This is a genomic window from Streptomyces sp. NPDC012637 (genome assembly GCF_042954805.1).
Taxonomy (GTDB): Bacteria; Actinomycetota; Actinomycetes; order Streptomycetales; family Streptomycetaceae; genus Streptomyces.
Window position 1 is genome coordinate 391,177 of sequence record NZ_JBIBDS010000002.1, and the last position, 110,893, is coordinate 502,069.

At 71.1% G+C, this 110,893-nt stretch carries 118 protein-coding genes (2 of these 118 running past the window's edge); 41 read left to right on the forward strand and 77 right to left on the reverse strand.

Going from position 1 to position 110,893, the window contains the following annotated elements:
- From ACFY8W_RS09845 to ACFY8W_RS09870, 6 genes are all read right to left on the reverse strand, one after another.
- On the reverse strand, positions 1-395 hold the start of the coding sequence (locus tag ACFY8W_RS09845) for a GMC oxidoreductase (protein WP_391102570.1). Its footprint begins 1,435 nt before the window's first position; 395 of the gene's 1,830 nt are visible here — the first part of the coding sequence; its start codon is at positions 393-395; the stop codon falls past the left edge of the window.
- Positions 396-437: 42 nt separating this feature from the next.
- Complete coding sequence (locus ACFY8W_RS09850) at positions 438-2,078, reverse strand: succinic semialdehyde dehydrogenase (protein WP_391102572.1); 1,641 nt, start codon at positions 2,076-2,078, stop codon at positions 438-440.
- A gap of 104 nt (positions 2,079-2,182) precedes the next feature.
- The gene (locus ACFY8W_RS09855; RefSeq protein ID WP_391102574.1) at positions 2,183-3,880 is read right to left on the reverse strand and encodes a protein kinase; all 1,698 of its coding nucleotides are present in this window, start codon (positions 3,878-3,880) and stop codon (positions 2,183-2,185) included.
- A 312-nt stretch (positions 3,881-4,192) separates the two neighbouring features.
- The gene (locus ACFY8W_RS09860; protein WP_391102575.1) at positions 4,193-7,246 is read right to left on the reverse strand and encodes a protein kinase; all 3,054 of its coding nucleotides are present in this window, start codon (positions 7,244-7,246) and stop codon (positions 4,193-4,195) included.
- Between the two features lie 81 nt (positions 7,247-7,327).
- A complete protein-coding gene (locus tag ACFY8W_RS09865) occupies positions 7,328-9,775 on the reverse strand; it encodes a protein kinase (RefSeq protein WP_391102577.1) in 2,448 nt (815 codons plus the stop codon).
- Positions 9,776-9,939: 164 nt separating this feature from the next.
- Complete coding sequence (locus tag ACFY8W_RS09870; RefSeq protein WP_391102579.1) at positions 9,940-11,646, reverse strand: FAD-dependent oxidoreductase; 1,707 nt, start codon at positions 11,644-11,646, stop codon at positions 9,940-9,942.
- A gap of 265 nt (positions 11,647-11,911) precedes the next feature.
- Between ACFY8W_RS09870 and ACFY8W_RS09875 the strand changes: the two genes are divergently transcribed.
- The gene (locus tag ACFY8W_RS09875) at positions 11,912-13,165 is read left to right on the forward strand and encodes a nucleotide sugar dehydrogenase (RefSeq protein WP_391102581.1); all 1,254 of its coding nucleotides are present in this window, start codon (positions 11,912-11,914) and stop codon (positions 13,163-13,165) included.
- A gap of 88 nt (positions 13,166-13,253) precedes the next feature.
- Here the strand turns inward: ACFY8W_RS09875 and ACFY8W_RS09880 are convergent, their stop codons facing one another.
- The 4 genes from ACFY8W_RS09880 to ACFY8W_RS09895 all read right to left on the reverse strand — a co-directional run bounded on the left by ACFY8W_RS09880 (position 13,254) and on the right by ACFY8W_RS09895 (position 17,603).
- Positions 13,254-14,378: a GuaB3 family IMP dehydrogenase-related protein gene (locus tag ACFY8W_RS09880; protein ID WP_391102584.1), complete on the reverse strand. Its 1,125-nt coding sequence runs from the start codon at positions 14,376-14,378 to the stop codon at positions 13,254-13,256.
- Between the two features lie 116 nt (positions 14,379-14,494).
- Complete coding sequence (guaB, locus tag ACFY8W_RS09885) at positions 14,495-15,994, reverse strand: IMP dehydrogenase (protein ID WP_391102586.1); 1,500 nt, start codon at positions 15,992-15,994, stop codon at positions 14,495-14,497.
- Positions 15,995-16,133: 139 nt separating this feature from the next.
- Positions 16,134-16,736 carry a sigma-70 family RNA polymerase sigma factor gene (locus ACFY8W_RS09890; protein ID WP_365337661.1) on the reverse strand — a complete coding sequence of 201 codons (603 nt, stop codon included), beginning with the start codon at positions 16,734-16,736 and terminating at the stop codon, positions 16,134-16,136.
- A gap of 255 nt (positions 16,737-16,991) precedes the next feature.
- On the reverse strand, positions 16,992-17,603 hold the full coding sequence (locus ACFY8W_RS09895; RefSeq protein WP_003948568.1) for a response regulator transcription factor: 612 nt from the start codon (positions 17,601-17,603) through the stop codon (positions 16,992-16,994).
- Between the two features lie 461 nt (positions 17,604-18,064).
- Between ACFY8W_RS09895 and ACFY8W_RS09900 the strand changes: the two genes are divergently transcribed.
- Positions 18,065-18,436, forward strand: a complete 372-nt coding sequence (locus ACFY8W_RS09900) for a WhiB family transcriptional regulator (protein ID WP_391102589.1) — start codon at positions 18,065-18,067, stop codon at positions 18,434-18,436.
- Positions 18,437-18,831: 395 nt separating this feature from the next.
- Here ACFY8W_RS09900 and ACFY8W_RS09905 read toward each other — a convergent pair whose 3' ends face one another.
- On the reverse strand, positions 18,832-19,752 hold the full coding sequence (locus tag ACFY8W_RS09905; RefSeq protein ID WP_391102592.1) for a LysR substrate-binding domain-containing protein: 921 nt from the start codon (positions 19,750-19,752) through the stop codon (positions 18,832-18,834).
- A gap of 100 nt (positions 19,753-19,852) precedes the next feature.
- Between ACFY8W_RS09905 and ACFY8W_RS09910 the strand changes: the two genes are divergently transcribed.
- The 9 genes from ACFY8W_RS09910 (at position 19,853) to ACFY8W_RS09950 (ending at position 28,326) form a co-directional block, all read left to right on the forward strand.
- A complete protein-coding gene (locus ACFY8W_RS09910; protein ID WP_391102594.1) occupies positions 19,853-20,521 on the forward strand; it encodes an MOSC domain-containing protein in 669 nt (222 codons plus the stop codon).
- Positions 20,522-20,596: 75 nt separating this feature from the next.
- Positions 20,597-21,370, forward strand: coding sequence for an SDR family NAD(P)-dependent oxidoreductase (locus tag ACFY8W_RS09915; RefSeq protein WP_391102596.1), 774 nt, complete (start codon positions 20,597-20,599; stop codon positions 21,368-21,370).
- Between the two features lie 109 nt (positions 21,371-21,479).
- Complete coding sequence (locus ACFY8W_RS09920; RefSeq protein WP_391102598.1) at positions 21,480-21,887, forward strand: hypothetical protein; 408 nt, start codon at positions 21,480-21,482, stop codon at positions 21,885-21,887.
- 293 nt (positions 21,888-22,180) lie between these two features.
- Complete coding sequence (locus ACFY8W_RS09925) at positions 22,181-23,290, forward strand: substrate-binding domain-containing protein (RefSeq protein WP_391102600.1); 1,110 nt, start codon at positions 22,181-22,183, stop codon at positions 23,288-23,290.
- 99 nt (positions 23,291-23,389) lie between these two features.
- Complete coding sequence (locus ACFY8W_RS09930) at positions 23,390-24,715, forward strand: extracellular solute-binding protein (protein ID WP_391102603.1); 1,326 nt, start codon at positions 23,390-23,392, stop codon at positions 24,713-24,715.
- A 4-nt stretch (positions 24,716-24,719) separates the two neighbouring features.
- The gene (locus ACFY8W_RS09935) at positions 24,720-25,619 is read left to right on the forward strand and encodes an ABC transporter permease subunit (protein WP_391102606.1); all 900 of its coding nucleotides are present in this window, start codon (positions 24,720-24,722) and stop codon (positions 25,617-25,619) included.
- Positions 25,616-26,470 carry an ABC transporter permease subunit gene (locus ACFY8W_RS09940; RefSeq protein WP_391102609.1) on the forward strand — a complete coding sequence of 285 codons (855 nt, stop codon included), beginning with the start codon at positions 25,616-25,618 and terminating at the stop codon, positions 26,468-26,470. The genes ACFY8W_RS09935 and ACFY8W_RS09940 overlap by 4 nt, the downstream gene beginning before the upstream one ends.
- Positions 26,471-26,487: 17 nt before the next feature.
- Positions 26,488-27,525, forward strand: coding sequence for an NAD(P)-dependent oxidoreductase (locus ACFY8W_RS09945; RefSeq protein ID WP_391102610.1), 1,038 nt, complete (start codon positions 26,488-26,490; stop codon positions 27,523-27,525).
- Positions 27,526-27,627: 102 nt separating this feature from the next.
- Positions 27,628-28,326 (forward strand): ester cyclase, encoded by a 699-nt coding sequence (locus ACFY8W_RS09950; RefSeq protein WP_391102613.1) that lies wholly within the window; start codon positions 27,628-27,630, stop codon positions 28,324-28,326.
- A 78-nt stretch (positions 28,327-28,404) separates the two neighbouring features.
- On the opposite strand, the gene groL is transcribed toward ACFY8W_RS09950, so the two are convergent.
- The 4 genes from groL to ACFY8W_RS09970 all read right to left on the reverse strand — a co-directional run bounded on the left by groL (position 28,405) and on the right by ACFY8W_RS09970 (position 31,774).
- Positions 28,405-30,036, reverse strand: coding sequence for a chaperonin GroEL (groL, locus tag ACFY8W_RS09955; protein WP_391102615.1), 1,632 nt, complete (start codon positions 30,034-30,036; stop codon positions 28,405-28,407).
- A gap of 116 nt (positions 30,037-30,152) precedes the next feature.
- The gene (gene groES / locus ACFY8W_RS09960; protein WP_057584642.1) at positions 30,153-30,461 is read right to left on the reverse strand and encodes a co-chaperone GroES; all 309 of its coding nucleotides are present in this window, start codon (positions 30,459-30,461) and stop codon (positions 30,153-30,155) included.
- Between the two features lie 174 nt (positions 30,462-30,635).
- Positions 30,636-30,851 (reverse strand): hypothetical protein, encoded by a 216-nt coding sequence (locus ACFY8W_RS09965; RefSeq protein ID WP_391102617.1) that lies wholly within the window; start codon positions 30,849-30,851, stop codon positions 30,636-30,638.
- Entirely contained in the window at positions 30,848-31,774 is a 927-nt protein-coding gene (locus ACFY8W_RS09970) for a polysaccharide deacetylase family protein (protein WP_391102619.1), read from the reverse strand. Before ACFY8W_RS09970 ends, ACFY8W_RS09965 begins: the two co-directional genes overlap by 4 nt.
- Positions 31,775-31,982: 208 nt before the next feature.
- Between ACFY8W_RS09970 and ACFY8W_RS09975 the strand changes: the two genes are divergently transcribed.
- Positions 31,983-33,167: a methyltransferase domain-containing protein gene (locus ACFY8W_RS09975; protein ID WP_391102621.1), complete on the forward strand. Its 1,185-nt coding sequence runs from the start codon at positions 31,983-31,985 to the stop codon at positions 33,165-33,167.
- Here the strand turns inward: ACFY8W_RS09975 and ACFY8W_RS09980 are convergent.
- The 8 genes from ACFY8W_RS09980 to tsaB all read right to left on the reverse strand — a co-directional run bounded on the left by ACFY8W_RS09980 (position 33,112) and on the right by tsaB (position 39,072).
- A complete protein-coding gene (locus ACFY8W_RS09980) occupies positions 33,112-33,804 on the reverse strand; it encodes a hypothetical protein (RefSeq protein ID WP_391102622.1) in 693 nt (230 codons plus the stop codon). The two genes, ACFY8W_RS09975 and ACFY8W_RS09980, sit on opposite strands and share 56 nt — an antisense overlap.
- 11 nt (positions 33,805-33,815) lie before the next feature.
- On the reverse strand, positions 33,816-35,054 hold the full coding sequence (locus ACFY8W_RS09985; protein ID WP_391103851.1) for a DUF6596 domain-containing protein: 1,239 nt from the start codon (positions 35,052-35,054) through the stop codon (positions 33,816-33,818).
- A 113-nt stretch (positions 35,055-35,167) separates the two neighbouring features.
- On the reverse strand, positions 35,168-35,533 hold the full coding sequence (locus ACFY8W_RS09990; RefSeq protein ID WP_386863952.1) for a YciI family protein: 366 nt from the start codon (positions 35,531-35,533) through the stop codon (positions 35,168-35,170).
- A gap of 107 nt (positions 35,534-35,640) precedes the next feature.
- Positions 35,641-36,495 carry a polysaccharide deacetylase family protein gene (locus tag ACFY8W_RS09995; RefSeq protein WP_391102624.1) on the reverse strand — a complete coding sequence of 285 codons (855 nt, stop codon included), beginning with the start codon at positions 36,493-36,495 and terminating at the stop codon, positions 35,641-35,643.
- A gap of 46 nt (positions 36,496-36,541) precedes the next feature.
- Positions 36,542-36,784: a hypothetical protein gene (locus ACFY8W_RS10000; RefSeq protein WP_391103853.1), complete on the reverse strand. Its 243-nt coding sequence runs from the start codon at positions 36,782-36,784 to the stop codon at positions 36,542-36,544.
- Positions 36,785-36,807: 23 nt separating this feature from the next.
- Entirely contained in the window at positions 36,808-37,911 is a 1,104-nt protein-coding gene (gene tsaD / locus ACFY8W_RS10005; RefSeq protein WP_391102626.1) for a tRNA (adenosine(37)-N6)-threonylcarbamoyltransferase complex transferase subunit TsaD, read from the reverse strand.
- A complete protein-coding gene (gene rimI / locus ACFY8W_RS10010; RefSeq protein ID WP_391103855.1) occupies positions 37,901-38,386 on the reverse strand; it encodes a ribosomal protein S18-alanine N-acetyltransferase in 486 nt (161 codons plus the stop codon). Before rimI ends, tsaD begins: the two co-directional genes overlap by 11 nt.
- Positions 38,387-38,403: 17 nt before the next feature.
- Positions 38,404-39,072, reverse strand: coding sequence for a tRNA (adenosine(37)-N6)-threonylcarbamoyltransferase complex dimerization subunit type 1 TsaB (tsaB, locus tag ACFY8W_RS10015; protein WP_391102628.1), 669 nt, complete (start codon positions 39,070-39,072; stop codon positions 38,404-38,406).
- A gap of 121 nt (positions 39,073-39,193) precedes the next feature.
- Between tsaB and ACFY8W_RS10020 the strand changes: the two genes are divergently transcribed.
- The gene (locus tag ACFY8W_RS10020) at positions 39,194-39,763 is read left to right on the forward strand and encodes a L,D-transpeptidase (protein ID WP_391102630.1); all 570 of its coding nucleotides are present in this window, start codon (positions 39,194-39,196) and stop codon (positions 39,761-39,763) included.
- Between the two features lie 49 nt (positions 39,764-39,812).
- On the opposite strand, the gene ACFY8W_RS10025 is transcribed toward ACFY8W_RS10020, so the two are convergent.
- The 8 genes from ACFY8W_RS10025 to glmS all read right to left on the reverse strand — a co-directional run bounded on the left by ACFY8W_RS10025 (position 39,813) and on the right by glmS (position 47,656).
- Complete coding sequence (locus ACFY8W_RS10025; RefSeq protein ID WP_391102632.1) at positions 39,813-40,007, reverse strand: hypothetical protein; 195 nt, start codon at positions 40,005-40,007, stop codon at positions 39,813-39,815.
- 111 nt (positions 40,008-40,118) lie between these two features.
- A complete protein-coding gene (tsaE, locus tag ACFY8W_RS10030) occupies positions 40,119-40,610 on the reverse strand; it encodes a tRNA (adenosine(37)-N6)-threonylcarbamoyltransferase complex ATPase subunit type 1 TsaE (protein ID WP_391102635.1) in 492 nt (163 codons plus the stop codon).
- Between the two features lie 10 nt (positions 40,611-40,620).
- Positions 40,621-41,781, reverse strand: coding sequence for an alpha/beta fold hydrolase (locus ACFY8W_RS10035; protein ID WP_391102637.1), 1,161 nt, complete (start codon positions 41,779-41,781; stop codon positions 40,621-40,623).
- 22 nt (positions 41,782-41,803) lie between these two features.
- Positions 41,804-42,952: an alanine racemase gene (gene alr, locus ACFY8W_RS10040; RefSeq protein ID WP_391102639.1), complete on the reverse strand. Its 1,149-nt coding sequence runs from the start codon at positions 42,950-42,952 to the stop codon at positions 41,804-41,806.
- Between the two features lie 36 nt (positions 42,953-42,988).
- Positions 42,989-43,852, reverse strand: a complete 864-nt coding sequence (locus tag ACFY8W_RS10045; RefSeq protein ID WP_391102641.1) for a L,D-transpeptidase family protein — start codon at positions 43,850-43,852, stop codon at positions 42,989-42,991.
- A gap of 117 nt (positions 43,853-43,969) precedes the next feature.
- Positions 43,970-45,412, reverse strand: a complete 1,443-nt coding sequence (locus ACFY8W_RS10050) for an NAD(P)H-hydrate dehydratase (RefSeq protein ID WP_391102642.1) — start codon at positions 45,410-45,412, stop codon at positions 43,970-43,972.
- A gap of 3 nt (positions 45,413-45,415) precedes the next feature.
- On the reverse strand, positions 45,416-45,784 hold the full coding sequence (locus ACFY8W_RS10055) for a holo-ACP synthase (protein ID WP_391102644.1): 369 nt from the start codon (positions 45,782-45,784) through the stop codon (positions 45,416-45,418).
- Between the two features lie 24 nt (positions 45,785-45,808).
- Positions 45,809-47,656 (reverse strand): glutamine--fructose-6-phosphate transaminase (isomerizing), encoded by a 1,848-nt coding sequence (glmS, locus tag ACFY8W_RS10060; RefSeq protein WP_391102646.1) that lies wholly within the window; start codon positions 47,654-47,656, stop codon positions 45,809-45,811.
- Positions 47,657-48,048: 392 nt separating this feature from the next.
- Between glmS and ACFY8W_RS10065 the strand changes: the two genes are divergently transcribed.
- Positions 48,049-49,116: an acyltransferase family protein gene (locus ACFY8W_RS10065; protein ID WP_391102648.1), complete on the forward strand. Its 1,068-nt coding sequence runs from the start codon at positions 48,049-48,051 to the stop codon at positions 49,114-49,116.
- 90 nt (positions 49,117-49,206) lie between these two features.
- Here the strand turns inward: ACFY8W_RS10065 and ACFY8W_RS10070 are convergent, their stop codons facing one another.
- On the reverse strand, positions 49,207-49,959 hold the full coding sequence (locus tag ACFY8W_RS10070; protein WP_391102651.1) for a hypothetical protein: 753 nt from the start codon (positions 49,957-49,959) through the stop codon (positions 49,207-49,209).
- Positions 49,960-50,345: 386 nt separating this feature from the next.
- Between ACFY8W_RS10070 and ACFY8W_RS10075 the strand changes: the two genes are divergently transcribed.
- The 3 genes from ACFY8W_RS10075 to ACFY8W_RS10085 are packed head-to-tail and all read left to right on the forward strand — an operon-like array spanning position 50,346 to position 53,467.
- Positions 50,346-51,398: an acyltransferase family protein gene (locus ACFY8W_RS10075; RefSeq protein WP_391103858.1), complete on the forward strand. Its 1,053-nt coding sequence runs from the start codon at positions 50,346-50,348 to the stop codon at positions 51,396-51,398.
- A 56-nt stretch (positions 51,399-51,454) separates the two neighbouring features.
- The gene (gene coaA / locus ACFY8W_RS10080) at positions 51,455-52,483 is read left to right on the forward strand and encodes a type I pantothenate kinase (RefSeq protein ID WP_391102653.1); all 1,029 of its coding nucleotides are present in this window, start codon (positions 51,455-51,457) and stop codon (positions 52,481-52,483) included.
- Between the two features lie 30 nt (positions 52,484-52,513).
- Positions 52,514-53,467: a DUF389 domain-containing protein gene (locus ACFY8W_RS10085; RefSeq protein WP_391102656.1), complete on the forward strand. Its 954-nt coding sequence runs from the start codon at positions 52,514-52,516 to the stop codon at positions 53,465-53,467.
- A gap of 60 nt (positions 53,468-53,527) precedes the next feature.
- On the opposite strand, the gene glmM is transcribed toward ACFY8W_RS10085, so the two are convergent.
- From glmM to ACFY8W_RS10105, 4 genes are all read right to left on the reverse strand, one after another.
- Positions 53,528-54,886: a phosphoglucosamine mutase gene (gene glmM / locus ACFY8W_RS10090; RefSeq protein WP_391102658.1), complete on the reverse strand. Its 1,359-nt coding sequence runs from the start codon at positions 54,884-54,886 to the stop codon at positions 53,528-53,530.
- Positions 54,887-55,032: 146 nt separating this feature from the next.
- The gene (gene rpsI, locus ACFY8W_RS10095) at positions 55,033-55,545 is read right to left on the reverse strand and encodes a 30S ribosomal protein S9 (RefSeq protein ID WP_128985116.1); all 513 of its coding nucleotides are present in this window, start codon (positions 55,543-55,545) and stop codon (positions 55,033-55,035) included.
- A gap of 44 nt (positions 55,546-55,589) precedes the next feature.
- Positions 55,590-56,033: a 50S ribosomal protein L13 gene (gene rplM / locus ACFY8W_RS10100; RefSeq protein ID WP_391102661.1), complete on the reverse strand. Its 444-nt coding sequence runs from the start codon at positions 56,031-56,033 to the stop codon at positions 55,590-55,592.
- 417 nt (positions 56,034-56,450) lie between these two features.
- Complete coding sequence (locus ACFY8W_RS10105; RefSeq protein ID WP_391102663.1) at positions 56,451-58,073, reverse strand: ATP-binding cassette domain-containing protein; 1,623 nt, start codon at positions 58,071-58,073, stop codon at positions 56,451-56,453.
- Between the two features lie 56 nt (positions 58,074-58,129).
- On the opposite strand from ACFY8W_RS10105, the gene ACFY8W_RS10110 reads away from it, so the two are divergent.
- Positions 58,130-59,092, forward strand: coding sequence for a hypothetical protein (locus tag ACFY8W_RS10110; protein ID WP_391102665.1), 963 nt, complete (start codon positions 58,130-58,132; stop codon positions 59,090-59,092).
- On the opposite strand, the gene truA is transcribed toward ACFY8W_RS10110, so the two are convergent.
- The 32 genes from truA to ACFY8W_RS10270 form a co-directional block, all read right to left on the reverse strand.
- On the reverse strand, positions 59,063-59,938 hold the full coding sequence (gene truA, locus ACFY8W_RS10115; RefSeq protein ID WP_391102668.1) for a tRNA pseudouridine(38-40) synthase TruA: 876 nt from the start codon (positions 59,936-59,938) through the stop codon (positions 59,063-59,065). The genes ACFY8W_RS10110 and truA overlap by 30 nt on opposite strands.
- Positions 59,939-60,024: 86 nt before the next feature.
- Positions 60,025-60,495 (reverse strand): 50S ribosomal protein L17, encoded by a 471-nt coding sequence (gene rplQ, locus ACFY8W_RS10120; protein ID WP_391102670.1) that lies wholly within the window; start codon positions 60,493-60,495, stop codon positions 60,025-60,027.
- 80 nt (positions 60,496-60,575) lie between these two features.
- Positions 60,576-61,598 carry a DNA-directed RNA polymerase subunit alpha gene (locus tag ACFY8W_RS10125; RefSeq protein ID WP_265864056.1) on the reverse strand — a complete coding sequence of 341 codons (1,023 nt, stop codon included), beginning with the start codon at positions 61,596-61,598 and terminating at the stop codon, positions 60,576-60,578.
- Between the two features lie 129 nt (positions 61,599-61,727).
- Positions 61,728-62,132, reverse strand: a complete 405-nt coding sequence (rpsK, locus tag ACFY8W_RS10130) for a 30S ribosomal protein S11 (RefSeq protein ID WP_003956432.1) — start codon at positions 62,130-62,132, stop codon at positions 61,728-61,730.
- A 66-nt stretch (positions 62,133-62,198) separates the two neighbouring features.
- Positions 62,199-62,579: a 30S ribosomal protein S13 gene (gene rpsM, locus ACFY8W_RS10135; protein WP_017239590.1), complete on the reverse strand. Its 381-nt coding sequence runs from the start codon at positions 62,577-62,579 to the stop codon at positions 62,199-62,201.
- 189 nt (positions 62,580-62,768) lie between these two features.
- Positions 62,769-62,882 carry a 50S ribosomal protein L36 gene (rpmJ, locus tag ACFY8W_RS10140; protein WP_003956441.1) on the reverse strand — a complete coding sequence of 38 codons (114 nt, stop codon included), beginning with the start codon at positions 62,880-62,882 and terminating at the stop codon, positions 62,769-62,771.
- A gap of 62 nt (positions 62,883-62,944) precedes the next feature.
- Complete coding sequence (infA, locus tag ACFY8W_RS10145) at positions 62,945-63,166, reverse strand: translation initiation factor IF-1 (protein ID WP_003956442.1); 222 nt, start codon at positions 63,164-63,166, stop codon at positions 62,945-62,947.
- Positions 63,167-63,362: 196 nt separating this feature from the next.
- Positions 63,363-64,214 carry a type I methionyl aminopeptidase gene (map, locus tag ACFY8W_RS10150; protein WP_391102674.1) on the reverse strand — a complete coding sequence of 284 codons (852 nt, stop codon included), beginning with the start codon at positions 64,212-64,214 and terminating at the stop codon, positions 63,363-63,365.
- A gap of 96 nt (positions 64,215-64,310) precedes the next feature.
- The gene (locus ACFY8W_RS10155) at positions 64,311-64,958 is read right to left on the reverse strand and encodes an adenylate kinase (RefSeq protein WP_391102677.1); all 648 of its coding nucleotides are present in this window, start codon (positions 64,956-64,958) and stop codon (positions 64,311-64,313) included.
- Positions 64,958-66,277: a preprotein translocase subunit SecY gene (gene secY, locus ACFY8W_RS10160; protein ID WP_391102679.1), complete on the reverse strand. Its 1,320-nt coding sequence runs from the start codon at positions 66,275-66,277 to the stop codon at positions 64,958-64,960. Before secY ends, ACFY8W_RS10155 begins: the two co-directional genes overlap by 1 nt.
- A 213-nt stretch (positions 66,278-66,490) precedes the next feature.
- Positions 66,491-66,946, reverse strand: coding sequence for a 50S ribosomal protein L15 (rplO, locus tag ACFY8W_RS10165; RefSeq protein ID WP_128985125.1), 456 nt, complete (start codon positions 66,944-66,946; stop codon positions 66,491-66,493).
- A 1-nt stretch (position 66,947) separates the two neighbouring features.
- Positions 66,948-67,130, reverse strand: coding sequence for a 50S ribosomal protein L30 (gene rpmD, locus ACFY8W_RS10170; RefSeq protein ID WP_005313525.1), 183 nt, complete (start codon positions 67,128-67,130; stop codon positions 66,948-66,950).
- On the reverse strand, positions 67,130-67,735 hold the full coding sequence (gene rpsE, locus ACFY8W_RS10175) for a 30S ribosomal protein S5 (RefSeq protein WP_030201551.1): 606 nt from the start codon (positions 67,733-67,735) through the stop codon (positions 67,130-67,132). Before rpsE ends, rpmD begins: the two co-directional genes overlap by 1 nt.
- A 45-nt stretch (positions 67,736-67,780) precedes the next feature.
- Complete coding sequence (rplR, locus tag ACFY8W_RS10180) at positions 67,781-68,164, reverse strand: 50S ribosomal protein L18 (RefSeq protein WP_282694365.1); 384 nt, start codon at positions 68,162-68,164, stop codon at positions 67,781-67,783.
- A 4-nt stretch (positions 68,165-68,168) separates the two neighbouring features.
- Entirely contained in the window at positions 68,169-68,708 is a 540-nt protein-coding gene (gene rplF / locus ACFY8W_RS10185; RefSeq protein WP_128985127.1) for a 50S ribosomal protein L6, read from the reverse strand.
- Between the two features lie 20 nt (positions 68,709-68,728).
- Complete coding sequence (gene rpsH / locus ACFY8W_RS10190) at positions 68,729-69,127, reverse strand: 30S ribosomal protein S8 (protein ID WP_384421347.1); 399 nt, start codon at positions 69,125-69,127, stop codon at positions 68,729-68,731.
- Between the two features lie 223 nt (positions 69,128-69,350).
- Positions 69,351-69,536: a type Z 30S ribosomal protein S14 gene (locus ACFY8W_RS10195; protein WP_003956452.1), complete on the reverse strand. Its 186-nt coding sequence runs from the start codon at positions 69,534-69,536 to the stop codon at positions 69,351-69,353.
- A 5-nt stretch (positions 69,537-69,541) separates the two neighbouring features.
- Positions 69,542-70,099: a 50S ribosomal protein L5 gene (rplE, locus tag ACFY8W_RS10200; protein ID WP_128985128.1), complete on the reverse strand. Its 558-nt coding sequence runs from the start codon at positions 70,097-70,099 to the stop codon at positions 69,542-69,544.
- Positions 70,096-70,407 (reverse strand): 50S ribosomal protein L24, encoded by a 312-nt coding sequence (gene rplX / locus ACFY8W_RS10205; protein WP_189974770.1) that lies wholly within the window; start codon positions 70,405-70,407, stop codon positions 70,096-70,098. The genes rplE and rplX overlap by 4 nt, the downstream gene beginning before the upstream one ends.
- A 2-nt stretch (positions 70,408-70,409) precedes the next feature.
- Complete coding sequence (gene rplN, locus ACFY8W_RS10210) at positions 70,410-70,778, reverse strand: 50S ribosomal protein L14 (protein ID WP_003956455.1); 369 nt, start codon at positions 70,776-70,778, stop codon at positions 70,410-70,412.
- A gap of 106 nt (positions 70,779-70,884) precedes the next feature.
- On the reverse strand, positions 70,885-71,166 hold the full coding sequence (rpsQ, locus tag ACFY8W_RS10215; protein ID WP_386863973.1) for a 30S ribosomal protein S17: 282 nt from the start codon (positions 71,164-71,166) through the stop codon (positions 70,885-70,887).
- A complete protein-coding gene (gene rpmC, locus ACFY8W_RS10220) occupies positions 71,166-71,390 on the reverse strand; it encodes a 50S ribosomal protein L29 (RefSeq protein ID WP_128985131.1) in 225 nt (74 codons plus the stop codon). Before rpmC ends, rpsQ begins: the two co-directional genes overlap by 1 nt.
- Positions 71,390-71,809, reverse strand: coding sequence for a 50S ribosomal protein L16 (gene rplP / locus ACFY8W_RS10225; RefSeq protein WP_030494257.1), 420 nt, complete (start codon positions 71,807-71,809; stop codon positions 71,390-71,392). Before rplP ends, rpmC begins: the two co-directional genes overlap by 1 nt.
- Positions 71,810-71,814: 5 nt before the next feature.
- Positions 71,815-72,648, reverse strand: coding sequence for a 30S ribosomal protein S3 (gene rpsC, locus ACFY8W_RS10230; RefSeq protein ID WP_362523674.1), 834 nt, complete (start codon positions 72,646-72,648; stop codon positions 71,815-71,817).
- Positions 72,648-72,995, reverse strand: coding sequence for a 50S ribosomal protein L22 (rplV, locus tag ACFY8W_RS10235; protein ID WP_030359020.1), 348 nt, complete (start codon positions 72,993-72,995; stop codon positions 72,648-72,650). Before rplV ends, rpsC begins: the two co-directional genes overlap by 1 nt.
- 44 nt (positions 72,996-73,039) lie before the next feature.
- Positions 73,040-73,321 carry a 30S ribosomal protein S19 gene (rpsS, locus tag ACFY8W_RS10240; RefSeq protein WP_023547380.1) on the reverse strand — a complete coding sequence of 94 codons (282 nt, stop codon included), beginning with the start codon at positions 73,319-73,321 and terminating at the stop codon, positions 73,040-73,042.
- A gap of 12 nt (positions 73,322-73,333) precedes the next feature.
- On the reverse strand, positions 73,334-74,170 hold the full coding sequence (gene rplB / locus ACFY8W_RS10245; protein WP_046908246.1) for a 50S ribosomal protein L2: 837 nt from the start codon (positions 74,168-74,170) through the stop codon (positions 73,334-73,336).
- Between the two features lie 39 nt (positions 74,171-74,209).
- Positions 74,210-74,527, reverse strand: coding sequence for a 50S ribosomal protein L23 (gene rplW / locus ACFY8W_RS10250; protein ID WP_128985133.1), 318 nt, complete (start codon positions 74,525-74,527; stop codon positions 74,210-74,212).
- Positions 74,527-75,177 (reverse strand): 50S ribosomal protein L4, encoded by a 651-nt coding sequence (rplD, locus tag ACFY8W_RS10255; RefSeq protein WP_391102686.1) that lies wholly within the window; start codon positions 75,175-75,177, stop codon positions 74,527-74,529. The genes rplW and rplD overlap by 1 nt, the downstream gene beginning before the upstream one ends.
- 4 nt (positions 75,178-75,181) lie before the next feature.
- Positions 75,182-75,826, reverse strand: a complete 645-nt coding sequence (gene rplC / locus ACFY8W_RS10260) for a 50S ribosomal protein L3 (protein WP_265864042.1) — start codon at positions 75,824-75,826, stop codon at positions 75,182-75,184.
- Positions 75,827-75,839: 13 nt separating this feature from the next.
- A complete protein-coding gene (gene rpsJ / locus ACFY8W_RS10265; protein ID WP_003948644.1) occupies positions 75,840-76,148 on the reverse strand; it encodes a 30S ribosomal protein S10 in 309 nt (102 codons plus the stop codon).
- A gap of 618 nt (positions 76,149-76,766) precedes the next feature.
- Positions 76,767-77,960, reverse strand: a complete 1,194-nt coding sequence (locus tag ACFY8W_RS10270) for a hypothetical protein (RefSeq protein WP_391102689.1) — start codon at positions 77,958-77,960, stop codon at positions 76,767-76,769.
- Between the two features lie 110 nt (positions 77,961-78,070).
- Here ACFY8W_RS10270 and ACFY8W_RS10275 point away from each other — a divergent pair, with 110 nt between their 5' ends.
- Both ACFY8W_RS10275 and ACFY8W_RS10280 read left to right on the forward strand, forming a co-directional pair.
- Positions 78,071-78,634 (forward strand): 2'-5' RNA ligase family protein, encoded by a 564-nt coding sequence (locus tag ACFY8W_RS10275; RefSeq protein ID WP_391102692.1) that lies wholly within the window; start codon positions 78,071-78,073, stop codon positions 78,632-78,634.
- Between the two features lie 82 nt (positions 78,635-78,716).
- Positions 78,717-80,732 carry a PIG-L family deacetylase gene (locus tag ACFY8W_RS10280; RefSeq protein WP_391102694.1) on the forward strand — a complete coding sequence of 672 codons (2,016 nt, stop codon included), beginning with the start codon at positions 78,717-78,719 and terminating at the stop codon, positions 80,730-80,732.
- A 139-nt stretch (positions 80,733-80,871) separates the two neighbouring features.
- Here the strand turns inward: ACFY8W_RS10280 and ACFY8W_RS10285 are convergent, their stop codons facing one another.
- The 6 genes from ACFY8W_RS10285 to ACFY8W_RS10310 form a co-directional block, all read right to left on the reverse strand.
- Positions 80,872-83,409, reverse strand: coding sequence for an N-acetylmuramoyl-L-alanine amidase (locus ACFY8W_RS10285; RefSeq protein ID WP_391102696.1), 2,538 nt, complete (start codon positions 83,407-83,409; stop codon positions 80,872-80,874).
- Between the two features lie 310 nt (positions 83,410-83,719).
- Positions 83,720-84,913, reverse strand: a complete 1,194-nt coding sequence (tuf, locus tag ACFY8W_RS10290) for an elongation factor Tu (RefSeq protein ID WP_365754583.1) — start codon at positions 84,911-84,913, stop codon at positions 83,720-83,722.
- 162 nt (positions 84,914-85,075) lie between these two features.
- Positions 85,076-87,202, reverse strand: a complete 2,127-nt coding sequence (gene fusA, locus ACFY8W_RS10295; RefSeq protein ID WP_391102699.1) for an elongation factor G — start codon at positions 87,200-87,202, stop codon at positions 85,076-85,078.
- 39 nt (positions 87,203-87,241) lie between these two features.
- Positions 87,242-87,712 (reverse strand): 30S ribosomal protein S7, encoded by a 471-nt coding sequence (gene rpsG, locus ACFY8W_RS10300; RefSeq protein ID WP_128985143.1) that lies wholly within the window; start codon positions 87,710-87,712, stop codon positions 87,242-87,244.
- Between the two features lie 2 nt (positions 87,713-87,714).
- Positions 87,715-88,086 (reverse strand): 30S ribosomal protein S12, encoded by a 372-nt coding sequence (gene rpsL, locus ACFY8W_RS10305; protein WP_003948652.1) that lies wholly within the window; start codon positions 88,084-88,086, stop codon positions 87,715-87,717.
- A 441-nt stretch (positions 88,087-88,527) separates the two neighbouring features.
- Positions 88,528-88,980 carry a helix-turn-helix domain-containing protein gene (locus ACFY8W_RS10310; RefSeq protein WP_391102702.1) on the reverse strand — a complete coding sequence of 151 codons (453 nt, stop codon included), beginning with the start codon at positions 88,978-88,980 and terminating at the stop codon, positions 88,528-88,530.
- 243 nt (positions 88,981-89,223) lie between these two features.
- Here ACFY8W_RS10310 and ACFY8W_RS10315 point away from each other — a divergent pair, with 243 nt between their 5' ends.
- From ACFY8W_RS10315 to ACFY8W_RS10325, 3 genes are read left to right on the forward strand one after another with little or no spacing between them, the layout of a single operon-like run.
- A complete protein-coding gene (locus ACFY8W_RS10315) occupies positions 89,224-89,562 on the forward strand; it encodes a WhiB family transcriptional regulator (protein ID WP_391102704.1) in 339 nt (112 codons plus the stop codon).
- Positions 89,555-90,388, forward strand: a complete 834-nt coding sequence (locus ACFY8W_RS10320) for a hypothetical protein (protein WP_391102705.1) — start codon at positions 89,555-89,557, stop codon at positions 90,386-90,388. Before ACFY8W_RS10315 ends, ACFY8W_RS10320 begins: the two co-directional genes overlap by 8 nt.
- Positions 90,382-90,597 (forward strand): hypothetical protein, encoded by a 216-nt coding sequence (locus ACFY8W_RS10325; RefSeq protein ID WP_384421324.1) that lies wholly within the window; start codon positions 90,382-90,384, stop codon positions 90,595-90,597. The genes ACFY8W_RS10320 and ACFY8W_RS10325 overlap by 7 nt, the downstream gene beginning before the upstream one ends.
- Positions 90,598-90,686: 89 nt before the next feature.
- Here ACFY8W_RS10325 and ACFY8W_RS10330 read toward each other — a convergent pair whose 3' ends face one another.
- Complete coding sequence (locus ACFY8W_RS10330; RefSeq protein WP_391102707.1) at positions 90,687-91,523, reverse strand: hypothetical protein; 837 nt, start codon at positions 91,521-91,523, stop codon at positions 90,687-90,689.
- A gap of 321 nt (positions 91,524-91,844) precedes the next feature.
- Between ACFY8W_RS10330 and ACFY8W_RS10335 the strand changes: the two genes are divergently transcribed.
- The 4 genes from ACFY8W_RS10335 (at position 91,845) to ACFY8W_RS10350 (ending at position 93,992) form a co-directional block, all read left to right on the forward strand.
- The gene (locus tag ACFY8W_RS10335) at positions 91,845-92,252 is read left to right on the forward strand and encodes a hypothetical protein (protein ID WP_391102709.1); all 408 of its coding nucleotides are present in this window, start codon (positions 91,845-91,847) and stop codon (positions 92,250-92,252) included.
- Between the two features lie 290 nt (positions 92,253-92,542).
- Positions 92,543-93,154 carry a phage tail protein gene (locus tag ACFY8W_RS10340; protein WP_391102711.1) on the forward strand — a complete coding sequence of 204 codons (612 nt, stop codon included), beginning with the start codon at positions 92,543-92,545 and terminating at the stop codon, positions 93,152-93,154.
- Positions 93,155-93,282: 128 nt separating this feature from the next.
- Positions 93,283-93,573 (forward strand): hypothetical protein, encoded by a 291-nt coding sequence (locus ACFY8W_RS10345; protein ID WP_384421317.1) that lies wholly within the window; start codon positions 93,283-93,285, stop codon positions 93,571-93,573.
- A gap of 113 nt (positions 93,574-93,686) precedes the next feature.
- Positions 93,687-93,992, forward strand: coding sequence for a hypothetical protein (locus ACFY8W_RS10350; RefSeq protein WP_391102713.1), 306 nt, complete (start codon positions 93,687-93,689; stop codon positions 93,990-93,992).
- Between the two features lie 50 nt (positions 93,993-94,042).
- On the opposite strand, the gene ACFY8W_RS10355 is transcribed toward ACFY8W_RS10350, so the two are convergent.
- Entirely contained in the window at positions 94,043-94,888 is an 846-nt protein-coding gene (locus ACFY8W_RS10355) for a hypothetical protein (RefSeq protein WP_391102715.1), read from the reverse strand.
- 309 nt (positions 94,889-95,197) lie between these two features.
- Here ACFY8W_RS10355 and ACFY8W_RS10360 point away from each other — a divergent pair, with 309 nt between their 5' ends.
- From ACFY8W_RS10360 to ACFY8W_RS10425, 14 genes are all read left to right on the forward strand, one after another.
- Positions 95,198-95,410, forward strand: a complete 213-nt coding sequence (locus ACFY8W_RS10360) for a hypothetical protein (protein ID WP_391102718.1) — start codon at positions 95,198-95,200, stop codon at positions 95,408-95,410.
- A 94-nt stretch (positions 95,411-95,504) separates the two neighbouring features.
- On the forward strand, positions 95,505-96,587 hold the full coding sequence (locus ACFY8W_RS10365) for a hypothetical protein (RefSeq protein ID WP_391102721.1): 1,083 nt from the start codon (positions 95,505-95,507) through the stop codon (positions 96,585-96,587).
- 29 nt (positions 96,588-96,616) lie between these two features.
- Complete coding sequence (locus tag ACFY8W_RS10370) at positions 96,617-97,816, forward strand: phage tail protein (protein WP_391102724.1); 1,200 nt, start codon at positions 96,617-96,619, stop codon at positions 97,814-97,816.
- Positions 97,813-99,075: a tape-measure protein gene (locus ACFY8W_RS10375; RefSeq protein ID WP_391102727.1), complete on the forward strand. Its 1,263-nt coding sequence runs from the start codon at positions 97,813-97,815 to the stop codon at positions 99,073-99,075. Before ACFY8W_RS10370 ends, ACFY8W_RS10375 begins: the two co-directional genes overlap by 4 nt.
- Positions 99,076-99,136: 61 nt before the next feature.
- On the forward strand, positions 99,137-100,066 hold the full coding sequence (locus ACFY8W_RS10380) for a phage distal tail protein (RefSeq protein ID WP_391102728.1): 930 nt from the start codon (positions 99,137-99,139) through the stop codon (positions 100,064-100,066).
- Positions 100,067-100,123: 57 nt separating this feature from the next.
- Positions 100,124-101,326 carry a hypothetical protein gene (locus ACFY8W_RS10385; RefSeq protein ID WP_391102730.1) on the forward strand — a complete coding sequence of 401 codons (1,203 nt, stop codon included), beginning with the start codon at positions 100,124-100,126 and terminating at the stop codon, positions 101,324-101,326.
- 78 nt (positions 101,327-101,404) lie between these two features.
- Positions 101,405-102,592: a hypothetical protein gene (locus ACFY8W_RS10390; protein ID WP_391102732.1), complete on the forward strand. Its 1,188-nt coding sequence runs from the start codon at positions 101,405-101,407 to the stop codon at positions 102,590-102,592.
- Between the two features lie 31 nt (positions 102,593-102,623).
- Positions 102,624-103,760, forward strand: coding sequence for a hypothetical protein (locus ACFY8W_RS10395; protein ID WP_391102735.1), 1,137 nt, complete (start codon positions 102,624-102,626; stop codon positions 103,758-103,760).
- Between the two features lie 10 nt (positions 103,761-103,770).
- Positions 103,771-104,940 carry a hypothetical protein gene (locus ACFY8W_RS10400; RefSeq protein ID WP_391102737.1) on the forward strand — a complete coding sequence of 390 codons (1,170 nt, stop codon included), beginning with the start codon at positions 103,771-103,773 and terminating at the stop codon, positions 104,938-104,940.
- The gene (locus ACFY8W_RS10405; protein ID WP_391102739.1) at positions 104,940-105,515 is read left to right on the forward strand and encodes a hypothetical protein; all 576 of its coding nucleotides are present in this window, start codon (positions 104,940-104,942) and stop codon (positions 105,513-105,515) included. Before ACFY8W_RS10400 ends, ACFY8W_RS10405 begins: the two co-directional genes overlap by 1 nt.
- A gap of 31 nt (positions 105,516-105,546) precedes the next feature.
- Complete coding sequence (locus ACFY8W_RS10410; protein ID WP_391102741.1) at positions 105,547-105,930, forward strand: ATP-binding protein; 384 nt, start codon at positions 105,547-105,549, stop codon at positions 105,928-105,930.
- A 92-nt stretch (positions 105,931-106,022) separates the two neighbouring features.
- Positions 106,023-106,934, forward strand: coding sequence for a peptidoglycan-binding protein (locus ACFY8W_RS10415; protein ID WP_391102743.1), 912 nt, complete (start codon positions 106,023-106,025; stop codon positions 106,932-106,934).
- 46 nt (positions 106,935-106,980) lie between these two features.
- Positions 106,981-107,214: a hypothetical protein gene (locus tag ACFY8W_RS10420; protein WP_391102745.1), complete on the forward strand. Its 234-nt coding sequence runs from the start codon at positions 106,981-106,983 to the stop codon at positions 107,212-107,214.
- The gene (locus tag ACFY8W_RS10425) at positions 107,201-107,464 is read left to right on the forward strand and encodes a hypothetical protein (RefSeq protein ID WP_391102747.1); all 264 of its coding nucleotides are present in this window, start codon (positions 107,201-107,203) and stop codon (positions 107,462-107,464) included. Before ACFY8W_RS10420 ends, ACFY8W_RS10425 begins: the two co-directional genes overlap by 14 nt.
- Before the next feature lie 78 nt (positions 107,465-107,542).
- Here ACFY8W_RS10425 and ACFY8W_RS10430 read toward each other — a convergent pair whose 3' ends face one another.
- Positions 107,543-110,893: the 3' portion of a DNA-directed RNA polymerase subunit beta' gene (locus tag ACFY8W_RS10430; RefSeq protein ID WP_391102750.1), read on the reverse strand. Its footprint extends 549 nt past the window's final position; the window shows 3,351 of its 3,900 coding nt (coding positions 550-3,900); the start codon falls outside the window, past its right edge — the gene reads right to left on this strand; it ends in the stop codon at positions 107,543-107,545.

Here is a 110,893-nt window from a genome sequence, read left to right on the forward strand (position 1 = left end):
CGCCAGTCGGTGATGTCCTTCCACTGCGGGTCGTCGAAGAACGGCGCCAGCGGCTCGTAGAGGGTGTTGGCGTAGTTGAGGGAGCCGCCGCCGACGCCGGCGCCCGCGAGCACCATGACGTTGCCGAGCAGATGGATGCGCTGGATGCCGTAGAGCCCGAGGGCCGGCGCCCACAGGAACCTCTTCAGGTCCCAGGAGTTCTTCGGCAGGGTCTCGCGGGTGTAGCGGCGGCCGGCTTCCAGGACGCCGACCCGGTAGCCCTTCTCGGTGAGGCGGAGAGCCGTGACCGAGCCGCCGAAGCCGGAGCCGACGACGACGACGTCGTAGTCGTACGTGCCGTCCTCGTCGTACGCGCCGTCCTCGGCCTGGTTCTGGGCAGGGGGTACCGCGGTCATGGCTCTCCTCGTACGAGAAAGGGGCTGCGAAATCGGGTGCGGTCAGCGCAGGCGCAGGGCCTTCATCGCCTTCAGGGACGCGCTCATGAAGGCCGCGTACTTCTCGTCGTCCATCCCGAAGGAGGGCGCGAGCGGGATCAGCCGCTGCTGGGCGACGGTCTGGGCCTCGGTGAACTTGAGGATGCCCTCGGAGCCGTGGCGCCGGCCGAGGCCGGAGTCCTTCATGCCGCCCATCGGGGCGCGCACGCTGCCGTACGCGGGCGCGTAGCCCTCGTTGATGTTGACGGTGCCGGTGCGCAGCCGGGCGGCGACGGCGTGCCCGCGGCGGGAGTCCCTGGTCCAGACGGACGAGTTCAGGCCGTACGGGGTGGCGTTGGCCAGCTCGACCACCTCGTCCTCGTCGCGGAAGCGGTAGATCGAGACCACCGGGCCGAAGGTCTCCTCGGCGCAGACGGCCATCGGGGCCTCGACGCCGTCCAGGATCGTCGGCTCGTAGAAGAGCGGGCCGATGTCGGGGCGGGCGACGCCGCCGGCGACCACCCTGGCGCCCTTGGCGACGGCCTCCTCGACGTGCCGGGTGACGGTCTCCAGCTGGCGCTCGCCGACCAGGGAGCCCATGTCGGCGCCGTACGCGAGGGAGTTGCCGAGCCGCATCGCCTTCGTACGGGCGGCGAAGCGCTCGACGAAGGCGTCGGCGATCGACTCGTGGACGTACAGCCGCTCGATGGATATGCACAGCTGGCCGGCGGAGGAGAAGCAGGCACGGACGGCGCCGGCGGCGGCCTTCTCGATGTCGGCGTCCTTCAGGACCAGCATGGCGTTCTTGCCGCCGAGCTCGAGGGTGACGCCGACGAGACGGGCGGCGGCGCCCTGGGCGACCTCGCGGCCGGTGCGGGTGGAGCCGGTGAAGGACACGTAGTCGGCGTGCCGGACGACCTCGGGGCCGACGACCGGGCCCTCGCCGATGACGACCTGGAAGACCTCGGCGGGCAGTCCGGCCTCGATCAGCAGGTCGCGGGCCCACAGCGCGGTGAGCGCGGTCTCCGTGTCCGGCTTCATGACGACCGCGTTGCCCGCGACGAAGGCGGGCAGGGCGTCGCCGACCGACAGCTCCAGCGGGTAGTTCCAGGGCGCGATCTGGCCGACGACGCCGCGCGGCTGGCGGAGCTCGGTGACCTTGGTGAGGGTCGGCACGACGCCGGTGTGGCGCTTGGCGCGCAGGTAGGCGGGCGCCTTGCGGCCGTAGTGGCGGGCGGCGACGGCGACCGACAGGACCTCCTCGTGGGCGTGCAGGCGCGCCTTGCCGGTCTCCAGCTGGATGAGGTCGAGGATCTCGCCCTGCCGCTGGAGGATCAGGTCGTGGAAGCGCAGCAGCACGGCGGCGCGGGCCCTGACGGGCGTCGCGGCCCAGGCGCCCTGGGCGGCGCGGGCGCGGGCGAAGGCGGAGGCGACGTCCTCGGGCGTGGACTCGGGCAGGTCCGCCAGCGCGTCCCCGGTGAAGGGGGTGTGGTTGGCGGTACGGCCGGAGCCCGCGACCCCGCGGGTGAGGCGGGCGACCAGCTCGGGCGTGACCACGTCGGCGGCGGTGCGCGCGCCGGCGGGCGCGGGCGCGACGGGGTTGGTGCCGAGGGGGGCCGCGGGGGCGACCTGGGCCGTGGTGGCGAGTGCCTGCGAGTCCGTCATGAGGGCGAGGGTAGGGGGCATTCCCCGCTTTGGGTACCCGTCGGTAACGCGTTTTCACCCACCACACACAACCGCGCCAGTGTTCGCTGGCACATAAGCCCTGATCAGGGGCTTACGGCGTCTCCGGGTGCCCTCCAGTACTTCTTCACGATGTCGAACTGCTCACGCGTCCGCTCCCAGCTGTCCTCCGGCGAGGCCATGAACAGGGCGTACTCGGTGCCGTCGTCGCCGTAGTACACCTGGTCGATCGCGTGGCGGGGTCCCGGGAAGGTCTGCTTCTCGATCCAGGTGAACTCCCACACGGCGGAATTGACCTGGTCGCGGAAGGTGTTCTGGGTCAGCCGGATCCGCTCGTACTCGGCCCGCCTCGCCACGATCTTCTCGAGGTCGAGCAGGTGCATGTACGGGTTCTCGAAGTCGGGCGAGTCGTCGATGCTGACCCGGATCCGGTGCTTGCCGTTGTCCGGGGTGTAGTCGATCTGGTCGCCGTCCTCCATCCGCTTCCAGCCGTCGGGGACGACCAGGCTGAAGCCCTCCGGGTCCTGGACCCGGTGCCAGCCGGCGGGGACGGTGCCCTTGGCCGGATCCTTGCCGTCCTTGCCCGTGTCCTTGCCCTGGGTGGTGGTGGACGTGCCGGTGCCCTTGTCGCCCGTGCCGCCCATGTGGGTCATCGCGGCGAAGACCGCGCCGCCCGCGAGCAGCCCGGCGACGACGGCCGCGAGCAGGGCGGGACGCCACCGGCCGCGGCCCCCGGCGGAGCCCGCGCCGCTGCCGCCGCCCGGCAGACCGGGGACGGTCGCGCCGGCGGATGCCGGGGCGGGGGTCGCCGTGGCGGGCGCGGCCGCCTGGACGGCCGCGGGGTCGTCGTGCGGCACGGGCAGCGGGGTCGTCACCGAGGGCGCGGCCTCGGCCAGTTCCTCCGCACCCACCCGCTGCGTCGGCACGTACGCCTGCGCGGCCTGCGGCGCCCGGCCCTCCATGGCGTCGAGCAGCATCCGCTCGGCCTCGTCGGCGCGCGGGCGCTGCTCCGGGTCCTTGCGCAGCAGCGCCACGATGACGGGGGCGAGCGGACCGGCCTTCTCGGGGTACGGCGGCTCCTCCGTCACCACGGCCTGCATCGTGCTGATCGGCGAGCTGCGGCGGAACGGCGAGTTGCCCTCCACCGCCGCGTACAGCGTGGCGCCCAGCGACCACAGGTCGGAGGCGGGACCGGGGTCGCCGCCGCGCACCCGCTCGGGGGCCAGGTAGTCGATGGAGCCGACGAGTTCACCCGTGCGGGTGATCGAGGAGTCGCCCTCGATGGCGGCGATCCCGAAGTCGGTGATGAGGACCCGGCCGTCGCGCGCGAGCAGCACGTTGCCCGGCTTCACGTCCCGGTGCAGCACCCCGGCGGCGTGCGCCGCGCGCAGCGCGCCGAGGACGTGCAGCCCGACCCGGGCCGCCTCGCGCGGCTCGATCGTGCCGGCCTCCTTCGCCGCGTCCGCGAGCGAGGGCCCGTCCACGTACTGCATGACGATCCACGGCCGGTCGTCGTGCTCCAGGACGTCGTGCACGGTGACCACGCCCGGGTGGGTGATCCGGGCCGCCGCCCGTGCCTCCTTCTGCGTCCGGGCGTGCAGAACCAGCCGGTCGGCCTCGGCCACGAACCGGCCCGCCGTCAACTCCTTGACGGCCACCACACGGTGCAGCACCTCGTCGTGCGCGCGCCAGACCTTGCCCATGCCGCCGCGCCCGATGGACTCGCCCAACCGGTAGCGCCCGGCGAGCAGCAGCCCGGTGCCGGTGCTCTCAGAATGTTCCACGTGCCCCCGCCTGTTTGCTTCGTAGGCAAGGTTACGGAGAAGGGTGCGGAACACGGAACCTCGGGGCGGGCTTTGGGAACAACCTGTAACCAGCGGCGGTTTTCAGCCACTGGCGCAGTCCGCACCTGAGGCGCCGATACGACCGGCGGGTAACCGACGGGACCGGCGGGCGGACGCGGAACCGACGGGGTGGCAGACGCGGCCGGGGGGTGGCGGACATGGCCGGCGGGTGGTCGGGCGACGACCGTGGCGGGCCGGGCGACGACCGTGGTCAGCGGGTGACGACCGCGGCGGGCCGGGCGACGACCGTGGTCAGCGGGTGACCCGGTACGCCTTCACCGCCTGGTCGTAGATCTGGGACACCTTGTCCCGCTCGTTCTCCGGGCCGATGACCTGCACGACGTGGTAGCGGCCGCCTTCGATCAGCGCCAGGTTGCGCACGAACACCTCGCGCCCCGTGCTGTCCTGCCAGGTGAACTGCCCCACCGCCATGGTCTGCTGACCGATGACGACCTGACGCAGGTCGGAGGCGCCGGACCAGGACGAGTCCCGCCAGGGCTGGAGCTCGCGCTCCTTGCTCCGCTGGTACACCAGCGGGTCCGAGCCGTTGGCCTGCACGGTGTCCCGGCCCGGCACCACGATCAGCGTGAAGTCACCGCCCGTGAAGCGCACTTGTCCGGCATCGTTGATCGGGCTGCGCCGCCAGCCGCGCGGCACGCCCACCTGGAACCCCTCGGGATCCCTGCGCAGCTCGTACCCGGCCAGGAGGGACGGGGCCGAAGGATCGACGGCGGGCGGGGTGGTGCGCGACTGCTGCGGCGCGGGCCGGGTGGCGGCACCGCCCGAGGGACCGCCGGTGCCGGCCGGGGCCGAGGACGGCGCCGGAGCACCGGACTTCGCCGGCGGCGCGCCCGTACCGCCCTTCTCCTCCCCCGCCTTGGGCAGGAACAGCACGGCGTACGCGACGGCCCCGGCGAGCAGGAGGAGGATCAGGAGCAGCAGCGTCCGGCCGAGGGCGCGCGGCGAGCCGCCGTCGCGCCCGGGTGCGCGGGGCATGCGGGCGGCGCGCTGCGGGATCTCCTCGTGCGCCAGGTCGTCGGGGTACGCCGTGTGTCCCTGGTACGCCGTCGAGTGCGCCGGCTGCTCCGCGTGCGCCGCGTACGCCGACTCGCGCGCGGCACGCCCCTTGGCGTGCCGGTGCCGGTGCCGGCCGCCCCCGGCCCCGCCGCGCCGCCGGCGCACCAGTTCGCCGCGGCGGCGCACGATCGGCAGCCGGGTGGCGTCTGGGGACGGCAGCGGCACGACGCCGATCCCGGCCTCCGGCTCGGGCGCCGAGCGGACCAGCGAGCGCAGCCAGCCGCTCAGCTCCTCGACGTCGGGGCGCTCGGTCGGGTCCTGGCGCAGCAGGGACTCCACGACGGGCCGGAGCGGACCGCACTCCTCGGCGAAGGCGGGCGGCTCCGCGCAGACCAGCTGGACCAGTTCGGCGGCGCTGTCCTCGGGGTACGGGGCGTGGCCCTGGACCGCCCGGTAGAGCAGCGCGCCGAGCGCCCACAGGTCGGTGGCGGGGCCGATGGGCGGCGCGAGGCGCCAGTGCTCGTGGACCGGACCCGCCTGCTCGGGCGCCCACCGCTCGGTGACGGCGCCGACCACGGCGATCCGGGTCTGCCGGGCCCGCTCGGCGCCCAGCCGTGTCACCGGTCCGCGGTACGCGTCGCCGGACGCGGCGGCCGGAACGGGCACGGGCTCGGGGGCCGGCCGGGGCGCGGCGGCGCGGTATCCGGCGGGTAGCGCGGGCAGCACCGGACCGCCCGTTCCCGCGGTGCCGCCGGCGGGGACGGGACGCCCGCCGTCGCGGGCCGCGTGCGGGCCGTCGCTCCAGCTGCCGGTGAGGTACGCGCGGGGCGGCGGGCCGCCGGGCGTGGCGCCGGGGGGCGTGCCGTAGGTGCCGCCGGTCTCGTCGTCGTCGGGGCCGTCATCGTCGTCGTCGCCCACGCGCGACCACCACTGCGGCTCGGGAGGCGTGGGCGGGCCGGACGGCGGCGTGGGTCCGGCGGGACCGTCGGGACCGGAGGGGCCCGCAGGTCCGGCGGGCTCGGCCGGGCGCTGGGCCGGAAGGGTGCCGGTCTCCCCGATCGCGGCGGCGGCGCGTGCGCCCGCGCGGTAGGCGGCGATGGCCCCGGCCCGGGCCGCGCGCGGGTCCGCGGCGGGCGGCACGGCGGGCACGGGTACGACGGGCACGACGGACAGCTCGGGCCGCCCCGCGCGCCCGGGCCCGTACGGGGTGCCGCCGTGCGGGCCGTATCCGGTGATGCCGGGCGTGTCGGTGCCGTCCCCGTCAGGGCCGTCCTCGTAGCGGCCGTCCCCGTAGGAGCCGTCCTCGTAACGGCCGTCCCCGTAGGAGCCGTACTCGCCGGAGCCGTCTTCGTCGGCCTCCCGGCCGTCCGCGTGGTTCCCGTCAAAGTAGGCCTCGTCGTCGGCCGTCTCCTCCAGGTACGTCTCGTCGGGATACGGCTCGGAGCCGCGGGCCCGCGGCAGGAGGGTGCCCCGGGAGTCCGGAGCGTACGGCTCCGGCGCGAACGACTCCGGCTCGTGACCGCCCACCAGGGAGCGGCCGTCACCCTCATGGCCGTCGTGACCGAGGTGGCCGACGTGGCCTGAGCCGTACTCGCCGTATTCGCCGTATTCGCCGTCGTCCTCGTACGCGTCGTACGTCTCGGCCTCGTGGACGTCCGGCCCCTCGTACGGCTCCGTGGCCTGCGGTCCGGCGGCGTACGGGAACTCGTCGGCCTCCGGGACCGGCGCGTAGCCGCAGAGGGCCTCCTCGGCGGCGCCGGCCGCGAGGCCGGTGAGGACGACACGGCCGTCGTCGCAGACGAGGACGGTGCGGGCGGTGACGTTGCGGTGGGTCCAGCCGTGCGCGTGGAGGGCGCGCAGGGCGGTGAGCAGGTCGGCGCCTATCTCGGCGGCCCGGTAGGGGCTGAGCGGGCCGTCGGCGAGCAGCTCGGAGAGCGGAGCGGCGGCGACGAACTCGCTCACTATCCACAGGGATCCGGCCTCCGCGAACACGTCGAAGACCTGGTCGAGGCGCGGGTGGTCGGGGATCCGGGCGGCGGCCTGGGCCGCCTCCACGGCGCGGCGGACCGTCGGATCGGCCGGCCGGCGGGTCGCCCGGCCCTGATCCGCGTAGGGCTGGTCGTCGAGGAGTTCGGCGTCGACGACCTCGGGCAGCGGCACCTGCCGGATGCGGACTTCCTGGCCGCTGTACGTGTCGAAGGCGCGCGTCTCGACGAGTTCGTACGCGTCGGGCGGCGGCAGGGGCAGGCGGTAGCGGTCCGCGAGCACCCTTCCGGCGTAGTCGTCCACGACGCCTCCCCACGCGCCTGCCGTCCCCCGTGCCCCGCCCTCACGGTGTCGGGCGGGGCCTCTCACGATACGTGCCGCCCGTCAGTCCTTGGGGCTGAACGTGGCGAACGCGGTCTCCCGAAGCGTCTTGCACTCCGCCGCGTCCCACGCGTCGGCACGGCAGCTGATCATGATCGAGTAGCCGTGGTCGGCGTCGACCTTGAACCCCCGGTTCAGTATCCGGATCCGCTGGCCGCCCTGGTTGCGCTCGAACTCCCAGTCCGCGACGGTCGGGTAGCCCTTGTACGAGACCGGGCTGATGCCGATGTGCTTGTAGCCGTTGCTGGAGGCGGCGACCCCGGCCATCGCGGCGCTCCAGGCGGCGGCCGCGTCGTCCTTCGGGCTGTCGTTGTAGTCGACCTGGACGCGCGGGAACGAGCCCTTGGCGGCGTTGAAGATGCCGCCGGAGTTCTGGCCCGCTATGTCGGTCATCCGGAAGGAGCCCGGCATCGCCATCGAGAAGTGGAACCGGTCGTTGGTGACCATCACGTAGCCCGGGGGCAGCTTGGACCCGTCGCCGCCGTCGGCCCCGTCGCCGCCGTCCTGGTCGCCACCGGGCGACCCGGACGGCGTGGTGCCGGTCTGGCCGCCGTTGACCGCGGGCTTGCCGCCGCTGCCCTGCTGGGCCGGGTCGCTCGGCGACTTGTCGGTGTTCTGGCCGTCGGCCCCGCCGGAGGAGCTGCCGGCCGAGGCGGTGGTGCCGGCGGTGTTCCCGCCCTTGCCCTGGTCGGCGCCCTTCTGGCCGCCGCCGAGGGCGACGTACAGGATGGTGCCGAGCAGCGCGACGAGCACGACCGCGGCGATGATGACCAGGGTGCGGCGCGGCACCACGTCGGTGAGCGAGGCCCTGGCCGTGGCGGGCCGGTCCGGCGTACCCGCTCCGGTGGCCGGGCGCTTGGGTTCGGTCCTGGCCGCGGCGGCGGCGTTGCGCACGGACTTCAGGGCGCCGCGCATCCGCTCGGCCGCCACGTCGGCGGGCTTCGCGGACTTGGCCGGGTCGCCGGAACCGGCCGGCGGGCCCTCGGGCAGCGGGGGCAGCGGTACGACCCGGGTCGCCTCGGGCGAGGGCGCCGGCGGTGCCTCGGGCGCGTCGAGCACGGCGCGCAGCAGGGTCCGCGCGCCCGCGTCGTCGAGGCGCTGGGCGGGGTCCTTGGCGAGCAGGCCGTAGATGACCTTCTCCAGCTCGGGGCCCGCGTTCTTCGGCGGGTCCACGGGCTCGGTCATCACCGCGGTGAGCGTGGCGATGGCGGAGCCCTTGTCGTAGGGCGGGCTGCCCTCGACGGCGGCGTAGAGGAGTCCGCCGAGCGACCAGAGGTCGGCGGCGGGGCCGGGCTTGTGGCCGCGGGCCCGCTCGGGCGAGATGTACGAGGGCGCGCCGACGAGCATGCCCGTGGAGGTGATCGAGGGGTCGCCCTCGACCTGGGCGATGCCGAAGTCGGTGAGGACGGCCCGGCCGTCCTCGGCGATCAGCACGTTGGACGGCTTCACGTCGCGGTGCAGGATGCCCTCGCGGTGCGCGGAACGCAGCACGTCGAGGATGGCGAGGCCGACCTCGGCGGCGCGGCGCGGGGTGAGCGTGCCGTCCTCGCGCACGGCGTCGGCGAGGGACTTGCCCTCGATGAGCTCCATGACGATCCACGGACGGTCGTCCTCGTCGACGACGTCGTAGACGGTCACGGCGCCGTTGTTGCGGATCCGGGCGATGGCCTTGGCCTCGCGCAGGGTCCGGGTGACGAGGCGTCGCTTCTCGTCCTCGTCGATGCTGTTGGGGAAGCGGAGCTCCTTGACCGCGACGGTCCGGCCGAGCGTCTCGTCGACCGCGCGCCAGACCGTGCCCATGCCGCCGCGGCCGAGGACGACGCCGAGCCGGTAGCGCCCGGCCAGCAGCCGTCCTTCGGCGGACGACGTGTCAGTGCGGCCGGTCCGCCCGCCGGTTCCGGTCGCGTCGGCGCCGAACCCGGCCGCCGGAGCGGCCCCGTCGGTGGACCTGCTGGTCTTCGCCAGGCCGACCGGCGCCTTGACGGGCGCGGGGCCCTTGCGCTCGGGTCCGGCGGCTGCGGCACCGGCGGTGGATCCGCTGCCCTTGGCCAGGCCGACGGGCGCCTTGGCGGGCTCGGCACCGCCGGCGGCGCCGGCCGGGTCGCCCGCCTTGCCGGAGGCCGTGGCCGCGGCCGCGTCCTTCGGTTCCCGCGCGGCCTTCCGGGTGCCCATCACGCTGGTGGGCGTGTCCGTGGGCCGGTCGTCCTCCGGCTCCGCGGCCGACCGGCCGTCACCAGCCGCGGCGGCCTTCGGTTCCTCTGGCGCCTCCGGTCCCCCGGACGCCGTCGACTCCTCGGGCGCCTTGGTGTCCTTCGACTCCGTCGCGTCCTTGTCCCGCTCCGCCTTGCGCGCGGCCGGAACCGCACCCCGGTCGCCGTCGGTGGCGGCGCCCGCGGCGGAGTCCCGCCGGGGGTCCTGCCCCGAGTCCCGCGACTGCTCCGCCTCCGACATGCGTCCCCTCTGCGATCCCTGTTTCTCGCCCGCGTCCGGCGCTCCCGCTCGATGCGGCAACCCGCCCTGGAAGAGAGCTCATTGTCCCTCACTCCGGGACCGCTGACTCCCCCGGGTCCGCACTCCGAGAACGTCGGACACCTCCCAGAGGTGCCCTGATCGGGTCAGATCGGCACGATGTCAGGCGCGCCGAGCCGTGCCGCGTCCGCCGTGAGGTCGTCCGGCTGGCGCTGCGACTCGCGTTCCGCCTCGACCCTCTTCTCGTAGTGTTCGACCTCCTTGTCGATCTGCCGGGCGTCCCAGCCGAGGACGGGCGCCATGAGTTCGGCGCACTCACGGGCGCTCAGAGTGCCCCGGTCGAAGGTCTCGATGGAGATCCGGGTGCGCCGGGTGAGGACGTCGTCGAGGTGGCGGGCGCCCTCGTGCGAGGCGGCGTAGACGATCTCTGCCTTCAGGTAGTCCTCGGCCGCGGGCAGGGGTTTGCCGAGGGCCGGGTCGGCGGTGACGAGGCCGAGGATCTCCTCCGTCAGGGAGCCGTAGCGGTTGAGCAGATGCTCGACGCGGGCCACGTGGAGTCCCGCGCGCGCGGCGATTCCGGCGCGGGCGTTCCACAACGCCCGGTAGCCCTCGGCGCCGAGCAGCGGGGTGTCCTCGGTGACGCACGCGGCGACGCGCTTGTCGAGCGCGTGGACCGCCTCGTCCACGGCGTCCTTGGCCATGACGCGGTAGGTCGTGTACTTGCCGCCGGCGACGACGACCAGGCCGGGCACCGGGTGGGCGACGGTGTGTTCGCGGGAGAGCTTGCTGGTGGCGTCGGACTCGCCGGCCAGCAGGGGCCGCAGGCCCGCGTAGACGCCCTGGACGTCGTCGCGGGTGAGCGGCGTCGAGAGCACGCTGTTGACGTGCTCCAGGAGGTAGTCGATGTCGGCGCTGGAGGCGGCCGGATGGGCCTTGTCGAGGTCCCAGTCGGTGTCGGTGGTGCCGATGATCCAGTGCCGGCCCCAGGGGATGACGAACAGTACGGACTTCTCGGTGCGCAGGATGAGTCCGGTGGTGGAGTGGATGCGGTCCTTGGGCACGACGAGGTGGATGCCCTTGGAGGCGCGGACGTGGAACTGGCCGCGCTCGCCGATGAGCGCCTGGGTGTCGTCGGTCCACACGCCGGTGGCGTTCACGACCTGACGGGCCCTGACCTCGTACTCGCCGCCGGTCTCGACGTCCCGGACGCGGGCGCCGACCACCCGCTCGCCCTCGCGCAGGAAGCCGACGACCCGGGCCCGGGCGGCGACCCGCGCCCCGTAACTCGCGGCGGTGCGGACGAGGGTGGTGACGAAGCGGGCGTCGTCCATCTGGGCGTCGTAGTACTGCAGGGCGCCGACGAGGGCGTCCTTGCGCAGGCAGGGGGCGACGCGCAGGGCGTGCCGGCGGCTGAGGTGGCGGTGGACGGGCAGGCCGCGGCCGTGCCCGGAGGAGACCGACATCGCGTCGTACAGCGCGACGCCCGAGCCCGCGTACAGCCGCTCCCAGCCCTTGTGCTGCAGCGGGTAGAGGAACGGGACGGGTTTGACGAGGTGGGGCGCGAGCCGCTCGAGGAGCAGACCGCGCTCCTTGAGGGCCTCGCGGACCAGGGCGAAGTCGAGCATCTCCAGATAGCGCAGGCCGCCGTGGATCAGCTTGCTCGACCGGCTGGACGTGCCGGAGGCCCAGTCGCGGGCCTCGACGAGCCCGGTGGAGAGGCCTCTGGTGACGGCGTCCAGGGCGGTGCCCGCGCCGACGACTCCGGCGCCCACGACCAGGACGTCCAGTTCGTGCTCGGCCATCGCCGCGAGCGCCTCGGCGCGCTCGGCGGGTCCCAGTGTCGCTGTCCTCACGGTTGCTGCCTCCCGTCGTCCCCCGACTGTCCAGCACGCGAACCGGGCCCGTGTGGTCCGGCTCACAGACTCGATTCTGTCCCGGCACCCCGACTTCAGCCACCGCCCCTGCCCCACCCTGTGGATAACACTCGGCGACCTGCGGGCCCACAATGCCGCACAACGGTCATATTTACTCTTAGTCTGACATCGCGTCGGCCTCTCTCGGTCCACAGGGCTTGCGCACCGCGTCCCCTCCGGCTACTGGGAAGGACGGCCCACCCCCATGCCCGCTGATCTCGCCGTCATCGGCCTCGGCCACCACGGACTCCCCCTCGCCCAAGCAGCCACCGCGGCCGGTGTCGCCACCGTCGGCTACGACACCGATCCCCGCGCCGTCGCCGAACTCGCCGCCGGGCGTCCCCCCGTCGACGGCTCCCTCACCGCCGCCGAGATCCGCCGCATGGTCTCGTCGGGCTTCCGGCCCGCGACCGACCCGGCCGAACTCGGTCGCGTCCGCACCGCCGTCATCTGCGCGCCCACCCCGCCGGGGCCCGACGGCACCCTCGACCTCACGCCCGTGACCGACGCCGCCCGCGCCCTCGCCGCCCGGCTGCGCCCCCACACCACCGTCCTCCTGGAGTCCCCCGTGCCGCCCGGCACCACCGAGGGCCCGCTGCGCGAACTCCTGGAGAAGGGCTCGGGGCTGCGCGCCGGGCGCGACTTCCACCTCGCGTACTCGCCCGGCCGCCTCGACCCCGGCAGCCGCGTCCAAGGCGGCGCGCGCGGGCTCGCCGCCGCGCCCAAGGTGATCGGCGGCCTGACGCCCGCCTGCACCGAGTCCGCCGCCGCCTTCTACGGGCGGCTCACCGACAAGGTGGTCCGCGCGCGCGGACCGCGCGAGGCCGAGACGGTCAAGCTCCTGGAGACCAACTTCCGGCACGTCAACATCGCCCTGGTCAACGAGATGGCGGTGCTCTGCCACGAACTCGGCGTCGACCTCTGGGACGTCATCCGCTGCGCCGAGACCAAGCCCTTCGGCTTCCAGGCCTTCCGGCCCGGCCCCGGCGTCGGCGGCCACGGCGTCCCCGTCGAGCGCCTGCCCGGCCACCGCCCGCTGCGCCTGGTCGAACTCGCCGGCCAGGTCAACGAGCGGATGCCCCAGTACGTGGTGCAGCGCTGCGCCACGCTCCTCAACGAGCACGGCAAGTCGGCGCGCGGCGCACGGATCCTGCTGCTCGGGATCACGTACAAGCCGGACCTCGCCGACCGGCAGGGCGCGCCCGCCGACGAGATCGCCCGCCGCCTGATGGACCTGGGCGCGGCGGTCAGCTACCACGACCCGTACGTCACCGACTGGCGCGTGCGCGACCTGCCCGTCCCGCGCGCCGACTCCCTCTACGAGGCCGCCGCCCACGCCGACCTGACGATCCTGCTCCAGCACCACCGCACGTACGACCTGCAGGGCCTGTCGGTGAAGGCCCAGCTCCTCCTCGACACCCGCGGCGCGACCCCGGCGGGAGCGGCGCACCGGCTGTGACGGGAGGGCGCGCGCGAGCGCCCCGCCGTACGACGACGAGGGCCCCGCACCACCCGGTGCGGGGCCCTCGTCGTACGCAGGAGGCGGGTCAGCGCTTGTGCTCGGATTCGGCGACCGTGACCTCGACGCGCTGGAACTCCTTCAGCTCGCTGTAGCCCGTGGTGGCCATGGCGCGGCGCAGGGCGCCGAAGAAGTTCATCGAGCCGTCGGGGGTGTGGGACGGGCCCGCGAGGATCTCCTCGGTGGTGCCGACCATGCCGAGGTCGACCAGCTTGCCGCGCGGCACGTCCTCGTGGACGGCCTCCATGCCCCAGTGGTGGCCCCTGCCGGGGGCGTCCGTGGCACGGGCCAGCGGGGAGCCCATCATGACCGCGTCCGCGCCGCAGGCGATGGCCTTGGGCAGGTCGCCGGACCAGCCCACGCCGCCGTCGGCGATCACGTGCACGTAGCGGCCGCCGGACTCGTCCATGTAGTCGCGGCGGGCCGCGGCCACGTCGGCGACGGCGGTGGCCATCGGGACCTGGATGCCGAGCACGTTGCGCGTGGTGTGCGCGGCGCCACCGCCGAAGCCGACCAGGACGCCCGCGGCGCCGGTGCGCATCAGGTGCAGGGCGGCGGTGTACGTGGCGCAGCCGCCGACGATCACCGGCACGTCGAGCTCGTAGATGAACTGCTTCAGGTTCAGCGGCTCGGCGGCGCCGGAGACGTGCTCGGCGGAGACGGTCGTGCCGCGGATCACGAAGATGTCCACGCCGGCGTCGACCACGGCCTTGGAGAACTGCGCGGTGCGCTGCGGGGAGAGCGCGGCGGCGGTGACCACACCCGAGTCGCGCACCTCCTTGATGCGCTGCCCGATCAGCTCCTCCTTGATCGGAGCGGCGTAGATCTCCTGCAGACGGCGGGTCGCGGTCGCCTCGTCGAGCTCGGCGATCTCGTCGAGCAGCGGCTGCGGGTCCTCGTAGCGGGTCCACAGGCCCTCGAGGTTCAGCACGCCGAGGCCGCCCAGCTCGCCGATGCGGATGGCGGTCTGCGGCGAGACGACGGAGTCCATGGGGGCGGCCAGGAACGGCAGCTCGAAGCGGTAGGCGTCGATCTGCCAGGCGATCGAGACCTCCTTCGGGTCCCGGGTGCGCCGGCTCGGTACGACGGCGATGTCGTCGAACGCGTACGCCCTGCGGCCGCGCTTGCCGCGCCCGATCTCGATCTCAGTCACGTTGTGTGGCCTTTCCCTCTGTGTCTGCGCCTACCAGTATCCCCGACGCACGCCGAAGGGGCGGCTCCGGCCATATGCCGGAACCACCCCCACGGATCGCGCTGTGTGACCGGAAGCTACTTCCGGCTGTAGTTCGGCGCCTCGACCGTCATCTGGATGTCGTGCGGGTGGCTCTCCTTGAGACCCGCCGCCGTGATCCGGACGAAGCGGCCCTTGGACTCCATCTCCTCGACCGTGGCTGCGCCCACGTAGCCCATGGTCTGGCGCAGGCCGCCGACGAGCTGGTGCAGGACGTTGGCCAGCGGGCCGCGGTAGGGCACCTGGCCCTCGATGCCCTCGGGCACGAGCTTGTCGTCGGAGGCGACCTCGGCCTGGAAGTAGCGGTCCTTCGAGTAGGACCGGCCCTGGCCGCGGGACTGCATGGCGCCGAGCGAACCCATGCCGCGGTACGACTTGAACTGCTTGCCGTTGATGAAGAGCAGCTCGCCGGGCGACTCCTCGCAGCCCGCGAGCAGGCTGCCGAGCATCACGGTGTCGGCGCCGGCGGCCAGCGCCTTGCCGATGTCGCCGGAGTACTGCAGACCACCGTCGCCGATCAGCGGGATGCCGGCCGGACGCGCCGCCAGCGAGGCCTCGTAGATGGCGCTGACCTGCGGGACACCGATGCCCGCGACCACGCGGGTGGTGCAGATCGAGCCCGGGCCCACGCCGACCTTGATGCCGTCGACACCGGCGTCGATCATCGCCTGGGCGCCGTCACGCGTGGCGACGTTGCCGCCGATCACGTCGACGTTCACGCTCGACTTGATCTTCGCCATCCAGCTCAGGGCGTTGCTGTTGTGGCCGTGCGAGGTGTCGACGACCAGGAAGTCCACGCCGGCCCCGGCGAGCGCCTGGGCGCGCTCCAGGGACTCCGGGCTGGCGCCCACGGCGGCACCCACGAGCAGGCGGCCCTCGGCGTCCTTCGCCGCGTTCGGGTACTTCTCCGCCTTGACGAAGTCCTTGACGGTGATGAGGCCCTTGAGCACGCCCTGGTCGTCGACCAGGGGCAGCTTCTCGATCTTGTGCCGGCGCAGCAGCTCCATGGCGTCGACGCCGGAGATGCCGACCTTGCCGGTGACCAGCGGCATCGGCGTCATGACCTCGCGGACCTGACGGCTGCGGTCGCTCTCGAAGGCCATGTCGCGGTTGGTCACGATGCCGAGGAGCTTGCCGTCGGGGCTGGTGACGGGGACACCGCTGATGCGGAACTTGGCGCACAGCGCGTCCGCCTCGGCGAGCGTCGCCTCCGGGTGCACCGTGATGGGGTCGGTGACCATGCCGGACTCGGAACGCTTGACCAGGTCGACCTGGTTGACCTGGTCCTCGACCGAGAGGTTCCGGTGCAGCACGCCGACGCCGCCCAGACGGGCCATCGCGATCGCCATGCGGGACTCGGTCACCTTGTCCATCGCCGCCGAGAGCAGCGGGATGTTCACCCGGACGTTGCGGGAGATGCGGGACGAGGTGTCGACCGCGTTGGGGAGCACCTCGGATGCACCCGGCAGCAACAGCACATCGTCGTAGGTCAGCCCGAGTGTCGCGAATTTCTCGGGCACTCCGTCGACGTTGGTCATGACACCTTCCCCAATGGCCTTGATCGGTGCGGATGTCCATGCTAACGGCCCGCGGCGGTGTCTCATTCCACGATCAAGATCAGCCGGCAGCTTTGGATGTTCCTACGTGTACGTGAGGGACACCGGCGGACGGTGACCCTTACTGCTCGGCCAGCGCCCGCAGCCGGCTCAACGCCCGGTGCTGGGCCACCCGCACGGCACCCGGGGACATGCCGAGCATCTGCCCGGTCTCCTCGGCGGTCAGGCCGACGGCCACCCGCAGCACGAGCAGCTCGCGCTGGTTCTCCGGGAGGTTGGCGAGCAGCTTCTTGGCCCATTCGGCGTCGTCACTGAGCAGCGCGCGCTCCTCGGGGCCGAGCGAGTCGTCGGGCCGCTCGGGCATCTCGTCGGAGGGCACGGCCGTCGATCCGGGGTGCCGCATGGCGGCGCGCTGGAGGTCGGCGACCTTGTGCCCGGCGATGGCGAAGACGAAGGCCTCGAAGGGCCTGCCCGTGTCCTTGTAGCGCGGCAGCGCCATGAGAACGGCCACGCAGACCTCCTGGGCGAGGTCCTCCACGAAGTGACGGGCGTCACCGGGCAGCCGGTTCAGCCGTGTACGGCAGTAGCGCAGGGCGAGCGGATGCACGCGCGCGAGGAGGTCGTGCGTGGCCTGCTCGTCCCCCTCGACGGCACGGTGAACGAGTGCTCCGATCTCCCCCTGCCCGGCAGGCACGGGTGACCCCACGGTCTCGTCGTCGCGCATCGCTCCATGGTGCCCCGGCGCCCGCTCGTTCGCGGCACCGCGCCCGTAGTTGTGCACCGAAGCGTTATGAGCAGGTGCGCCGGGACTCATCTCCTGCGCCCTCCCCTTCCGCTCGATCTCCGCCGGCTCGTCCGACTCGTTCGTCTCGTCCCCGAGGAACTCCACGTCTTCAAGGATGCGGCATTCCGCGGGGAAGTGACACAAGCCCACCCCGTCCGCCCCGCGGCGGACGGGGATACGGCCGGCGGCCGCGGGTCAGCGGACCAGGCCCCAGCGGAATCCGAGCGCGACGGCGTGCGCCCGGTCGGATGCGCCCAGCTTCTTGAAGAGGCGCCGGGCGTGGGTCTTGACCGTGTCCTCCGAGAGGAAGAGCTCGCGCCCGATCTCCGCGTTGGACCGGCCGTGGCTCATGCCTTCGAGGACCTGGATCTCACGTGCGGTGAGGGTCGGCGCGGCGCCCATCTCGGCCGAGCGCAGCCGGCGCGGGGCGAGCCGCCAGGTCGGGTCGGCGAGGGCCTGGGTGACGGTGGCCCGCAGCTCGGCGCGCGAGGCGTCCTTGTGCAGGTAGCCACGGGCACCGGCGGCGACGGCGAGCGCGACGCCGTCCAGGTCCTCGGCGACGGTGAGCATGATGATGCGGGCGCCGGGGTCGGCGGACAGCAGCCGGCGGACGGTCTCCACGCCGCCCAGACCGGGCATGCGTACGTCCATCAGGATCAGGTCCGAGCGGTCTGCGCCCCAGCGGCGGAGGACTTCCTCCCCGTTGGCCGCGGTGGTCACGCGCTCGACGCCGGGCACGGTCGCGACCGCGCGGCGCAGCGCCTCTCGGGCAAGCGGGGAGTCGTCGCAGACGAGGACGGATGTCATGCCTGACCTCCGCAACTCTCGCGGCTGAAGCGCGTCACCTTGAGCCTCCAGGGCTGGTACGAATCGTCACCTGTGCGGTTGACGCCCTCGGACACCTGCCCGAGCGCTTGTTCCTTCAACCGCCTCCGCACTCTCAACGATGGTCACTCGAAAGAGTTACGGGTCGGACGGCCGCCTTCGGCACTCTACGTAAGGGCCCGTACGCGGAGGAGAGCGTCGCAGGTCATCCGTCCTTCGCTCGAAGCTATGCCCCATTTAGCGGGTTTTCTTCCCTTTTTGCGGTGTCTGTGGCTAGATTCGCAATGAGTCATATTTACATCTACTCAGTCAGTAGTTGTACGGTCGGATCGAACCCGCGAGAGCGGGTACCCGAGACCCCACGGGGGGCGGAGGACCCCCGTTCGATCAGCCATACACCCGCCCACCTATCCGTTCGACACGGTTTCAAGGGGACAAGCGCAATGGCAGATTTCTCCCGCCTTCCCGGACCCAACGCCGATCTGTGGGACTGGCAGCTCCTCGCGGCCTGCCGAGGGGTCGACAGTTCCCTGTTCTTCCACCCCGAGGGAGAGCGCGGCGCGGCACGGAGTGCGCGCGAGAACTCGGCGAAAGAGGTCTGCATGCGGTGCCCGGTACGCGCGGAGTGCGCGGCACACGCGCTCGCCGTACGGGAGCCGTACGGCGTCTGGGGCGGCCTCACCGAGGACGAACGCGAGGAGCTCATGGGCCGGGCGCGCAACCGCCTGGTCTCCACGGCGACCGGCCACGCGACGGCGACGGCCGCCGCGGCACGGGCGTCGGCAGCAAGCTCGGCCGGCGTGACACACGCATGAAGGAACGTTTCTGCGTAGGGGTTTGACGGGGTGACACACCGGGCCGCCGGCCCGCACCCGGCCACCGCCGGTCCGGAACGCCGCACCGCACGCGGCCCGGGGGCGCGCGGCGCGGAGAGCCCGGCTCGGGCACCTGCGCGACCCCCGTACGGCCCGACCCCGGCCCACCCGTACGGCCGGACCCGCACCCGGTTCGTCGCACGGACGGACGCGGACCGGTCACCCGGACGGGCCTGCCGCCCTCACGCGGACGGCCGAGGGCGGATCACTCCGACGGCCGGGGGGCGCGCGGCAGGACGGCCCTCGGCGCTCCGCCGGTGGAGCGGGTGCGTCCACCCGTACGGACGCGGGCGGGACCACCCGTACGGACGCGGTCCCGCGTCACCCGAGTGGAGTCAGGGTCCTACGGGTTCCGGGGCGCGGCCGGCACGGGCCGCGGCGCGGGTGAGCTCGTCGAGGGTGGCGGCGACCGCCGGTACCTGCGCCAGGTCCGGAAGGGTCAGCGCCACGATCTCCCGCTCCACTGCCGGTTCGACCGTCACGGTGACGGCTCCCCTCGGCCGAACGGACTCGATCGCCAGCTCCGGCAGCACCGCCACGCCCAGGCCCGCGCTCACCAGACCCACCACGGCCGGGTAGTCGTCGGTGGCGAAGTCGATCCGGGGCGTGAAACCCGCCGTCTCGCAGACGTCGACCAGCTGGCGGCGGCAGCGCGGGCAGCCCGCGATCCACGGGTCCTCGGCGAGCTCGCCGATCGGGACCGACCCGGCACCCGCCAGCCGGTGCCCCTCGGGCACGAGGCCGACGAGCCGGTCGGCGAGGAGCGGGCGGACGACCAGGTCGTCCCAGGAGTCCGGGCCGGCCCCGTAGCGGAAGGCGAGGGCCACGTCGCAGTCGCCCTCGCGCAGCATCTCCACCGAACGCGGCGGCTCGGCCTCGACCAGGGAGACCCGGGTGCCGGGGTGGGCGGCGCGCAGGGCGGCCAGGGCGGTGGGAACCAGGGTGGAGCTGCCGCTGGGGAAGGAGACGAGGCGCACCCGACCGGCCCGCAGGCCCGCGATCGCGGCGACCTCCTCCTCGGCGGCGGTCAGCCCGGCGAGGATGCCGGCGGCGTGGCGGACCAGGGCCTCGCCGGCCTGGGTGAGCCGCATCTCGCGGCCGGTGCGCACGAGCAGGGGCGTGCCGGCGGAGGACTCGAGCGCTTTCATCTGCTGGCTCACCGCGGGCTGGGTGCAGCCGAGTTCGCGGGCGGCGGCGGAGAACGAGCCGGTCGCGGCGACGGCGCGCAGGACACGGAGGTGGCGGGCCTCGATCATGCTACGAGCATAAGCGATTCTTGGAAGCGATGCCGAATTCCATTGATCCACTTTGAGAACCCCCCCGGTCGGACCCCGGCTCCTGGTTAGGGTTCCCCTCATGGAACTACTGAGCGTGAACGTCGGCCGCGCCACGGCCGTGGACTACACCAACGCCCCCTCCGGGACGACGGGCATCGACAAGCGCCCGGTCGCCGGACCCGTACGGATCGAGGCGCCGGCCCCCGGCGGGGCCAGCGGTGTGGCCGGTGACGCCGTGTGCGACCTGCGCTTCCACGGCGGTCCGGACCGGGCGGCGTACGCGTTCGCGCGCGAGGACCTGGACAGCTGGGAGCGGGAGCTCGGCCGGCCGCTCGTCCCCGGCTCCTTCGGCGAGAACCTCACCACCCGGGGCCTCGACGTCAACAACGCCCTGATCGGCGAGCGCTGGCGGATCGGCGACGAGGTCGTGCTCGAGGTGACCGGCGGCCGCATCCCGTGCCGCACCTTCGCCGGGTTCGTCGAGGAGGGCGGCTGGGTCCGCCGTTTCAACGAGTCGGCGGCCGGTCCCGGCGCCCTGCTCCGGGTGATCGTCCCGGGCGAGGTCCGGGCCGGCGACCGGATCGAGGTCGTGCACCGCCCCGGCCACGGCGTCACCGTCGCCCGGCTGCACCACGCGGCGACGGCCGACCGCACGCTGCTGCCGGAGATGCTGGTGGCGGCCGAGTGGATGGAGTCGGGGCTGCTCGGACTCGCGCGTACGTACGCGGAGAAGTACGGGGACCGGTAGGCGAGAGGCGGACGTCCGGCAGGCGAGACGGTTTCCGCACACGGCGTTCACACCCCGCGGGTTAACGTGCCGCGTATGACGACTGCACTGATTACGGGAGCGACGGCCGGCATCGGCGCCGCCTTCGCGCGGCGGCTCGCCGCGGACGGACATGACGTGGTGCTCGTGGCGCGCGATGTGAAGCGGCTTCGGGAACAGGCGACCGAGCTGCACGACCGGCACGGGATCGAGGCCGAGGTGCTGGCGGCGGACCTGTCCGAGGAGGACGGGATCACGGCCGTGGAGGCACGGCTGTCCGACGCCAAGCGGCCGGTCGACCTCCTGGTGAACAACGCGGGGTTCGGCAACAAGGGCCGGTTCCTCGAGGTGTCCATGGCCGACGAGCTGACCATGCTGAAGGTGCACTGCGAGGCGGTGCTGCGGCTGACGTCCGCGGCGGCCGCCTCCATGCGCTCGCGGGGCCGGGGCGGGATCGTCAACGTCGCCTCGGTCGCCGCGTTCGTGCCGCGCGGCACCTACGGGGCCTCGAAGTCGTGGGTCGTGCAGTTCACCCAGGGCGCGGCGCGGGACCTCGCGGGCAGCGGGGTGCGGCTGATGGCGCTGTGCCCGGGCTTCGTCCGGACCGAGTTCCACCAGCGGGCGGGGATGGGTACGGACAACATCCCGGGCTGGATGTGGCTGGACGCGGACAAACTGGTGGCCGCGGCGCTGGGCGACCTGGCGCGGGGCAAGTCGCTGTCCATCCCCGATCCCCGTTACAAGGCGCTGATGGGTGTGGTGAAGCTGGCCCCGCGCGGTCTGCTCGGCGGCGTGTCCTCGAAGGCCGGGCGCAAGTACGGGCCGAAGTAGGCCCGTACCCGAGCAGAAGAGGAAACGTGGGCCCGGACGGGCGGGTACTCAGGGGGAGTTGAGTACCCGCGCGCTGCCAGGAGGACGGGCTGCCGGGGACGCTCGGGCCATGGACCGGAAGCTGCTGAAACTCGCTCCCTTCGTGACGGCTCTCGTGGCGGCCGCGGCCTGGGCCGCGTGGCTCGGCTGGGACCAGGTGCGTGACGTGCACCCGGACGGCTCGGTGAGCGGCCCGTACGAGGCGTGGCAGGTCGTCGGGCTCGTGCTGACCCTGCTGGCGCCGCTGTACTGGACGGCGTCCCGGCGCCATGTCACCGCCGGCGCGCTCGGCACGACGGCCGGACTCGCCGTCGCCGCCTGCGTCGACTGGTCGGACGACGCCAGCGGGCTCTACATGATCGGCGTGCTGCTGGTCCTGCTGGGGAGCCTGGCCGGGACCTTCGGCGTGTCCGCCCTGATCGCCGCCGTGACGCGGGGCCGAGGCGAAGGCCGTTCCGCGGCCGGGCCCGTCGCCTAGGCGGCTCTCGGAGGCGCCTTGTGCCGCCGGCTCCCGTAGGCACCCCTTGTGGGCAGCTCTCGTTGGGCCCCGTGCAGGCTTCCTCGTTCGCGCCGCTCGCAGGCGCCCCTCGCAGCCTTCCTCGCAGGCGCCCTCGTCAGCGCCCGCGTAGGAGAATCCTGGAGACGCTTCGATCGGGCGTCAAGAGTCGATGGAGCGAATGATCGAAATTCCTTCCGTTCGATCATTTCGACTCGAACTGCTCTAAGGTCGGGAACGACCACCACCGCCAGGGGAACCGAGGGGACCACGCCGTGCGCGAGAGTGCTGCCGAACGACACGACCGACTGCTGGCCCTCGTGCGCGAGCGGGGCACGGCCCGGGTCTCCGACCTGGCCGGACTGCTCGGGGTCTCCCCCGTCACCGCCCGCCGGGACGTCGAGGCGCTGGCCGCGAGGGGCCTGCTCGACCGGGTGCACGGCCAGGTCTCCTGGCCCCGCGCGCCGGGCGCGCCGGGCGGCGTCACCGGCAGCGGGAGCGGCCTGGTCCTCGGCCTGCTCGCGCCCTCCGCCACCTACTACTTCGCCGAGGTCATCCGGGGCGCCCACGAGGCCGCCGCCCGGGCCGGCGCGCGGCTCATCCTGCGGATCTCCGACTACCGGCCGGAGGAGGACCGGGCGCGTACCGAGGGCCTGCTCGCGGCGGGCGCCGAGGGCGTGCTCGTCGCGCCCGGCTGGCGGGGCCCCGAGGACCGGCTCGCCTACGGCGACTGGCTGGCCGAGCTGCCGGTGCCGGCCGTGCTCCTGGAGCGCCGGGCCGCGCCGGGCACGCCGCTCGACGGCCTGGACCGGGTGTCCTCCGACCACGCCCACGGCGTGCTTCTCGCCCTGCGCCACCTGCTGGAACTCGGCCACGCGACCCCGCTCCTGGTGGCCCGGAGCGACAGCCCGACGGCCCTCGCGGTGCGCGCCGGGTACACCGAGGCGCTCGGCACGCTCGGCCTGGAGGCGCCGCGCACGGTGATCGACTCCGTACCGGCGGAGACCGACCCGGAGGGCTTCGAGCGGGCGGTGCGGGCGCTGCACGAGGCCGTGGCGTCCGGGCGCGCGAGCGCGGCGCTCGTGCACAACGACGTGGACGCGATCCAGATCGTGCAGCGGCTCGCCGAACTCGGCGTACGGGTGCCGGAGGACCTGGCCCTGATCGCGTACGACGACGAGGTCGCCGCACTCGCAGACACCCCGCTCACGGCGGTCGCCCCGCCCAAGCGGCAGGTGGGCAGGCACGCCACGGAGCTGCTGGTGGAGCGACTGGGCGCGGGGACCGGCGGCGACGAGGACGAGGCGGCCCGGCGGCATCTGAGCCTGCTGCCGCGGCTGCGGGTGCGGGACTCGTGCGGGGCCTCGCGAACGACCACGGTCTGATCCTTTTTCGATCAATCAATCTTTCGCTCTTGACTTCGCTCACGAACCGTCCCAGGATCACGGCCAACCCCGTCCACGCCCCGTGTCAGGAGCCGTGCCGTGAGCCGTACTTGGAGCAGTCGGAGCAGAACCACCCGTGTCATAGCCGGCGCCGCCACCGCCCTGGCCGTTCTCACGGCCTGCGGCGGCGGCGGTGACGACACCGCCAAGGGCGGCGCGGACGAGCCCGTCACCATCACCTTCTGGGGCTGGGCCAAGGGCTCCAAGGACGTGGTCGACGCGTTCAACGCCTCCCACGACAACATCCAGGTGAAGTTCGAGGAGATTCCCTCCGGCACCGCCGGCGGCTACGCCAAGATCTCCAACGCCGTGAAGGCGGGCAACGCCCCCGACCTCGTCTCCATCGAGTACGCCTCGCTCCCCGAGTTCGTCTCCTCCGGCGCGCTCCAGGACATCGGCGGCGAGTTCACCGAGCAGGACCGCGCCAAGCTGCTCCCGCAGGCCGTGGAGCTCACCACCCTCGGCGGCAAGAGCTGGGCGGTCCCCTTCGACGCCGCCCCGCAGGCGTTCTACTACCGCAAGGACCTCTTCGCGAAGTACCAGGTCGCCGTGCCCAGGACCTGGGACGAGTTCAAGTCGGCCGCGGAGAAGGTGAAGAAGGCCGACGCCAAGGCCCGGATCGCGACCTTCTTCCCCGACGACCCGACCACCTTCGAGGCGATGGCCTGGCAGGCCGGCGCCCAGTGGTTCAAGGCCGAGAACGACACCTGGAAGATCGACACGACGGACCCGGCCACCACCAAGGTCGCCGCCTACTGGCAGGGTCTCCTCGACGCCGACCTCGTCCACAAGGACGCCTCCTTCACCCCCGAGTGGACCGGCTCCCTCAAGAACGGCACCACCATCGGTTACCTCGGCGCCTCCTGGGGCGCGGGCGTCCTCAAGGGCACCCTGCCCGAGCAGAGCGGCAAGTGGGCCGTCGCGCCCATGCCGAACTGGGGAACCCCGGCCAGCGGCATGCTCGGCGGCACCTCCTTCGCCGTGACGAAGGGCAGCGGGAAGAAGGCCGCGGCCGTCGAGTTCGCCGAGTGGATGTCCACCACCGAGGCCGGCGTGAAGGCCCGTATCGCCTCGGGCACCTCCAGCGCCTTCCCCGCCGCCACCGCCCTGCGCCCGGTCGCCAGGTCCGTCTTCGACGCGAGCTACTACGGCGGCCAGGACATCTACGCGCTCTTCGAGGAGGCCGGCACCTCCATCGACGGCGACTGGGCCTGGGGACCGGCCACCGGCACCACCAACACCACCATCAAGGACCAGTTCGGCAAGCTCGGCAAGGGCGGCCCGACCATCACCGACGCCGTGAAGGCCGGCCACGACGCCACCGTCGCCGAGCTCACCAAGCGCGGACTGAAGGTCGAGGGCTGACCCGGTGAAGGCCCGCACCCGCGCGGCGGCGACCCTGCTGACCCCGTTCTTCCTGCTCTTCACCGCGGTGATGGTGGTGCCGATCGGCTACGCGGTCTGGCTCAGCCTCTTCACCGAGAAGCAGTCGGGGCTCGGCTTCGGCGGCGCCGAGACCGTCTTCAGCGGACTCGACAACTACACCGCCGCGCTGGGTGACCGGGCCTTCCGCGAGGGCTTCGGCGTGCTGCTCGGATACTGCCTGTTCTACATCCCGCTGCTGATCGCCGGGGCCCTCGGCCTCGCCCTGCTGCTCGACTCCGCGCTCGCCCGCGCCCGCCGCTTCTTCCAGCTCGCGCTCTTCCTGCCGCACGCCGTCCCCGGCATCATCGCCGCGCTGATCTGGGTCTACCTCTACACGCCCCAGCTCAGCCCGGTCGTCCAGGCCATGGAGGCCGGCGGCATCGGCTTCGACTTCTTCTCCCCCGAGGGCTCCCTGCCCTCCGTCGTCAACATCGCGCTGTGGGAATGGCTCGGCTACAACATGGTCATCTTCTACGCGGCGCTCCAGGCCGTGGACCGCTCCGTCCTGGAGGCCGCCACCGTGGACGGCGCCGGCGCCTGGCGCGTCGCCTTCAGCATCAAGGTTCCGCTGATCCGCGCCTCGCTCGTGATGGTCGGCCTCTTCACCGTCATCGGTTCGCTCCAGCTGTTCACCGAACCGCTCATCCTCGACAAGGGCACCGGCTCCGCCGTCACCTCCACCTGGACGCCCAACATGTACGCGTACACGGCGGCCTTCGACCGCAACGACTACGGCCTGGCCGCCGCGGCCTCGGTGCTGCTCGCCCTGACGGCCGCACTGCTCTCCTTCGCCGTCACCCGCCTGACCGGCCGCCGGACCCGCCGCAAGGAGAAGACGGCATGAGCAAGCCCCGTACGCCCTCCGTCTGGCTGTCGCAGACCGCGGTCAACGGCGCCCTCGCCCTCGCCGTCGTCTACATGCTCTTCCCGCTGGTCTGGCTGGTCACCGCCGCCACCAAGGACGCCGGCGGACTCCTCGCCGGGAACGCCTTCTCCTTCGAGGGCTTCGACCTCGGCGGCAACCTCTCCCGGCTCGCCGACTACAACGACGGCATCTACTTCCACTGGTACCTCAACAGCCTGCTCTACGCGGGCCTCGGCGCCCTCGCCTGCTCACTGATCAGCGTCGCCGCGGGATACGCCTTCGACAAGTACGAGTTCCGGGGCAAGGAGAAGCTGTTCGGCGTCGTCCTGCTGGGCGTGCTCGTCCCCACCACCGCGCTCGCCCTGCCCATGTACCTCCTCGCCAGCGAGGTGGGCATCGTCAACACCTACGCGGCCGTCCTGCTCCCCGTCCTCGTCAACCCCTTCGGCGTCTACCTCGCCCGGGTCTTCAGCGCCGGCTACATCCCCGACGAGGCCCTGGAGGCCGCCCGCATCGACGGGGCCGGCGAACTGCGCACCTTCTGGTCCATCGGACTGCGCATGGTCATGCCCGGCTTCGTGACCGTCTTCCTCTTCCAGTTCACCGCGATCTGGAACAACTTCTTCCTCCCGCTGGTGATGCTCTCGGACCAGAAGCTCTTCCCGCTGAGCCTCGGCCTCTACGCGTGGAACAGCAACGCCCACGCCGAACCCGACTTCTACCCCCTCGTCGTCACCGGATCCCTGCTCGCCGTCGTCCCGCTCGTCGTCGCCTTCGTCTCCCTCCAGCGCCACTGGAAGGCGGGCCTGACCGCCGGCAGCGTCAAGTGAGGAACACAGGTCCCAGGATGCACCCCGCCACTGACAACCACCCGACCACCGACGACCGCCCCTCCCTCCTCCTCGCCATGGGCCCCGGCGTGGCCGGACGCCTCCTCACCGAGGACCACCGCGCCCGCCTGGCCGCCCTCGCCCGCACCGACCCGCACCTCGTCGCCCACGACCTGACCGCGCGGGACCCGGCCGTGGCCGCCGCCCTCGCCGAGGCCGAACTGCTCCTCACCTGCTGGGGCGCCACCCCGCTCACCCCCGAGGTCCTGGCCCGCGCCCCGCGCCTCAAGGCGGTCGTCCACGCGGCCGGTTCGGTCAAGCACCACATCACCGACGCCTGCTGGGAACGCGGCATCCGGGTCACCTCGGCCGCCGCCGCCAACGCCCTGCCCGTCGCCGAGTACACCCTCGCCGCGATCCTCTTCGCCGGGAAACAGGTGCTGCGCTCAGCCCGGCAGTACGCCGAACTCCGCACCGACCAGGCCTGGCTCGCCGAGTCCGGCCCCTGGGGCAACTACCGCAGGACCGTCGGCATCGTCGGCGCCTCCCGCATCGGCCGCCGGGTCATCGACCTGCTCCGCCCCTTCGACCTCGACGTGCTCCTCCACGACCCGTACGTGACCACGGCACCGCCCGGCACCGAACTCGTGGACCTCGACGAACTGTGCGCCCGCGCCACGGTCGTCTCCGTGCACGCGCCCCAACTGCCGTCCACGTACCGCATGATCGGTGCCCGCCAGCTCGCCGCGATGCCCGACGGCGCGACCCTGGTCAACACCGCCCGCGGCTCCCTCGTCGACGAGGACGCCCTGCTGCCCCACCTGCTGAGCGGCCGTCTGCACGCGGTCCTCGACGTCACCGACCCCGAACTCCCCGCCCCCGACTCCCCCCTCTACAGCCTGCCCAACGTCCTGCTCACCCCGCACGTCGCCGGCTCGCTCGGCAACGAACTGCACCGGATGGCGGACCGGGCCCTGGAGGAGGTGGCGCGGTACGGGCGGGGCGAGCCGTTCGCGGAGGAGGTCCACGCCGCGGATCTGACCCGGTCGGCCTGACGGGGTCGGCCGGGCCCGGTCGGCCTGACGCGGTCGGCCCAGCCAATCGGACCTAGACTGGAGAGGTCCCAGCGGGTGCGGGGGATGGCTCCGGGAGACGCCATGAGCTTCGTACAAATCATCGACTGCAAGACCAGTCGGGTCGACGACCTGAACCGCCTCATGGACCGGTGGGTCGAACAGACCAAGGGCAAGCGCACCGCCACCCACAGCATCGTCGGCAAGGACCGCTCCGACGCCTCCCATGTCGTGGAGATCGTCGAATTCCCGTCCTACGACGTCGCCATGCGCAACTCGCAGCTCCCGGAGACCGACAAGATCTTCCGTGAGATGGTGGCGCTCTGCGACGAGATGCCGACCTTCACCGACCTGGACGTGGTGCGGGACGAGGCGCTGTACAAGGCCAACGCCCGGCGGCTGCTCGAGATGTTCGCGGACGAGCCGGAGCTGGCGCTGCTCGACGAGGTGCTCGCCGAGAGCTACCACGACCACGACCCGACCAACGAGCAGGACGTGATCGGGATGGACGCGGTCCGGCGCGAGGTCGAGATGTGGCGCGGTGGTTTCGACTTCGCCTTCACCGTCGACGACCAGATCGCCGAGGGCGACCGGGTGTGCACGCGGTGGACCTGGCGCGGCAGCCACACCGGCGACTTCATGGGCCTCCAGCCCACCGGCATGGAGGTCGGGATGACCGGCATGGTGGTCCACCGCTTCCGGGACGACGGCAAGATCGTCGAAGGATGGTGGCACTACGACCTGCTGGGCCTGATGGGACAGCTCGGCGCCGTGGAGGCCTGAGGGCCCCGGAGCCGGACGACACCGAGGCCCGGTGCTCCCGCGACGGGAGCACCGGGCCTCGGTGGTCGGCTACGGGCCTCAGTGGGAGTGGCCGTGGCCACCGTGGCTGTGGCCGTGGTTCTCCGGCTCCTCCTCCTTCTTCTCCACCACGAGGGTCTCGGTGGTGAGGAGCAGGGAGGCGATCGAGGCGGCGTTCTCCAGGGCGGAGCGCGTCACCTTCACCGGGTCGATGACGCCGGCCTTGACCAGGTCGCCGTACTCGCCGGTGGCGGCGTTGAAGCCCTGGCCCTTGTCGAGCTCCGCCACCTTCGCGGTGATGACGTAGCCCTCGAGGCCGGCGTTCTCGGCGATCCAGCGCAGCGGCTCGACGGCGGCGCGGCGGACGACCGCGACACCGGTGGCCTCGTCGCCGGTCTTGTCGAGGTTGCCCTCGAGGACCTTGACGGCGTGGACCAGCGCGGAGCCACCACCGGAGACGATGCCCTCCTCGACCGCGGCGCGGGTCGCGGAGATGGCGTCCTCCAGACGGTGCTTCTTCTCCTTCAGCTCCACCTCGGTGGCGGCGCCGACCTTGATCACGCACACGCCGCCGGCCAGCTTCGCGAGGCGCTCCTGGAGCTTCTCGCGGTCCCAGTCGGAGTCCGTGGCCTCGATCTCGGCCTTGATCTGGTTGACGCGGCCGAGGACGTCCTCGGAGGAGCCGGCGCCGTCCACGATCGTGGTGTCGTCCTTGGTGACGGTCACGCGGCGGGCGGTGCCCAGCACGTCCAGACCGGCCTGGTCGAGCTTGAGGCCGACCTCCTCGGAGATGACGGTGGCACCGGTGAGGGTGGCCATGTCCTGGAGCATCGCCTTGCGGCGGTCACCGAAGCCGGGCGCCTTGACGGCGACGGCGTTGAAGGTGCCGCGGATCTTGTTGACGACGAGGGTGGAGAGGGCCTCGCCCTCGACGTCCTCGGCGATGATCAGCAGCGGCTTGGAGCCACCGGACTGGATGACCTTCTCGAGCAGCGGCAGGAGGTCCTGGATGGAGGAGATCTTGCCCTGGTTGATCAGGATGTACGGGTCGTCGAGGACGGCCTCCATGCGCTCCTGGTCGCTCACCATGTACGGGGACAGGTAGCCCTTGTCGAAGGCCATGCCCTCGGTGAAGTCGAGCTCCAGGCCGAAGGTGTTGGACTCCTCGACGGTGATGACACCGTCCTTGCCGACCTTGTCCATCGCCTCGGCGATGAGCTCGCCGACCTGCTGGTCCTGCGCGGAGAGCGCGGCGACGGCGGCGATGTCGGACTTGTCGTCGATCGGGCGCGCGGTGGCGAGCAGCTCGTCGGAGACGGCCTTGACGGCGGCGTCGATGCCCTTCTTCAGGGCGGCCGGGGAGGCGCCGGCGGCGACGTTGCGCAGGCCCTCGCGGACCAGGGCCTGGGCGAGGACGGTGGCGGTGGTGGTGCCGTCACCCGCGATGTCGTTGGTCTTGGTCGCCACCTCCTTCACCAGCTGGGCGCCGAGGTTCTCGTACGGGTCCTCGATCTCGACCTCGCGGGCGATCGTGACACCGTCGTTGGTGATGGTGGGGGCGCCGAACTTCTTGTCGATGACGACGTTGCGGCCCTTGGGGCCGATCGTCACCTTCACCGTGTCGGCCAGCTTGTTGACGCCGCGCTCAAGGGCGCGACGGGCGTCCTCGTCGAACTTCAGGATCTTCGCCATGGGAGCGATTCAGCCCTCTCGGAAATCGTAGAAAAAACTGCGCCCCTGAACGCCCGCGGAGAAACCAGGGGGTCAGGGGCGCAGCTCAAAGCATCTGGTTCAGGTGCCTTGGTGACTTACTTCTCGATGATCGCGAGCACGTCGCGAGCCGAGAGGACGAGGAACTCCTCGCCGTTGTACTTCACCTCGGTGCCGCCGTACTTGCTGTAGAGCACGACATCGCCGACCTTGACGTCGAGCGGCAGGCGCTCGCCGTTCTCGAAGCGGCCCGGACCCACGGCGAGGACGGCGCCCTCCTGGGGCTTCTCCTTCGCGGTGTCCGGGATGACCAGGCCAGAGGCGGTGGTCTGCTCGGCGTCGAGCGGCTGGACCACGATGCGGTCCTCGAGCGGCTTGATGGCAACCTTGGAGCTGGTGGTCGTCACGATCCGACCTCCCCCTTCGGAGATCTCACGGGGTTAACTGTCTGAGGTGGCGACCAGGTGGATCCGTCGTCGCGGGTGCCGGACCTGCCCGTCGCTGTGTTGGCACTCTCCTGCGGGGAGTGCCAGAGCCGAGACTATGACCGCGATTAGCACTCGGTCAAGCGGAGTGCCAATTCACGACCCCGTGGCGTGACGGGCCGGTGCCGCTTCCTCCCGGAGAGGGGGAACGCTCGGGCGGATCTTGTGGTTCCGTACGAGCGGGCTCACCTTCTCCGCCGCCTTGCGGCCGAGACGTTCGATCGGGTCGACCGAGGAGGCGCAGGCCGGGACGGCGGCGAGCAGCGCGCCGGCCAGGGCCAGGGCGGCGGTGAGCCGGCGCGCGCGGCTCACACGTAGTCCTCGAGCTTCGCCACCGCGTACCCCTTGGCCGTGACGGTCTTCATCACCCTGCGGATCATGTCCGGCATGCTGCCCTTCCAGTCCTGCTTGCCCCGGAAGTGGGTGAGGATGATGTCGCCGGGGTGCAGGTCCCGGTCCCACTCGCGCCATTCCATGTGGTCGGGGAAGGCCTCGGACGCCCACAGCGGGACCGCCTTGACGCCGCAGGACTTCGCCGCGCGCAGGGTGTCCTCGTTGTAGTTGCCGTACGGCGGCCGGAAGAGCGGGGGCCGCTTGCCGTAGCGCTTCTGGATGACGTCCTGCATCCCGCAGATCTGCCGCTTCTGGTCGTCGTAGTCGAGACCGGGCAGATAGGGGTGGGTGAGCGTGTGGTTGTGCAGGGACACCCCGGCGTCCTGCATCTTCTCGAAGTAGCCGTAGTCGCTCTTCACCAGGTAGTTGCTGAGGAAGGCGCTGTACGGGATCTTCAGGTCGCTCATCATCCGCAGCAGCTCGGGGTCCTTCTCCGCGCCGTCGTCGATCGTCAGGAAGACGATCTTCTCCTTGGTCGGCACGGTGGTGAAGACCGGCGGCAGGCCCGTCCCCTTGGTCTCGAAGCCCTTGCGGGTGGTGATCCTCGGCTTCACCGCGGGCGGCTCGGGCGCTTCGATCGGCGGCTGGGCCAGGCCCCACTTCTTCGCCGCGGCGACCCTGGCGGCGCGCGCCTTGCGGACCCGCTGGACATACGCGTCGAGCGCGCCGGCCGCGCCCTCGACGCGCGGCTGCTGGCCCGCGGCCGGCTTGGCGGGGGCGGGCCGCTCCTCCGCGGCGGGCGCGGCGCAGGCGGCGCCGAGCGAACCGACGAGCAGGGCGGCCCCGAGCGCCCGCGCACCCCGGAAGAGGGGCTTCTGTTCCTTTTGTCTGACAAGCTGCATGGCGCCGCATCCTGTCAGCGGCGCGCCCGCCCGGGCCGCCGACACCACCGGCCGCCGTCCACCATCCCCCGGCCGGCCCGCACCCGTCCGGACCAGGGCCGGTCCGGCCCTGGTCCACCGGACGGGCCCGGGCGCCCCGGACGGGCCCGGGCGCCCCGGACGGGCCCGGGCGCCCCGGATGGGCTCCGGCACCACGGGACCCGCCAGAATGGGAGGGGTGACCGACCTCGCCGCCTTCGCCGCACTGCTCGCCCCCGAGGGGCAGGCCCTCCTCGACGCCCTGCGCGACTACGACCCCGCCCAGGAGCTGGCGGTCGCCTCGCGACTGCGCCGCGACCACCCCGCCGAACTCGTCTCGGCGGCGCTCGGGCAGGCCCGGTTGCGGCAGCGCGCGGTGGCCAAGTTCGGCTCCGAGGACGCCCACCGGATGTACTTCACGCCCAACGGCGTCGAGCAGTCCACGCGGGCGAGTGTCGGGGCCTACCGGGCGGAGCGGATGCGGGCGCTCGGCGTGCGCGGCGTCGCCGACCTGTGCTCCGGCATCGGCGGCGACGCCATCGCGCTGGCCCGCGCCGGGATCTCCGTCCTCGCCGTCGACCGCGACCCGCTGACCGCGGAGGCGGCCCGCGCCAACGCCGCCGCGCTCGGCCTCGCGGACCTGATCGAGGTCCGCTGCGCCGACGTGACGGAGATCGACACCAGCCCGTACGACGCCGTGTTCGTCGACCCGGCGCGGCGCGGCGGCCGGGGCCGCATCTTCGACCCCGAGGCCTACTCGCCGCCGCTCTCCTGGGCGGTCGAGGCGGCCCGCAAGGCACCGCACGCGGCCCTGAAGATCGCGCCCGGCATCCCGCACGAGGCGGTGCCGGAGGAGGCCGAGGCGGAGTGGATCTCGGACGGCGGCGACGTGAAGGAGGCGGTGCTCTGGTTCGGCACCGAGCCGGGCGCCCGCCGCGCCACGCTGCTGCCCGGCGGCGCGTCGCTCACCGGGCGCGGGCTTCCCGACCCGGCGGTCCGTCCCGTCGGCCGCTATCTGTACGAGCCCGACGGCGCCGTGATCCGCGCGCACCTGGTCGCCGAGGTCGCCGAGCAGCTCGGCGGCGGGCTGGTCGACGAGACCATCGCGTACGTCACGGCGGACGAGCTGCGGCCCACGCCGTACGCCGCCGCCTACGAGATCACCGACGAACTCCCCTTCAACCTCAAGAAGTTGAAGGCCCTGCTGCGCGAACGGGAGGTCGGCACGCTGACCGTGAAGAAGCGCGGCTCCGCCGTCGAACCCGAGGAGATCCGCCGCAGGGTGAAGCCCAAGGGCCCCAACTCGGCGACGGTGCTGCTCACTCGGGTCGCGGGAGCTCCGACGATGCTGATCGGGGGTCCCGCCGGCGTGTGACGGGGCCGGTGACCCGGAGCGCCAGGCGGTAGTGGGAGACGGCCTTGGTGAGCCCGATCAGGCCGTTGATCCAGAGGATGAGCGCGACGCCCATGCCGTACGCGACGAGGCCGTAGCCGCCGTCCAGGCCGATGCCGTCGGCGTCCCGTGAGGTGCCGGCCGGGACGGCGAAGCCCAGCCACAGGCCGGTGCCGCACATCACGGCGGACAGCAGCATCCAGGAGACGCTCAGGACCGGCGCCCGCAGCCGGGCGTCCGTGGGCCCGTGCCGGTCCAGCAGCGCCCACTGGACGAGCCGCTCGCGGGCGATCCGGTCCTGCCGCACCGACCGCACGGTCAGCCACACCGCCGGCACGAGCACGGCGATGCCGAAGGCGGCCACGATCAGGCCGACGAGCATCGCGATCGGATCGAGGATCGCACCGCCGAGCGAGGTGAGCAGCACCCCGACCATTCCCCAGCCGAGCTGGAGCATCAGGGTCGCGGAAAGGAAGAGCGCGAGCCGCCCGCCGCCGAGCAGCCGCCGCCCCAACGCGTCCAGCGCCGCCGCCCGGTCGGCGAGCCGCGCTTCCCGGTCGGGCCAGTTCCGGATCTCGGCGGGCGGGGGCGGCGGAGGCATCGGTATGCGCGGGGACATGGTGGGAAACCCTACCCAGACGCCCGCTGATCCCCTGTCTCCGGCCCGGGTTCACGAGCCCGTTCGCGCAGCAGGGCGCGCTCCCGCTCGTTGCGGGTGAGTTCCGCCGCGCGCGCGAACTCCGCCCGCGCTTCCTCCGCCCGTCCCAGCCGGTCGAGGAGGTCGCCGCGGACGCTCGGCAGCAGGTGGTAGCGGTCGAGGGCGGGTCCCGCGGCGACGGCGAGCGCGTCGACGAGGGCGAGACCGGCGGCCGCGCCCTCGGCCATGGACACCGCGACCGCCCGGTTGAGCTCGACGACCGGTGAGGGCGCGACGGCCGCGAGCCGCCCGTAGAGCGCGGCGATGGTGGCCCAGTCCGTCTCCTCGTAGGTCGCCGCCCGCGCGTGACAGACGGCGATGGCGGCCTGGAGGGCGTACGGACCGCCGGCGCCGCCCGCCGCGACGGCCCGCTCCAGGGCGGCGAGGCCGCGCCGGATCAGCAGGCGGTTCCAGCGGGCGCGGTTCTGGTCGGCGAGCAGCACCGGCTCGCCGCCGGGGCCGGTGCGGGCCGCCGTGCGGGAGGCCTGGACCTCCAGCAGGGCGGCGAGCCCGTGGACCTCGCCCTCCTTCGGCATCAGCGCGGCGAGCTGCCGGGCGAGCCTCAGCGCGTCCTCGCAGAGCGCGGGGCGCAGCAGGTCGTCGCCCGCGGTGGCCGCGTATCCCTCGTTGAAGATCAGGTAGATGACCTCCAGGACGGAGTCGAGCCGGGCCGTCCGGTCCGCCCCGTACGGCACCTCGAAGGCGACTCCCGCCCTGGCCAGCGAGCGCTTCGCGCGCACGATCCGCTGGGCGACGGTCGCCTCCGGCACGAGGAAGGCGCGGGCGATCTCGTCCGTGCGCAGCCCGCCGACCAGCCGCAGGGTCAGCGCCGTGCGGGCCTCGGCGGACAGCACCGGGTGGCAGGCGGTGAAGACCAGCCGCAGCACGTCGTCGTCGATGTCGCCGGGACCGGAGGGCTCGGGGTCGTACGACTCCTCCGTGAGCTCCCGGCCGGCCTCCGCGAGCTTCCGGGCGTACGTCTCGCGGCGGCGGACCAGGTCGACGGCCCGGTGCTTGGCCGCGGCCGTCAGCCAGGCGCCCGGCCGCTCCGGGACCCCGTCCCGCGGCCACTGCTCCAGGGCCGCGACGAGCGCGTCCTGGGCGATCTCCTCCGCGATGCCGATGTCCCTGACGATCCGGGCCACGGTCGCGACGACGCGGGCGGACTCCATCCGGAAGACCGTCTCCACCGTCTCTTCGACCGAGCCGCCGCGGGCCTGTGCCGTCACACCTCACATGACAGCACAGGGCACCGACAACGCGCCGGGACGGGCCCCGGCCCGGTTCAGTCGGCCGGCATCTCCTCGACCTCGCGGACCTCCAGGCCCACCTTCCAGTGCTTCGGGTGGACCTCCAGGAAGCGCTTCCCCCACTCGACGGCCTCGGCCATGTCCTTGCACTGCAGCATGGCGTAGCCGCCGACGACCTCCTTGGTCTCGGTGAAGGGACCGTCGGTGTACGAGAGCTTCCCGTCCGACCAGGTGATCCGGGTGGCCTCGGCGGTCGGCCGGAGCCCGGCCGTGTCCACCATGGCGCCCGCCTTGGTGATCTCCTCGAACAGCGCGCCCATGCGCTCCTCGAAGCCGGGGTCGGCCGACGCCATGTCGATGGTGTTCTCCTCGATGCGGACGAGGGAGAGGTAGCGGGGCATGGTGACTCCTCGGGGTGCGGGTGGCGGGGCCGTTCCCCGCCTTCCACTCATACGTCGAACGGGACGACCCCGCATCGACACCCCTCCGGAATCTTTTTTCGAGGGGGTCAGACGTAGTCCTCCAGACGCGCCACCGTGAAGCCCTGCTCCTGGATGTGCCGGAGCAGGTTGGTCATCATCTGGGTCATCGTGCGGCCCTTGAGCTCGGACGGGCCGCGGAAGTGGGCCAGGATGATGTCGCCGGGGTGGAGCTTCCGGTCGCCGCGCTGGTACTGCATGTTCTGGATCTGCATGGACTCGCGCCACAGCACGATCGCGTCCACGCCGCACTCCTTCGCCGCCGCGCGCGTGCCCTCGTTCCAGTTGCCGTACGGCGGGCGGAAGAGCCGCGGGCGCTCGCCGTATCGTTTCGCCAGCTTCTCCTGCTGGCCGCAGATCTCCCGGCGCTGGGCGTCCTGGGAGAGGGTGCGCAGGTTGGGGTGGGTGAGGGTGTGGTTGGCGAGGCCGTGGCCCTGGGCGACGAGCGGCGCGAAGTACGCGTAGTCGGCGCGGATCGCGGAGTCGGTGAGGAACATCGTCACCGGCACCTCGAGGTCCCGCATCATCGCGACGAACTCGGGGTCCTTCTCGGCGCCGTCGTCGATCGTGATGAAGACGATCTTCTCGCTGGTCGGGATGTCGCTGATGACCGGGACCGGGCCGCCGGCCGCCCGCGTGCCCGGCTTCTTCGCGGGCGGGGCGGGCGGCTCCGCGAAGGGCTCCAGGCCCCACTTGCGGTACGCGGCGGCCCGCTGGTCGGGCGCCGCCGGTGCCTCCGGGGCCTTGTCGCCGGCCGAGGGGGCCGCGGAACCGGAGGCCGGGGCCGTGCGGTCGGGAGCGTCGGCGTCGGCCGTCGACGTGCAGCCGGTCGCGAACAGAGCAACGGCGGTCAGCGCCGCCCACAGCGCGAGGGTCTTCTTCACGCGCTGTGGGATGCCCGATCCGGACGAAAGGTTGCTCCCGGTACGACTATCCGACTGATTCGAAGCGCCATCGGTGGACCGGACGGGTGACCAGACCCGCGTCCGGCTCCGGCAGCTCCGGCAGCTCGGCGCCGAGCCCGTCCGCCGTCTCCCACCAGGTGAGGACGAGGACCCGGTCCTGCGGCGCGCGGAAGGTCTCGCGGCGCAGCGGCTCGGCGGGGAGCCGCTGCGCCCGTGCCCAGTCGAGGAGTTCGGCACCGCGGCCCTCGGCCGCGCGCGCCTCCCACATGAGGGTCACCGTCGTCGACGACGTCACGAGTACAGGTTCTCCTTGCTGACCTCGTGCACGTGGTCGTGGTCGTGGACGTGCGCGCCGGGCACGTGCGACTCGGTCACCGGCAGCGAGGAGTCGGCCGACAGCTCCAGGTCGGAGGCCGACCGCCCGCGCGCGACCATCTCCGCGCCGAGCGCCGCGACCATCGCGCCGTTGTCGGTGCACAGGCCCGGCCGCGGCACCCGCAGCCGGATGCCGGCCCGCTCGCAGCGCTCCTCGGCGAGGGCCCGCAGCCGGGAGTTCGCGGCCACGCCGCCGCCGATCATCAGGTGGTCGACGCCCTCGTCCTTGCAGGCCCGGACGGCCTTGCGGGTGAGCACGTCGACGACCGCCTCCTGGAAGGACGCGGCGACGTCCCGTACGGGCACGTCCTCGCCCGCGTTCCGCTTGGCCTCGATCCAGCGGGCCACGGCCGTCTTCAGACCGGAGAAGGAGAAGTCGTACGCCGGGTCCTTGGCGCCGGTCAGACCGCGCGGGAAGGCGATCGCCGCCGGGTCGCCCTCCTTGGCGAGCCGGTCGATGACCGGGCCGCCCGGGAAGCCGAGGTCGAGCACGCGGGCGATCTTGTCGAAGGCCTCGCCCGCGGCGTCGTCGATGGTCGCGCCCATGGGCCGCACGTCGGAGGTGATGTCGCTGGACAGCAGCAGCGAGGAGTGCCCGCCGGAGACCAGCAGGGCCATCGTCGGCTCGGGCAGCCGGCCGTGCTCCAGCTGGTCGACGCAGATGTGCGAGGCCAGGTGGTTGACGCCGTACAGCGGCTTGCCGAGGGCGTACGCGTACGCCTTGGCGGCGGAGACGCCGACGAGCAGCGCGCCCGCGAGGCCGGGACCGGCGGTGACGGCGATGCCGTCGAGGTCGCGCGCGGTGATCCCGGCCTGCTTCAGGGCGCGTTCGATCGTCGGGACCATGGCCTCCAGGTGCGCGCGGGAGGCGATCTCGGGCACGACGCCGCCGAAGCGGGCGTGGGTGTCGACGCTGGAGGCGACGGCGTCGGCGAGGAGCGTCGTGCCGTGGACGATGCCGACACCGGTCTCGTCGCAGGAGGTCTCGATGCCGAGTACGAGCGGTTCGTCAGCAGCCATCGGAATCAGTCTCAGTTTCAGTCTCAGTTGCTTGAACGGTGTGTCGCATCACGAGCGCGTCCACGTTGCCGGGCTGGTAGTAGCCCCGGCGGAAGCCGATCGGCGCGAAGCCGAAGCGCTCGTAGAGCTTCTGGGCCCGGGTGTTGTCCACGCGTACCTCGAGGAGGACCTCCTCGCACTCGAACGCGGTCGCGGCCTGGAGGAGGTCGGTGAGGAGCCGGGCGCCGAGGCCGGTGCCCCACTGGTCGCGGGCGACGGCGATGGTCTGCACGTCGCCGAGTCCGCCGGCGGCGGCGAGCCCGGCGTAGCCCACGACCCGGCCGTCGGCCGGGTCCTCGGCGACGATGTAGTGGCGGGTCGCCCGCGGCCCGCGGGCGTGCGCGAGCTCCGACCAGAACATCCCCTCCGACCAGGCGTCCTCGGGGAAGAGCTCGGCTTCGAGCGCGAGCACGGGCTCCAGGTCCCACCAGCGCATCTCACGGAGCACGGTCGTCACTTCGGGGTGACCACCTTGTAGTTCTTCGGCACCTGCGCGTCGGGGCGGCGCAGGTACATCGGCAGCGGGTCGAGGAAGCCGGCCTCCGCGCCCTCGCCGGCCGCGGCCAGCTTCTCGGCCGCGAGGGCGGCGAGCGCGGCGGCCGACTGGTGCTCGGGCTCGCGGGCGTCCGGGAACGCCTCCGGGTAGAGCCGGGCGCCCGCGCCCACCACCGGCAGCCCGGCGAGCTGTTCGGCGATGTCGGCGGGCCGGTCGACGGAGGCATCCGAGACGCGCGTGCGGGAGTCGTCGTACCGCGCCCAGTAGACCTCCTTGCGGCGCGCGTCCGTGGCGACGGCGAAGGGCTGGTCGAGCCCGGCGGCGTAGGCGAGTCCGTCCAGGGTGCACAGGCCGTGCACCGGCACACCGAGCGCGGAGGCGAAGGTGGCGGCCGTGACGAGGCCGACGCGCAGTCCGGTGTACGGGCCGGGACCGACGCCGACCACGAGACCGGTCACCGCGTCGAGCTTCAGCCCGGCCTCCTTCAGGACCCGGTCGACGGCGGGCAGCAGCAGCTCCCCGTGCCGGCGGGCGTCGACCTGGCTCGACTGTGCGACGACGGTCTCCCCGTCGTGGAGGGCGACGGTGACGGCGGGTGTGGCGGTATCCATGGCGAGCAAGAGCACGCGAACAGCCTACGGCGCCCGAGCGGCGGGGCGTGTCCGTCGGGCTGCGCCCCGCTCGACCCGCGCGACGGCTGCTACGGTCGGGCACCGATACGTAGGTACGACAGAAGGTGGGCGCGCGGTGGCAAGGAGCAGCTCGGGATTCGTGGCCGGGCTCACCGTGGCGGCCGTCGCCGTGATCGGCTTCCTCGCCTATCAGGCCTCGGCCACCGCGCCGTCGCCGGCCGAGCTGGCGGCGAAGCCGTCGAAGACGAGCACGGCGCCCTCGGCCGCGCCGAGCGGGAAGCCGGCGCAGCCGGCGAAGGACCCGCTGGCACTGCCCGTGAACTCCGGTACGGGCGAGCGCGTGGTGTACGCGCTGAAGGACCGGCGGGTATGGCTGGTCGACGCGAAGAACCAGGTCACGCAGACCTTCTCGGTGATGCCCAGCACGGTCTCGCCGCCGCCGGGCAGCTACGCGGTGACCTCGCGGTCCGGCGCGGTGCGCGGCTCGGACGGCGTGCAGATCGAGCACGTCGTCCGGTTCGCGACGGTGCAGGACGTGTCGATCGGCTTCAGCGCGGCGGTGGACGGCTCGACGCCGAACCCGGACCCGACGAAGCGGACCGGCGGCATCCGGATGAAGCGCGCCGACGGCGACGCGATGTGGCGGTTCGCGTCGATCGGCTCGAAGGTCGTCGTCGTCTCGTAGGGCCGGACCGGGGCCCGGGCGGCGGCGCCGGCCCGTGCGGAGCCGGGGCTCAGGCGGCCTCGTCGTGCACGAGCGGGGGCACGGCCCCGCGCCCGTCGTCCGCCGTGGCGCCGGGCTCGCGCGGCGGGGTCGAGACGGCGCTCGCCGCGGCGCAGGAGGCCAGCAGGTCGCGCATCGAGACCATGTCCGGCACCGCGTCCGGGACCGTGTCCGCTGTGCGTTCCGCGCGCTCCGGCGTCGCCATGCCTGCCTCCCGTAGGTTAGGTACACCTAACCAAGCTCGTGCCTCCATGTGACCACGGTTCGGAGCACCCGCGCAACATTTTCCCGACACGTTGTCGGAACCTACGTACGTTCAGATCAACGAGAGGTCCTCGGCCGCCCACCGGGAGCCGATCCCGTTGAGCACGACGGTGCGCCGGTCGTCGTCCGTGTCCCCCACGACTCGGTGGATCAGGACGTGCAGCCGGTCGTCGGTCAGCTCCTCGACCTTGCCGTCGCCCCACTCGACGACGACCACCGAGTCGGGCAGCGACACGTCGAGGTCGAGATCCTCCATCTCGTCGAGGCCGCCGCCGAGCCGGTACGCGTCGACGTGCACGAGCGGCGGGCCGTCCACCAGCGAGGGATGGACGCGGGCGATCACGAAGGTCGGCGAGGTGACCGCGCCCCGTACGCCAAGGCCCTCGCCGAGCCCACGGGTCAGGGTGGTCTTGCCGGCGCCGAGCTCGCCGGTGAGCATCACGAGGTCGCCGGAGCGGAGCAGCTTCGCGAGGCGGCGTCCGAGCTCCTGCATCCGCTCGGGCGAGTCGACCTCGACGGTGGCCTGGTTGTGCGGTGTGTCCATGCCCGCCAACCTATCCGCTGCCGGAACCCGCCTTCTCCGGGTGCGGCACCGCGCCCGCCCGGGCGAGCAGATCGGCGATCCGGTCGGTGACCGCCTCGGGATGCTCCAGCATCACCAGGTGGCCCGCGTCGGGCACGATGACCAGCTCCGCGTCGGGCAGCAGATCGGCGATGGCCTCGGTGTGCGAGCTGGGCGTCACCAGGTCGTGGTCGCCGGCGAGGGCGAGCGCCGGGACCTCGCGGAAGGCGGCCAGGGCGGCCGCCTTGTCGTGCTCCGCGAAGGCCGGGTAGAACTCCGCGACGACGTCGATCGGGGTCGACTCGATCATCCGCTCCGCGAACCGGGCGACGGCCGGGTCCACGTCCTTCGACGAGAACGAGTACTTCTTGATCAGCCCGGCGAACAGGTCGGCCGTGGCCCGCCGGCCCCGCTCCACCAGCTCGGCCTGCGAGCCGAGGGCCCGCAGCACGCCCGGAAGGACCCGGCGCACCGCGTTGACGCCGGCCGTCGGCAGCCCGTAGTTGACCTCCCCGAGCTTCCCCGAGGAGGTGCCCACGAAGCCGACGCCGACGACCCGCTCGCGGACGAACTCCGGGTGGCGGTCGGCGAGCGCCATGATCGTCATCCCGCCCATGGAGTGCCCGATCAGGACCAGCGGGCCCTCCGGCGCGGCGGCGTCGAGCACGGCCTTGAGGTCACGGCCCAGCTGGTCGATGGAGACGGTCGTCCCGTCGGGCCCGCGCCCGGAGCGGCCGTGGCTGCGCTGGTCCCAGTGGACGGTGCGGACCAGGCCGCGCAGGGCGGCGCGCTGGAAGTGCCAGGAGTCCTGGCTGAGGCAGTAGCCGTGGCTGAAGACGACGGTGACCGGCGCGGGTGCCTTGCGCCCGAAGAGCCTGCGCCTGCGGGAGGCGGCGGGCTTCGGGTCGGCCGCCGCCGGGTCGACCTCGTCCACCTCGTAGTAGAGCTCGGTCCCGTCGTCGGCGACCGCCCGCCCCGGCGTGCCGCGCACGGCGCCGTACGGGCCCTCGGCGTCGAGCGCGAGCCGCGCCTTCTCCCGTACCGAACGCCCCACCGTCAGCCGCTCGATGGCGACGCCGGCCGCCGCGCCGGCGGCCAGCACGCCTATTGCGGCACCGGCCCAGCCCGCTCGCCGCCAGGTGTCCTCGCCCACGGCGTCCTCCTCCCCTGCTCGGCTACTCCCCCACGTAGACGCGCGGGACGCGCGCGCCGATCCGGGTGACGATCTCGTACGCGATGGTGTCGGCCGCCTCGGCCCAGTCCTGCGCCGTCGGCTCGCCCCGGTCGCCGGGCCCGAACAGCACGGCCTCGGCGCCGGCCTCGGGCAGGTCGCCGCCGAGGTCGACGACGAACTGGTCCATGGCGACCCGCCCGGCCACCGTACGGACCCGGTCGCCGACGAGCACCGGCCCGCGGCCCGAGGCGTGCCGCGGGACGCCGTCCGCGTAGCCCAGCGGGATCAGGCCCAGCGTGGTCTCGCCGGGCGTGACGTAGTGGTGCCCGTACGAGACGCCGTGCCCGCCCGGCACCCGCTTCACCAGCGCGACGCTCGCCTTGAGCGACATCACCGGCCGCAGCCCCAGCTCGGCGGAGGTCCCGACCGCCGGATCGGGCGACACGCCGTACATGGCGATGCCGGGCCTGACCAGGTCGAAGTGCGCCTCGGGGAGCGTGAGCGTGGCCGGCGAGTTCGCGATGTGCCGCACCTCGGGCTCGATCCCGGCCTTCTCCGCGTAGTCGAGCATCGAACGGAAGACGTCCAGCTGCCCCGGGATCGACGGGTGGCCGGGCTCGTCGGCGCAGGCGAAGTGCGACCACAGGCCGGTCACCTTGACCAGGCCCTGGGCCTCGGCCTTGAGCGCCTCGGTGACGAGCTCGGGCCAGTCGGCGGGCTGGCAGCCGTTGCGGCCGAGACCGGTGTCGGCCTTGAGCTGGACGCGCGCGGGGCGACCGGTGGCCTGGGCGGCCTCGGTCACCTCCCTGAGGGCCCACATCCCGCTCACGGCCATGTCGAGGCCGGCCTCGATGCCCTCGGCCCACGGGTCCCCCGGCGTCCACAGCCAGCACAGGATCCGCGCCTCGCGCAGCCCTGCCGCCCGCAGCGCGAGCGCCTCGTGCGGCGTGGCCGTCCCGAGCCAGGTCGCCCCGGCGTCCAGCGCGGCGCGGGCACAGCGCACGGCGCCGTGGCCGTACGCGTCGGCCTTGACCACGGCCATCATCTGGACGTGCGGCGCGACGCGGGCGCGCAGCGTGCGGACGTTCGCACGCAGCGCGCCGAGGTCGATCTCGGCGCGGGCTCGGCGGTGGAGTGCTGTCTGAGTCATCGCGCCCAGTCTCTCAGGTGTCGCGCGCGGGGGCCGTCAGGCCTCGGGCCGACTGCCCCAGACATAGACGTGGTCGTCCTGGCGCAGCACGTCCCAGAGCTTCTTGGCGTGGGCGTACGACAGGTTCACGCAGCCCCGGCTCCCGGTGGGCGTGGCGATCTGGCCGTAGACGCCGTGGAAGGCCTGGCCGCCGTCGAAGAACTGGGCGTAGGGCATCGGTGTGTCGTAGATCGAGGACCAGTGGTCCTTGTTGCGCCAGTAGACCGTGTGCCACCCGGTCCGGGTGCGGTAGCCGGGCCGGCCGCTGCGGATGTTGACCACGGCGTACGTGACCCGGCGGCCCTTCTGCACCCACATCAGCTCGCGGTCGAGGTCGACGCAGGCGACGGTGTACGTCATGACGGGGCACCGGCCGGCGGCGTTGGGGTCCTTGCGGGCGGCGAGCAGCTCGGCGCGGGACCAGGTGACGGGACCCGCGTACCCGTTCGCCGGCTTGATCTTCTCGCGCTGCTGGAACGCCCGGATGGCCTCGCAGTCGGCGGCGGACTGCCTGCCGTCCACCGGGAGCCGCAGCAGCCGCTCGACGCGCCGCTGGTGGGGCCCGGCCGTGGCGGTGCAGGCGGCACCGACGGCGCTGCGCGGCAGGTACTCGACGAGCTCGTCGACCTCGCCCTCCGGTACGGGCGTGGGCGTGGGCACCTCCCCCTCGGGCCGCACCGGCGGCAGCACCTGGTCGGGCGTGTCCATCGGATACTCGGCCCGCCCGGCACCGACGATCCCGGGCACGAGCACCTCTCCGGGCTCGGGCGCGTCGGCGGCGGAGACGGAGGGCAGGACCGGGACGAGAACGGCGGCGAGGAGCACGGCGGCGCGGCGCCGGCGGCATCGGGATCTGGTCACCCGCCCATCCCACGCCGCCGCTCCGGAGTCCGCCTGCGCTGCGCCACCTGCGGAGCAACGCTTTCGCCCGAGTGGGGGCGCGGCGCCCGCGAGCCGTCGCCCGGCCGGGCGGCGCCCTCAGGACTTCACGTCCCGCCACGCCTCCGGAAGGGCGGCCGTCACGTCGTTCGCGGCGATCGGGGACGTGCTCCGGGAGGCGCGGCGGGCTGCCAGGCCGTGGAGGTAGGCCGCCGCCGAGAGGGCGTCGACCGGGAGCAGGCCGGCGGCCAGGAGGGAGCCGGCCAGGCCGGAGAGGACGTCGCCGCTGCCGGCCGTGGCGAGCCACGGCGTGCCCGTCGGGTTCACCCGGACCGGGCCCGTGCCGCCCGCCCCGCACACCAGCGTCGTGGAGCCCTTCAGGAGCACCGTGGCGCCGTACCGTTCCGCCAGTTCGCGGACCGCCGCGAGCCGGCCGGCCTCGACGTCCTCGCGGGCCCTGCCGAGCAGCGCCGCCGCCTCGCCCGCGTGCGGGGTGAGCAGGGTGGGCGCGGTGCGGGCTCGGACCTTCGCGGCGGTCAGGCCGCGCAGCCCGTCCGCGTCGACGAGGACCGGCACGTCGGAGGCGAGGAGCTGGTCGAGGGCCACGGCCACGCCGGGGCCCTCGCCGAGGCCGGGGCCGACGACCCACGCCTGGACCCGGCCCGCCTTGTCCGGCGGCCCGCTGTGCACCAGCGTCTCCGGGTGGGCGGCGATGACCGCGTCGGCCGCGGGACCGACGTACCGCACGGCGCCCGCCCCGCCCCGCAGCGCCCCCGCGACCGCGAGGACCGCGGCGCCGGGATAGCGGGCGGAACCGGCGACGAGGCCGACGACCCCGCGCCGGTACTTGTCGCTCTCCGCCGCCGGCTCGGGCAGCAGCCGGGCCACGTCCTCGTGCTGGAGCGCCTCCAGGTCGGGCACCGACGGAGGGGCCAGCCCGATGTCGACGAGCCGGAGCGCGCCCGCGTACTCCCGTCCCGGGTCGACGAGGAGGCCCGGCTTGTACGTGCCGAAGGTGATCGTCGCGTCGGCGCGCAGGGCCTCCCCCGTGACCTCCCCGGTGTCGGCGTCGACGCCGCTCGGCAGGTCGACGGCGACGACGACCGCGTCGGAGCCGCGGGCAGCCCGCGCCACGGGCACGGCGTCGGGCCGCAGTCCGCCCCGCCCGCCGATGCCGGTGATCCCGTCCAGGACCAGGTCCGCGGCGGCCAGGGCGTCGTACGGATCGTCCGCGACCCGCCCGCCCGCCGCCTTCAGGGCGGCCAGGCCCGCCTCGTGCGCCCGTGAGCCGAGCAGCACCGCGGTGACCCCGGCGCCGCGCCGGGCGAGCCGGGCACCGGCGTACAGGGCGTCGCCGCCGTTGTCGCCGCTGCCGGCGAGGACGACGACCCGCGCCCCGTACACCCGGCCTCGCCCGAGCAGCGAGCAGCAGGCGGCGGCGAGTCCGGCCGCGGCCCGCTGCATCAGGGCGCCCTCCGGCAGCCGTGCCATCAGCTCGGCCTCGGCGGCCCGTACGGTCTCCACACGATGAGCGGTACGCATGGGTCAACCCTCCGCGATCACCACCGCCGACGCCACTCCCGCGTCGTGACTGAGGGACACGTGCCAGTGCTTCACGCCGAGTTCGGCTGCCCGGGCGGCGACGGTGCCGCGTACCCGCAGCCGTGGCTGTCCGCTGTTCTCGACGTACACCTCGGCGTCGGTCCAGTGCAGGTTGCCCGGCGCGCCGAGGGCCTTGGCCAGCGCCTCCTTCGCGGCGAACCGCACCGCGAGGGAGGCGGGCCCGCGCCGCTCGCCGCTGGGCAGCAGCAGTTCGCGCTCGACGAAGAGGCGCTGCAGCAGCCCCGGTGTCCGTTCCAGCGACGCGGCGAAGCGGTCGATCTCCGCCACGTCGATCCCCACCCCGATGATCATCTGTTCACTGCCTCACTCGCTCGCTCACTCCACGGTCACGGACTTGGCCAGGTTGCGCGGCTGGTCCACCTCGTTGCCCCGCGCCGTCGCCAGTTCGCAGGCGAAGACCTGGAGCGGGACGGTGGAGACCAGCGGCTGGAGCAGCGTGGGCGTGGCCGGGATGCGGATGAGGTGGTCGGCGTACGGGACGACCGCCTCGTCGCCCTCCTCCGCGATCACGATGGTCCGCGCGCCCCGCGCCCGGATCTCCTGGATGTTGGAGACGATCTTGTCGTGGAGGACGGACCGGCCGCGCGGCGAGGGGACGACCACGACGACCGGCAGGTCCTCCTCGATCAGGGCGATCGGCCCGTGCTTGAGCTCGCCCGCCGCGAAGCCCTCGGCGTGCATGTAGGCGAGCTCCTTGAGCTTGAGCGCGCCCTCCAGGGCCACCGGGTATCCGACGTGCCGGCCGAGGAAGAGCACGGTGTCCTTGTCGGCGAGGGAGCGGGCCAGGGCGCGGACCGGCTCCATGGTGTCCAGGACCCGCTCGACCTCGTCGCCGATCCTCGCCAGCTCGCGGACCACGGCGTGGATCTCGTCGCCCCACTTGGTGCCGCGCACCTGCCCGAGGTAGAGCGCGAGCAGGTAGCAGGCGACGAGCTGGGTGAGGAAGGCCTTGGTGGACGCGACGGCGACCTCGGGCCCCGCGTGGGTGTAGAGCACGGCGTCGGACTCGCGCGGGATGGTCGAGCCGTTGGTGTTGCAGACGGCGAGCACCTTGGCGCCCTGCTCGCGGGCGTGCCGCAGCGCCATCAGGGTGTCCATGGTCTCGCCGGACTGGGAGATGGCGATGACGAGGGTCCGCTGGCCGAGGATGGGGTCGCGGTAGCGGAACTCGCTGGCGAGCTCGACCTCGCAGGGGATGCGGGTCCAGTGCTCGATCGCGTACTTGGCGATGAGTCCGGCGTGGAAGGCGGTGCCGCACGCGATGATGACGATCTTGTCGGCCTCGCGGAGCACGGCGTCGGGGATGCGCACCTCGTCGAGGCGGAGGTGCCCGTCGGTGCCGATCCGGCCGAGGAGGGTGTCGGCGACCGCCTTGGGCTGCTCGGCGATCTCCTTGAGCATGAAGTAGTCGTAGCCGCCCTTCTCGGCGGCGGAGGCGTCCCAGTCGATGTGGTACGCCCGTACGTCGGCGGTGGCGCCGTCGAAGTCGGTGACGGTGACGCCCTCGCGGGTGAGCTCCACGACCTGGTCCTGGCCGAGTTCGATCGCCGAGCGGGTGTGGGCGATGAAGGCGGAGACGTCGGAGGCGAGGAAGTTCTCGCCCTCGCCGACGCCGACGACGAGCGGGGAGTTGCGGCGGGCGCCGACGACGACGTCGGGCTGGTCGGCGTGGACGGCGACGAGCGTGAAGGCGCCGTCGAGGCGCTTGCACACGAGCCGCATGGCCTCGGCGAGGTCGCCGACGGAGGAGAACTCCTCGGCGAGCAGATGGGCCACGACCTCGGTGTCCGTCTCGGACAGCAGGTCGTGGCCGCGCTCGGCCAGTTCGGCCCTGAGGGTGGCGAAGTTCTCGATGATGCCGTTGTGGACGACGGCGACACGGCCCGCGTTGTCGAGGTGCGGGTGCGCGTTGGCGTCGGTGGGGCCGCCGTGGGTGGCCCACCGGGTGTGTCCGATGCCGGTGGAGCCGCTCGACAGCGGGCGGTCCACCAGTTCCTTCTCCAGGTTGACGAGCTTGCCGGCCTTCTTGGCCGCGGCGAGGCCGCCGTCGGAGAGCACCGCGACCCCGGCCGAGTCGTAGCCGCGGTACTCGAGCCGCTTGAGGCCCGCGATCACCACATCGAGCGCCGACTGTCCGCCGACGTAACCCACGATTCCGCACATGACGGCAGCCTACGGCGGAACGTCCCGGACCGGCCGGACTCGGCGCGGCCTGTCCGCCTCCCGCCCGTCCGCCCCCGTCCCGGCCGCCCGCCCGGCCCCGTCCGCCCCCGTCCCGGCCGTCCGCCCGGCCCCGTCCGCCCGCCCGGCCGCCGTCCGCCCCCTTCCGGTCGTTCGCCCCGCGCGTGCCCGCTCCGTGCACCGGGTGTGCACCCGGCCGTCACCCCGGCGCCGCCGGGACCGCCGAGGCTCGGTGCTTTCGCCGTACGACACGTACGCCAAGGACCCGGGAGTGGGCCATCGTCACCGTCATCCGATCCCGCGGTGCGGCAACCGCGACCACCGGCAGCGCGAACACCACCGGCAGCGCGACCGGCGCCGGCCTCGCCCCGCGGATGGACTCCCTCACCGGCCTGCGCTGGTTCGCGGCGTTCGGGGTGTTCCTGTTCCACACCTACGGCTACGCCAAGGAAGCCCCGGCGCTGATGCGGCTGATGTCGACGGGCTACGAGGGCGTGGTGTTCTTCTTCGTCCTGTCGGGCTTCGTCATGGCCTGGGTCGCCCGCCCCGAGGACACCCCGGCCCGCTACTACTGGCGCCGCTTCGCCCGCATCTGGCCGCTGCTCGCCGTGACGACGCTGGTCTTCGCGGTCCTCGAGAAGGAGTGGCTGCGGCTCCCGGTGTCGACGGCGGACGTGGTGTGGACGCTCACGCTGGCCCAGGCCTGGAGCACCGACCACTTCTACAGCCTGAACATCGTCACCTGGACGCTGTCCGTCGAGGCCTTCTTCTACCTGCTCTTCCCGTTCCTCTTCCGGCTCCTGACGCGCTGCCGGTCCGGCGCGCTCGTGGCCCTCGCCGCGCTGACGCCGGTGGTCACGGCGGCCACGCACGTGGTGGCGCCGCGCCTGGACCTGGCGCCGGAGACGGCCCGTCTGGTCACGTCATCGCCGCTGTCGCTGACCCCGATGTTCGTGCTCGGCGTGTGCGCGGCCCTGCTGGTGCGGCGCGGCCACCGCCCGCCGTTCGGTTCCGGCACCGCGCTCGCCCTGACGGCCGGCTCGCTGTTCCTCGGCTGGCTGTGGCTGGGGCACCCCGGCGCCGTGCCGTGGCTGGTCCCGAAGCCGGGCGCGCTCGACGCCCTGGTGATGCCGTCCTTCGCGGTGCTGATCACCACCGCGGCCGTGGGCGACCTGCGGGGCCGCCGCTCCCTGCCGGCCCGGCGACCGCTGGTGAGGCTCGGCGAGTGGTCCTTCGCCTTCTACGTCTGCCACCTGGTGATGCTCCGGGTCTTCCGCCACCTCGGCCTCGGCCCCGGCCCGGGGCTGCGCGCCGACGCGCTCGCGGTGGCCCTGGCGCTGCTGACCACGCTCGCCCTGGCGGCCCTGCTCCACGAGTACCTGGAGAAGCCGGCCGAGCGCCGCCTGCGGGCCCTGCTCCCGGCCCGTACGAGGGCGGTCTGACGCCCCGGAGTCTGACGCCCCGGAGACCGACGGGGCCGCACCGGCCCTGGGCTCCTGCCGGGCCGGTGGGGTCCCGTGGACCGGGCGGTGTCAGCGCAGCTTGGCGGCCTGCGCGTCGACGATGCCGGTGGGCAGCTCCTTGACCTCGCCGCCCAGGCTCAGGGTGGAGAAGCCGGCCAGGTTGTTGCCCTTGCGGAACACGACGAGCTTGGTGACGAAGGTCTCGCCCTCGTTCTTGCTGGTGACGGTCCAGGCCAGGGCCTCGTCGCCGGCGGTCACGGTCTCCGGGGCCAGCTTGGAGACCGTGCTCTTGGTGCCGCCGCCGTGGACGGTGAAGCCGCCCGCGCAGTCGGTGCCCGCGGCCTTGAGGGCGGCGAAGACCTGCTGGGCGCCCTCGCCCGCGTACGAGCCGAGGGTCACCGAGGTGATGGGCGCGGCGAGGGCGCCGAGGGCGTCGTCGACGGAGCCGGTCTTCTTGTCCGGGACCTCGATCGCCTTGCGCTGGGCGCTGGCGCCCGGGGTGCCGGGCGCGGCGGAGGCGAAGGCCTCGGCCAGCGGCTCGCACACGGCCTTGTCGGCGCTGACGTCGCCGGCGTTGAGGACCTGGCCGGCCTTGGCCTTCTGCACCTGGTAGCCCTTGAGGTCCGCCTGCTCGACGACGAGCTTGTCCAGCTCGGCGGCGGAGAGCGCCTTGACGTCAGGCTTGGCCGCGGCGGAGGCGGAGGCGTCCGCCTTGCCCGTGTCCTCGGTCTTCTTCTCCTCGCCACCGCAGGCGGTGAGGAGAAGGGCGAGGGAGGTGACGGCAGCGGCGGCAGCGGCGTGACGAACGGCACGTGCTCTCATGACTCGGCTCTCTTTTCGGCTGTGAGTTGTCTGCGTGAACCCTATGTGTGCAGGTCGCAGGCGCCCAGCGAATACGTCACCTCGGTCCGGCACCGTGCCGCCGATCCCCCGACATCGTCCGAATTGGTCCGCTTTCGGGCGTCATAAGAAGCCCACAACGAGCCCACAAATCGGTCACAGGGCCGTGATACGTTCCAGGACCGAAAAATGGTTTGACTCCTTTCAGCGACCCCGGAAATCCCTAGGAGTGGGTCAGTATTTCCGCGCTCACGAAGAATCCGGCCGCCCCGGTCCGGCACATCCGCACCCGGGCGCCCGGCGCGCCCGTCCGCTGGTCGCCGGCGAACCCGTGGGGCCTTCCGGTCGGCGGGACCCGGGTCGACTCACTGACCGGACTGCGGTGGTTCGCGGCGTTCGGCGTCTTCTTCTTCCACGCCCACCCCTATTTCGTGGAGGTCGAGAGGGCCGGCCAGCTCGCCGTCATCGGATACGAAGGCGTCCCCTTCTTCTTCGTTCTGTCCGGTTTCGTCATGACCTGGGTCGCCCGCCCGTCGGACTCCGCGCCGCATTACTACTGGCGCCGCTTCGCCCGTATCTGGCCACTGCTCGCGGCCACGACGGTGATCACCGTCGCGCTGATGAAATGGTGGTGGCACGCGCGGGTATCCGTGGAAGACATCGTGTGGACCCTCACATTCGCCCAGGCGTGGAGCACCGACCACTTCATGACGATGAACATCGTCACCTGGACGCTTTCCGCCGAGGCCTTCTTCTATCTCGCTTTTCCGCTGGTCCTGCGCCTGCTGCTGCGCCGCTCGTCGGCAGCGGTCGTCCTGCTGGCCGCGCTGTGCGTGGCGGCCACCGCCGCCACCCGTGTGGCGGCCGCGCTGCTCGACCAGCCGGAGCGGCTCGAGCGGCTCCTGGTGTCCTCGCCGCTCTCGCTCAGCCCGATGTTCGTCCTGGGCGTGTGCACGGGCCTGCTCGTACGGCGGGGATGGCGGCCGCCCTTCGGTACCGGCACCGCCGCCGCACTGACCGCCGGAACGATCCTGCTCTGCTGGCTGTGGATGCGGGAGCCCGACCTGCTGTACCCCGTCCGGGGCACGACCGGCTTCTTCGACGCCGTCCTCATGCCGGCCTTCGCCCTGCTGATCGCCTGCGCCGCCCTCGCCGACGCCCGCGGCACCCGCTCCCTGCTGCGCTCCCGCACCCTGGTGAAGCTCGGCGAGTGGTCCTTCGCGTACTACCTGTGCCACGTGCTCGTCCTGAAGTGCTTCCGCCACCTCGGCTACGGCCCCGGCCCCGGCCTCGTCCGCGACACCGCCGAAATGGTCCTCGCGGCCCTCGCGGCCCTCGTGGCGGCGGCTCTCCTCCACGAACTGGTCGAGAAGCCCGCGGAGCGCCGCCTGCGCAGGCTGCTGCCCTCCCGCGCCACGTGACCCACCCCACCACCCCCCGTCCCCCACGACCGCCCCGCAGCCACGACAATGGCGGGGTGATCACTTCGCCGCCACGAAGCCCCAACGGAAACGGCAACGGGAACCCGACCGGCAACGGCGCCGGCGCCGGGGGCCGTAAGGGTGCCGAGCCGACGCCCTACGTCGACCTCACGCGGGCCGAGTGGAGCGCGCTGCGCGACAAGACGCCGCTGCCGCTGACGGCCGACGAGGTCGAGCGACTGCGCGGGCTCGGGGACGTCATCGACCTCGACGAGGTCCGGGACATCTACCTGCCGCTCTCCCGGCTGCTCAACCTGTACGTGCAGGCCACCAGCGGGCTGCGCGGGGCGCTCAACACCTTCCTCGGCGAGAAGGCCGAGCAGCGCGGCACGCCGTTCGTCATAGGGGTGGCCGGCTCCGTCGCCGTCGGCAAGTCCACCGTCGCCCGCCTCCTGGAGGCGCTGCTCGCGCGCTGGCCCGAGCACCCGCGGGTGGAGCGGATCACCACCGACGGCTTCCTCTACCCGATGGAGGAGCTGAAGGCCCGCGGCCTGATGTCCCGCAAGGGCTTCCCCGAGTCGTACGACCGGCGGGCGCTCACCCGTTTCGTCGCGGACGTCAAGGCGGGCAAGGAAGAGGTCAGCGCACCCGTCTACTCGCACCTGATCTACGACCGGGTGCCGGACGAGAAGCTGGTCGTGCGCCGCCCCGACATCCTCATCGTCGAGGGGCTCAACGTCCTGCAGCCCGCGCTGCCCGGCAAGGACGGCCGCACCCGGGTGGGCCTCGCCGACTACTTCGACTTCTCGGTGTACGTGGACGCCCGGGCCGAGGACGTCGAGCAGTGGTACCTCAACCGCTTCCGCAAGCTGCGCGAGACCGCCTTCCAGGACCCCTCCTCGTACTTCCGGCGCTGGACCCAGGTCTCCGAGGAGGAGGCCCTGGACTACGCGCGCACGATGTGGCGGACCGTCAACAAGGTGAACCTCCTGGAGAACGTGGCGCCCACCCGCGGCCGGGCGACGCTCGTGCTCCGCAAGGGACCTGACCACAAGGTGCAGCGGCTGAGCCTCCGCAAGCTCTGATCCCGCTCCGGACCTCCGTAAGCTCGGAGGATGCTGCACCTCCGACTGATCGTCCCGCCCGACCGTACGGAAGCGGCCGTCGCGCTCATCGAGCGGACCGTCGGCACCACCCACCTGGTGGTGCTTCCCGGCGCCGCCCGGGACCCGTCAGGCGACCTCGTCCTGTGCGACGTCGCCCGTGAGGCCGGGCAGGAACTCCTCCACGGCATGCGGGAGCTGAAGGTCGATCAGGACGGCTCGATCGCCGTCGAGAACATCGACCTGTCGCTGTCCACCCGCGCCGCGGCCGCCGAGGAGGAGGCGCCCGGCGAGGCCGCCGACGCCGTGATCTGGGAGCAGCTGACCGACGCCACCCACGAGGAGTCGACGCTCACCATCACCTACAGCGCGTTCATGATCATCGCGACGATGATCGCGGCCTGCGGTGTGGTCCTCGACAACGCGATCCTGATCGTGGGCGCCATGGCCGTCGGGCCGGAGTTCGGCCCGCTCGCCGGCATCTGCACGGGCATCGTCCGGCGGGCCCCGAAGCTGGTCCTCCGCTCGTCGTACGCGCTGCTCGTCGGCTTCGCCGCGGCGATCGTCGCGACGACCGTGTTCAGCCTGGGCATGGACGCGCTCGGCCTGTTCAGCGTCGAGCAGCTCGACGGACCGCGCGCCAACACCAGCTTCATCTGGCAGCCGGACCCGTTCTCCTTCGTCGTCGCCCTGCTCGCGGGCGCCGCCGGCACGCTCTCGCTCACCTCGACGAAGTCCGGCGCGCTCATCGGCGTCGCGATCTCGGTGACCACGGTCCCCGCCGCCGCGAACGCCGCCGTGGCGCTGTCCTACGGCCAGTACGGCCAGATGTGGGGATCCATCGAGCAGTTGCTGCTCAACCTGACCGGCATCATCCTCGCCGGCACCGTCACCCTGTTCGGCCAGGTCCTGCTGTGGCGCACCCAGCGCGGCCACTGGACCCGCACCGGCGGCAAGCGCCCCTGAGACGACGCCGGCCCCCGGCCCGGGAATCCGGGGCGGGGGCCGGCGGTGTGCCGTACTGCCCTAGCCGAGCGCCGACTTCACGGCGTCGGCGAGCCGCCCGGCCACCGAGCGGGCCTGCTCGATGTCGGCGGCCTCGACCATGACCCGGACCAGCGGCTCGGTGCCGGAGGGGCGCAGCAGCACCCGGCCGGTGGAGCCCAGCTCGCGCTCGGCGTCGGCCACGGCGTTGGCCAGCTCGGCGGAGGTGCCCACCCGCGACTTGTCCACGTTCGGCACGTTGACCAGGACCTGCGGCAGCCGCTCCATGACCGCGGCGAGCTCGGTGAGGGACTTGCCGGTGGCGGCGACCCGGGCCGCGAGCATCAGGCCGGTCAGGGTGCCGTCGCCGGTGGTGGCGTGGTCGAGCACGATGACGTGGCCGGACTGCTCGCCGCCGAGGGCGTAGCCGTGCTCCTTCATCGACTCCAGGACGTAGCGGTCGCCGACCGCCGTCTGGACGAGCGAGAGGCCCTCGCGCTCCATCGCCAGCTTGAAGCCGAGGTTGGACATGACGGTGCCGACGACGGTGTCGCCGCGCAGGGTGCCGGCCTCGCGCATGGCGAGGGCGAGGATGGCGAGGATCTGGTCGCCGTCGACCTCGGCGCCCCGGCCGTCGACGGCGAGGCAGCGGTCGGCGTCGCCGTCGTGGGCGATGCCGAAGTCGGCCTTGTGCTCGACCACGGCCGCCTTGAGGAGGTCGAGGTGGGTGGAGCCGCAGCCGTCGTTGATGTTGAGGCCGTCCGGCTCGGCGCCGATGGTGACGACGGTGGCGCCGGCCCGGGAGAAGGCCTCGGGCGAGACGCGGGCGGCGGCGCCGTGGGCCTCGTCGAGGACGATCTTCAGACCGTCGAGGCGGTTGGGCAGCACGGCGATGAGGTGGGCGACGTACTTGTCGAAGCCCTCGTCGTAGTCACGGACCCGGCCGACGCCGCCCCCGGTGGGACGGTCCCAGGGCGCGCCGGTGCGGTGCTCCTCGTAGACGGACTCGATGCGGTCCTCCAGCTCGTCGGCGAGCTTGTGGCCGCCGCGGGCGAAGAACTTGATGCCGTTGTCGGGCATGGCGTTGTGGGAGGCGGACAGCATCACGCCGAGGTCGGCGCCGAGCGCGCCGGTGAGGTACGCCACGGCGGGCGTGGGCAGCACGCCGACACGGAGGACGTCGACGCCCGCGCTGGCGAGGCCCGCCACCACGGCGGCCTCCAGGAACTCTCCCGAGGCACGCGGGTCGCGCCCCACCACGGCGGTCGGCCGATGGCCCTCAAAGGTGCCCGTCTCGGCGAGCACGTGAGCGGCCGCGACCGACAGGCCGAGCGCCAGCTCCGCCGTCAGGTCGGCGTTGGCCACGCCGCGTACCCCGTCCGTGCCGAAGAGTCGTCCCACAGCTGTCCTCCGAAAGTCCTTGTGCCCAGGTCCCAGGGTCGTGCCCCCGTGCCCAAGATTATGAAAGCAAGATGTGAAAAAGCCGTACGCCCCGGGGCACGGGCAGTGCCGCCGGGGCGTACGGACCAAGCAGACCGAGCAGGCGATTAGCGCTTGCTGTACTGCGGGGCCTTGCGGGCCTTCTTGAGACCGGCCTTCTTGCGCTCGACCGCGCGGTCGTCGCGGGAGAGGAAGCCGGCCTTCTTCAGCGGGCCGCGGTTGTTCTCCACGTCCGCCTCGTTGAGGGCGCGGGCCACGCCGAGGCGCAGGGCGCCGGCCTGGCCGGACACGCCGCCACCCGCGATGCGGGCGATGACGTCGTAGCGGTTGTCGAGCTCGAGCACCTTGAAGGGCTCGTTGACTTCCTGCTGGTGCACCTTGTTGGGGAAGTAGTCCTCAAGGGTGCGACCGTTGATCTTCCACTTGCCGGTGCCCGGGACGATCCGGACGCGGGCGATGGCGTTCTTGCGACGGCCCAGGCCGGCAGCCGGCTGCGGGTCGCCGAAACGGGACGCGAGGGACTCGGAGGTGTAGTCACCCTCGACGATCTCGGTCTCCGTGGTGTACTCCTCGACGCCCTCGAACTCGTCGACGGGGGTCTCGGGGGTGGTCTCGGCCACGATGCTCCTCAGATTTCTTTCGTTCTTAGGGGGTGTGGCCGGAATTACTGCGCGACCTGGGTGATCTCGAACGGAACCGGCTGCTGGGCAGCGTGCGGGTGGTTCTCGCCCGCGTAGACCTTCAGCTTCGAGAGCATCTGACGGCCCAGGGAGTTCTTGGGGATCATGCCCTTGATGGCCTTCTCGACGGCCTTCTCGGGGTTCTTCTCCAGCAGCTCGTCGTAGCGGACGGAGCGCAGACCACCCGGGTAGCCAGAGTGGCGGTAGGCCATCTTCTGGGTCTTCTTGTTACCCGACAGGTGAACCTTGTCGGCGTTGATGATGATGACGAAGTCGCCCATGTCCATGTGGGGCGCGTAGACGGGCTTGTGCTTGCCTCGCAGGAGGTTCGCAGCCGTCGTCGCCAGACGGCCCAGGACGATGTCCTGCGCGTCGATGATGTGCCACTGGCGAGTGACATCGCCGGGCTTGGGGCTAAACGTACGCACTTCGTAGCCTTCGCTTCTTCAGTGGATGGAGTCCAGACACACCTGAAGCGATCATGCAGCTGGGGCCTGCACTGCCGGGAACAAACGCCCGTATGCGAGCCACTGGTAACTGCTCCAGGGAACTTGCGTAGCGGCCCCTCGCGTGAGAACGACGAAGCCAATACGCATAACAAACGCCAACGGTACCCGCGGCACCCCCGACGGGTCAAAACGCCGCGGGACACCAGGTCACCGCGCCCGCTCCACTCGCCGCCCGTCCCACACCGGCTCGCTCGGCCCCTCTCCTCCACGCCGCCCTCGCACGGCTCGGCCCCAGGGGGCCTCCCGGCTTCGGCCGGCTGCGCCGGACTCCGTCCGTCGATCAGTGGCCCCGGGCCCCGTCCCGCACCCGACGGCGGCCCGAGGTCACCGCGCCGACTACCGCGCCCGCTCCACCCGGCGCTCGTCCCACACCGGCTCGCTCGTCTCCCGGACCACCCCGTCCGAGCCGAAGACCAGGTAGCGGTCGAAGGACCGGGCGAACCAGCGGTCGTGGGTCACGGCCAGGACCGTGCCCTCGTACGACTCCAGGCCGTCCTGCAGCGCCTCCGCCGACTCCAGGTCCAGGTTGTCCGTCGGCTCGTCCAGAAGCAGCGCCGTCGTGCCCGCCAGCTCCAGCAGCAGGATCTGGAAGCGGGCCTGCTGGCCGCCGGAGAGCTTGTCGAAGGGCTGGTCGCCCTGGCGCTCCAGCTCGTAGCGCCGCAGCATCGACATCGCCGCGCCCCGGTCCTTGGCGTGCTCCGTCCACAGGATGTCGACGAGGGAGCGGCCGAAGAGCTCCGGGTGCGCGTGGGTCTGCGCGAAGTGGCCGGGCACCACGCGGGCGCCCAGCTTCCAGGTGCCCGTGTGGGCCACCGACCCGTCGCCCGCGAGCAGTCGCAGGAAGTGCGACTTGCCGGAGCCGTTCGAGCCCAGGACGGCGACCCGCTCCCCGTAGAAGACCTCCAGCGAGAACGGCTTCATCAGGCCGGTCAGCTCCAGGTTCTCGGCCGTCACCGCCCGCACCCCGGTCCGGCCGCCGCGCAGCCGCATCCGGATGTCCTGCTCGCGCGGCGGCTCCGGCGGCGGGCCGGCCTCCTCGAACTTCCTCAGCCGGGTCTGCGCCGCCGCGTACCGCGAGGCCATCTCGTGGCTGACCGCCGCCGCCTGCCGCAGGTTGACCACCAGCTTCTTCAGCTGCGCGTGCTTCTCCTCCCAGCGCCGCTTCAGCTCCTCGAAGCGCGCGAACCGCTCCCGCCGCGCCTCGTGGAAGGTGTCGAAACCGCCGCCGTGCACCCACACGTCCGACCCCGCGGGACCGGGCTCCACGGCCACGATCTTCTGCGCGGCCCGGGAGAGCAGCTCCCGGTCGTGGGAGATGAAGAGCACCGTCTTGCGGGTCTCCCGCAGCCGCTCCTCCAGCCAGCGCTTGCCCGGCACGTCCAGGTAGTTGTCCGGCTCGTCGAGCAGCAGCACCTCGTCGTTGCCCCGCAGCAGGTACTCAAGGACCAGCCGCTTCTGCTCGCCGCCGCTCAGCGTGCGCACCTGCCGGAACTGCGCCTTCTCGTACGGCACGCCCATCGCGGCCGTCGTGCACATGTCCCACAGGGTCTCGAACTCGTACCCCTGCACCTCGGCCCAGTCGCTCAGCGCCTGCGCGTACGCCATCTGCGCGGCCTCGTCGTCCACCGTCATGATCCGGTGCTCGGCCTCGTCGACCGCCTTCGCGGCCTCCCGGATACGGCCGGGCGCCACCGAGACCAGCAGGTCACGGACGGTGGACTCGTCCCGTACGGAGCCGACGAACTGCGGCATCACACCGAGCCCACCGCTGACGGTGACGCCGCCGCCGTGCGGCTGCAGCTCCCCGGAGATCAGCCGGAGCAGGGTGGTCTTCCCCGCTCCGTTCGCGCCGACCAGGGCGACCACGGCACCCTCGCCGACCCGGAAGGAGGCGTCCCCGAGCAGGACCCTCCCGTCCGGAAGGTAGTACTCCAGGTGTGCGGCCTCGACATGTCCCATGAGGGGCATTGTCACCGCCCGCGCCCCTGGATCCCAACCGGTTTAGGATGCGCGGCATGAGCTTTGGGGGACCGCAGCCGGGCGGCGAGCAGCAGGGACAGCAGGGACACGGGTACGGATACCCGCAGCAGCAGTCGTACGGATACGGATACCCGCAGCAGCCGCAACAGCCCTACGGGCAGCAGCAGCCGGCGAACCCGTTCCCGGGCGCGCAGGCGACGGGCACCCCGGACTGGGGCGCGCTCGCCGAGGCCTCGGCCGCCCGCAGCAAGCGCAAGCGCTGGCTGGTGATCGGCGGCGCGGCCGTCGCCGCTCTCGCCGTGGGCGCGGTCGTCGCCACCGCGATCGTCACCACCAACAAGAACAACGAGCAGGCCAAGAACGGCGGCGCCACCCCGACCGGCTCGGCGGCCCCCACCGACACCGCGAGCCCGGCCCCGACCTTCTCCTCGGTCGCCCCGCCGCCGCCCCCGAACCCCATGGACTTCATCTCCGACGCCAAGAAGGACAAGGCGCCGCTGAGCCCCGAGGGCCTCTACCCGGGCAAGAAGCTGACCATGAACAAGCGCCCGTACCAGAAGGGCGCCACCTCCTCCACGACCGACTGCGCGGCGGTCACCCAGGGCGGCCTCGGCACGGTCCTGAAGAACAACGGCTGCACGCGCGTGATCCGTGCCACGTACGTCACGGACGGCGTCGCCGTCACCGTCGGCGTCGCGGTCTTCCCCACCGACGACCAGGCCCTCAAGGCGAAGAAGCAGGCGAGCGGCGGCATCGCGCCGCTCGCCGGCGGCGGCGTGAAGGACTTCTGCCACGCCACCGTCTGCCTGCGGCGCACCAACTCGATCGGCCGCTACGTCTACCTGACCCAGGCCGGCTTCCTCAACGGCAAGAAGGTCACCACCACCGACCGGGCGGTCTTCCAGGCCAGCGACGACGTGGGCACCTTCACCTTCAACCAGATCTACGCCCGCGGGCGCGCCCAGGCCTCAGCAGCAGCCGGCGCTCCCGGGGAGTGACCGCTTGTTGCGGGCCTCCCTGTTGCGGGCCGCGAGCTGGTCGTCGGCCGGATAGCCGACCTCTTCGAGGGTCAGGCCGTGCGGCCGTACGACGTGCACGGCCGAGTCCCGCACGCCCGCGGCGAGCACCTTGCCCGGCCACTCCACCGGCCGGTGGCCGTCGCCGACGAACAGCAGCGCGCCGACCAGCGAGCGGACCATGTTGTGGCAGAAGGCGTCGGCCTTGACCGTGGCCTCCAGGATGCCGTCGGGACGGCGCTCCCAGCGCAGCTCCTGGAGCGTGCGGATGGTGGTGGCACCCTCGCGCTTCTTGCAGTACGCGGCGAAGTCGTGCTCGCCGACGAGCCGCTCGGCGGCGGCGTTCATGGCGTCCATGTCGAGGGTCCAGTCGTGCCACAGGACATGCCCGCGCAGCAGCGGGTCGACGCCGCCCGGGTGGTCGGTGACCCGGTACGCGTACCGGCGCCAGACGGCCGAGAAACGGGCGTTGAAGCCCGCGGGCGCCTCGGTGAGCCGCCACACCCGGACGTCGTGCGAGAGCCGCCCGGCGAGCCGCCTGAGCAGCTTCTCGCGGTGCTCCTCCCACAGCGCGACGGGCAGGTCGACGTGCGCGACCTGGCCACGGGCGTGCACTCCGGCGTCGGTGCGGCCGGCGACGGTCAGCTCGAACGTCTCCTGGGAGCGGGTGACGGTGCGCAGCGCGTCCTCGATCTCGCCCTGGACCGTCCGCTGGCCGCGGGCCTGCTTGGCCCACCCGGAGAAGTCCCTGCCGTCGTACGACAGGTCGAGCCGGACGCGGACGAAGCCGTCCCGCACGTCATCGCTGAAGCCGCTCTCGCCGTTCACGCCGTAAATCCTCTCAGAACCTCTTGCACGCGGAACGGGCCCGCACCCCGAAGGGTGCGGGCCCGGCCACGAGATCGTCAGAACGCTCAGGCGTCCTGCGCGTCCTCGGTGGTCTCCTCGGCCTTGGGGGCCTCGTCGGCCTCCTTGACGGCGCGCTTGGTGGCGGCCTCGGCCTCGGCGACGGTCGCCTTCTTGGCGATCTCGCCCTCGACCAGCTCGATCACGGCCATCGGGGCGTTGTCGCCACGACGGTTGCCGATCTTGGTGATGCGGGTGTAGCCACCCGGGCGCTCGGAGTAGCGCGGGGCGATCTCGGTGAAGAGCGTGTGGACGACGCCCTTGTCCGTGATCGTCTGCAGCACCAGGCGACGGTTGTGGATGTCGCCCTTCTTCGCCTTGGTGATCAGGCGCTCGGCGACCGGACGCAGGCGGCGGGCCTTGGCCTCGGTCGTGGTGATGCGGCCGTGCTCGAAGAGCGACTTCGCCAGGTTGGCGAGGAGCAGCTTCTCGTGCGCGGCGGAGCCGCCGAGGCGGGCGCCCTTGGTGGGACGCGGCATGGTGATTCTCCTTGAGATCTGCACCGGCCGTATCAGGTACCGGTGTCAGGGCCCCGCAGGCGGATGCCTACGGGCAGCTATCAGTACTGCTCGGTCTCGACGAAGCCCGCGTCCGCGTCGTCGTCGGCGCCGAAGGCGTCGGCGGCGGCGGTCGGGTCGAATCCGGGCGGGCTGTCCTTGAGGGCCAGGCCCATGCCGGCCAGCTTCGCCTTGACCTCGTCGATCGACTTCGCACCGAAGTTGCGGATGTCGAGCAGGTCCGCCTCGGAGCGGGCGACGAGCTCACCCACGGAGTGGATGCCCTCGCGCTTGAGGCAGTTGTACGACCGGACGGTGAGCTCGAGCTCCTCGATCGGCAGCGCCAGGTCGGCGGCCAGGGCGGCGTCCGTCGGGGACGGGCCCATGTCGATGCCCTCGGCGTCGATGTTGAGCTCGCGGGCCAGACCGAACAGCTCGACCAGGGTCTTGCCGGCGGACGCCATGGCGTCACGCGGGCGCATGGCCTGCTTGGTCTCGACGTCGACGATCAGCTTGTCGAAGTCGGTGCGCTGCTCGACTCGGGTCGCCTCGACCTTGTAGGTGACCTTGAGCACGGGGCTGTAGATGGAGTCGACCGGGATACGGCCGATCTCCTGGCCCACCTGCTTGTTCTGGACGGCGGAGACGTAGCCACGACCGCGCTCGACGGTCAGCTCCATCTCCAGCTTGCCCTTGCCGTTGAGCGTGGCGAGGACCAGGTCGGGGTTGTGCACCTCGACACCGGCCGGCGGCGCGATGTCGGCGGCGGTGACCACACCGGGGCCCTGCTTGCGCAGGTACATCACGACCGGCTCGTCGTGCTCGGAGGAGACGACCAGCTGCTTGATGTTCAGGATGAGGTCGGTGACGTCCTCCTTGACGCCCGGCACGGTGGTGAACTCGTGCAGGACACCGTCGATGCGGATGCTGGTGACAGCAGCGCCGGGGATCGACGAGAGGAGGGTGCGGCGGAGCGAGTTGCCGAGGGTGTAGCCGAAGCCCGGCTCCAGCGGCTCGATGACGAACCGGGAGCGGAACTCGTCGACGACCTCTTCGGTCAGCGAAGGACGCTGAGCGATAAGCATGTCTTCGTTTCCTTCGTTTGTGGACGCCCACTATTTGACGTCCGACAGGTACTGCCAAGGGTACGGGCGGCACGTCCCCTTTCGGGGTCGTACCGCCCGGACACTCAAGGACGCACAGGCGTCGCTGCGTCAGACGCGGCGGCGCTTCGGCGGACGGCAGCCGTTGTGCGGGGTGGGGGTGACGTCCTGGATCGAGCCGACCTCGAGGCCGGTGGCCTGGAGGGAGCGGATCGCGGTCTCACGGCCGGAGCCGGGACCCTTGACGAAGACGTCGACCTTGCGCATGCCGTGCTCCTGCGCGCGGCGGGCGGCCGACTCGGCGGCCATCTGCGCGGCGAAGGGGGTGGACTTGCGCGAGCCCTTGAAGCCGACGTGGCCGGCGGAGGCCCAGGAGATCACGTTGCCGGACGGGTCCGTGATCGAGACGATCGTGTTGTTGAACGTGCTCTTGATGTGCGCGTGGCCGTGAGCGACGTTCTTCTTTTCCTTGCGGCGCACCTTCTTGGCAGCGCCCTGACGACCCTTGGGGGGCATCTATAACTCCTACGGGAGGTGGTCGGTCCTACAGCGAAGACCGTGTGGTCAAGCGTCCGCTGTGGACTACTTCTTGCCCGGCTTCTTCTTGCCGGCGATGGCGCGACGCGGGCCCTTGCGGGTACGGGCGTTCGTGCTGGTGCGCTGACCGCGGACGGGCAGGCCACGACGGTGGCGCAGACCCTGGTAGCAGCCGATCTCGACCTTGCGGCGGATGTCGGCGGCGATCTCGCGGCGGAGGTCACCCTCGGTCTGGAGGTTGGCGTCCACGTACTCGCGGATCTTGACGAGGTCTTCCTCGGCAAGGTCGCGGACACGGGTGGACGGGTTCACGCCGGTGGAGGCGAGGATCTCCTCGGACCGGGTACGCCCGATGCCGAAGACGTAGGTGAGTGCGACCACCACACGCTTTTCGCGCGGGATGTCAACACCGGAAACGCGTGCCATTCAATGGCTCCTGTGTATTCGGGGGTCTTCCGCAGAACCGGCCCCGGCTGCCGTATGAGGTACGAACCGGGTCCCCGGCCCCCGCCGGAGGTGCCGTCAGCCGTGGTTCACGGCCGGACGGGCTCTGCGTATGTACGTATTGCTATGCGTCGCGCGAAGAACTGCGAGATGCAGGTCGGTCGGCGTGCGTCAGCCCTGGCGCTGCTTGTGGCGCAGGTTGTCGCAGATGACCATGACCCGACCGTGGCGGCGGATCACCTTGCACTTGTCGCAGATCTTCTTGACGCTCGGCTTGACCTTCATGGGATGTGAGGTTCTCCGGGTCAGTGCCACCACCCGCGCGAGTGCGGGGGTGCAGGCAAGATCTACTTGTACCGGTAGACGATCCGGCCACGCGTCAGGTCGTACGGAGACAGCTCCACGACGACCCGGTCGTCCGGGAGGATTCGGATGTAGTGCATCCGCATCTTGCCGGAGATGTGCGCGAGGACCTTGTGACCGTTCTGGAGCTCCACCTTGAACATGGCGTTCGGCAGAGACTCGATCACGGTGCCCTCGATTTCGATGGCACCTTGCTTCTTGGCCACGCTTCGCCCTTCGAATCGGCTACCTTGATCGACTCTCTTCTCCGGGTGAGGACACACGGGTACACGAGAGCCGACGCATCAGTCTACGTCAGGCCCCACGAAAAGACGAATCGGGAAGTCTGCCCACCGTAGAAGATCCTTACGCGAGCGCCCCCGAGGGCACTCGAAGCCCCCCGGCCGGCGGGGCCGCGGCCGGCTACGCCAGCGGGTCCGGCGCCGCCGTCACGCCCAGCTCGGCCAGCTTCGCCTTGCCGCCGTCGACCGCCGTCAGGACCAGGGGGCCCTCCTCGGTCAGGGCGACGGAGTGCTCCCAGTGGGAGGACCAGGTGCCGTCCGTCGTGATGACGGTCCAGTCGTCGGCGAGGACCTCGGTGCGCGGGGTGCCGAGGGAGACCATCGGCTCGATCGCCAGGCAGAAGCCGGGGACCAGCTTCGGGCCCTTGCCGCGCTTGCGGGAGACGTAGTTCAGGAGGTGCGGGTCCATGTGCATCTCGGTGCCGATGCCGTGGCCGCCGTAGTCCTCGATGATCCCGTAACGGCCGAGGCTGTGGTCGCCGACGGACGGGCGCGGCTGGCGCTTGATGTAGGTCTCGATCGCCTTCGAGATGTCGACCAGGCGCGCGCCCAGCCGCATCGCGGCGATGCCGGCCCACATCGACTCCTCCGTCACCCGGGAGAGCTCGACCAGCTCCGGCGCGTGACCGGTGCCCACGAAGGCCGTGTACGCGGCGTCGCCGTGCCAGCCGTCGACGATGGCGCCCGCGTCGATGGAGATGATGTCGCCGTCCTTGAGGACGGTCTTGTCGTCCGGGATGCCGTGGACGACGACCTCGTTCACCGAGGTGCAGATGGTGGCGGGGAAGCCGCCGTATCCGAGGAAGTTCGACTTCGCCCCGTGGTCGGCGATCACCTTGCGCGCGACCTCGTCCAGGTCCTTCGTCGTCGCACCCGGCACCGCCGCCTCGCGGGTCGCCGCGTGGATGGCGGCGACGACCAGCCCCGCCTCGCGCATCTTCGCGATCTGCTCGGGGGTCTTGATCTGCACCATCTCGGCCGCGGCCTTTCCTCGATTACAGGGGTCGGAACAACGATACGGCCGCGGTGCCCCTCACGGGCACCGCGGCCGTACCGCAGCGATCAGTGGTTACTTCTTCAGCGCGGCCATCGCGCGCGCCGTGACCTCGTCCACCTTGCCGAGCGCGGAGATCGTCACGACCAGGTTCTGCGCCCGGTAGTAGTCGATGATCGGCTCGGTCTGCGTGTGGTAGACCTCCAGGCGCCGGCGGACGGTCTCCTCGGAGTCGTCCGGACGCTGGAACAGCTCGCCACCGCAGGTGTCGCAGACGCCCTCGGTCTTCGGGGCGTTGTACTGCACGTGGAAGACGTGCGCGGAGTCGTTGCGGCAGACGCGGCGACCCGCGATCCGCTTCACGACCTCGTCCTCGGGGACCTCCAGGTCCAGAACCGCGTCCAGCTGCATGTCCTCGGCCTTGAGGACCACATCCAGCGCCTCGGCCTGGGCCACGTTCCGCGGGAACCCGTCGAGCAGGAAGCCGTTCGCGGCGTCGTCCTGCTCCATCCGGTCCTTGGCCATCCCGATGGTCACCTCGTCGGGGACGAGGTCACCGGCGTCCATGTACGCCTTCGCCTTGAGGCCCAGCTCCGTGCCCTGCGAGATGTTGGCACGGAACAGGTCACCCGTGGAGATGTGCGGGATGTCCAGGTTCTTGGCAAGAAACGCGGCCTGCGTTCCCTTGCCGGCCCCGGGCGGTCCGACGAGGACGATTCGCATCAGCGGAGGAACCCTTCGTAATTGCGCTGCTGGAGCTGGCTCTCGATCTGCTTCACGGTCTCAAGACCCACACCCACGATGATGAGGATGCTGGTGCCGCCGAACGGGAAGTTGGCATTGGCACCGCCGAAGCCTGCCAACGCCATCGTCGGCACGAGAGCGATCAGACCCAGATACAGCGAGCCCGGCCAAGTGATCCGGTTGAGCACGTAGCTCAGGTACTCGGCAGTAGGTCGACCAGCCCGGATACCCGGGATGAAGCCACCATACTTCTTCATGTTGTCGGCAACTTCCTCGGGGTTGAACGAGATCGCCACGTAGAAGAAGGCGAAGAACACGATCAGGAGGAAGTACGTAGCGATGTAGTAGGGGTGGTCACCCTTGACGAAGTGGGCTTCGATCCAGGTCTTCCAGCCGGCGGTGCTGCTCGAGAACTGCGCGATCAGTGCCGGGATGTAGAGCAGCGACGACGCGAAGATGACAGGAATCACACCTGCCTGGTTCACCTTCAACGGGATGTAAGTGGACGTACCGCCGTACGACCTGCGGCCGATCATCCGCTTCGCGTACTGCACCGGGATGCGGCGCTGGGCCTGCTCGACGAAGACGACGAGGGCCACCATCACGAAGCCGATCAGGATGACGGTGCCGAACTCGATCCAGCCCCCGGCCAGGTCGCCGCTCTTCTTGATGGCCCAGAGGGCACCCGGGAAGCCGGCGGCGATCGAGATGAACATGAGGATCGACATGCCGTTGCCGATGCCACGGTCGGTGATGAGCTCGCCGAGCCACATCACGACACCGGTGCCCGCGGTCATGGTGATGACCATGGTGGCGGTGGTGAAGATCGACTGGTCGGGAACGACCTGGCTCGCGACGGTGCAGCCGCTGAAGAGCGCGCCGGTACGGGCGGTGGCGACGAGGCCGGTGCCCTGGAGGATCGCGAGGGCGACCGTCAGATAACGCGTGTACTGCGTGATCTTGGCGGTGCCGGACTGACCCTCCTTCTTGAGGGCCTCCAGGCGCGGGATCACGACGGTCAGCAGCTGCAGGATGATGCTCGCCGTGATGTACGGCATGATGCCGAGCGCGAAGATGGTGATCTGCAGCAGCGCCCCGCCACTGAACATGTTGACCAGGCCGAACAGGCTGTTGTTGCCCTGGCTCGCCTGGTCCACACACTGCTGGACGGCCTCGTAGCTGACGCCGGGGACGGGGATGTGTGCCCCGAGCCGGTACAGCACGATGATGCCGAGCGTGAAGAGCAGCTTCTTGCGCAGGTCGGGCGTCTTGAACGCCCGGGCGAACGCGGTGAGCACGGTGCCTCCTGCGACCCCCGCGCACGTGCGTCAGAGGTGACGGTCTTGAGGTTCGACTGGATAGTGATCGCCCAGAGAGCCTTCGGAGACACCTCACGCACTCTGGACAGTGGAGGCCACCTTACCGGCGACTACGCCCCCCTAGGAACGACCAACCGGGGATGCCCCTTTTGAGAGGCATCCCCGGTCGGATGTTCAGGCCATCGAGTCGTCTCAGACGAGCTCGGTGACGGTGCCGCCGGCGGCGGCGATCTTCTCCTTGGCGGAGCCGGAGACGGCGTCGACCGTCACCTGCAGCGCCACGGAGACCTCGCCCTGGCCCAGGACCTTGACGAGCTGGTTCTTACGAACCGCACCCTTGGCGACCAGGTCGGCCACCGTGACCTCGCCACCCTGCGGGTAGAGCGCGGCCAGCTTGTCCAGGTTCACGACCTGGTACTCGGTGCGGAAGGGGTTCTTGAAGCCCTTCAGCTTCGGGAGACGCATGTGGAGGGGCATCTGGCCACCCTCGAAGCGCTCCGGAACCTGGTAGCGGGCCTTCGTGCCCTTCGTACCACGACCGGCCGTCTTACCCTTCGACGCCTCACCACGACCGACACGGGTCTTGGCGGTCTTGGCGCCCGGGGCGGGACGGAGGTTGTGGACCTTCAGCGGGTTGTTCTCCGCCATGTCAGTCGACCTCCTCGACCGTCACGAGGTGGCGGACGGTGTGCACCATTCCGCGGAACTCGGGGCGGTCCTCCTTGACGACCACGTCGTTCAGGCGCTTGAGCCCGAGCGAACGCAGGGTGTCGCGGTGGTTCTGCTTGCTGCCGATGTACGACTTCGTCTGCGTGATCTTGAGGCGAGCCATTACGCACCCGCTCCCGCACGCGCACGAAGCAGAGCCGCGGGGGCGACGTCCTCGAGGGGCAGACCGCGGCGAGCCGCGATCTCCTCGGGACGCTGCAGGCCCTTCAGGGCCTCCACGGTCGCGTGCACGATGTTGATCGCGTTGTCGGAGCCGAGCGACTTCGACAGGATGTCGTGAACGCCGGCGCACTCGAGCACGGCACGCACCGGGCCACCGGCGATAACACCGGTACCGGGGGAAGCCGGCTTGAGCAGGACGACGCCCGCCGCCTTCTCACCCTGGATCGGGTGAGGGATGGTGCCCTGGATACGGGGGACCTTGAAGAAGTGCTTCTTGGCCTCCTCAACACCCTTGGCGATGGCGGCCGGCACCTCCTTGGCCTTGCCGTAACCGACACCCACGGTGCCGTCACCGTCACCCACCACGACCAGCGCGGTGAAGGAGAAACGACGACCACCCTTGACAACCTTGGCGACGCGGTTGATCGCGACTACGCGCTCAACGTACGCGGTCTTCTCGGCGGCAGCAGCGCCACCGTCGCGACCCTTCCGGTCCCGCCGCTCGCCGCCACCGGCACCGCTGCCGCGGCGCTGGGGTCCAGCCATTGGATTACCTCTCTCTGTTACGTCCGTTAGTCCCGGAACCGGGGCTTAGAACTTCAGCCCGGCTTCGCGGGCGGCGTCAGCCAGAGCGGCAATGCGCCCGGCGTACCTGTTGCCACCACGGTCGAACACGACGGCCTCGACGCCGGCGGCCTTGGCGCGCTCGGCGACCAGGGCACCGACCTGCTTGGCCTGCGCGGACTTGTCGCCCTCGCCACCGCGGATCGACGCGTCCAGGTGGGACGCCGACGCCAGGGTGTGACCCTTGAGGTCGTCGATGACCTGCGCGGTGATGCCGCGGTTGGAGCGCGTCACGACGAGGCGCGGACGCTCCGCCGTACCCGACACGTTCTTGCGGATGCGCAGGTGACGGCGCGCCTTGGCAGCGCGCTTGTAAGCGTCGCCCTTGGCGATCTTCACACCGTATGCCATGGCTTTACTTACCAGCCTTTCCGACCTTGCGGCGGATGACCTCGCCCGCGTACTTGACACCCTTGGCCTTGTACGGGTCGGGCTTCCGCAGCTTGCGGATGTTGGCGGCGACCTCGCCGACCTTCTGCTTGTCGATGCCCTCGACCGAGAACTTGGTCGGCGACTCGACCTTGAAGGAGATGCCCTCGGGGGCCTCCACCAGGATCGGGTGGCTGTAGCCGAGCTGGAACTCCAGGTTGGAGCCCTTCGCGGCCACGCGGTAACCGACACCGCTGATCTCGAGCGCCTTCGTGTACCCCTGGGTCACACCGGTGATCATGTTGGCCACCAGCGTGCGGGACAGGCCGTGAAGGGCCTTGTTCTGACGCTCGTCGTTCGGACGGGTGACGTTCAGAACGCCGTCCTCGCCCTTAACGATCTCGATCGGAGCGGCAACGGTGTGGGTCAGGGTGCCCTTGGAACCCTTGACGGTGACCGTGCGGCCCTCGATGGTGACGTCCACGCCGGCGGGAACCGGGATGGGGAGCTTGCCAATGCGAGACATAGCTTTTCCTCCGTTCCCGACTACCAGACGTAGGCGAGGACTTCCCCACCCACGCCCTTCTTCTGCGCCTGCTGGCCGGTCAGGAGACCGTGGGACGTGGAGATGATCGCCACGCCCAGGCCGCCGAGAACCTTCGGCAGGTTGGTGGACTTCGCGTAAACCCGGAGGCCCGGCTTCGAGATCCGCTTGATGCCCGCGATGGAGCGCTCACGGTTCGGACCGAACTTGAGGTCGAGCACGAGGTTCTTGCCGACCTCGGCGTCCTCGACCTTCCAGCCGGAGATGAAGCCCTCCTGCTGGAGGATTTCCGCGATGTGCGACTTGATCTTGCTGTGCGGCATCGTCACGGAGTCGTGGTACGCCGAGTTCGCGTTCCGCAGACGCGTGAGCATGTCTGCGATCGGATCAGTCATGGTCATGAATTGGCCTTCGGCCTCTCTCGCCGGGGTTTCCTGGTGCACCATCCCTCTCCCCGATCCGAGACGGGGCGGGTGCGGTGCGGTGGACCTACGGCGTAGTAAGTCGTACGGGCGGCGGACGCCCAACCCCACAAGCCTAAGCCATGTGGGGCCGGACCTCCGCCAACCCAGTGCTTACCGAGAGACTCCGGTCATTCACCAACGCCCAAAGGGCGAAGGGGAATTACCAGGAGCTCTTGGTCACGCCCGGCAGCTCGCCACGGTGAGCCATCTCACGAAGGCACACGCGGCAGAGGCCGAACTTGCGGTACACGGAGTGCGGGCGGCCGCAGCGCTGGCAGCGGGTGTACGCACGCACACCGAACTTGGGCTTACGAGCAGCCTTGGCAATGAGAGCCTTCTTCGCCATCTCGCTTACGCCTCCTTGAACGGGAAGCCGAGGTGACGCAGAAGGGCACGGCCCTCGTCGTCGTTGGTCGCCGTGGTGACCACGGTGATGTCCATACCCCGGACGCGGTCGATCTTGTCCTGGTCGATCTCGTGGAACATGACCTGCTCCGTGAGACCGAAGGTGTAGTTGCCACGGCCGTCGAACTGCTTCGGGGACAGGCCGCGGAAGTCGCGGATGCGCGGCAGCGCGAGCGACAGGGTGCGGTCCAGGAACTCCCACATGCGGTCGCCACGGAGCGTGACGTGGGCACCGATCGGCTGGCCCTCACGCAGCTTGAACTGCGCGATGGACTTGCGGGCCTTGGTGACGGCCGGCTTCTGACCGGTGATCGTGGTGAGGTCGCGGATGGCGCCCTCGATCAGCTTCGAGTCACGGGCGGCGTCACCGACACCCATGTTGACCACGATCTTCACGAGGCCCGGGGTCTGCATGACGTTCTCGTACTTGAACTCGTCACGCAGCTTGCCCGCGATCTCCTCGCGGTACTTCGTCTTGAGACGCGGAGTGGTGGTAGCCATCAGATGTCCTCACCCGTCCGCTTGGCAACGCGGATCTTGTTGCCCTCGTCGTCGAAGCGGTAACCGACACGCGTGACGACCTTCTTGCCGTCCTTCTCCACGACCAGCTGGACGTTGGAGACGTGGACCGGAGCCTCGGTGGTCACGATGCCGCCGGCCTGGTTCGGGCCGGCCTTCGTGTGCTTCTTGACCCGGTTGACACCCTCGACCAGGACGCGGGAGTCGGCGGGGTAGGCCGCGATGACCTTGCCCTGCTTGCCCTTGTCCTTACCGGTGATGACCTGGACCAGGTCGCCCTTCTTGATCTTCATGCTTACAGCACCTCCGGCGCGAGCGAGATGATCTTCATGAACTTCTTCTCGCGCAGCTCACGGCCGACCGGGCCGAAGATACGGGTGCCACGAGGGTCGCCGTCGTTCTTGAGAATGACAGCGGCGTTCTCGTCGAAGCGAATGTACGAGCCGTCCTGGCGGCGGCGCTCCTTGACGGTGCGAACGATGACCGCCTTGACGACGTCACCCTTCTTCACGTTGCCACCGGGGATCGCGTCCTTGACGGTGGCGACGATGACGTCACCGATGCCCGCGTAGCGGCGACCCGAACCACCGAGAACACGGATGCAAAGGATCTCCTTGGCACCAGTGTTGTCGGCGACGCGAAGTCGCGACTCCTGCTGGATCACGTCTATCTCCTGATTGTCTGCCGGTTCCCGGCAGGGGCCTTCCTCTTACGAGGCAGGACCCCTGCCGAGCCTGGCGGAACGAACCTGAGGGATGCCCCTCAGGTAATTACTTGGCCTTCTCGAGGATCTCGACGACACGCCAGTGCTTCGACGCCGAGAGCTTCCGGGTCTCCATGAGGAGGACGCGGTCGCCGACGCCGGCCTGGTTCTGCTCGTCGTGAGCCTTGAGCTTGTTCGTACGGCGGATGACCTTGCCGTACAGCGCGTGCTTGACGCGGTCCTCGACAGCGACGACGACGGTCTTGTCCATCTTGTCGCTGACGACGAGGCCCTCACGGACCTTGCGGGCGTTGCGCTCGGTCTTCTCAGTCACGTTGTTCTCGCTCATCAGGCGTTCTCCACCGTCTCGATGCCCAGCTCGCGCTCACGCATCAGGGTGTAGATCCGGGCGATGTCCTTACGGACGGACTTGAGCCGACCGTGGTTCTCGAGCTGGCCCGTCGCCGCCTGGAAGCGGAGGTTGAACAGCTCTTCCTTGGCCTCGCGGAGCTTGGCGACAAGCTCCTCGTTGCCCAGCTCGCGCAGCTCGGACGCCTTGGTACCGGCCGACATCACAGCTCACCTGCCTCGCGCTTAACGATCTTGCACTTCATCGGCAGCTTGTGGGCCGCACGAGTCAGAGCCTCACGCGCGATCTTCTCGTTCGGGTAGGACAGCTCGAACATCACCCGACCGGGCTTGACGTTCGCGATCCACCACTCCGGCGAACCCTTACCGGAACCCATGCGGGTCTCGGCAGGCTTCTTCGTGAGCGGACGGTCCGGGTAGATGTTGATCCAGACCTTGCCGCCACGCTTGATGTGGCGGGTCATCGCGATACGCGCGGCCTCGATCTGGCGGTTGGTCACGTAGGCCGGGGTGAGGGCCTGAATGCCGTACTCGCCGAACGCAACCTGCGTGCCACCCTTGGACATACCGTTGCGCTTCGGGTGGTGCTGCTTGCGGTGCTTGACCCTACGGGGGATCAGCATTTCGGTCAGGCCTCCGTTCCGGTGCTCTCAGCAGCCGGAGCGGCGGCGGGAGCCTCGGCCTTGGGGGCCTCGGCAGCCTGAGCCTGCTGCGGCTTGCGACCGCGACCGCCACGCTCGCCACCGCGGCCACCGCGGCCGGCCGGACGGTCAGCGCCGCCACGGGCCGGGCGGTTGCCCGCACGGGCAGCAGCGTTCTCGGCGCGGACCTCGGCGATGTTCTTGACGTCGCCCTTGTAGATCCAGACCTTCACGCCGATGCGGCCGAAGGTGGTCTTGGCCTCGAAGAAGCCGTACTCGACGTTCGCGCGCAGCGTGTGCAGCGGCACACGACCCTCGCGGTAGAACTCCGAGCGGGACATCTCGGCGCCGCCGAGACGGCCACCACACTGGATCTTGATGCCCTTGGCGCCGGCCTTCATGGCGGACTGCATGCTCTTGCGCATGGCCCGACGGAAGGAGACGCGGGAGGACAGCTGCTCGGCGACGGCCTGGGCCACCAGCTGAGCGTCGACCTCGGGGTTCTTGACCTCGAGGATGTTCAGCTGGACCTGCTTGCCGGTCAGCTTCTCGAGCTGGCCACGGATCTTGTCGGCCTCGGCGCCACGGCGACCGATGACAATGCCCGGGCGAGCGGTGTGGATGTCCACGCGGACACGGTCACGGGTGCGCTCGATCTCAACCTTCGAGATGCCGGCGCGCTCCATGCCGGACGTCAGCATCCGACGGATGGCGACGTCTTCCTTGACGTAGTCCTTGTACAGCTTGTCGGCGTACCAACGCGACTTGAAGTCGGTGGTGATGCCGAGCCGGAACCCGTGCGGGTTTACCTTCTGGCCCATTACCGGGTTCCTTCCTTGCTGCTGACGACCACGGTGATGTGGCTGGTCCGCTTGCGGATCCGGTAGGCACGGCCCTGGGCACGCGGACGGAACCGCTTCAGGGTCGGACCCTCGTCGACGAACGCCTCGCTGATGAACAGCGAAGAGGCGTCCGTGTGGTCGTAGTTGTGCGCGGCGTTGGCGATGGCGCTGTCGAGCACCTTGCCGACCGGCACGGAGGCTGCCTGCGGAGCGAATCGCAGAACAGCCTGAGCCTCCGTGGCATCCATGCCACGGATCAGGTCCACCACGCGGCGGGCCTTCATGGGCGTGACGCGGATGTACCGCGCCTGGGCCCTGGCTTCCATGGTTGTCCCTCTCAGTTACTTACGTGTCTGAATGCGATCCGCTACTAGCGGCGCTTCGACTTCCGGTCTTCCTTGACGTGACCCCGGAAGGTGCGCGTCGGCGAGAACTCGCCGAGCTTGTGACCGACCATCGACTCGGTGACGAACACCGGGATGTGGGTCTTGCCGTTGTGCACCGCGAGCGTGTGGCCGAGCATGGCCGGCACGATCATGGAGCGACGGGACCAGGTCTTGATGACGTTCTTGGTGCCGGCTTCGTTCTGGGCGTCCACCTTCTTGATGAGGTGGTCGTCGACGAAGGGCCCCTTCTTGAGACTGCGCGGCATCTAAACCCGCTCCTAGCGCTTCTTGTTCGTCTTGCGGCGGCGGACGATGTACTTGTTCGAAGCCTTCTTCGGCGAACGAGTACGACCCTCCTTCTGACCCCACGGGGAGACCGGGTGGCGACCACCGGAGGTCTTGCCCTCACCACCACCGTGCGGGTGGTCAACCGGGTTCATCGCCACACCGCGGACGGTCGGGCGAACGCCCAGCCAGCGCTTGCGGCCGGCCTTACCCCAGTTGATGTTCGACTGCTCGGCGTTGCCGACCTCACCGATGGTGGCGCGGCAGCGGGCGTCGACGAGACGGATCTCGCCGGACGGCATGCGGAGGTGGGCCATCGTGCCCTCCTTCGCGAGCAGCTGCACGGAGGCGCCGGCGGAGCGGGCGAACTTGGCGCCGCCACCGGGACGGAGCTCGATCGCGTGGATCGTGGTACCGACCGGGATGTTGCGGAGGGCCAGGTTGTTGCCGGGCTTGATGTCGGCCGTGGGGCCGTTCTCCACCCGGTCGCCCTGCGAGAGACCACGCGGGGCGATGATGTAGCGCTTCTCGCCGTCCGCGTAGTGCAGCAGCGCGATGCGAGCGGTGCGGTTGGGGTCGTACTCGATGTGAGCGACCTTGGCCGGCACGCCGTCCTTGTCGTGGCGACGGAAGTCGATCACACGGTAGGCGCGCTTGTGGCCACCGCCCTGGTGACGGACGGTCACACGACCGGTGTTGTTACGGCCGCCCTTGCTGTGCAGGGGGCGGACCAGCGACTTCTCCGGCGTGGACCGCGTGATCTCGACGAAGTCGGCTACGGAGGAGCCACGACGGCCCGGCGTAGTCGGCTTGTACTTGCGGATACCCATTTCTCAGTCCTCGTCCGATATCGGACGACTCGACCGCCGTCAGGCGGTCGGGCCGCCGAAGATGTCGATTCGGTTGCCCTCGGCGAGGGTCACGATGGCGCGCTTGGTGTTGGCGCGCTTGCCGAAACCGGTGCGGGTGCGCTTGCGCTTGCCCTGGCGGTTGATCGTGTTGACCCCGGTGACCTTGACCGAGAAGACCGCCTCGACGGCCTGCTTGATCTGGGTCTTGTTGGCGGTGGGCGCGACGATGAACGTGTACTTGTTCTCGTCGAGCAGCGCGTAGCTCTTCTCGGAGACAACCGGCTTGACGAGGACGTCGCGCGGGTCCGTGAAGGTCTTGCTGGTGATCTCGGCCATCAGGCCTCGCTCCCCTCGTTGTTGTCGGCCTTGGGGCCAGACACGAAGGACTCGAGGGCGGCCTGGGTGAAGACCACGTCGTCGGATCGCATCACGTCGTACGTGTTCAGCTGGCCCGGCTCCAGGATGTGCACCTGGGGCAGGTTGCGGGCGGACAGCCACGCGGCCTCGTCGGAGCGCTCGACGACCAGGAGCAGGTTCTTGCGCTCCGAGATCTTGCCGAACAGCGTCTTGGCGGCCTTGGTGGAGATGCCACCCTCGACCACGCCGGTGACGACGTGGATGCGGGAGTGGTTCGCCCGGTCGGAGAGGGCACCGCGGAGGGCGGCGGCCTTCATCTTCTTCGGGGTCCGCTGCGAGTAGTCACGCGGCACGGGACCGTGCACGACGCCACCACCGGCGAACTGCGGGGCGCGGGTCGAACCCTGACGGGCGCGGCCGGTGCCCTTCTGGCGGTACGGCTTCCGGCCACCACCACGGACCTCGCCACGCGTCTTGACCTTGTGCGTGCCCTGACGGGCGGCGGCCAGCTGCGCGACGACGACCTGGTGGATCAGCGGGATGCTGACCTTGGCCTCGAAGATCTCGGCCGGGAGCTCGATGGTCCCGGTCTTGTCGCCGGAGGGCGACAGAATGTCAATGGTGCTCATATCCTCAGGCCCCCTTGGCCGCGGTGCGGACCAGGACGAGGCCGCCGTTCGGACCAGGAACCGCACCCTTGATCAGGAGCAGGCCCTTCTCCGCGTCAACGGCGTGAACGGTCAGGTTCTGGGTGGTCACGCGCTCGTTGCCCATGCGGCCGGCCATGCGCATGCCCTTGAAGACACGGCCCGGGGTGGCGCAGCCACCGATCGAACCGGGCTTGCGGTGCACGCGGTGGGCACCGTGGGAAGCCTTGCCACCACGGAAGTTGTGGCGCTTCATGGCACCGGCGAAGCCCTTGCCCTTGCTCTTGCCGGTCACGTCGACCTTGATGCCCGCCTCGAAGACCTCGGCGGTGATCTCCTGGCCGAGGCTGTACTCGCTGGCGTCAGCGGTACGGATCTCGACGAGGTGACGGCGCGGGGTGACGTCGGCCTTGGCGAAGTGGCCCTTGAGGGGCTTGTTCACCTTGCGCGGGTCGATCTCGCCGAAGGCGATCTGGACCGACTCGTAGCCGTCGACGTCGTTCGTACGCACCTGGGTCACGACATTCGGGCCGGCCTTGACGACGGTCACCGGGACGACCCGGTTGTTCTCGTCCCAGACCTGCGTCATGCCGAGCTTCTCGCCCAGGATGCCCTTGATGTTCTTAGCCATCTCGCGCGTCACCTCAGAGCTTGATCTCGATGTCGACGCCAGCCGGCAGGTCGAGACGCATCAGCGAGTCAACCGTCTTCGGCGTGGGGTCGAGGATGTCGATGAGGCGCTTGTGCGTGCGCATCTCGAAGTGCTCGCGCGAGTCCTTGTACTTGTGCGGCGACTTGATGACGCAGTACACGTTCTTCTCAGTGGGCAGCGGCACCGGGCCCGCGACCGACGCACCAGTGCGAGTCACCGTCTCGACGATCTTCTTCGCCGAGGAGTCGATGACCTCGTGGTCGTAGGCCTTGAGCCGGATGCGGATCTTCTGTCCCGCCATGGCTACTTCGTAGTCCTGTCTCTCGTAACGCTCCGGAACCCGGTCGGTTCGCGTTTCTCCTCCGACCCACGCGGTCGGGCGTGTCGCACTCCCTCTACGAAGAAATCCCGGAGGATTTCCCAACCAAGGGGGTGCGGTCCAAGACCGCGAGACGGGGGCGAAACACCCACCGGGTGCCTGGTCGGGGCCCCGCTGACACTTCCCGGAAGATTCCCGTACGTCCGCCCCTGAGAAGGGGCGACGAGTACTGTGGGACTCGCTTCCGGTCCTCCCGGCGGGAGGCGCGCAGCATCGGCACTCAACCGAGCAACCCCGCTAGTCTGCCATACGGGGCCTTCCGGCCGCCAATCGGGGCGAAGACTGTACCCCACGTCACGCCGGGCTACGCACGGAGGCGCGCCCCGCGTGCGGACGCGCGCCGTGGCCGGCCGGGCCCGGACGTCCGCCGCGCCGGTACGGCCCGGATCACGTTCTCGCTGGCCGGTCCCGCCGAGTCCGCGGTGACCAAGGGCGAGACCGGCGGCCGTCGGCCCGCCGCCGCACCGGACCTGTGGGTTCCGCGGCAGCCGGACCACCGGTCCGCGGCCCGCCGCGTCCCCCGCGCGGCGGACCGGGCGGTCAGCTGCGGGTGACCGTCCCGCATTCCTGCGGCTGCCGGTCGATCGGCTTGCTGCGGTCGTACGGGTCGACGGCCGGGCCCGACCGGGCGGGATCGGGGGCGGAGGTGTGGTCCTCCGCGAACGACGGGTGGTAGAAGCCGTCGCTGTCGTCGCAGGAGCTGTTGCCGGCGCTGCTGGCGTAGTGGTTCAGGATGAGGCGGCCCTTGGTCACCGCGTACCGCCCCGGCTGGTAGAAGGCGAAGGTCACCTCGCGGCGGACGATCGTGCGGACGACCTCGTCGGCTCCCGGCCGGGCCTTCACCAGCGGATAGACGAAGGTGTAGTCGGCGCGGACCAGGACCGCGCCCTTCTCCTTGCCCTTGCCGGGCTCGACGGTCATGTGGCCGCGGGTCTTCACGACGGAGCCGACGAGGGCGACCTCGGACGGGGAGAAGCGGCTGAAGAGCGACGTCGGGTCGTTCTCGTCCGTCGGCTTCGCCAGCGCCTCTTCCAGGCGCTGGTGGATCTCCGGCTGCTTCGGCTCGATGAGCTTCAGTGCCGCCTCCGGCCTGCCGCCCTCGAGGACGGCCGGGTCGAGGTTGGCAGCGGCCAGGAAGTCCTTCGACCGCTTCAGCGCCGCCTCGACCTGGGCCTTCGACATCCAGCCCGTCGCCTTGGCCTCCGGCGGCGTGATCCCCGCCGCGCCGTCCGCCCAGCGCAGGGCCGGCGAGCCCTTGAAGGGCTCCTTCAGGGTCGGGCGGTCCGGGTCGGCGTACTCCGGGGGTGCCGTCGGCGGGGCCGTCTCCGCGGGGAGCGGGGTGGTGTCCGCCGGGCGGTCGGTCCAGCTCGACGGCAGGGCCGAGGTGACGCTCTCCGGCAGCACGCCGGTGACCAGCTGCGGCCGTACGGCGACGAGGGCGAGGGCCGCCACGAGGGTGATGCCGAGGCCCGCCCTGATCCGGCGCCGCCGCTGGGCCCGGCCGTTCATCTCCTGCCAGGCCGGGCCGGTGCGCCAGCCCGCGGGTTCCTGGCGCTTCGCCGCCCTGGGGGCCTTGGGAGCCCTGGGCCGCTTCGTCGGCCTGGCCTTGCGCAGCGCCCGCTCCTGGGCCTCCGTGCCGAGGCCCTGCTCCTTCGCGGCCGCCACGAACGCGGCCCATTCCTCGTCCGAGACCGACGGCTTGTCCGACGGGCTGTCCGACGGCTTGTCGTTCATCTACCCCACCCCTGGTGTCGCATAGTGCGAAGCGGACGTTCTCACGCCCTGCGACCTGCGGAGAAGGCGGGTCCGCCACCCTTGATCGGTTCGTGACGTACGGAGGTCCCGTGCCCGTGCCCGAGGTCCCCGTGCTCGCTGCGGAGCCCACGTACCGCACCGCCGTCGCCTGGCTGCCGCCCGACGGGCTGTGGCCGGGCATCCAGGCGGTCCGGCGCGTGCACGACCGGCAGATCCGACGCTGGCCGCCGCACGTCAACGTCGTCTACGGCTTCGTTCCCGAGACCGACTTCGCCCGGGCGCTGCCGCTGGCCGCCGGGGCCCTGCGCGCCGTGCCGCCCTTCACCGCACGCCTTTCCGGAGTGCGCTGGTTCCGGCACCGGCACGACGCCACCGTCTGGCTCGACCCGGCCGCCGCCGACCCGGCGCCCTGGCTCGCCCTGCGCGCGGCACTGGAGGAACGCTTCCCCCGCTGCGTCGACCCGCGCCCCTACACCCCCCACCTCTCCCTCGGCCGCAGCCGCGAACCCGCCGCCCTGGCGGCCCGGTGTGCCGCGCTCCTCGGCACCTCGACCGCACCGGTCGACGAGCTCGTGCTGCTCTCGCGGCGCGGCGACGGCCCCATGGAGGTGCGCGCGACCGTGCCGCTCGGGGGATCCGCCGCCCCGCACTGAACCCCGTACGCCGAAAATCCGTCTAGCCGGTCGCACGAGGACCAGACCGGGCAAGACGGCACGCACAGGGGAAGCACGAGCGGTGGACGAGAGAAGACTGGCGCGGCGCACCGTGCTCGCGGGAGCGGCCGCCGGAGCCGCCGCCGCGGCCGTCGCCGGATGCTCCGTACCCGCTCCGCCCGGCCGCACGGCCTCCGCCGACCCCGCGCCCGGCCGGCCCGTCTCCACCGGCCGCCGGGCCCTGCTCATGCAGGTCGCCGCCCACCCGGACGACGACCTGTACTTCATGAACCCCGACACCCAGCGGCTGCTCGACGCCGGGGTCCCGCTCGTCTGCGTGTACGTCACCGCCGGCGAGCACACCGGCAAGAACTGGATCAAGGGCATGCCGGAGACCCCGCCCGACAAGGCCGCGTACTCCTCCGCCCGCCACCAGGGCCTGCGCCAGGCGTACGCGGACGCGCTCGGCGCGGACACGTTCACGCCCTGGCAGAAGCGGGTCGCCACGCTCGCCGGCGGGCGCCGCGCCGAGGTCGACACCCTCGTCCACGACGGGCGCCGGGTCGAGCTGGTCTTCCTCAACCTCCCCATGCACACCTCCCGCCGCTACATGGCGCTGCCCGCGCTCTGGCAGGACCGCGCCCTCGAACTGCGCACCCACCTCTCCGCCGGCTCCCCCGTCACCCGCGCCGACGGCTACGACCACACCGGTCTGATCGAGGTCCTCGCCGGGCTGCTCGCCGAGTACCGGCCGACGGTCGTGCACACCCTCGACCCCGACCCGGACATCCAGATAAGCGACGAGGCAACCCGCAAGCGCGACAGCGAGCAGCCCGGCTACTCCGACCACGGCGACCACACCGCCGTCGCCTCCTTCACCTGGGCCGCGCTGCTGCGCCGGGTCGCGGACGCCACCGCGGACGGCGGACCCGTCCCGGCCTTCACCACGACGGCGTTCCGCGGCTACTACAACCGCCACTGGCCCAAGAACCTCCCGCCGCGGGTCCTCGCCGAGAAGGCCGCCCACCTCGTCCCGTACGGCGGCGACCCGTCCTGGGAGTGCGGCAACCCGTCCGGCTGCGGCGACTACGGCGTGAGCGGCGACCGCCCGCTCACCAACCGGAAGGGCTGGGTGCGCGCCACCCACTACCGCTGGCCCGCCGCGGGCCCCGCCGTCACCGAGGAGGCGGGCGGCCGGCTCGTCGCGTACGGCGTGCTCGGGCTCCGCGCGGTCCGCTGGCGCGAGCGGGAGGAGCGCACGGGCGTGTTCGGGGAACCGGAGGACCTGGGCGGCGGCCCGCTGGCGCCGGTCCTCGCCCCCGCGGTGCTCGCCGACGGCCGGGTGCTGCTCTTCGGCGTGCGGTTCGCCGCGCTCTCGGGCCGCGGCGGCGCCGACCGGCGCGAGCTGGTGCTCCTGGAGCAGCGCACCCCCGGCGGTCCCTTCCTCGCCTGGCGGGGCCTCGGCAATCCGGAGCGCGGCGACGACCGCGGCCGCCGGGTCGGCGCCCCGGTGGCCGTCGCCGCTCCCGACGGCCGGGTCCACCTCTTCGTACGGAACGCCGACAAGGGCGTCTCGACGCGGGTACGGGCGGCCGACGGGTCCTGGGGCCCGTGGCGGGCGCTGCCCGCCCAGGAGGAGGTGCAGGACGGGCTGACGGCGCTGGTCGACGGCACCGGCCGGGTGCACCTGCTGGCGGCGGGCCGCACGGCCGTACGCCACTGGGTGGACGGCGCGCCCGCCGCGCCGTTGCCGCTCGCCGGCGACCCGGTCGCCGCGGTCCCGGCGCCGGACGCCGAGGACGGCGTCAGGGTCTTCTACCGCGCGCCCGCCGACGGCCGGCTGCGCTCCTCCTCCGGCACGGCACCCGCCTTCGAGGGGTACGGGCCGCTCGCGGCCGCCCCCGGCGGCCGTGGCCCGGTGCTGCTCGGCCGGGACGACCGCGGCCGGGTCCAGCTCCACCGCGACGGCCGGCTGCTCACCCGTACCCAGGGCGTCACACCGGCCGGCACCGCCCCGGTGCTGCACCGCGGCGAGGTGGTGGTGGGCCTGGGCGCGGACGCCCGGCCGTGGGTCTGGCGGCCGGGCCTCCGCGGCTGAGCGCGCTGACCCGGGCCTCCTGAAGCCGGGCCCTCCGCGCCTGACCCGGCCTCCGCGCCCGACCGGCGGCGGCCGCGGTACGCGGAAGGGCCCGCCTCCCGGAACGGGAAGCGGGCCCTCAAGTCGACCTGGGATCAGGTCACTTCACGAAGTAGCCGGTGATGTCGGCGATCAGGTCGACCGAGCCGGACTTGTTGTAGAAGTTGACCTTGCCGTCCTCGCCGACGGGCACGACGACCAGGTTCGGGATCGTCAGGCCGACGGTGAAGTTGAGGTTCGACGCGCTCGTCCGGGTCGTACCGCTCGGGTAGACCGAGACGAAGCTGCCCGCCGTCGGGTTGGTCGCGGTCACGTTGAGCACGACGGCCGTGACGCCGGTCGCCGGAACGCCCTTGACGCCGGCCACCTGGAGCGAGGCCACGCCACCGGCGGCGATCTTGGCCTTCGGGACGCCGGTGCCGTCACGCGTGTCCATCATCCGCAGCGGACCGAGGTTGATGTGCGACGCGCCCTCCGTGCCGGAGGAGAAGTAGCCGGTGATGTCGGCGAGCAGGTCGACCGAGCCGGCCCGGTTGTAGAAGCTGACCTTGCCGTCCGCTCCGACGGGCACGATCACCAGGTTCGGGATCGTCTGGCCGGCGACGAAGTTGAGGTTCGACGCGCTGGTCCGGGTCGTGCCGGTCGGGTAGACCGAGACGAAGCTGCCGGCGGTCGCGTTGGTCGCGGTCACGTTGAGGACCACGGCCGTGACGCCGGTCGCGGGAACGCCCTGGGCACCGGTGACCTGGAGGTCGACCACGGCGCCCGGACCGACCTTGGCCTGCGGGACGCCCGTGCCGTTACGGGTGTCCATCAGCCGCAGCGGACCCAGGTTGCTGTGGGTCGAGCCGGTCGTGTCCTTGACGTAGTAGCCGGTGATGTCCGCGAGCAGGTCCACCGAGCCGTTGCGGTTGTAGAACCGCACCTTGCCGTCGACGACCGGGACCGTCACCAGATTCGGGATGGTCTTGCCGGCCGTGAAGTTGAGGTTCGACGCGCTGGTGCGGTCGGTGCCGTTCGGGTAGACCGAGACGAAGCTGGCGTCGGTCGGGTTGGTCGCGGTGACGTTGAGGACGACCGCGCCCACGCCCGTGGCGGGGATGCCGTTCGCGCCGGTGACCTGGAGGACGACCTCCTGGCCGGCGCCGACCTTGGCCTTCGGCACGCCGAGGCCCGCGCGGGTGTCCATCAGGCGGGTCGGGGTGACCGGCGTGAAGGTCTTCGGACCGGGGACGGTCACGGTGACCTGCGGCGTGGACGTCACCTTGCCGGAGGTGTGCGTGGCGCGGACCGTGATGGTGTGGGCGCCGAAGCCGCCGAGCACGGTGGACCAGGAGCGGGCGGTGCCGCTGGTGGTGGCGGCCGTCTGGCCGTCGACGAGGACCTCGAACTTGTGGATGAAGGTGTTCGACGTGCTCGTCGTCCAGTTCACGGTGACCGGGCCGGGCGTCTCGTAACCCGTGCCGGCGCGGGTCGCGCCGCCGCCCACCGAGCTGACGGTGAGGCCGCTGACGGAGCCGGTGGCGTAGCTGCGGATGGTCGGCAGCTGCGGGTAGAGGCCGTCGCCGGGGCAGACGGTGTTGTAGCCGTTGCGGTGTCCGGACACGGCGTCGAACTCGTACGTCTGGCCGGTGGTGAACGACTGCCGGAAGTAGTTGTTCTGCGTGGCGCCGGCGGTCAGCGTGGCCTTGCCGGCCGGGTTCACCCCGTACTGGCCGAGCTTGTACGCGATGACCTTGGAGGCCGAGGCGAGCGCGGCGTCCGGGGCCGGCGAGGACTCCGCCGTGTGGTCGCCGAGGATCGCGACGCTGGTCGACTCGCTGTTCCAGCCGTACGTGTGCGCGCCGAGGACCGGCTGGTCGATGCCGCCCTGGCGGCCCTCGAAGATCTTGCCGCACTTGTCGACGAGGAAGTTGTAGCCGAGGTCGCGCCAGCCGTTGGTCTTCACGTGGTAGACGTGCAGCGACCGGACGACGGCCGCGGAGTCGGCGCAGTCGTACGTGATGTCCGGTGTGTGGTGCACGAACGCGGCCTTGATCTTGCCGCCGGGCAGGTAGATCGGGCCCTCGTTGTTCAGGGACTCGTCGGCCTGCCACTCGGCGCGCGTGACGATCTTGGGCTGCGGCGCGGTGGACGCGGGGCCGGGCGTGCTCGGCGGGAGGTCCGTGGAGAACGCGGCCGACTCGGCGTTGAAGCCGCCGTCCTTCGAGTCGCCCGTCGACTCCTTCTTCGGGTCGACCAGGTCGACGCGGAGGCCGTCCGGCAGCTCGTTGTTGGCGGTGCCGTCGCTGACCCGGACCTCGACACCGTCGGCAGAGCCGACCCAGATGGGCTCGGTGGAGCCACGGGCGCCGGCACGCTTGCCGTCGAGGAAGGCCGGGTAGGGCTCGAGGTCCCGCCACTCGCCCCAGGTGCCGTCCGCGGCGCTGCGCGCGCGGGCCTGGATGGTGCCCTTGATCTTCGCCGCGGGGTCCGTCCAGGACACGCCCATCAGGTCGAAGGGTTCGGTGGTGGTCTTGGTGAGCGTCGCCTCGCCGTGACCGCGGTCGGTCAGCGCGAGCTTCTGGACCTCGCTCTTGATGGGCCCCTCGGTGTTCTGCGCGGTGGCCGTGTTCCCGCCGGCGTCCGACGTCCCCACCCCGGCGCCCGCGACGCTCTGGATGCCCAGGACCGCGGCGGCGGCCAGTGCGGCGCCCAGTGCCGTACGACGTACTCGTCTGCCCGTTGTGCGACGCGCTCGACGTCCCGATTTCAAGTTGTCTCCACCCCTGTTGGTCATGACACGCCTGACCGGCGGCATGCTACGGGACGCGTGTTCGACTACCGCACAGGGGGGGTGGGTTGGTGTGCGGAGGCAAAGCGGAAGGCCCCGCACCACCGAAGTGGTGCGGGGCCCTCTCAAGCAGCTCCAGGAGCTACCAGGTCAAACCACCGAAGTTCGCGAGAACTTACTTGGTGATCTTGACGACCTGGCCGGCGCCGACGGTCCGGCCACCCTCACGGATGGCGAACTTGAGGCCCTCCTCCATGGCGACGGGCTGGATCAGCGCGACGGACATGGAGGTGTTGTCGCCCGGCATGACCATCTCGGTGCCCTCGGGGAGGGTCACGACGCCGGTCACGTCCGTGGTACGGAAGTAGAACTGCGGGCGGTAGTTGTTGAAGAACGGGGTGTGACGGCCACCCTCGTCCTTCGACAGGATGTAGGCCTGGGCCTCGAACTCGGTGTGCGGCGTGACCGAACCGGGCTTGATGATGACCTGGCCGCGCTCGACGTCCTCGCGCTTGATGCCACGGAGGAGCAGACCGACGTTCTCACCGGCCTGGCCCTCGTCGAGCAGCTTGCGGAACATCTCGATGCCGGTGACCGTGGTGGTGGTCTTCTCGGTCTTGATGCCGATGATGTCGACGGTCTCGTTGACCTTGAGGACACCACGCTCGATACGACCGGTGACGACGGTGCCACGACCGGTGATCGTGAAGACGTCCTCGATCGGCATCAGGAACGGCTTGTCGACGTCACGCTCGGGCTGCGGGATGGACTCGTCCACGGCCTTCATGAGGCCGAGGAGCTTCTCGCCCCACTCCTTGTCGCCCTCGAGCGCCTTGAGCGCCGAGACGCGGACGACCGGCAGGTCGTCGCCCGGGAACTCGTACTCGGTGAGGAGCTCACGGACCTCGAGCTCGACGAGCTCCAGGATCTCCTCGTCGTCCACCATGTCGGCCTTGTTCAGGGCGACGACGATGTACGGAACGCCGACCTGGCGGGCCAGGAGCACGTGCTCCTTGGTCTGCGGCATCGGGCCGTCGGTGGCGGCGACCACGAGGATGGCGCCGTCCATCTGCGCCGCACCCGTGATCATGTTCTTGATGTAGTCCGCGTGACCGGGGCAGTCGACGTGGGCGTAGTGACGCGACTCGGTCTGGTACTCGACGTGCGCGATGGAGATCGTGATACCGCGCTGGCGCTCCTCAGGAGCCTTGTCGATCTGGTCGAAGGCCGAGGCCTCGTTCAGGTCCGGGTACGCGTCGTGCAGCACCTTGGTAATGGCGGCCGTGAGGGTCGTCTTACCGTGGTCGATGTGACCGATGGTGCCGATGTTGACGTGCGGCTTAGTCCGCTCGAACTTCGCCTTCGCCACTGGGGTCCTCCTGTGGAGTGGTTCTGTACGCCTTACTCATCGGCGCCAGGGTGATCTTTGCTGGGGTGCCGCCCGCCGGGGTTCTTTCCCTTGTCGGGTCCGACCCCCGGCGGTCGGTGTCAAGCCTAAAGCGTGGGAACGCGGTGCGTTAAACGCGGTGCGTTACTCGCCCTTGGCCTTCGCGATGATCTCCTCGGCGACGTTCCGCGGAACCTCGGCGTAGGAGTCGAACTGCATCGAGTAGCTTGCGCGACCCGAGGTCTTGCTGCGGAGGTCGCCGACGTAGCCGAACATCTCCGACAGGGGCACGAGGCCCTTCACGATGCGGGCACCGTGACGCTCCTCCATGGCCTGGATCTGGCCACGGCGGGAGTTGATGTCGCCGATGACCTCGCCCATGTAGTCCTCGGGCGTGGTGACCTCGACGGCCATCATCGGCTCAAGGAGCACGGGGGAAGCCTTGCGCGCGGCCTCCTTGAAGGCCTGCGAACCGGCGATCTTGAACGCGAGCTCGGAGGAGTCGACCTCGTGGTACGCACCGTCGTGCAGGATCACGCGGACGCCGGTCATCTCGTAACCGGCGAGGATGCCGAACTGCATGGCCTCCTGCGCGCCGGCGTCGACCGAAGGGATGTACTCCTTCGGGATACGACCACCGGTGACCTTGTTCACGAACTCGTACGAGGTCTCGCCGCCCTCGATCGGCTCGATGCCGATCTGGACCTTGGCGAACTGACCCGTACCACCGGTCTGCTTCTTGTGCGTGTAGTCCACGCGCTCGACGGCCTTGCGGATCGTCTCGCGGTAGGCCACCTGCGGCTTGCCGACGTTGGCCTCGACCTTGAACTCACGGCGCATGCGGTCGACCAGCACCTCGAGGTGCAGCTCGCCCATGCCACCGATGATGGTCTGGCCGGTCTCCTCGTCCGAGTGGACCTGGAAGGAGGGGTCCTCCTCCGCGAGACGCTGGATGGCGACACCCAGCTTCTCCTGGTCACCCTTGGACTTGGGCTCGATGGCGACCTGGATGACCGGGGCCGGGAAGTCCATGGACTCCAGGATGACCGGGTTCTTGTCGTCACAGAGCGTCTCACCGGTGGTGGTCTGCTTGAGACCCATCACGGCGATGATGTCGCCGGCGCCCACCGAGTCGATCTCCTCACGCTTGTTCGCGTGCATGCGGTAGATCTTGCCGATGCGCTCCTTCTTGCCCTTCACGGAGTTCAGGACAGAAGAACCGGAGTCCAGGCGACCGGAGTACACGCGGACGAAGGTGAGCTTGCCGAGGTGCGGGTCGCTCATGATCTTGAACGCGAGCGCCGACAGCGGCTCCTCGTCGGACGGCTTGCGCTTGACGACCTCCTCCGGGTTGTTGACGGCGTGGCCCTCGATGGCCTCGACGTCAAGCGGGGAGGGGAGGTAGCGCACGACCGCGTCGAGCAGGGGCTGGACACCCTTGTTCTTGAACGCGGTACCGCAGAACACCGGGGTGACCGTGGTGTCCTTGGACTTGCCGGAGGCGATCGTGATGCGGCGGACGGCCGCGTACAGCTGCTCCTCGGTGGGCTCCTCGCCCTCGAGGTACAGCTCCATGATCGCTTCGTCGTTCTCGGCCACGGCCTCGATGAGCTTGCCGCGGTACTCCTCGGCGAGCTCGGTGTGGGTGTCCGGGATGTCGACGACGTCGTACATCTCGCCCTTGGTGGCCTCGGCGGACCACACGAGGGCCTTCATGCGGACGAGGTCGACGACGCCCTGGAAGTCGGCCTCGGCACCGATCGGAAGCTGCATCACGATCGGCTGGGCGCCGAGGCGGTCCTCGATCATGCCGACGCAGCGGAAGAACTCGGCACCGGTGCGGTCGAGCTTGTTGACGAAGCAGATGCGCGGAACGCCGTAGCGGTCCGCCTGACGCCAGACGGTCTCGGACTGCGGCTCGACGCCGGCCACGCCGTCGAACACCGTGACAGCACCGTCGAGCACGCGCAGCGAACGCTCCACCTCGACGGTGAAGTCGACGTGACCCGGCGTGTCGATGATGTTGATCGTGTGATCGACGTCCTCGAGCGGCCAGTGGCAGGTCGTCGCGGCGGACGTGATGGTGATGCCGCGCTCCTGCTCCTGCTCCATCCAGTCCATCGTGGCAGCGCCGTCGTGGACCTCACCGATCTTGTAGGAGACACCGGTGTAGAACAGGATCCGCTCGGTGGTGGTCGTCTTGCCCGCGTCGATGTGGGCCATGATGCCGATGTTGCGCACCTTGGCCAGGTCAAGCGAAGTGGTAGCCATAAGGCTTCAGTCTTCTCTCGGTCTCGATGTGGGTTGCGACTACCAGCGGTAGTGCGCGAAGGCCTTGTTGGACTCGGCCATCTTGTGCGTGTCCTCGCGCTTCTTGACCGAAGCACCGAGGCCGTTCGAGGCGTCGAGGAGCTCGTTCATGAGGCGCTCGGTCATGGTCTTCTCGCGACGGGCGCGGGAGTAGCCGACCAGCCAGCGCAGCGCGAGGGTGGAGGCGCGACCGGGCTTGACCTCGATCGGCACCTGGTAGGTGGCGCCACCGACACGGCGGGACTTGACCTCGAGGGACGGCTTGACGTTCTCGAGAGCGCGCTTCAGCGTGACGACCGGGTCAGCACCGGTCTTCTCGCGGAGGCCCTCCATGGCGCCGTAGACGATGCGCTCGGCGGTGGAACGCTTGCCGTCCAGCAGGATCTTGTTGATCAGCGAGGTGACAAGAGGAGAGTTGTAGACCGGGTCGATGATGACCGGGCGCTTCGGGGCGGGGCCCTTACGAGGCATTCTTACTTCTCCTTCTTGGCGCCGTAGCGGCTGCGAGCCTGCTTACGGTTCTTGACGCCCTGCGTGTCGAGGGAACCGCGGATGATCTTGTAACGAACACCCGGCAGGTCCTTCACACGGCCACCACGCACGAGCACGATGGAGTGCTCCTGCAGGTTGTGACCCTCACCCGGGATGTAGGCCGTGACCTCGATACCGCTGGTCAGACGCACACGCGCGACCTTACGGAGGGCCGAGTTCGGCTTCTTCGGGGTGGTCGTGAACACACGCGTGCAGACGCCACGGCGCTGAGGGGAACCCTCGAGTGCGGGCGTCTTGTTCTTCTCGACCTTGTCCTGCCGGCCCTTACGGACCAGCTGCTGGATCGTAGGCACTACTTCTCCGGTTTCTGTGTGCCGTTCGGTACAACTAACCTGGAACGTCGCCGACCCACGCGGTCGGGTGTGTCGAATCGCGCGGACCTCCGCCGGTGGCGGAAAGGGGCGCTGATTGCGGTGGCCGGTCTCGGATCCGACGTGCGGTTGAAGACACGCACACGGCTCCGGGCACACCCCAGGCACAAGGCATGAGCGTACCTATCGCATGCACTCCGGTCAAAACAAATGCCCACGCACAGAGCGCCCGGGCGACGTGGGAGAACACGGCGGCGACGGGCGCACGGGGGCCGGGGGGCCGCGGTCCGGCGCGGGGGCGCCCCCGGGGGTCGGCGTGGAGTGCGGGGGCGGGGCGGCCCGGGCGCCGGTCCGGACACGGGTTCCGGACCGGGCCCGGAACCCGCGCGCGGGTCGATCCTGGCGCGGTCAGTCCTGGCGCGGTCAGTCCTGGGCGGCGCGGCGGGACTCGCCCGCGGGCCGCTGTTCGGCGCCCTCCGTCTCCGGATGGTCCAGGAACTGGTTCACGACCTTGACGAAGACGTCCATGCGTTCGTCGGGGACGCCGAGCCAGCGCGCGAAGTCCTCCATGGTGGGCTGCCAGTCGCCCGGCGGCAGCAGGTCCGCCGCCACCGGCAGCTCCTCCGGGGTCACACGCCCGGACCGGATCAGCATGTCGCGGACGGAGACCCCGAGGAGCGGGGCGATCCTGCGCATGGTCTCCAGGTCGGGCATGCTCTGCCGCTGCAGCAGCCGGGTCACCGCCGCGCGGTGCACGCCGGCCTCGTCGGCGATCCGGGACTTTCCGCCACCGCGGGGGCTGTCGATGTCGTAGCCGCGCGCTCGCATCAGGCCCTCGACCCATCCCGCGAACTCGTCGAGCCCTTGAGTGCTCATGTGTACCGCTCTCCCTTTACTCCCCCACCCTTCGGGCCCCTTACTTTAGCGTGCTTGCGCGCACAGAATTACGTGCTTTCGTGCACGCAACCGTGTCGAATCGGTGAAGAGTGCTTCACGGAGCTAGTTGCGAGCTCGCACGCAACATGTCTATCTTGCTGAGCGCCGCACTCGTCGGCCTCACGAGTCCCATGGGTCCCACCGACCCCAGGGGCAGCGGGGCCCGGAACGTGGAGACCCACCTTGCACCAGCCCGACACCAACCCATGGCAGGCCGCCGCCGCGTGCGCCGGCCTCTCCCCGTCCGTCGTCTTCTCCCGTCGCGGCAAGGAGGCGGCCCCGGCGCTGCGCGCCTGCGCCGTCTGCCCCGTCAGCCGCGAGTGCGAGGCGGCGGTCGCCCCCGCCGAGAGCTGGTTCGACGGCGTCTGCGCGGGCCGCCTGTGGCGCAACGGCCGCCCGGTGAAGCCGCGCGGCCGCAAGGGCCGCACGGCCGCCGACGAGCTCGCGGCAGCACTGGACGCGGCGGGAGCGACGCTGGAACCGGCGGCCGCCCCGGTCCTCGCCGGGAGCACCAGTGGCTGAGCGCACGCCGGCGCCGGCCGTGACCGCCCCCACCTCCACCGCCGCCACCGCCTCTCCTGCCTCCCCCACCGCCGCGTCCGCCGCCGCCACCGCCGACCGCGGTCGCGTCGCCGACGAGCGGGTCCTGCGTGACGTCGTGCTGTGGGCCGCCTCCCTCGTACGGCAGTTCCCCGAGCTCGCCGAGGAGCTGGCGCCCGGGCGCACGGCACCCGCCGGCTCCGCGCCGCGCGCCCCGCACCCGGGCCGGGACGAGCTGATCCGCGCCGAGCGGCGCGAGGCCCTGCTGCTCGAACAGCGGCACGGACTGGCGGTGCCCGGCCACGGCGCAGCGCCGATCCGGCTGCACATCTCCGACGCGATCCGCGACATCACCGACGGCGTGGTCGAGCTGGAGGAGGCGGTCTGCGCGCGGCTCGGGCTGCCGCGCCCCCGCCGAGCCGGGGTCGTGGAGCGGCTGCGCCGGGTCGTCGGACTGCTCGACGAGATCGCCGGCCACCCGGTGCTCACCCGGCACGTGCGCGACGAGATCCGCCGTATGGCCCGCCGCTGCGCGCGCACGCTGGGCGAGGCGGAGACGGTCGTCCGGGTGTCGGGGCGCTGCCCGTGGTGCGACTCGGTGTCGCTGCGGGCCTTCCCGGACCGGCGCGCGGTGCTGTGCGTCAACCCGGCGTGCGTGTGCACGGACGAGGCGTGCGGCTGCCAGGACGACCCGTCCTACCGGCACCTGTGGCCGGAGGACGAGTGGACGGAGCTCGCGGACGCGTCCGGGGCGCGCACGGAGGAGATCGAAGCGGCGATGGACGACACGAAGGAGACCTCATGCTGAGCTCGACGGCCCTGCCGCTGTCCCTGCCGGCGCTGATCCCGGGCCCGCTCGCCGCCGAGGAGGCGGGAGTCGCCCCGGCGACGATCCGCAAGTGGGTCCAGCTGGGCCATCTGCGCGCCGCCGGCAAGGCGGGGCGGGCGCAGCTCTTCCGCCTGGAGGACGTCTTCGCGGCGGAGCGGGCGGCGCGGCGGAAGCCCCGTACCGCCTGAGCTCACCCCCTCCGTACGAACGGACGCGCCCCGTTCCCTCCGTACGAAAAGAAGCGCCCCGTGTCTCCCAAGAGACGCGGGGCGCTTCGTCATGCCCGCAGGAAGTCGTGCAGGGATGCGGTCACGGCCTCGACGAAGCGCTCGCGGACCGGATCCGGCACGCGGTCGAGGGAGAGGTACGGGTTGAGGTCCTCCAGTTCGACGAGGAGCAGCTCGCCCTCGGGGGCGCGGCAGGCGTCCACGCGCTGGATGCCGTGGTCGAGGGTGTTCCAGTCGACGAAGCGGCGGGCGAACGCGAGGTCGGCGTCGGTGGGCTCGTACGGCTCGAGGACCCAGCGGCGCTCCGGGTCGGGGGCGTACAGGGCGTACTGGAAGCGGTCGTCGACGAAGTAGAAGGAGACCTCGTAGCGGAAGTCGATCCGCGGCTGGACGAGGACCTCGCCGTACGAGAGCTCCGTGAGGCGCTCGTACGGCACGAACTCCAGGCCTATGGAGTCGGCGCCGGCCTTGGGCTTGACCGCGTAGGTCTCGGCGGCGGGGAGCCGGTCGAGGTGCTCGGGGCGGTCGACGGTGGGGATGACGGGGAGTCCGGCGGCGGTGAGGTCGAGCAGGTACTGCTTGCCGGCCATGTCGCCGCGGCCGTGCAGCGGGTTGTAGACGCGGGTGCCGAGGGCCTGTGCCCGGGCGCGGAAGTGGTCGTGGGCGTCCTGGTGGTGGAGGACGGGGCCGCTGTTGCGGACGACGACGGCGTCGAAGCCGTCCATGAGGGCGGCGGCGTCGCGCGGGTGGCACAGGGCGAGGCCGAAGGCCTCGCGCAGGCGGGCGGTGAGGTCGATGTCCTCGTCGCAGTAGCGCCGCCCGCGGGCCGGATAAGAGAGGTCGGTGACGTAGAGGAGACGGGGTCGGGCGGCGGGAACGGCGGGCACGGGCGGCTCCTCATCGGGTGCGGGAGCCCCAACCTATCGGGCGGCGGCGCGCTCCGAAAGAGCATTTCCCCAGGTCAGAACAGGTGCGGACGCCTCCTTACGAACGAACCGCGAAATCGGTCCCCTAACTAGTTGCGTGCGCGCACGCTCGTCTGTCACAGTTGGTGCAGCGGCGGAGCTGTGCCCGCGAGACGGGCCGCAGGCTCCGCCGTTCGCCGTCCGGGAGCGCTCCGCGCCCCCGCCCCCTTCCCCGCGTCGAGCGCCCCGGGCGGCCCCCCGCACCACCCGTCCCGCGCTCCCCTTCCACCGAGGAGAACCGTCATGACCACTCCCCCGAGTGCGTTCCCGGACGTCGAGAAGCTGGTCGTCGACGTCCTCAAGGCCGACCCGGCGCTGGCCGGCGTCACGATCGCCGCCCAGGCGCCGAGCGGCTTCGACGGCACGCAGAAGGCCGTCCTGGTGAACCGCCGCGGCGGCGCCTGGATCGGCGACCTGCACGTCGACAAGCCGCTGATCGAGTTCGAGGTGTACGGACCGACGAAGACCGAGGCCCACGTCATCGCGAACGCCGCCCGGCGCGCGCTGCTCGCCACCATCGGCAAGCAGCTCGGCGCGAACTTCGTCACCGACGTCGAGGAGCAGGACGGACCCCGCTGGCTGCCCGACTACCTCTACCGCGGCGCCAACCGCTACCTCTGCGTCATCCAGCTCTCGCTGAACGTCTTCTAGACGCCGGCAGCGGCTCCTGGGCCACCGCGGCTCCTGAGCCCACTGCGGCTCCGAGCCGGGCTCTTGAGCCCACCGCCGCTCTGGAGCCCACCCCGGCTCAGAGCCCACCGCGGCTCCACCGGAGACGCTCGCTCCCGGAGCGCCCCGTCGGGCACTCCCGGCGCCCCCGCGGCGCCCCACAGACCAGGCCTCGCCGGCCCATCCGGCGGGGCCTTTGCCGTACCCGGATCCGGATCCCCCGGAAGCCGGGGCGGCGCCCTCACCCCCTCTCACCAAGGAGAAACCCCACCATGGCAGGCAACAACTCCGCCGAAATCCGCGTCGCAGGCACCGGCAAGCTCTACGTCGCCGACGCCGGCACCTCCCTCCCGGCCACCTTCGGCACGGACTCCGCCGCCGACTGGTCCGGTGCGGGCTGGAAGGACCTGGGCTTCACGACCGGCGACGGCGTCACCTTCTCGAAGAAGGACAAGCTGGAGGCCATCGACTCGTGGCAGTCGGTCTCCCCGGTCCACTACATCTACTCGGCCCGTGACCTGTCGCTGAAGTTCTCGCTGCTGCAGTTCAACGAGGACACCCTCCCGTTCTTCATGGGCGGCGACGCGGTGAAGGCCGAGCCGACCCCGGCCGTCGACACCTACCGGTACGAGATCGCCGAGCGTCCGTTCGCGGACGTCCGCGCCCTCGGCCTGGAGTTCACCGACGTCAAGGCCGGTGGCACCACCGCGGTGAAGTACCGCTTCATCATCCCGCGCGGCCAGGTCACCGCCACGGACGACATCAAGCTGGCCCGCAAGGCCGCCTCCCAGCTCGGCATCACCTTCTCGGCGATGTCGAAGGGCGACGGCAAGCCGCTGGCGACCTTCCTCATGAAGGACAGCCAGTACTCCGCGACCGTCTGATGACGGTCTGAGGACCGTCCGGTCCTCTCACCACCCGGGGCGGGACGGCCCACCGCCGTCCCGCCCAGCCCCCTTCTCCTCTTCACCCACGCGCCCCGCGAACCACGCGAACAAGGAGTACGCACACCATGGCCCGTTTCGACGTCAACGCCGCTCGCGCCCAGCGACTGGAGGCCCACGGCCGCACCTGGTCCTTCGAACTGGACGGCGAGTCCTTCACGCTTCCGACCGAGCTCTCCCGCAAGACCGCGAAGGCGCTGCGGAAGCTCGACGACAACGACGTGGACGGTCTGCTCGCACTCCTGATGGGTGAGGAGCAGTTCTCCCGCTTCGAGGAGCACGACATCACGATGCAGGACGTCGCCGCGATCCTCGAGGCCTACGGCAAGGAGACCGGGCTCGGCCTGGGGGAAGACTGAGCCTCGTCGAGTTCGTCGACGAACACGCCGAGGCCCTTGAGGCGGACCTGCTCCGCTACTACGGCACGGATCTGCTCGACTGGCACCGGGGTGAACTCTCCAGCCGGCGACTGATGGTGCTGGTGAAGAACCTGCCGCGGGACGGCGCGGTGCAGCGGCAGCTCCACGGAGAGGCGGCGGAGTGGTCTCTCTCCGACCATCTCCTCGCCGCGACGGTGGACCATCTGGCCGTCGCCAACTGGATGTTCTCGTGCGTCAACTCGGACGAGGACAGCGAGCAGCCGGATTTCCCGAAGCCCGTTCCCCGGCCGGGCGTACAGGGAGACGGCGGCGAGGATGCGGACGACGAGTCCGCAGAGGCGGCCGAAGGCGCCGGCGAGGCGATCTCCCCCACTGCGCTCGCCAGGTTCTTCGGCTGACGTTCCGGCCGCAGAAGCCACACCCCCACAGCCCCCGGAGCCCGTTCCCGTCAGGGAGCGGGCTCCGGGGGCGCTTCCTGTGCTCGCTCGGCGGCCAGTTCCTCCTCCAGGGCCCTGGCCCGTTCGGAGAGCCGGCGCCCACGCGCGCCCGCGCGCGCGTCCGGCTCGCCGGAGTCGGCGCCGCGCCGGTCGGCGGCGGCGCCGGGCTGGACCGGCACGCTGGTGAGCGGCGGCACGATCGGGCGGCCGCCCTTGCCGCGGACGACCTTGCGCACCGGCTGGGCGTTCCGGCGGGCGCGGCTCTCCTGGGCGGTGAGCAGGACGTCGGCCTCGGGCTCGGGGACGGATTCGGGTTCGAGTTCGGCCACGGGCTCGGGTTCCCGCTCCGACGCCGGCTCCGGCAGGCGTTCGGGTACGGGAGCGGGCTCGGGCTCAGGCGCGTAGGTGTGCTCGGAGCGCTGCTCGAACATCTCGCGTTCCCGGCGCACCCGCTCCTCGGCCTGGACGACCACGGCCGGCGGTTCGAGCAGCCGGGCGAAGGGCAGCGCGATGACCCGGGCGCCGTCCGGGTTCGCGTTCGCGTCCGTACGCCGCTGCGGCCGCCGGATTCCCCGCGCGTCACCCTGGCCCTGAGCGTAGGCGTCGGCGACGCGCTTCTCGTACTCGCGGCGGATGCGCGGGAGTTCGTCGGAGACCGCCTCGGCCCAGCCGGCGGTGAAGGCGGCGGTCTCGCGGCGGTCCACCTCCGCGCGGGGCATCACGACGAGGTCCTCGGGGGCGTACCCGGTGACGTGGACGAGCTCGGCCAGCCGTGCGAAGAGATGGGGCAGGTCCGGGTGGGACTCGAGCCAGTCGATGACTCGCTCCCGCCGGTTACCGCCCGGCTCGGTGTCCATGCGTCAGCACTGCCTTCCAAACCCCCTGGGGTTCCCCCGCGCGCCCCTCGCGCCCCTCCCGTCCCCCAAGACTGTGTCAGGTCCGGGGAACGCGTCTTCCAGAGTACCCCGGTCGAACACCAGCGCTGCTCGAGGACCAACCCCTACGGGAACCTGACGAGAAGACACGCCGTCAGAGGTTTCCAGCTCGACAAACCTCGAACAGATGTTCCACACTCTGTTCGCACAGAAGTTCGAAAACGTGGTGCCCCCGCTTCACTCCGCGGCGCCGCCACGCACGCAAGGGCAAGCAACGGAAGGCAGGCGTCCATGACTCAGCAGGCCGAGGCATCGCGACCGCACATCCCGCTCCAGGACCGCCTCGCCCAGCTCCTGAACGGACCCACCGCGCTCGACAAGAGAGCGTTGCTCGGCACGCTGTGCGCCGAGGTCGACCAGCGCGAGGCGGCCGCCTACGCGGCCGGCTGGAACGACGCCCTCGCGATGCTGCGCCACGGCTCCCGCCGGGACGACGACGCCTAGCCGGCTGCCCTCACACGCACGAGCCCCTGCCGAACTTCCTTGTCGGCAGGGGCTTTTCGGCGCATGGCCGTACCGGCCAGAAGCGGAGCAATCCATGGCTACAGACATCGACATCGTCAGCAAGGACATCGCCGACCTCAAGAAAGCGCTCCTCGAGAACACCATTCACACAGAGATCAAAACGCCGGGAGACCACGAGGCCAAAGACTCCAAGGACCGTGGAGAGCAGACCGTCAAGACGACCGTCTCCGCGCTCAAGCAGTCCCTCATGACGGGGGACCCCAAGATCGTCACGGACAATCTGCTGCCGTTCAAGTTCGTCGAGCGGTTCGCAATCATGTACGAGGAGCTCCAGAAGGAGCCGTGGACGGAGTACCTCGAGGGCTTGGGACTGGGCGGTTTCGCCGCCGCGTTCGAGAAGTACCAGGAGGCCAAGACCGACGAGACGATCAAGTGGCAGAACTGGCTCTACGCGGCCCTGGGAGGCATGGTCGTCGCTCTCGTCGTCCCCGTCCTCGCCCTCGTCGTCGCGAGCAAGTTCACGGACCTCCACCGGTCGCTCCAGGCTGCGATCTTCCGGAGAGACAGGATCCTGGCCTTCAACGAGAACGGCCAGGTCCGGCTTCAGAGGCGCACCGACGTCGAGGCCCGCGAGCGCCGCGTCGCCAACGGCGGCACCAGCCTCGCCGATCTCGTCGGGAACGAGACGAACGTCGCGCAGACCCGCGCCCTGCGCGAGCAGCTCGAGAAGCTGAACCCCGAGGTGCTGAAGTTCAACGGTCGGGCCCCGGCCTTCATCAGGGATTTCGGCCGACTGCCGAGCGAGAGCAAGGCCACCAAGGCGGCGAACGCCATCAAGACGGTCTCCGACACCGCCAACGGGATCAACCACGCACAGCTGGAACCGGTCGCCAAGGGTGTCGCCAAGATCAGGGACGCTGTCCGGGACCTCAATCCGCGCAAGGTCGAGAAGGTCGCCAAGGCCGTCGGGAAGCTCAAGGACTCCATGGTCGGCTTCGACCCGAAGAACCTCCCCAAGTCCAGCGATCTCGGCCCCGCCGCCACCAAGATGAGCGATCTCGCCACGGCGACCGGCACCCTGCGCACGAAGTTCGAGGAACTCAGGGGAACGATCACGAACCTCGACACCGTCATCGGCGCTTCCGCCGCCCGCTGATCCACCCCACCCACGAAAGGAGGTAACCCATGTCTCTCGTCAAGTCCCTCAAGGGCGCGTCCGACGGCCTGCGCAACCTCAAGACGCAGGCGTCCGGCGCCGGCGGCTCGGTCAAGAAGGTCGGCGACGCCGGCAGGTCCGCAGCCGGTCAGCTCAAGACCCTCAAGACCAACGCCCAGGGCTCCAACACCCAGCTCAAGAACCTCAAGACGGCCTCGGACAACGCCGAGAAGGCCATGTCCAAGGCGGGCCGGACCGCCGAGACCGCCGGGAAGAAGCTCGGCAAGTACGAGTCCGGCGCCGGCAAGGCCGCCAAGGGCCAGGACAAGCTCAACAAGTCGATGAAGGGCAACTTCCTCGCCCGCCTCATCGAGCTCTTCATGCCGCTGATCGAGAAGATCGTCGACATGGCGCTGCAGTCGAAGACCATGCAGAAGATCCTGAAGAAGGCCTTCGACGCCATAAAGACGGTCATCAGCTCGGTCATGAAGGCCGTCGGCCCGATCATGAAGAAGGCCGGCCAGCTGATCAAGACGGTGTGGAACGGCATCAAGAAGGCCATCTCCACCGTCGTCAAGGCCGTCGCCACCGTCATCAAGACCTACGTGAAGATCTGGAAGACGGTCATCACCACGGTCATGAAGGCGATCAAGACGGTCATCGGCGCCGTCTGGAAGGGCATCAAGGCCGTCATCACCCCGGTGGTGAACTGGATCAAGACCGCGATCCCGAACGCCTTCCGGGCCGTCAAGGACAAGATGTCCTCCATCTGGAACGGCCTCAAGGACATCGCGTCCAGGGCGTTCGAGGGCATCAAGAGCGGTGTGTCCGGGCCGATCAACGCCGTCATCGGCCTGATCAACCGGATGATCAGCGCCGTCAACGGCGTCAAGGTCAGCGTTCCCGGCTGGGTGCCGATCGTCGGCGGCAAGACCTTCGGCGTCAACATCCCGACCATCCCGATGCTCGCCACCGGCGGTGTCGTCATGCCGCGCACCGGCGGTGTCCCGGCGATCCTCGCCGAGGCCGGCGAGGCCGAGGCCGTCCTGCCGCTGTCCAAGCTGGACCGGCTGCTCGCGATGACCGCCCGCCGCGCCCGCATGTCGGCGCACGCCCAGGGCGGCGGCAAGGGCGCCGGGCTGCACATCGAGCACTACCACGCGGCCCGGGGCAGTGATCCGCAGTCCACGGCGGACGCCCTGATGTACCTGGCCAAGGCGCGCGGATGAGTGCCGCCGCGGTCCCTCTGCGACGAGTCAGGCTCCCGCGGTTCACGGCGCTCACCCCGCGCGTGTCCTCCCTGCGGCAGGGCGCCGGCCAGGCGGGTGACTCGCTCAAGCGACTCAGGCAGAACGTCCAGCAGGCGGCCGGAGACATCGGGCGGTTCGCCACCGACCTCAAGACCGCCGGCACCTCCGTCCGCACCCTCGGCACCACCGCCTCCGGCGCCGCGACCTCCGTCCGCAAGATCCAGCGGTCCAAGGCCGGCGCCGGAGTCAAGAAGCTCGGCACCGCCGCCGGCAAGGCGCGTACGGCCGCCGCGAAGTTCGGCCCCGCGATCGGCGGCATCCTCAGCATCCTCGCGCCGCTGCTGCCGATCACCGACGTCATCACCAAGCTCATGGAGACGTACGGCGTCGTCATGACCGTCGCCTCCGTCGCCATGACCGGCATCAACGTCGCCATGCGCGCCAACCCGATCGGCTTCCTCGTCGGCATCCTCGTACCCGTCGCCGCCTGGCTCATCGAGTACGCGATGCAGACGAAGACCGGCCAGAAGATCATGAAGCAGGTCTTCCAGGCCGCGCTGAAGGGCTTCCAGTCCGTCTGGAAGTTCCTCCAGCCGATCATCACGCTCATCGGCAAGGCCGTCGGGACCTACTTCAAGGCGTATCTGACCCTGTTCAAGGCCGCGTTGAAGGGCATCGGCGCCGCCATCGACGGCATCCGGAAAATCGGCAGCGCGGTCAGCTCCGCCGCCAACGCCATGCGGGGGATCGCCTCCCGCACCATGGGCGCCATCAAGAGCGCGGTGAAGCCGATCCTGACCTTCATCACGGACAAGATCCCCGGCTTCTTCCGGCACGCGAAGGACGCCGTGGCCAAGGCCCTGCGCGGCATGGGCGACCTCATCAAGGGCGCCCTCAGCGCCGTCCTCGGCGTCGTCAAGGGACCCATCAACGGCCTCATCGCCTTCGCCAACTGGATCATCGACGGTCTCAACAAGCTGAGCGTCAACATCCTCGGCAAGAAGTTCGGCGTCGACATCGACAAGATCCCGATGCTCGCCGAGGGCGGTGTCGTCTTCCCCGGCTCCACCGAAGGCTGGCGCATCGACCCGCTCACCGTCCTCGAGACCCGCCGCGTCCCTGCCGTCACCGAGGCTCCCCGGCGGCCGCACCGCATCCGGGACTTCCACGAGGACCCGGGCGCCGGCCCGCGGTCGACCGCCGAGGACCTGCTGTTCCTCGCGGCCGCTCACTGCTGAACCTGCTCCGCCCGACCGATCCCCGCCCATGACAGCCCCTCAGAAGTGAGGTGACGGCCCCATGGCCGAGACCACCACAACCGCATACGCCGGAAGCAACGGCTTCACCGCAGACCTCGCGCCCGGCTCGCTGATCACCCAGGACGGGCAGATCCAGTGGGCCGGGCTTCTCATCGGCCCCGGAACGCCGTTCTCCGTCGACCGGAGCGGCCTCCAGGGCTGGGAGGACCTGCCCGAGTACGACTCCTCCGACGCCGAGCGGCCCACCTCGCACGGCGCCTGGCCCGGCTCCCGCTACGCCAAGCCGCGCAAGGTCGGCGGCACCATCGTGCTGATGCCGGAGTACGACGGCGTCCCCGAGGCGCTGCGCGCGCTGCGCCAGGCGCTCGCGCTGCTCGACGAGGAGCGCTGGCTCACCGTCCGGCTGCACGGCGAACTCCTCGCCGTACGCGCCCGGATCGCCCAGCGCGTCGTCCCGGCCGACCAGGGCTTCGCCACCCAGGGCAGCTCGAAGATGTCCATCCAGTGGCTCGCCTCCGACCCGCGCCGCTACGCCGTCAACGAGCAGTCCGTCTCCACCGGCGCCCCGCAGCCCGAGGCCGGCATCACCTGGCCGCTGACCTGGCCGCTCGACTGGGGGAAGGCCCTGTCCACCGGCGACGCCGTCGCCGAGAACACCGGCTCGGCGGCCACCCACCCGGTCATCGTCTTCCGCGGCCCGTGCTCCATGCCGAGCGTCACCGACCGCAACAGCCGGCGCCGGCTGCGGTACGCGATCGACCTGAGCGCGGGCGACCAGCTGACCGTGGACACCGCCAACGGCACGGTGATGCTCAACAACACCGCCTCCCGCCGGCACACCGCCATGGCCGACTCCAGCCCGGAGGAGCTGTTCACGCTCGACCCCGGCCGCTGCGAGCTCTCCTTCCGGCCCGACTCGGCGTCCCCGGAAGCCCTGATGACCGTCCACTGGCGCAGCGCCGAGTGGTGACCCGCTGACCCCGTCACCCCCGTTCCCCCTCCGCCTTCCCACCGAGAGGTAAGAACCATGACCGTACGGGCCGCCTGGCTCCAGTCCACGGGCCAGACCCGTGAGGACACCCGCCTCACCCTCGCCGCGCTGCTCACGCCCAGCGGCCAGAGCGTCGAGGAGACCCCGCTGCGCTCCCGCCCGGGCATCCTGCCGGGCGGCTTCGTGCTCACCGGGTCGGCGCCGATGCAGTGCACCATCGGCACCGGCCGCGCGATCATCCAGGGCAAGGACACCAACCAGGGCGCGTACCTGGTGGCCGCCGTCACCCCCGAGACCCTGACCATCGAGGACGGCAACGCCCAGTACGACCGGATCGACCTGATCGAACTGGTCGTCCTGGACGACCAGTACGACAAGACCGGCGAGACCGCGGCCAAGATCCGCCTGGTCAAGGGCCTGGCCGCGGCCGTTCCGGCCGCGCCGGCGAGCCCGGACGGCAGCGCGATCCCGCTCTACACCGTCCTGGTGAAGAAGGGCACCTCCGCCGGCACCGGCGGCATCGTCTGGACCGGGACCGGCACCAACGTGACCGCCCAGCACTGGCCGGTCGTCGCCCTCGGCGGCATCCTGCCCACCAGCGGTTTCAAGGGCGCGTACGTCGGCCAGTACCGCGACGCCGGCGGCTTCCTGCAGCGCTGGGACGGCGCCACGTGGGTCTCGTACCCGAAGGCGATCGGCGGCATCGCGCCCACCGGGACGGCCACCGGCAGCTACGCGGGCCAGTACCGCGACAGCACCGCAGGCCTCCAGCGCTGGGACGGCGCGGCCTGGCAGTACGCCGAGGGCACGGCCAAGATCCTGTTCGGCGCCACCCAGTACCTGTCCACCCAGCAGCAGAGCGTGTCGCCCAACACCTGGACCGTGATCACCCTGCCGACCGTCGAGATCGACGACGCCACCGGCTGGAACGGCACCAACACCTACGTCGTCCCGCGCACCGGCTGGTGGCGCCTCGGTGGCCACGTCACCTGGCAGAACGACTCCCAGACCGGCATGCGCGGCGCCCGGATCCTGGTCGGCGGCACCGGCCAGCCGCGGCTGACCTGGCTCGTCCCGGCCGGCAACGGTGCCATCACCGTCGGCGGTCAGGGCCTGATCCGGCTCACCGCCGGCAGCACCGTCCAGCTCCAGGGCTACCAGTCGCACACCGCCGCCGTGAAGACGCTCGGCGGCTCGGGCTACGGCTGCACGCTGCACGCCGAGTGGATCAAGGCCTGACCCGCCGGCCCCACCGCCTGACCAGCCACGCCCCGCCCTCCGCACGACCTCCCTCGTCACTCCCGAACGGAGAACCCCATGAACCTGCGCAGCAGCTGGGTCGCCGAGACCGGCCAGACCCGTGAGGACACGCGCCTCAACCAGATCGGCGCGACCACGCCCGTGAACCCCGTCCAGGTCCGCTCCGGCATCCTGCCGGGCTCCTACGGCGGCCTGTACCGCCTGTCCGGCTTCTGGACGGAGGGCACCGCCCTCATGTCCGTGACCGTCCACGAGGGCCGCGCCGTCATCCAGGGCGACATCTCCCAGGGCGTCTACCCCGTGTCCCTGACCACCCCGGTGGTGCTCACCGTCGCCCCGGGCACCGATCAGCCCCGCAAGGACCTGGTCGTCATCCGGATCTACGACAACCTGTACGACGGCCAGCTCCGCCAGGAGGCGAAGGTCGAGATCATGCAGGGCGCCCCGGGCAGCCCGGACCGCCCGGTCGCGCCGCCGCGCTCCCTGCCGCTGTGCGAGATCACCGTCCCGGCGAACGCCAGCGCCGGAACGGGCGGCATCCAGTGGAACACCGCGCTGAAGGACCTGCGCACCCCGGTCGTCTCGATCGGCGGCATCCTGCCCGTGGAGGGCGAGATCCTGCCGGGCGGCTACCCGGGCCAGTACCAGGACACCGCCAACAACCAGCTGCAGCGCTGGGACGGCGGCAAGTGGGTGGCCTACCCGGAGGCCCTCGGCGGCATCGTCCCGACCAGCGCCGGCAACGTGTCGGGCAGCTACGTCGGCCAGTACCGGGACAACACCGGCGGCTGGCTGCAGCGCTGGGACGGCGCGACGTGGAAGCCGGCCGTCATGCCGGGGCCGTACTTCACCGACTCCAGCGACTGGGGCGACACCTCGTCGAGCACGTACACGTCGACGCTCGACGGGCGCACCAACAACCCGTTCTCCCTGACCTTCACCGCCCCGCCGTCGAAGAACGTCCTCGTCACCTTCGGCTCCCGGATCAGGTCGCGCAACGACCTCTACGCGTACATGGCGCTCAAGCTCACCCAGGGCGCCACCCTCGTCCAGGACACCAACGACGAGTGGGCCGCGATCTGCGCGAGCGACAACGCGATCTCGACCTCCACGACCCGACGCCTGACCGGCCTGACGCCCGGCCTGAGCTACACCCTCACGGCCTTCTTCCGGGTCGTCGCCAACACCGCCGGCGTCAAGGGCGGGTTCGACAACACGTTCATCCGCGTAGACCCGCAGTTCTGACGCTCCACCCACCCCTCTGAGAGGAGACACCATGGCCTTGCGCAGCGGCTGGCTGCAGCCCACCGGCCAGACCCGGGCGACCACCCGGCTCACCGCCATCGGCGCCACCACCCCGGTCAACCCGGTCGCCTCCCGGTCCGGCGTCCTGCCGGGCTCGCCGAACGGCACCTACCGGGTGAGCGGGTTCTCGCTGACCTCCATCGGCCCGATGACCGCGAACCTGTCCTACGGCCGCGCCGTGGTCCAGGGGTCGAACGGACAGGGCGCCTACCCCGTCTGGCTCGACGCGGACATGCCCCTCACCTTCGCCGACGGCGACGCGCTCAACCCGCGCATCGACCTGGTCCTGCTGCGCGTGTACGACGCGGAGTCCGACGGCCAGACGCGCAGCGAGGCCACCGTCGAGATCATCCAGGGACAGCCGAAGGCCGCGCCGGAGCCGCCTCCGGCGCCGGGCACCTCGCTGACGCTGTTCCACGTGCGCGTGCCGGCCGGGGCCTCCGCCGGCGCGGGCGGCATCCCGTGGGCGACCGCCCTCACCGACCTGCGCACCACGACCGTCGGCGTCGGCGGCATCCTGCCGGTCTACAACAACGCCACCGTGCCGGGCTCGTACCCCGGCCAGTACCAGGACAACAACAACGCCCGCCAGCTCCAGCGCTGGGACGGCGCGGCCTGGGTCTCCTACCCGAAGGACATCGGCGGCGTCGCCCCCACCGGGACGCTCTCCGCGGGCAGCTACACCGGCCAGTACCGCGACAACTCCGGTGTCCTCCAGCGCTGGAACGGCACGGCCTTCGTGAACTACCAGCCGCCGGTGGAGGTGGAGAGCGCCACGACCGGCGCCACCGCACTCCCCAACTGGACGTTGGTGGCCTTCGAGGCCCGCCGGAACAAGGCGGGGCTGTGCACCATGAACGTCACCGTCACCCGGACCTCCCGGATCGACGTCGACAGCGCCGGAAACCTGGCCGACGAGCCCCTGTGCACGCTGCCGGCGGGCTGGCGTCCGGCCATCAGCGTCGAAACCTCGGCCTGCGACGGCTACGGCAGCGGCGGAGCCAACGTGACCACGTCCGGACAGATCAGCCTGCGCACCTGGGACTACCCCGGCGCGCTCGTCCCCGGCCGCCACATCCGTGTCAGCGCCACCTACATCCTCCCGTGAGGTCCGCCGCATGAGTCTCGACACGCCCTACCGGGCGATCTTCACCGACCTGCTCACCGACCAGACCCTCGACATCCTCCCCCTGCGGGACGTCTCCTTCGACGACTACATCGGCAAGGCCGGCTCGCTCTCCGGCACCATCCCGATCCCCAACAAGGAGATCGCGGACCGGGTGAAGAAGGTCCGCGAGGGCCGCACCGCGGTCTATTTGGAGCGCGGCGGGGACCTGTGGTGGGGCGGCATCATCTGGACCACTACCCTGCAGTCCAGCGGCCGCGGGGTGCTGACCCTCGGCATCCAGGCCGCGACCTTCGACTCGTACGCGAGCCGTCGCCGGATCCGTACCGACGCCATCGCGTTCACGACCCCGACCGACCAGCTGGACATCGCGCGCCGGCTGTGGGCGGAGCTCGACCTCCAGGACGACCCGACGCCCCCGGACCCGTCCGAACCTCCGGCGGAGGAGGGCAAGGAGCCCCGCCGCCTCGGGATCAGCTTCGGCAACGAGAAGTCCCCCGAGGGCACCCCCCTGCGGACCGTCTCCTGGCGCAACGGCGACGAGACCGTCTACCTGGACGCGCTCGAGCAGCTCGCCGCGCTGGAGAAGGGCTTCGAGCACCAGATCCTGGTCTACCGCGACCCGGAGGACGGCAAGCGGGTCCGGCAGCTCCGGCTCGGCTCGCCCAAGATCGTCAACGGTGCGACCGACCTGGTCTTCGACCGGCCCGGCAGCATCCTGTCGTACTCCTTCCCGTACGACGCGACCCGCGGCGGCACCACCGCCCTGGCCCGCGGCGCGTCCACCAACGCCAACGCGGGCACGGAGTCCCGGCCGATCTATCCCGAGAAGCCGCAGATCGCCAGCGACCTGCTCGCGGACGGCTGGCCGCTGATCGACCTGTCCTCGGACCACAACGAGGTCACCGACACCCTCACGCTCGACTCGCTGGCCAAGCGGGAGCTCGACGAGGCCCGCGGCACGGTCGTGATCCCGGCGATCAGCATCCACCTCGGCGGGATCGTCCCGCCGGCGCTCCTCGGCCGCATGGCGCGCATCCGCATCACGGACGAGTGGTTCTCCGAGGGTCTGAACACCCGTTACCGCATCATCGGCGTCAAGGTCACTCCTCCGGAGCGCGGCCGTCCCGACACCGCCGAGCTCTACCTTGAGGAGGCCTGATGCCCAAGCTGCCCGAGGACATCATCGATCGGCTCAACCAGATGGAACGGCGGCTGAAGGCCCTGTCCACCGCCGTCAACACGCGGCCGGCCGTCAGCGAGATCCGCCCGCCCGTGCAGAGCGGCAGCGTCACCATCAACCGGCCGCTGTTCCGGATCTTCGACGGCTACGGTCACGAGATCTTCGCCGACGACATCATGACCGGCGGCCTCGCCCGGCCCTGGCTCCAGTTGCTCGCGCCGCAGCCCGTCGACAAGTCCCGCTGGCCGTCCACGACCAGCGCCTCCTTCACGACCATCGCCCGGTCCTACAACGCGATCTGGCAGCCGAAGCTGCGGCTGTCGCTCCACACGGACGTGTCCGCCGCCGGCGTCACCGGCCAGATCCGGGTCCTGGTCGACAAGCAGCCGTTCGGCCCGACGGTCACCGCCGGATCGATCTACGACCACACCGGTCTGCTCCCCGGCGACATGAAGACCAAGTTCGGCCAGATCATGGAGATCGAGGTCCAGGCCCTCGCCACCGGCGGCACCGTCTACGCCCAGCCCGTGCTGATCTACGGCACCCAGACCTGATCCGCCCACCGAGCCGTACGAGGAGCACCCCATGAACATCGACCCCACCCAGCCGTGGGGCGTGGCCATCGACTACGCGGGCCGCGCCACCGTCACCGAGAACAGCCACACCCTCGCCGTCCGCGTCTACGACAGCAGCCTGGGCTACGCCCTGGAGCGCGACCCGGTCACCGGGCAGTACCCGTCGGTGTACGTCACCGCCGAGTTCACCGAGCACGGTGACGGCGACGCCGTGCTGCGCGGTCACGGCCTCGTCGTCGTGCCCGCGCAGAACGGCGTCCCCGCCGTCCCGGACCCGACCGCCGTCCAGCGGGCCGTCACCGCCGCCCTCGCCGACTTCGAGTCCCGCCGGGCCGCCTACGCCGCGCTCTGCGCGACCTGGGCCCCGGTTCCGGAGCCGGCGCCCGCCCCGTAACCCACGGCCCAGCGCCCCCGTACGCCCGCCCCGCGCCGAGAAGAACCGGCCGGGGTTTTCTCATGCCCGGAATCCCTGCCCGGAGGACACACATGGCAGCCCCCCTTTCCGCGGACCGGCTCGTCGCCGCGCTCCGCGCCGAAGGCGTCAAGGTCGTCGAGCACGACGGCTGGCGCACCCACAACCGCAACCAGGCCGGCGCCTGGGGGCCCGTGACCGGTGTGATGATCCACCACACCGTCTCCAGCGGCACCGCGCACACCGTCGAGCTCTGCTACGACGGCTACGCCGGCCTGCCCGGCCCGCTGTGCCACGGCGTCATCGCCAAGGACGGCACCGTCCACCTGGTCTCCGCCGGCCGCGCCAACCACGCCGGCGGCGGCGACCCGTCCGTCCTCCAGGCCGTGATCAGCGAGACGTACGGGGTACGGCCGCCGCTGCCGCGCGAGCACCAGGGCAGCGCCGGTGCCGTCGACGGCAACTCCCGCTTCTACGGCTTCGAGTGCGTCAACCTCGGCAACGGCAGCGACCCCTGGCCGGCCGAACAGCTCGACGCCATCGAGCGGGTGTCGGCGGCGCTCTGCCGCGCCCACGGCTGGGGCGCCAAGTCCGTCATCGGCCACTCCGAGTGGTCCGACTGGAAGAACGACCCGCGCGGCTTCGGCATGCCGGGCATGCGCGACCGAGTGCAGAAGCGGCTCGGCAAGGCCCCGGCCGCCAAGCCGACCGCGCCCGCCAAGCCGGCCGCACCGCGCTACCAGCCCTTCCCCGGGACCGCCTTCTTCCGGACCACCCCGAGCTCCCCCGTCGTCACCGCGATGGGCCGCCGGCTGGTCGCCGAAGGCTGCGGCCGCTACCAGGTGGGCCCCGGCCCGCGCTGGTCCGAGGCCGACCGCCAGTCGTACGCCGCCTGGCAGCGCAAGCTCGGCTTCCGCGGCTCCGACGCCGACGGCTGGCCGGGCGCCGCCTCCTGGAACGCGCTCAAGGTCCCGTACGTGAAGTAGCCCCCCTCGCATCACTCCCCCACGCCCACCGCAAGGAGAACCACCCATGTCCGAAGCCGCCAAGCGCACGATCCGCACGATCGTGCAGACCGCCGTCGGCATCGCCGTCGTGCTGCCGGCGATCGTCGACGCCTCCGGCATCCCCGCGACCCTCCCCTGGGTCGCGGGAGCCCTCGCCGTCGCCGGCGCCCTCACCCGGGTCATGGCCTTCCCGGCCTTCCAGGCCCTGCTGCCCTCCTGGCTGCGGGTCACCCCGGAGGCGGCCGATGACCGAGCCTGACCCGAACGACCCCGTGGCGGTGGCACTCGAACTGGAACGGCTGCGCGGAACGCTCGAGGCCGGCTTCGCCCGGGTCGACGGCTCCCTCGCGCTGCTCGTCCAGCGCAGCGACCAGACCGACAAGCAGCTCGCCGACCACGAGTCCCGGCTCGACGCCCTGGAGCGCACCCGCTGGCCCCTGGCCTCGGTGGCCGCGCTCACGGCGAGCGCCGGTGTGCTGCTCGCGGCCTGGGAACTGGCCGGTCGCTGAATCCGGGAAGCGGACACCGTGAACGCCGAAGGGCGGCACCCCTCGCGGGGTGCCGCCCTTCTTTCGCGCTAGTACGCCTTACTGGTTGTACGGACCGTAGTCGTAGTCCTCCAGCGGAACGGCCTGGCCGGAGCCGGTGCCGAACGGCGAGTAGTCGATGTCGTCGTAGCCGACGGCCGAGTACATCGCGGCCTTGGCCTCCTCGGTCGGCTCGACCCGGATGTTGCGGTAGCGGGACAGACCCGTACCGGCCGGGATGAGCTTACCGATGATGACGTTCTCCTTGAGCCCGATGAGGCTGTCGGACTTGGCGTTGATCGCCGCGTCCGTCAGGACTCGGGTCGTCTCCTGGAAGGAGGCGGCCGACAGCCAGGACTCCGTCGCCAGCGAGGCCTTGGTGATACCCATCAGCTGCGGACGGCCGGAGGCCGGGTGGCCGCCTTCCTGGACCACGCGACGGTTCTCCTGCTCGAAGCGCGAGCGCTCCACGAGCTCGCCCGGCAGCAGCTCGGCGTCACCGGACTCGATGATCGTCACACGGCGCAGCATCTGCCGGATGATGATCTCGATGTGCTTGTCGTGGATCGACACGCCCTGCGAGTTGTAGACCTTCTGGACCTCGCCGACCAGGTGGACCTGGACCGCGCGCTGGCCGAGGATGCGCAGCACGTCGTGCGGGTTGGTGGCACCCACGGTGAGCTTCTGGCCCACCTCGACGTGGTCGCCCTCGCCGACCAGCAGACGGGCACGCTTCGAGATCGGGAAGGCCGTCTCGTCGGTGCCGTCGTCCGGGGTGACGACGATCTTCTTGGTCTTCTCGGTCTCCTCGATGCGGACGCGACCGGCCGCCTCGGAGATCGGGGCGACACCCTTGGGCTGACGGGCCTCGAAGAGCTCGACGACACGCGGCAGACCCTGGGTGATGTCGTCACCGGCCACACCACCGGTGTGGAAGGTACGCATCGTCAGCTGGGTACCGGGCTCACCGATGGACTGGGCGGCGATGATGCCGACCGCCTCACCGATGTCGACCAGCTTGCCGGTGGCCAGCGAGCGGCCGTAGCACATGGCGCAGGTGCCGACGGCGGACTCACAGGTCAGGACCGAGCGGGTCTTGACCTCCTCGACGCCCGCGTTGACGAGCTGCTCGATGAGCACGTCACCGAGGTCGACACCGGCCGGGGCCAGCACCTTGCCGTCGACGACGACATCCTCGGCGAGGCAGCGCGCGTACACGCTGGTCTCGACGTCCTCGGCCTTGCGCAGCACGCCGGCCTCGTCCTTGGCCGCGATCCGCAGCTTCAGACCGCGGTCGGTGCCACAGTCCTCCTCGCGGATGATCACGTCCTGCGAGACGTCCACCAGACGACGGGTCAGGTAACCCGAGTCGGCGGTACGCAGGGCGGTGTCGGCCAGACCCTTACGGGCACCGTGGGTCGAGATGAAGTACTCGAGCACGGAGAGGCCCTCGCGGAACGAGGCCTTGATGGGACGCGGGATGGTCTCGTTCTTCGCGTTCGACACCAGACCACGCATACCGGCGATCTGCCGCATCTGCATCATGTTTCCTCGGGCACCCGAGTCAACCATCATGAAGATGGGGTTCGTCTTGGGGAAGTTCGCGTTCATCGCCTCGGCGACCTCGTTGGTCGCCTTGGTCCAGATCGCGATGAGCTCCTGCGTGCGCTCTTCCTTGGTGATCAGACCGCGCTCGTACTGCTTCTGGACCTTCTCGTCCTGAGCCTCGTACCCGGCGACGATCTCCTTCTTCGCCTCGGGGACGACGACGTCCGAGATGGCGACGGTGACGCCGGAACGGGTCGCCCAGTAGAAGCCGGCCGCCTTCAGGTTGTCGAGCGTCGCCGCCACGATGACCTTGGGGTAGCGCTCGGCGAGGTCGTTGACGATCTCGGAGAGCTGCTTCTTGCCGACCGAGTAGTCGACGAACGGGTAGTCCTCGGGCAGCAGCTCGTTGAAGAGCGCGCGGCCCAGGGTCGTCCGCAGGCGGAACGAGTCACCCTGCTGCCACTCCGGCTCGCCCTCCTCGGCGACCGGGGGGACCCAGCCGCGCGGCGGAACGGTGCCGATCGGGAAGCGGATGTCGATCTGCGACTGCAGCGACAGCTCGCCGGCGTCGAACGCCATGATCGCCTCGGCCGTGGAGCCGAACGCGCGGCCCTCGCCCTTGACGTCACGCAGCTCGCCGTCGGTGGTGAGGAAGAACAGACCGAGGACCATGTCCTGGGTCGGCATCGTCACCGGACGGCCGTCGGCGGGCTTGAGGATGTTGTTCGAGGACAGCATCAGGATGCGGGCCTCGGCCTGCGCCTCCGCGGAGAGCGGCAGGTGGACGGCCATCTGGTCACCGTCGAAGTCCGCGTTGAACGCGGTGCAGACGAGCGGGTGGATCTGGATGGCCTTGCCCTCGACCAGCTGCGGCTCGAAGGCCTGGATGCCGAGGCGGTGCAGCGTGGGGGCACGGTTCAGCAGAACCGGGTGCTCGGCGATGACCTCTTCGAGGACGTCGTACACGACCGTGCGGCCGCGCTCGACCATCCGCTTGGCCGACTTGATGTTCTGCGCGTGGTTCAGGTCGACCAGGCGCTTCATCACGAACGGCTTGAAGAGCTCGAGCGCCATGGCCTTCGGCAGACCGCACTGGTGCAGCTTGAGCTGCGGGCCGACGACGATGACGGAACGCGCGGAGTAGTCCACACGCTTGCCGAGCAGGTTCTGACGGAATCGACCCTGCTTGCCCTTCAGCATGTCGCTGAGGGACTTCAGCGGACGGTTGCCGGGGCCCGTGACCGGGCGACCACGACGGCCGTTGTCGAAGAGGGCGTCGACCGCCTCCTGGAGCATCCGCTTCTCGTTGTTCACGATGATCTCGGGGGCACCGAGGTCGAGCAGACGCTTCAGACGGTTGTTGCGGTTGATCACGCGGCGGTACAGGTCGTTCAGGTCGGAGGTCGCGAAGCGGCCACCGTCGAGCTGCACCATCGGACGCAGGTCCGGCGGGATGACCGGCACGCAGTCGAGAACCATGCCCTTGGGGCTGTTCGCGGTCTGCAGGAACGCGGAGACGACCTTGAGGCGCTTGAGCGCACGGGTCTTCTTCTGGCCCTTGCCGGTGCGGATGATCTCGCGGAGCTTCTCCGCCTCCTCCTCCAGGTCGAAGGACTCGAGGCGCTTCTGCAGCGCCGCGGCACCCATCGAGCCGTCGAAGTACGTGCCGAAGCGGTCACGCAGCTCGCGGTAGAGGAGCTCGTCGCCCTCCAGGTCCTGGACCTTGAGGTTCTTGAAGCGGTTCCACACCTCGTCGAGGCGGTCGATCTCGCGCTGCGCGCGGTCGCGGAGCTGCTTCATCTCGCGCTCGGCGCCCTCGCGCACCTTGCGGCGCACGTCGGCCTTGGCGCCCTCGGCCTCGAG

Excerpts from the sequence above, each read along its gene's own strand:
- ACFY8W_RS09850 (WP_391102572.1), bottom strand. The coding sequence starts at position 2,078 with ATGACGGACTCGCAGGCACTCGCCACCACGGCCCAGGTCGCCCCCGCG.
- ACFY8W_RS09865 (WP_391102577.1), bottom strand. The coding sequence starts at position 9,775 with ATGTCGGAGGCGGAGCAGTCGCGGGACTCGGGGCAGGACCCCCGGCGG.
- ACFY8W_RS09875 (WP_391102581.1), top strand. The coding sequence starts at position 11,912 with ATGCCCGCTGATCTCGCCGTCATCGGCCTCGGCCACCACGGACTCCCC.
- guaB (WP_391102586.1), bottom strand. The coding sequence starts at position 15,994 with ATGACCAACGTCGACGGAGTGCCCGAGAAATTCGCGACACTCGGGCTG.
- ACFY8W_RS09890 (WP_365337661.1), bottom strand. The coding sequence starts at position 16,736 with ATGCGCGACGACGAGACCGTGGGGTCACCCGTGCCTGCCGGGCAGGGG.
- ACFY8W_RS09895 (WP_003948568.1), bottom strand. The coding sequence starts at position 17,603 with ATGACATCCGTCCTCGTCTGCGACGACTCCCCGCTTGCCCGAGAGGCG.
- ACFY8W_RS09900 (WP_391102589.1), top strand. The coding sequence starts at position 18,065 with ATGGCAGATTTCTCCCGCCTTCCCGGACCCAACGCCGATCTGTGGGAC.
- ACFY8W_RS09905 (WP_391102592.1), bottom strand. The coding sequence starts at position 19,752 with ATGATCGAGGCCCGCCACCTCCGTGTCCTGCGCGCCGTCGCCGCGACC.
- ACFY8W_RS09910 (WP_391102594.1), top strand. The coding sequence starts at position 19,853 with ATGGAACTACTGAGCGTGAACGTCGGCCGCGCCACGGCCGTGGACTAC.
- ACFY8W_RS09915 (WP_391102596.1), top strand. The coding sequence starts at position 20,597 with ATGACGACTGCACTGATTACGGGAGCGACGGCCGGCATCGGCGCCGCC.
- ACFY8W_RS09920 (WP_391102598.1), top strand. The coding sequence starts at position 21,480 with ATGGACCGGAAGCTGCTGAAACTCGCTCCCTTCGTGACGGCTCTCGTG.
- ACFY8W_RS09940 (WP_391102609.1), top strand. The coding sequence starts at position 25,616 with ATGAGCAAGCCCCGTACGCCCTCCGTCTGGCTGTCGCAGACCGCGGTC.
- ACFY8W_RS09945 (WP_391102610.1), top strand. The coding sequence starts at position 26,488 with ATGCACCCCGCCACTGACAACCACCCGACCACCGACGACCGCCCCTCC.
- ACFY8W_RS09950 (WP_391102613.1), top strand. The coding sequence starts at position 27,628 with ATGAGCTTCGTACAAATCATCGACTGCAAGACCAGTCGGGTCGACGAC.
- groL (WP_391102615.1), bottom strand. The coding sequence starts at position 30,036 with ATGGCGAAGATCCTGAAGTTCGACGAGGACGCCCGTCGCGCCCTTGAG.
- ACFY8W_RS09970 (WP_391102619.1), bottom strand. The coding sequence starts at position 31,774 with ATGCAGCTTGTCAGACAAAAGGAACAGAAGCCCCTCTTCCGGGGTGCG.
- ACFY8W_RS09975 (WP_391102621.1), top strand. The coding sequence starts at position 31,983 with ATGGGAGGGGTGACCGACCTCGCCGCCTTCGCCGCACTGCTCGCCCCC.
- ACFY8W_RS09980 (WP_391102622.1), bottom strand. The coding sequence starts at position 33,804 with ATGTCCCCGCGCATACCGATGCCTCCGCCGCCCCCGCCCGCCGAGATC.
- ACFY8W_RS09985 (WP_391103851.1), bottom strand. The coding sequence starts at position 35,054 with ATGGAGTCCGCCCGCGTCGTCGCGACCGTGGCCCGGATCGTCAGGGAC.
- ACFY8W_RS09990 (WP_386863952.1), bottom strand. The coding sequence starts at position 35,533 with ATGCCCCGCTACCTCTCCCTCGTCCGCATCGAGGAGAACACCATCGAC.
- ACFY8W_RS10000 (WP_391103853.1), bottom strand. The coding sequence starts at position 36,784 with ATGTGGGAGGCGCGCGCGGCCGAGGGCCGCGGTGCCGAACTCCTCGAC.
- tsaD (WP_391102626.1), bottom strand. The coding sequence starts at position 37,911 with ATGGCTGCTGACGAACCGCTCGTACTCGGCATCGAGACCTCCTGCGAC.
- rimI (WP_391103855.1), bottom strand. The coding sequence starts at position 38,386 with ATGCGCTGGTGGGACCTGGAGCCCGTGCTCGCGCTCGAAGCCGAGCTC.
- ACFY8W_RS10025 (WP_391102632.1), bottom strand. The coding sequence starts at position 40,007 with ATGGCGACGCCGGAGCGCGCGGAACGCACAGCGGACACGGTCCCGGAC.
- tsaE (WP_391102635.1), bottom strand. The coding sequence starts at position 40,610 with ATGGACACACCGCACAACCAGGCCACCGTCGAGGTCGACTCGCCCGAG.
- alr (WP_391102639.1), bottom strand. The coding sequence starts at position 42,952 with ATGACTCAGACAGCACTCCACCGCCGAGCCCGCGCCGAGATCGACCTC.
- ACFY8W_RS10050 (WP_391102642.1), bottom strand. The coding sequence starts at position 45,412 with ATGCGTACCGCTCATCGTGTGGAGACCGTACGGGCCGCCGAGGCCGAG.
- ACFY8W_RS10055 (WP_391102644.1), bottom strand. The coding sequence starts at position 45,784 with ATGATCATCGGGGTGGGGATCGACGTGGCGGAGATCGACCGCTTCGCC.
- glmS (WP_391102646.1), bottom strand. The coding sequence starts at position 47,656 with ATGTGCGGAATCGTGGGTTACGTCGGCGGACAGTCGGCGCTCGATGTG.
- ACFY8W_RS10065 (WP_391102648.1), top strand. The coding sequence starts at position 48,049 with ATGGACTCCCTCACCGGCCTGCGCTGGTTCGCGGCGTTCGGGGTGTTC.
- ACFY8W_RS10070 (WP_391102651.1), bottom strand. The coding sequence starts at position 49,959 with ATGAGAGCACGTGCCGTTCGTCACGCCGCTGCCGCCGCTGCCGTCACC.
- ACFY8W_RS10085 (WP_391102656.1), top strand. The coding sequence starts at position 52,514 with ATGCTGCACCTCCGACTGATCGTCCCGCCCGACCGTACGGAAGCGGCC.
- ACFY8W_RS10105 (WP_391102663.1), bottom strand. The coding sequence starts at position 58,073 with ATGGGACATGTCGAGGCCGCACACCTGGAGTACTACCTTCCGGACGGG.
- ACFY8W_RS10110 (WP_391102665.1), top strand. The coding sequence starts at position 58,130 with ATGAGCTTTGGGGGACCGCAGCCGGGCGGCGAGCAGCAGGGACAGCAG.
- rplQ (WP_391102670.1), bottom strand. The coding sequence starts at position 60,495 with ATGCCGCGTCCCACCAAGGGCGCCCGCCTCGGCGGCTCCGCCGCGCAC.
- ACFY8W_RS10125 (WP_265864056.1), bottom strand. The coding sequence starts at position 61,598 with ATGCTTATCGCTCAGCGTCCTTCGCTGACCGAAGAGGTCGTCGACGAG.
- rpsK (WP_003956432.1), bottom strand. The coding sequence starts at position 62,132 with ATGCCCCCCAAGGGTCGTCAGGGCGCTGCCAAGAAGGTGCGCCGCAAG.
- rpsM (WP_017239590.1), bottom strand. The coding sequence starts at position 62,579 with ATGGCACGCGTTTCCGGTGTTGACATCCCGCGCGAAAAGCGTGTGGTG.
- rpmJ (WP_003956441.1), bottom strand. The coding sequence starts at position 62,882 with ATGAAGGTCAAGCCGAGCGTCAAGAAGATCTGCGACAAGTGCAAGGTG.
- map (WP_391102674.1), bottom strand. The coding sequence starts at position 64,214 with ATGGTGCAGATCAAGACCCCCGAGCAGATCGCGAAGATGCGCGAGGCG.
- ACFY8W_RS10155 (WP_391102677.1), bottom strand. The coding sequence starts at position 64,958 with ATGCGAATCGTCCTCGTCGGACCGCCCGGGGCCGGCAAGGGAACGCAG.
- rplO (WP_128985125.1), bottom strand. The coding sequence starts at position 66,946 with ATGGCGGAGAACAACCCGCTGAAGGTCCACAACCTCCGTCCCGCCCCG.
- rpmD (WP_005313525.1), bottom strand. The coding sequence starts at position 67,130 with ATGGCTCGCCTCAAGATCACGCAGACGAAGTCGTACATCGGCAGCAAG.
- rpsE (WP_030201551.1), bottom strand. The coding sequence starts at position 67,735 with ATGGCTGGACCCCAGCGCCGCGGCAGCGGTGCCGGTGGCGGCGAGCGG.
- rplR (WP_282694365.1), bottom strand. The coding sequence starts at position 68,164 with ATGGCATACGGTGTGAAGATCGCCAAGGGCGACGCTTACAAGCGCGCT.
- rplF (WP_128985127.1), bottom strand. The coding sequence starts at position 68,708 with ATGTCTCGCATTGGCAAGCTCCCCATCCCGGTTCCCGCCGGCGTGGAC.
- rpsH (WP_384421347.1), bottom strand. The coding sequence starts at position 69,127 with ATGACCATGACTGATCCGATCGCAGACATGCTCACGCGTCTGCGGAAC.
- ACFY8W_RS10195 (WP_003956452.1), bottom strand. The coding sequence starts at position 69,536 with ATGGCGAAGAAGGCTCTCATTGCCAAGGCTGCTCGTAAGCCCAAGTTC.
- rplX (WP_189974770.1), bottom strand. The coding sequence starts at position 70,407 with ATGAAGATCAAGAAGGGCGACCTGGTCCAGGTCATCACCGGTAAGGAC.
- rpsQ (WP_386863973.1), bottom strand. The coding sequence starts at position 71,166 with ATGAGCGAGAACAACGTGACTGAGAAGACCGAGCGCAACGCCCGCAAG.
- rpmC (WP_128985131.1), bottom strand. The coding sequence starts at position 71,390 with ATGTCGGCCGGTACCAAGGCGTCCGAGCTGCGCGAGCTGGGCAACGAG.
- rplP (WP_030494257.1), bottom strand. The coding sequence starts at position 71,809 with ATGCTGATCCCCCGTAGGGTCAAGCACCGCAAGCAGCACCACCCGAAG.
- rpsC (WP_362523674.1), bottom strand. The coding sequence starts at position 72,648 with ATGGGCCAGAAGGTAAACCCGCACGGGTTCCGGCTCGGCATCACCACC.
- rplV (WP_030359020.1), bottom strand. The coding sequence starts at position 72,995 with ATGGAAGCCAGGGCCCAGGCGCGGTACATCCGCGTCACGCCCATGAAG.
- rpsS (WP_023547380.1), bottom strand. The coding sequence starts at position 73,321 with ATGCCGCGCAGTCTCAAGAAGGGGCCCTTCGTCGACGACCACCTCATC.
- rplB (WP_046908246.1), bottom strand. The coding sequence starts at position 74,170 with ATGGGTATCCGCAAGTACAAGCCGACTACGCCGGGCCGTCGTGGCTCC.
- rplW (WP_128985133.1), bottom strand. The coding sequence starts at position 74,527 with ATGGCCGAGATCACCAGCAAGACCTTCACGGACCCGCGCGACGTCCTC.
- rplD (WP_391102686.1), bottom strand. The coding sequence starts at position 75,177 with ATGAGCACCATTGACATTCTGTCGCCCTCCGGCGACAAGACCGGGACC.
- rplC (WP_265864042.1), bottom strand. The coding sequence starts at position 75,826 with ATGGCTAAGAACATCAAGGGCATCCTGGGCGAGAAGCTCGGCATGACG.
- rpsJ (WP_003948644.1), bottom strand. The coding sequence starts at position 76,148 with ATGGCGGGACAGAAGATCCGCATCCGGCTCAAGGCCTACGACCACGAG.
- ACFY8W_RS10270 (WP_391102689.1), bottom strand. The coding sequence starts at position 77,960 with ATGAACGACAAGCCGTCGGACAGCCCGTCGGACAAGCCGTCGGTCTCG.
- fusA (WP_391102699.1), bottom strand. The coding sequence starts at position 87,202 with ATGGCTACCACTTCGCTTGACCTGGCCAAGGTGCGCAACATCGGCATC.
- rpsG (WP_128985143.1), bottom strand. The coding sequence starts at position 87,712 with ATGCCTCGTAAGGGCCCCGCCCCGAAGCGCCCGGTCATCATCGACCCG.
- ACFY8W_RS10310 (WP_391102702.1), bottom strand. The coding sequence starts at position 88,980 with ATGAGCACTCAAGGGCTCGACGAGTTCGCGGGATGGGTCGAGGGCCTG.
- ACFY8W_RS10325 (WP_384421324.1), top strand. The coding sequence starts at position 90,382 with ATGCTGAGCTCGACGGCCCTGCCGCTGTCCCTGCCGGCGCTGATCCCG.
- ACFY8W_RS10335 (WP_391102709.1), top strand. The coding sequence starts at position 91,845 with ATGACCACTCCCCCGAGTGCGTTCCCGGACGTCGAGAAGCTGGTCGTC.
- ACFY8W_RS10340 (WP_391102711.1), top strand. The coding sequence starts at position 92,543 with ATGGCAGGCAACAACTCCGCCGAAATCCGCGTCGCAGGCACCGGCAAG.
- ACFY8W_RS10345 (WP_384421317.1), top strand. The coding sequence starts at position 93,283 with ATGGCCCGTTTCGACGTCAACGCCGCTCGCGCCCAGCGACTGGAGGCC.
- ACFY8W_RS10350 (WP_391102713.1), top strand. The coding sequence starts at position 93,687 with ATGGTGCTGGTGAAGAACCTGCCGCGGGACGGCGCGGTGCAGCGGCAG.
- ACFY8W_RS10355 (WP_391102715.1), bottom strand. The coding sequence starts at position 94,888 with ATGGACACCGAGCCGGGCGGTAACCGGCGGGAGCGAGTCATCGACTGG.
- ACFY8W_RS10360 (WP_391102718.1), top strand. The coding sequence starts at position 95,198 with ATGACTCAGCAGGCCGAGGCATCGCGACCGCACATCCCGCTCCAGGAC.
- ACFY8W_RS10365 (WP_391102721.1), top strand. The coding sequence starts at position 95,505 with ATGGCTACAGACATCGACATCGTCAGCAAGGACATCGCCGACCTCAAG.
- ACFY8W_RS10370 (WP_391102724.1), top strand. The coding sequence starts at position 96,617 with ATGTCTCTCGTCAAGTCCCTCAAGGGCGCGTCCGACGGCCTGCGCAAC.
- ACFY8W_RS10375 (WP_391102727.1), top strand. The coding sequence starts at position 97,813 with ATGAGTGCCGCCGCGGTCCCTCTGCGACGAGTCAGGCTCCCGCGGTTC.
- ACFY8W_RS10380 (WP_391102728.1), top strand. The coding sequence starts at position 99,137 with ATGGCCGAGACCACCACAACCGCATACGCCGGAAGCAACGGCTTCACC.
- ACFY8W_RS10385 (WP_391102730.1), top strand. The coding sequence starts at position 100,124 with ATGACCGTACGGGCCGCCTGGCTCCAGTCCACGGGCCAGACCCGTGAG.
- ACFY8W_RS10390 (WP_391102732.1), top strand. The coding sequence starts at position 101,405 with ATGAACCTGCGCAGCAGCTGGGTCGCCGAGACCGGCCAGACCCGTGAG.
- ACFY8W_RS10395 (WP_391102735.1), top strand. The coding sequence starts at position 102,624 with ATGGCCTTGCGCAGCGGCTGGCTGCAGCCCACCGGCCAGACCCGGGCG.
- ACFY8W_RS10400 (WP_391102737.1), top strand. The coding sequence starts at position 103,771 with ATGAGTCTCGACACGCCCTACCGGGCGATCTTCACCGACCTGCTCACC.
- ACFY8W_RS10405 (WP_391102739.1), top strand. The coding sequence starts at position 104,940 with ATGCCCAAGCTGCCCGAGGACATCATCGATCGGCTCAACCAGATGGAA.
- ACFY8W_RS10410 (WP_391102741.1), top strand. The coding sequence starts at position 105,547 with ATGAACATCGACCCCACCCAGCCGTGGGGCGTGGCCATCGACTACGCG.
- ACFY8W_RS10415 (WP_391102743.1), top strand. The coding sequence starts at position 106,023 with ATGGCAGCCCCCCTTTCCGCGGACCGGCTCGTCGCCGCGCTCCGCGCC.
- ACFY8W_RS10420 (WP_391102745.1), top strand. The coding sequence starts at position 106,981 with ATGTCCGAAGCCGCCAAGCGCACGATCCGCACGATCGTGCAGACCGCC.
- ACFY8W_RS10425 (WP_391102747.1), top strand. The coding sequence starts at position 107,201 with ATGACCGAGCCTGACCCGAACGACCCCGTGGCGGTGGCACTCGAACTG.